At 56.0% G+C, this 81,288-nt stretch carries 69 protein-coding genes, 3 tRNA genes and 1 pseudogene (1 of these 73 cut by a window edge); 12 read left to right on the forward strand and 61 right to left on the reverse strand.

The window, feature by feature from the left end:
* From G7Y44_RS04670 to glmU, 4 genes are all read right to left on the reverse strand, one after another.
* Window positions 1-1,274: the 5' portion of an ABC-F family ATP-binding cassette domain-containing protein gene (locus G7Y44_RS04670; RefSeq protein ID WP_165247965.1), read on the reverse strand. 664 nt of this gene lie to the left of the window's left edge; the window shows 1,274 of its 1,938 coding nt (coding positions 1-1,274); its start codon is at window positions 1,272-1,274; its stop codon lies beyond the left edge, outside the window.
* Between the two features lie 147 nt (window positions 1,275-1,421).
* Window positions 1,422-1,979 (reverse strand): aminoacyl-tRNA hydrolase, encoded by a 558-nt coding sequence (gene pth, locus G7Y44_RS04675; RefSeq protein WP_165247967.1) that lies wholly within the window; start codon window positions 1,977-1,979, stop codon window positions 1,422-1,424.
* Between the two features lie 46 nt (window positions 1,980-2,025).
* A complete protein-coding gene (locus tag G7Y44_RS04680) occupies window positions 2,026-2,991 on the reverse strand; it encodes a ribose-phosphate diphosphokinase (RefSeq protein WP_165043904.1) in 966 nt (321 codons plus the stop codon).
* Between the two features lie 76 nt (window positions 2,992-3,067).
* Window positions 3,068-4,462 (reverse strand): bifunctional UDP-N-acetylglucosamine diphosphorylase/glucosamine-1-phosphate N-acetyltransferase GlmU, encoded by a 1,395-nt coding sequence (glmU, locus tag G7Y44_RS04685; protein ID WP_165247969.1) that lies wholly within the window; start codon window positions 4,460-4,462, stop codon window positions 3,068-3,070.
* A 310-nt stretch (window positions 4,463-4,772) separates the two neighbouring features.
* On the opposite strand from glmU, the gene hpf reads away from it, so the two are divergent.
* The 3 genes from hpf to G7Y44_RS04700 all read left to right on the forward strand — a co-directional run bounded on the left by hpf (window position 4,773) and on the right by G7Y44_RS04700 (window position 6,341).
* Complete coding sequence (gene hpf / locus G7Y44_RS04690; RefSeq protein ID WP_165247971.1) at window positions 4,773-5,342, forward strand: ribosome hibernation-promoting factor, HPF/YfiA family; 570 nt, start codon at window positions 4,773-4,775, stop codon at window positions 5,340-5,342.
* Window positions 5,343-5,472: 130 nt separating this feature from the next.
* Complete coding sequence (locus G7Y44_RS04695; protein WP_165247973.1) at window positions 5,473-5,691, forward strand: acyl carrier protein; 219 nt, start codon at window positions 5,473-5,475, stop codon at window positions 5,689-5,691.
* A 65-nt stretch (window positions 5,692-5,756) separates the two neighbouring features.
* Window positions 5,757-6,341 (forward strand): DUF5662 family protein, encoded by a 585-nt coding sequence (locus G7Y44_RS04700; RefSeq protein ID WP_165247975.1) that lies wholly within the window; start codon window positions 5,757-5,759, stop codon window positions 6,339-6,341.
* A gap of 23 nt (window positions 6,342-6,364) precedes the next feature.
* On the opposite strand, the pseudogene G7Y44_RS10545 reads toward G7Y44_RS04700, so the two are convergent.
* Both G7Y44_RS10545 and G7Y44_RS04710 read right to left on the reverse strand, forming a co-directional pair.
* Window positions 6,365-6,433: pseudogene (locus G7Y44_RS10545) on the reverse strand (ribbon-helix-helix protein, CopG family); the annotation flags it as partial.
* 3 nt (window positions 6,434-6,436) lie between these two features.
* Window positions 6,437-6,640, reverse strand: a complete 204-nt coding sequence (locus G7Y44_RS04710; protein ID WP_165247977.1) for a hypothetical protein — start codon at window positions 6,638-6,640, stop codon at window positions 6,437-6,439.
* Window positions 6,641-6,779: 139 nt separating this feature from the next.
* On the opposite strand from G7Y44_RS04710, the gene G7Y44_RS04715 reads away from it, so the two are divergent.
* Together G7Y44_RS04715 and G7Y44_RS04720 are read left to right on the forward strand one after the other, a co-directional pair.
* Entirely contained in the window at window positions 6,780-7,973 is a 1,194-nt protein-coding gene (locus G7Y44_RS04715; RefSeq protein ID WP_165247979.1) for an AAA family ATPase, read from the forward strand.
* The gene (locus G7Y44_RS04720; protein WP_165247981.1) at window positions 7,963-8,502 is read left to right on the forward strand and encodes a hypothetical protein; all 540 of its coding nucleotides are present in this window, start codon (window positions 7,963-7,965) and stop codon (window positions 8,500-8,502) included. The genes G7Y44_RS04715 and G7Y44_RS04720 overlap by 11 nt, the downstream gene beginning before the upstream one ends.
* Window positions 8,503-8,553: 51 nt before the next feature.
* Here G7Y44_RS04720 and G7Y44_RS04725 read toward each other — a convergent pair whose 3' ends face one another.
* The 7 genes from G7Y44_RS04725 to G7Y44_RS04755 are packed head-to-tail and all read right to left on the reverse strand — an operon-like array spanning window position 8,554 to window position 14,898.
* Window positions 8,554-9,204: a signal peptidase I gene (locus tag G7Y44_RS04725; protein ID WP_165247983.1), complete on the reverse strand. Its 651-nt coding sequence runs from the start codon at window positions 9,202-9,204 to the stop codon at window positions 8,554-8,556.
* A gap of 1 nt (window position 9,205) precedes the next feature.
* On the reverse strand, window positions 9,206-10,342 hold the full coding sequence (locus tag G7Y44_RS04730; protein WP_165247985.1) for a MucBP domain-containing protein: 1,137 nt from the start codon (window positions 10,340-10,342) through the stop codon (window positions 9,206-9,208).
* Complete coding sequence (locus G7Y44_RS04735) at window positions 10,329-11,228, reverse strand: hypothetical protein (protein ID WP_165247987.1); 900 nt, start codon at window positions 11,226-11,228, stop codon at window positions 10,329-10,331. The genes G7Y44_RS04730 and G7Y44_RS04735 overlap by 14 nt, the downstream gene beginning before the upstream one ends.
* Window positions 11,229-11,241: 13 nt before the next feature.
* Window positions 11,242-12,090 carry a hypothetical protein gene (locus tag G7Y44_RS04740; RefSeq protein ID WP_165247989.1) on the reverse strand — a complete coding sequence of 283 codons (849 nt, stop codon included), beginning with the start codon at window positions 12,088-12,090 and terminating at the stop codon, window positions 11,242-11,244.
* Window positions 12,090-12,716, reverse strand: coding sequence for a hypothetical protein (locus G7Y44_RS04745; protein ID WP_165247991.1), 627 nt, complete (start codon window positions 12,714-12,716; stop codon window positions 12,090-12,092). The genes G7Y44_RS04740 and G7Y44_RS04745 overlap by 1 nt, the downstream gene beginning before the upstream one ends.
* A gap of 18 nt (window positions 12,717-12,734) precedes the next feature.
* The gene (locus G7Y44_RS04750) at window positions 12,735-13,931 is read right to left on the reverse strand and encodes a DUF5979 domain-containing protein (RefSeq protein ID WP_165247993.1); all 1,197 of its coding nucleotides are present in this window, start codon (window positions 13,929-13,931) and stop codon (window positions 12,735-12,737) included.
* Window positions 13,921-14,898, reverse strand: a complete 978-nt coding sequence (locus G7Y44_RS04755; RefSeq protein WP_165247995.1) for a class C sortase — start codon at window positions 14,896-14,898, stop codon at window positions 13,921-13,923. The genes G7Y44_RS04750 and G7Y44_RS04755 overlap by 11 nt, the downstream gene beginning before the upstream one ends.
* Here G7Y44_RS04755 and G7Y44_RS04760 point away from each other — a divergent pair.
* On the forward strand, window positions 14,876-15,085 hold the full coding sequence (locus tag G7Y44_RS04760) for a hypothetical protein (protein WP_165247997.1): 210 nt from the start codon (window positions 14,876-14,878) through the stop codon (window positions 15,083-15,085). The genes G7Y44_RS04755 and G7Y44_RS04760 overlap by 23 nt on opposite strands.
* Window positions 15,086-15,340: 255 nt before the next feature.
* Here the strand turns inward: G7Y44_RS04760 and G7Y44_RS04765 are convergent, their stop codons facing one another.
* The 4 genes from G7Y44_RS04765 to G7Y44_RS04780 all read right to left on the reverse strand — a co-directional run bounded on the left by G7Y44_RS04765 (window position 15,341) and on the right by G7Y44_RS04780 (window position 23,934).
* Window positions 15,341-16,888: a SpaH/EbpB family LPXTG-anchored major pilin gene (locus G7Y44_RS04765; protein ID WP_165247999.1), complete on the reverse strand. Its 1,548-nt coding sequence runs from the start codon at window positions 16,886-16,888 to the stop codon at window positions 15,341-15,343.
* Between the two features lie 240 nt (window positions 16,889-17,128).
* The gene (gene lepB, locus G7Y44_RS04770; RefSeq protein ID WP_206214399.1) at window positions 17,129-17,749 is read right to left on the reverse strand and encodes a signal peptidase I; all 621 of its coding nucleotides are present in this window, start codon (window positions 17,747-17,749) and stop codon (window positions 17,129-17,131) included.
* Complete coding sequence (locus G7Y44_RS04775) at window positions 17,746-18,567, reverse strand: hypothetical protein (RefSeq protein ID WP_165248001.1); 822 nt, start codon at window positions 18,565-18,567, stop codon at window positions 17,746-17,748. The genes lepB and G7Y44_RS04775 overlap by 4 nt, the downstream gene beginning before the upstream one ends.
* A 156-nt stretch (window positions 18,568-18,723) precedes the next feature.
* A complete protein-coding gene (locus G7Y44_RS04780; RefSeq protein ID WP_165248003.1) occupies window positions 18,724-23,934 on the reverse strand; it encodes a DUF7604 domain-containing protein in 5,211 nt (1,736 codons plus the stop codon).
* A gap of 1,562 nt (window positions 23,935-25,496) precedes the next feature.
* Between G7Y44_RS04780 and G7Y44_RS04785 the strand changes: the two genes are divergently transcribed.
* Complete coding sequence (locus tag G7Y44_RS04785; protein WP_165248005.1) at window positions 25,497-26,315, forward strand: hypothetical protein; 819 nt, start codon at window positions 25,497-25,499, stop codon at window positions 26,313-26,315.
* A gap of 201 nt (window positions 26,316-26,516) precedes the next feature.
* Here G7Y44_RS04785 and G7Y44_RS04790 read toward each other — a convergent pair whose 3' ends face one another.
* Both G7Y44_RS04790 and G7Y44_RS04795 read right to left on the reverse strand, forming a co-directional pair.
* Window positions 26,517-27,152, reverse strand: coding sequence for a GNAT family N-acetyltransferase (locus G7Y44_RS04790; RefSeq protein WP_165248007.1), 636 nt, complete (start codon window positions 27,150-27,152; stop codon window positions 26,517-26,519).
* 81 nt (window positions 27,153-27,233) lie between these two features.
* The gene (locus G7Y44_RS04795) at window positions 27,234-28,313 is read right to left on the reverse strand and encodes a helix-turn-helix transcriptional regulator (protein WP_165248009.1); all 1,080 of its coding nucleotides are present in this window, start codon (window positions 28,311-28,313) and stop codon (window positions 27,234-27,236) included.
* Window positions 28,314-28,568: 255 nt separating this feature from the next.
* Between G7Y44_RS04795 and G7Y44_RS04800 the strand changes: the two genes are divergently transcribed.
* Window positions 28,569-30,083: a TrkH family potassium uptake protein gene (locus G7Y44_RS04800; RefSeq protein ID WP_165043945.1), complete on the forward strand. Its 1,515-nt coding sequence runs from the start codon at window positions 28,569-28,571 to the stop codon at window positions 30,081-30,083.
* A 104-nt stretch (window positions 30,084-30,187) separates the two neighbouring features.
* Here the strand turns inward: G7Y44_RS04800 and G7Y44_RS04805 are convergent, their stop codons facing one another.
* The 4 genes from G7Y44_RS04805 to G7Y44_RS04820 form a co-directional block, all read right to left on the reverse strand.
* Window positions 30,188-30,607 carry a peptide deformylase gene (locus G7Y44_RS04805; RefSeq protein WP_165248011.1) on the reverse strand — a complete coding sequence of 140 codons (420 nt, stop codon included), beginning with the start codon at window positions 30,605-30,607 and terminating at the stop codon, window positions 30,188-30,190.
* A gap of 80 nt (window positions 30,608-30,687) precedes the next feature.
* Window positions 30,688-32,331, reverse strand: a complete 1,644-nt coding sequence (locus tag G7Y44_RS04810; protein ID WP_165248013.1) for a class I adenylate-forming enzyme family protein — start codon at window positions 32,329-32,331, stop codon at window positions 30,688-30,690.
* 222 nt (window positions 32,332-32,553) lie between these two features.
* Window positions 32,554-33,006: a universal stress protein gene (locus G7Y44_RS04815; protein ID WP_165043951.1), complete on the reverse strand. Its 453-nt coding sequence runs from the start codon at window positions 33,004-33,006 to the stop codon at window positions 32,554-32,556.
* A 59-nt stretch (window positions 33,007-33,065) separates the two neighbouring features.
* Window positions 33,066-33,797 carry an NAD-dependent protein deacylase gene (locus tag G7Y44_RS04820; protein ID WP_165248015.1) on the reverse strand — a complete coding sequence of 244 codons (732 nt, stop codon included), beginning with the start codon at window positions 33,795-33,797 and terminating at the stop codon, window positions 33,066-33,068.
* A gap of 201 nt (window positions 33,798-33,998) precedes the next feature.
* On the opposite strand from G7Y44_RS04820, the gene G7Y44_RS04825 reads away from it, so the two are divergent.
* The gene (locus G7Y44_RS04825) at window positions 33,999-35,225 is read left to right on the forward strand and encodes a glycosyltransferase family 4 protein (RefSeq protein ID WP_165248017.1); all 1,227 of its coding nucleotides are present in this window, start codon (window positions 33,999-34,001) and stop codon (window positions 35,223-35,225) included.
* Here G7Y44_RS04825 and G7Y44_RS04830 read toward each other — a convergent pair.
* The 14 genes from G7Y44_RS04830 to G7Y44_RS04895 all read right to left on the reverse strand — a co-directional run bounded on the left by G7Y44_RS04830 (window position 35,222) and on the right by G7Y44_RS04895 (window position 49,294).
* Window positions 35,222-35,701 (reverse strand): MarR family winged helix-turn-helix transcriptional regulator, encoded by a 480-nt coding sequence (locus G7Y44_RS04830; protein ID WP_241159189.1) that lies wholly within the window; start codon window positions 35,699-35,701, stop codon window positions 35,222-35,224. The two genes, G7Y44_RS04825 and G7Y44_RS04830, sit on opposite strands and share 4 nt — an antisense overlap.
* A gap of 239 nt (window positions 35,702-35,940) precedes the next feature.
* Complete coding sequence (locus G7Y44_RS04835; RefSeq protein WP_241159190.1) at window positions 35,941-36,615, reverse strand: TetR/AcrR family transcriptional regulator; 675 nt, start codon at window positions 36,613-36,615, stop codon at window positions 35,941-35,943.
* Between the two features lie 255 nt (window positions 36,616-36,870).
* Complete coding sequence (locus G7Y44_RS04840; protein WP_165248021.1) at window positions 36,871-39,282, reverse strand: YhgE/Pip family protein; 2,412 nt, start codon at window positions 39,280-39,282, stop codon at window positions 36,871-36,873.
* Window positions 39,283-39,285: 3 nt separating this feature from the next.
* Window positions 39,286-40,077 carry an ABC transporter ATP-binding protein gene (locus tag G7Y44_RS04845; protein ID WP_165248022.1) on the reverse strand — a complete coding sequence of 264 codons (792 nt, stop codon included), beginning with the start codon at window positions 40,075-40,077 and terminating at the stop codon, window positions 39,286-39,288.
* 205 nt (window positions 40,078-40,282) lie between these two features.
* Window positions 40,283-41,047, reverse strand: coding sequence for a molecular chaperone TorD family protein (locus G7Y44_RS04850; RefSeq protein ID WP_165248023.1), 765 nt, complete (start codon window positions 41,045-41,047; stop codon window positions 40,283-40,285).
* A gap of 10 nt (window positions 41,048-41,057) precedes the next feature.
* Window positions 41,058-41,894, reverse strand: a complete 837-nt coding sequence (locus G7Y44_RS04855; RefSeq protein WP_165248025.1) for a hypothetical protein — start codon at window positions 41,892-41,894, stop codon at window positions 41,058-41,060.
* Window positions 41,891-43,120, reverse strand: a complete 1,230-nt coding sequence (locus tag G7Y44_RS04860) for a 4Fe-4S dicluster domain-containing protein (protein WP_165248026.1) — start codon at window positions 43,118-43,120, stop codon at window positions 41,891-41,893. Before G7Y44_RS04860 ends, G7Y44_RS04855 begins: the two co-directional genes overlap by 4 nt.
* A 122-nt stretch (window positions 43,121-43,242) precedes the next feature.
* Window positions 43,243-43,866: a TorD/DmsD family molecular chaperone gene (locus G7Y44_RS04865; RefSeq protein ID WP_165248028.1), complete on the reverse strand. Its 624-nt coding sequence runs from the start codon at window positions 43,864-43,866 to the stop codon at window positions 43,243-43,245.
* 124 nt (window positions 43,867-43,990) lie between these two features.
* Window positions 43,991-44,614 carry a 4Fe-4S dicluster domain-containing protein gene (locus tag G7Y44_RS04870; protein WP_165248029.1) on the reverse strand — a complete coding sequence of 208 codons (624 nt, stop codon included), beginning with the start codon at window positions 44,612-44,614 and terminating at the stop codon, window positions 43,991-43,993.
* 3 nt (window positions 44,615-44,617) lie between these two features.
* Window positions 44,618-47,107 (reverse strand): molybdopterin-containing oxidoreductase family protein, encoded by a 2,490-nt coding sequence (locus G7Y44_RS04875; RefSeq protein WP_165248031.1) that lies wholly within the window; start codon window positions 47,105-47,107, stop codon window positions 44,618-44,620.
* Between the two features lie 144 nt (window positions 47,108-47,251).
* Complete coding sequence (locus G7Y44_RS04880) at window positions 47,252-48,001, reverse strand: MarR family transcriptional regulator (RefSeq protein WP_165248033.1); 750 nt, start codon at window positions 47,999-48,001, stop codon at window positions 47,252-47,254.
* Between the two features lie 25 nt (window positions 48,002-48,026).
* A tRNA-Gln gene (locus G7Y44_RS04885) sits at window positions 48,027-48,100 on the reverse strand.
* Between the two features lie 69 nt (window positions 48,101-48,169).
* Window positions 48,170-48,245, reverse strand: a tRNA-Lys gene (locus tag G7Y44_RS04890).
* A 56-nt stretch (window positions 48,246-48,301) separates the two neighbouring features.
* The gene (locus G7Y44_RS04895; protein WP_165248082.1) at window positions 48,302-49,294 is read right to left on the reverse strand and encodes a putative manganese transporter; all 993 of its coding nucleotides are present in this window, start codon (window positions 49,292-49,294) and stop codon (window positions 48,302-48,304) included.
* 377 nt (window positions 49,295-49,671) lie between these two features.
* On the opposite strand from G7Y44_RS04895, the gene bfr reads away from it, so the two are divergent.
* The gene (bfr, locus tag G7Y44_RS04900) at window positions 49,672-50,136 is read left to right on the forward strand and encodes a bacterioferritin (RefSeq protein ID WP_165043972.1); all 465 of its coding nucleotides are present in this window, start codon (window positions 49,672-49,674) and stop codon (window positions 50,134-50,136) included.
* A gap of 101 nt (window positions 50,137-50,237) precedes the next feature.
* On the opposite strand, the gene groL (G7Y44_RS04905) is transcribed toward bfr, so the two are convergent.
* From groL (G7Y44_RS04905) to G7Y44_RS04930, 6 genes are all read right to left on the reverse strand, one after another.
* Entirely contained in the window at window positions 50,238-51,890 is a 1,653-nt protein-coding gene (gene groL, locus G7Y44_RS04905; RefSeq protein ID WP_165043974.1) for a chaperonin GroEL, read from the reverse strand.
* A gap of 107 nt (window positions 51,891-51,997) precedes the next feature.
* Window positions 51,998-53,644, reverse strand: a complete 1,647-nt coding sequence (gene groL / locus G7Y44_RS04910; RefSeq protein ID WP_165043976.1) for a chaperonin GroEL — start codon at window positions 53,642-53,644, stop codon at window positions 51,998-52,000.
* Between the two features lie 127 nt (window positions 53,645-53,771).
* The gene (locus tag G7Y44_RS04915) at window positions 53,772-54,056 is read right to left on the reverse strand and encodes a co-chaperone GroES (RefSeq protein ID WP_165248034.1); all 285 of its coding nucleotides are present in this window, start codon (window positions 54,054-54,056) and stop codon (window positions 53,772-53,774) included.
* A gap of 301 nt (window positions 54,057-54,357) precedes the next feature.
* A complete protein-coding gene (locus tag G7Y44_RS04920; RefSeq protein ID WP_165043980.1) occupies window positions 54,358-54,609 on the reverse strand; it encodes a GlsB/YeaQ/YmgE family stress response membrane protein in 252 nt (83 codons plus the stop codon).
* Window positions 54,610-54,889: 280 nt separating this feature from the next.
* Window positions 54,890-56,374 carry an NAD(P)(+) transhydrogenase (Re/Si-specific) subunit beta gene (locus tag G7Y44_RS04925; RefSeq protein WP_165248035.1) on the reverse strand — a complete coding sequence of 495 codons (1,485 nt, stop codon included), beginning with the start codon at window positions 56,372-56,374 and terminating at the stop codon, window positions 54,890-54,892.
* A complete protein-coding gene (locus tag G7Y44_RS04930; RefSeq protein ID WP_165248036.1) occupies window positions 56,374-58,029 on the reverse strand; it encodes a Re/Si-specific NAD(P)(+) transhydrogenase subunit alpha in 1,656 nt (551 codons plus the stop codon). Before G7Y44_RS04930 ends, G7Y44_RS04925 begins: the two co-directional genes overlap by 1 nt.
* Before the next feature lie 292 nt (window positions 58,030-58,321).
* Here G7Y44_RS04930 and G7Y44_RS04935 point away from each other — a divergent pair, with 292 nt between their 5' ends.
* Window positions 58,322-59,023 (forward strand): NAD(P)H-hydrate epimerase, encoded by a 702-nt coding sequence (locus G7Y44_RS04935; protein WP_165248037.1) that lies wholly within the window; start codon window positions 58,322-58,324, stop codon window positions 59,021-59,023.
* Between the two features lie 73 nt (window positions 59,024-59,096).
* On the opposite strand, the gene G7Y44_RS04940 is transcribed toward G7Y44_RS04935, so the two are convergent.
* From G7Y44_RS04940 to G7Y44_RS04955, 4 genes are all read right to left on the reverse strand, one after another.
* Complete coding sequence (locus G7Y44_RS04940) at window positions 59,097-59,312, reverse strand: DUF3791 domain-containing protein (RefSeq protein ID WP_165043988.1); 216 nt, start codon at window positions 59,310-59,312, stop codon at window positions 59,097-59,099.
* Window positions 59,313-59,553: 241 nt separating this feature from the next.
* Entirely contained in the window at window positions 59,554-60,108 is a 555-nt protein-coding gene (locus G7Y44_RS04945; RefSeq protein ID WP_371807458.1) for a DUF3990 domain-containing protein, read from the reverse strand.
* 221 nt (window positions 60,109-60,329) lie between these two features.
* Window positions 60,330-61,451 carry an ATP-binding protein gene (locus tag G7Y44_RS04950; protein ID WP_206214405.1) on the reverse strand — a complete coding sequence of 374 codons (1,122 nt, stop codon included), beginning with the start codon at window positions 61,449-61,451 and terminating at the stop codon, window positions 60,330-60,332.
* Between the two features lie 535 nt (window positions 61,452-61,986).
* A complete protein-coding gene (locus tag G7Y44_RS04955; protein ID WP_165248039.1) occupies window positions 61,987-62,316 on the reverse strand; it encodes a helix-turn-helix domain-containing protein in 330 nt (109 codons plus the stop codon).
* 596 nt (window positions 62,317-62,912) lie between these two features.
* Here G7Y44_RS04955 and G7Y44_RS04960 point away from each other — a divergent pair.
* On the forward strand, window positions 62,913-64,259 hold the full coding sequence (locus G7Y44_RS04960) for a citrate/2-methylcitrate synthase (RefSeq protein ID WP_165248040.1): 1,347 nt from the start codon (window positions 62,913-62,915) through the stop codon (window positions 64,257-64,259).
* A 170-nt stretch (window positions 64,260-64,429) separates the two neighbouring features.
* Here the strand turns inward: G7Y44_RS04960 and G7Y44_RS04965 are convergent, their stop codons facing one another.
* The 14 genes from G7Y44_RS04965 to G7Y44_RS05030 form a co-directional block, all read right to left on the reverse strand.
* Window positions 64,430-65,827 (reverse strand): Nramp family divalent metal transporter, encoded by a 1,398-nt coding sequence (locus G7Y44_RS04965; RefSeq protein ID WP_241159193.1) that lies wholly within the window; start codon window positions 65,825-65,827, stop codon window positions 64,430-64,432.
* A 10-nt stretch (window positions 65,828-65,837) separates the two neighbouring features.
* A complete protein-coding gene (locus tag G7Y44_RS04970) occupies window positions 65,838-67,187 on the reverse strand; it encodes a magnesium transporter MgtE N-terminal domain-containing protein (RefSeq protein ID WP_165044005.1) in 1,350 nt (449 codons plus the stop codon).
* A 273-nt stretch (window positions 67,188-67,460) separates the two neighbouring features.
* Window positions 67,461-67,536: transfer RNA gene (locus G7Y44_RS04975), tRNA-Arg, on the reverse strand.
* Window positions 67,537-67,599: 63 nt separating this feature from the next.
* Complete coding sequence (gene pknB / locus G7Y44_RS04980; RefSeq protein ID WP_165044045.1) at window positions 67,600-69,444, reverse strand: Stk1 family PASTA domain-containing Ser/Thr kinase; 1,845 nt, start codon at window positions 69,442-69,444, stop codon at window positions 67,600-67,602.
* An 87-nt stretch (window positions 69,445-69,531) separates the two neighbouring features.
* A complete protein-coding gene (locus G7Y44_RS04985) occupies window positions 69,532-72,285 on the reverse strand; it encodes an FtsW/RodA/SpoVE family cell cycle protein (protein WP_165248041.1) in 2,754 nt (917 codons plus the stop codon).
* Window positions 72,282-73,544: a Stp1/IreP family PP2C-type Ser/Thr phosphatase gene (locus tag G7Y44_RS04990; protein ID WP_165248043.1), complete on the reverse strand. Its 1,263-nt coding sequence runs from the start codon at window positions 73,542-73,544 to the stop codon at window positions 72,282-72,284. Before G7Y44_RS04990 ends, G7Y44_RS04985 begins: the two co-directional genes overlap by 4 nt.
* Window positions 73,544-73,957 (reverse strand): FHA domain-containing protein, encoded by a 414-nt coding sequence (locus tag G7Y44_RS04995; protein ID WP_165044011.1) that lies wholly within the window; start codon window positions 73,955-73,957, stop codon window positions 73,544-73,546. Before G7Y44_RS04995 ends, G7Y44_RS04990 begins: the two co-directional genes overlap by 1 nt.
* A 21-nt stretch (window positions 73,958-73,978) precedes the next feature.
* Window positions 73,979-75,358, reverse strand: coding sequence for an FhaA domain-containing protein (locus G7Y44_RS05000; protein WP_371807460.1), 1,380 nt, complete (start codon window positions 75,356-75,358; stop codon window positions 73,979-73,981).
* A 357-nt stretch (window positions 75,359-75,715) separates the two neighbouring features.
* Window positions 75,716-76,276: a QueT transporter family protein gene (locus G7Y44_RS05005; RefSeq protein WP_165248047.1), complete on the reverse strand. Its 561-nt coding sequence runs from the start codon at window positions 76,274-76,276 to the stop codon at window positions 75,716-75,718.
* A 357-nt stretch (window positions 76,277-76,633) separates the two neighbouring features.
* Window positions 76,634-77,614 carry a RhuM family protein gene (rhuM, locus tag G7Y44_RS05010; RefSeq protein ID WP_165248049.1) on the reverse strand — a complete coding sequence of 327 codons (981 nt, stop codon included), beginning with the start codon at window positions 77,612-77,614 and terminating at the stop codon, window positions 76,634-76,636.
* Between the two features lie 150 nt (window positions 77,615-77,764).
* Complete coding sequence (locus G7Y44_RS05015) at window positions 77,765-77,953, reverse strand: hypothetical protein (RefSeq protein WP_165248051.1); 189 nt, start codon at window positions 77,951-77,953, stop codon at window positions 77,765-77,767.
* A 402-nt stretch (window positions 77,954-78,355) separates the two neighbouring features.
* The gene (locus tag G7Y44_RS05020; protein ID WP_165248053.1) at window positions 78,356-79,318 is read right to left on the reverse strand and encodes an ORF6N domain-containing protein; all 963 of its coding nucleotides are present in this window, start codon (window positions 79,316-79,318) and stop codon (window positions 78,356-78,358) included.
* 243 nt (window positions 79,319-79,561) lie between these two features.
* Window positions 79,562-80,200 carry a type IIL restriction-modification enzyme MmeI gene (locus G7Y44_RS05025; RefSeq protein ID WP_165248055.1) on the reverse strand — a complete coding sequence of 213 codons (639 nt, stop codon included), beginning with the start codon at window positions 80,198-80,200 and terminating at the stop codon, window positions 79,562-79,564.
* A gap of 128 nt (window positions 80,201-80,328) precedes the next feature.
* On the reverse strand, window positions 80,329-81,288 hold a 960-nt coding region (locus G7Y44_RS05030), incomplete at its 5' end, for an IS1634 family transposase (RefSeq protein WP_206214401.1).

The following is an 81,288-nucleotide window of genomic DNA, read 5'->3' on the forward strand; positions in this document are numbered from 1 at the left end:
CGTTTCTGGCCACCCGACAAGTCGCTCACCGGTTCGTTCAGATCGCCTTTCGTGAACCCCAGCCGCTCGAGTAACTGCGCGGGAGTCATTTCCTTGCCATCGAGCATCGTGCGTCTGCCATAGCGCGATATCACCTGACGAACGCGATCATCGCCGTATTTCGCCAGCTCATGAAGGTGTTGCGACAGCACCGCGAACCGCACCGTCTGGCCAATGCGCACCGTACCCTTAGTCGGCTGCTGCACGCCCTGAATGACGTTCAGTAGCGTGGTTTTGCCTGCGCCGTTTTCGCCAACGATACCGTAGCGGTCGCCCGGCCCGAGCGCCCAACTAACGTCGTCGAGCACCGTATGCGGCACGCCCGACGCGTCATTAAATGCAACCGTCACATTCTCAAGATCGACCACCTGCTTGCCCAGTCGCGCCACAGCCATCCTCTTCAGTTCAACAGGATTGCGCAGCTCGGGCACATCGGCAATGAGGGCACGGGCAGCGGCCACGTGGAACTTCGGCTTTGTTGCGCGCGCACGTGCCCCGCGCGACAGCCACGCAAGTTCGCGGCGAAGCTGATTTTGGCGCTTTTGCTCGGCAAGGTCGGCTAAGCGATCGCGCTCGACACGCTGCATGATGTAGGCAGAAAAGCCGCCTTCGAACGGCTCGATGCCACCGCCGTGCACCTCCCACATGCTCGTACACACTTCATCGAGAAACCACCGGTCATGTGTCACCACCAGCAGCGCTCCGCACCCCAGCCGCCACCGCCCTTTCAGATGCGCCGCAAGCCACGCGATGGCCCGCACATCCAAGTGATTTGTGGGCTCGTCAAGCATGAGCACGTCCCAGTCGCCAATGAGCAGGCGCGCGAGATCGACCCGACGGCGTTGCCCACCAGACAAATCGCCCACTCGTCCGTCCCATGGAATGTCGGACACCAGCCCAGCAATAATGTCGCGAATGCGCGGGCTGCCCGCCCACTCGTATTCCTGCAAGTTGCCCACAATGGCATGTTCGACGGTGTCATCGGCATGCAAAGAGTCGCTTTGCCCCAGCACGCCCACCGTCACGCCGCGCGTTCGAATGACGCGCCCTTCCTCGAAGCCCTCTTCAGGTTCGATCTGCCCTGCCAGCAACCTGAGCAGCGTCGACTTGCCATCACCATTGCGGCCAACAATGCCGATTCGCGCGCCCTCGTCTACACCGATCGAAACGTTGTCGAACACCCGCTTCGTCGGGAAGTCGATCCGAACTTTCTCACATCCCAGCAAAAACGCCATATTTTGTTTGCCCACCCTTCGAGCTGCCACATTCCTCACGCTAAACGAAGGCTCGCCACCAACTCGAGCAGCGAGCCTACAATCGTGCGCTTTCCGCACTTCATTGTGCGAGCGCCCTGTCCGCACGGGCGCAACGGACGCTTCGCTTCAGTTAAACGCCTGCTGGGTCTTCTCCAACCCGTCGGACACGATGGAAAGCGCCGCCTGTGCCCCCAGGTCACACGTGTGTTCGAACTCGTCTACCGCGTCCTTGCGCGGGCGCGACAGCACCCAGTCGACCACAGGCATGCGCCCCGGCGGACGCCCAATGCCGCACCGCACGCGGAACCAGTCGCGCGTGCCCAGCTTGTCGCAGATGCTGCGCAAGCCGTTGTGCCCCGCATGCCCGCCGCCGAACTTGCAGCGAATCGAACCCGGTTCAATGTCGAGCTCGTCATGAATGACAATCAGATGATCGGGAGCAACTTTGTAGGTTGCGCACAGCTGCTTCACCGGTCCACCCGACGTGTTCATGAAGCTTTGGGGCTTCGCGATCACGACGGGCACGCCGCGATGCGACCCTGCGGCCGTAAGCGCGCCGCATTCGGTTTTCCAATAGCGCGCGCCCACCTCGCCAGCAATGCGGTCGATCGCGTCGAACCCGGCGTTGTGCCGGGTGTGTGCGTACTCATCGCCCGGATTTCCCAGGCCAACGATTAGAAACATGCAGATAAACCTTTAATCGGTGTTTCCTTGGTTCGGGCCATATCGTCTAGTCGAACAAAACCGAAATCGAACCGCAATGGAAGATCGTATCGATGGTTTTCGCGAACAGCGGTGCCACCGACAACACCTTGATCTTGCCAGTCTGACGCTCAAGCGGCACGGGTACGGCGTTTGTAACCACCACTTCTTCGATACAGGAATTCGCGATGCGCTCGTATGCCGGGCCACTGAACAGGCCATGCGTGGCGCACGCGTACACTTGCGTTGCGCCCTTCGCCTTCAGCGTGCTGGCTGCGGCCACCAACGAACCCGCGGTGTCAATCATGTCGTCGTTTAAGATGCAGATTTTGCCAGCTACGTCGCCGATGAGCGCCGTAATTTCGGCTTGATTGTGCTTCGGACGATCCTTGTGCATGATGGCAAGATCGCAATCGAGCAGCGTGGAGAACTTCTTCGCAGCCTTTGCGCGACCCACGTCGGGAGACACCACGCACAACTTGCTGGCGTCAAGACCTTTGTTGGTGAAGTAGTCAACAAAAATAGGCATAGCCGTCATGTGGTTCACCGGTGAGTTGAAAAAGCCCTGAATGGCGTCTTGATGCAGGTCGATGGCAACAATGTTGTCCACACCGGCAGCGGTAAGCAGGTCGGCCACGAGCTTGGCTGTAATAGGTTCGCGTGGAGCGGCCTTGCGGTCTTGGCGGGCGTAACCATAGTGGGCAATAACAGCCGACACCGTACGAGCGGAAGCACGCTTGGCGGCATCAACCATAATCAGCAGCTCCATGAGCGCGTCGTTTACATCGTAGCCCGAACCGGCGCACACTGACTGAATGAGGAACACATCGGCCCCGCGCACGCTTTCCTGATAGCGCGCGTAGATTTCGCCATTAGCGAACTTCTCGTGCTTCACGTTGCCTAACGATATGTTCAGTTCCTTGGCAACCTGATGGGCAAGCTCGGGATTCACCGAACCCGAAAACAGCAGCATCTTCCTCTGATCATCCGCCATGGCACGCACTCCTTCATGTTGTGATTCAAGGCCGCCGCGCTGTATCGCGCAGCGGTGCCTATTCTACTACGGAAACCTATTCGCCCGCCTGCGAAGCGCGCTTCTTGTCAGCCCAACCGGGCACTTCAAGCTGATTGGAGCGCTCTACAGCAAGCGAACCCGCCTGAACGTCCTTCGTGATGGTTGAACCCGCGCCTACCACTGCGCCTGCCCCAATGGCAACCGGGGCAACCATCATGGTGTCGCTGCCAATAAAGGCGTCATCGCCAATAGTAGTTTGCCACTTGTTCTTGCCATCGTAGTTGCAGGTGATAGAGCCCGCGCCTACGTTCACGCCTTCTCCCATGATGGTGTCACCAATGTAGGAAAGATGCGGGACCTTGCTTCCCTTACCAATCGTGGATTTCTTAATTTCTACGTGCGTGCCAGCTTTCGCCCCTTCACAGAGGTGCGTACCCGGCCGCAAATAAGCGCGCGGACCGCACGTTGCAGCAGCATCTACGCGTGCTTGCACGGCAACCGTTTCATCCATTCGGCAGCACTGGCCGACAGTGGTATCGGTTAGGCGGGAATTGGGGCCAATCACGCTGCCGGAACCGACAGAGGTTCTTCCCAGCAAATACGTTTGCGGCAGCAGCTCAACGTCTTGACCGATTGTTACCTCGGGGCCAATCCACACCTGGTCGGGGTCCCACATAGTTACGCCCGATGCCATGTGACGTGCGTTAATGCGGCGTTGCATGATTTTGGTCGCCTCGGCTAGCTGCGCGCGCGAATTCACACCTAAGCACTCTTCGGCGGTTTCGGTGCGAAGAGCCATTACGGGACGCCCCGCAGTGCGGCAGATTTCCAGCACGTCGGTTAAGTACAACTCGCCTTGCGCGTTGTTATTTCCCACCCGAACGAGCGCCTCGAACAAATCGCGCGCATTGAAGCAGTAGAAGCCCGAATTGCACTCACGCACGGCAGCCTCTTCGGGCGTGGCGTCCTTCTGCTCTACAATGCGCAACACCTGGCCCGACTCATCGCGGATGATGCGGCCGTAGCCGAAGGGGTTTTCCAGTTCCATGGTAAGTGCCACCACAGCAGCGTCGTTTTCTTCGCACGTTTCCATAAGCCGAGAAATGGTGCCTGGCGTGATAAGCGGGCTGTCGCCTGAAAGCACCACCACAGGCGCTCCAACAAGAGCTGCGTGCGCGAGGGCATCTTTACACACCAGCACCGCGCCCGCCGTACCGTTGCGCTGCTGCTGCACCACCACGTGCGTGTCGTCGCACACCAGCGGCTCAACTTGCTCGCGCGCGTGCCCGACAACCGTAACCACACTTGCCGCGCCAGCTTCTTTCGCGGCATCAACTACCCATCTAACCAGGGGTTTTCCTAGTATTTCATGCGCCACTTTGGGCTTGTCGGATTTCATGCGCGTGCCAGCGCCGGCGGCCAGCACAATTGCAGCTGCAGCAGTTGCCATGAACGGTCTTCCTTTCGGAGCTTGCGGGCTTGCGACTTTTGTGAAGTATATCGCAAGCGCGCCTACGTTGTGCAGCATATTCAGCTGTGCTAAAATAACGGCCAGCGGAAAGCCTGCGGTTGTGGGCGGGCAGCACCGTTAGTTTGTTAGACCGCTAGACTACCATCTAGCGGTCCTTCTTTTCGGGCTCCCCCAGCGTCTTTACGAACCAATTCTACAAACCTGACACGGTATCAATGTTGCTTCCACACAAGCGCGCCTAGATGCGCTATGCTGTATATATTGTCGGATGCAGAGAAAGGGTTGCATCATGAGCATTATTGTTACTGGACGCAAGATGACCATCACCAACGCACTGCGTGCCTACGCCGAAGAGAAGATCGGCAACTCCATGAAGGTCATGGATATCGATCCACTCGACGCCGAAGTTGTGTTGCTTTCAGAGAAGAATCCTGCCAACCCCCGCCCCGCCGTATGCGAGGTTACCCTGCGCACTAAGGGTCATTTGATTCGCGTGCAGGAAAATGAAGAGGACATGTACGCCGCTATCGACGTTGCTGCTGCAAAAGTGCTCCGTCAGCTGCGCAAGTTCAAGACGCGTGTTATCGATCGTCGCACGCGTGCCGCCGCCGATGCGCCCGAAGTGAACGCTAACGGCGCCGAGCTCGACCTGGATGCTCTGATGGAAGAGCTTGCGCCTGCCGATGAGGTGGTACGCGTGAAGGAAATGGAGTTCGAGCCTCTTACCGAAGATGAGGCCCTGGTGAAGATTGAGCTTCTGGGCCACGATTTCTTCGCGTACACCGATCGCGATACCAACTTGGTAAACGTGTTGTACCGTCGCAACGACGGCGGCTACGGCCTGCTGAAGCAGAAATAACGCGCTGCTAATATGCGAGGGAGACCAGAAAAGGCCTCCCTCGCTGTCTTTTGCTTTCGTGGCACAAGCCGTAAAGTCGCCACGTAAGCTCACCTGAACCTTTCAATCTTCGCGAAAAAGGAGCGACAGCATGACAACCATCGAGCAGATTAAGGAGCTGCTGCAGGAGAACCTGAATATCGACCCCGAGCACGTGAGCGACGACTCCACGTTCGATTCCTTAGGCATCGACTCGCTTGACATGGTTGAGCTCATCTGCGAGCTGGAAGACCGCATGGACGTCGACTTCGGCGAGCCCGACGGCCTAGAAACCGTCGCTGACTTGGTTGCTTACGTCGACTCCCTGTAAAACGAAGCTGCGGGCTCGTGCACGCGCACCGTTTGCCAACGTGCCCGACTTGCCCTTCATGCCCCATGCACCAGATTCCTGAAATACACGAAACATCAGGCCGCTGGTCGTGGCGCAATGCGTGGCGTCATTTCTCTACCATCACGCGGCATCGGACACTCGTCATGCGGCACTGTTTCAAGGCGGGTCTCTACTGGCAAGGTCTCACGCACGATCTGTCAAAATACAGCCCCACCGAGTTCAAAATAGGTGTGCGGTATTATCAGGGAGACAAAAGTCCAAACGCCGCCGAGCGACACGACAAGGGCTACTCCGAAGCGTGGATGCATCACAAGGGGCGAAACAAGCATCATTTCGAGTACTGGATCGACCTACCCTGTAAGCGCGGCGCGGCACTGGAGGGCAAGCGAATGCCGCCGCGCTATTTGGTTGAGATGGTGTGCGATCGCATCGCCGCGAGCAAGGTGTACCAGGGCGACGCCTACACCGATCGCGCATCGCTTGACTACTTCACCATGGAGAAAACAAGCGCCGCATTCCTTATGCATCCCGAAACCAAGCGCGAGCTGGAGTTTTTGCTAACCATGGTAGCCAACGAAGGAGAAGACGCCGCCTTCCGCTACATGAAACACCACGTACTGGGAAAGTAGTACGTACTCCCAGCTGCTAAGCATTACGCTAAGGCTATCAGTTCGTGATCGATAGCTTGGCGAACAAACTCAGACCTCGACATTCCCGTTTCCTGCTACATTCGCTTCATTGCCACAGTGCGCGAGCGTGGGACTTTTACCGTTATCGAATCGAGTGGCTTATCTGAAATTTTGGGCCTTCCGTTGATGACCTCACCGAAGCGCATATGTGACCAATCAGCGCTCTCGTACTCATCAGCCCATGTATCCAATTGCTCTGCCGTCACACCAAATCTGTCGTATAGCTCTTTATTACTCATCTTCTGTCACCCCTTTCAGTGAACCCAAACCAACCAAAACTAACAATAGAAAGTGCTTAGCGGCTTCACAAGCATACAGCTAGATATCGATGGTATACTATAAACACGAAATCTGTTTGTAGTATATAAGGAGAGGAATATGAGGCTACTTTGGTTCTCATTCAACCATCTGAGAATGTTCGAAGAAGGTGTTTTTGAAGTTGACCTCTATGCGCAAGACAAAGTGTTTGATGGCGATGAAACCGTAACTGTTCTCAAGAAGCCAGTATACACAAGCAATGTTATCGCTTTCGCCGGCATCAATGCTTCGGGTAAATCAGTTGCCCTGCGTCTTTTCGACATGGCGCTATCCCTTACAGAAGGCCGATCAACAAACGAGTCACCTTACGTTCCCAAACTCTTGAGCGCGTTTGACTCGGCTCCTCGCATGCAAGCACTTCTGTGGGGAAAAGAGGGGCTGTTCGCCTTAGAAACGGAATTCCGTTTTGATGAAGCTTCTTCTTCCGACGGAGCCCCCATGCGTTTTGTCATAACCGAAGAAGCACTGATCAGAGTATCAGAGCTCCATGTGAAAAAAAGTGTTCTGTCATTGCCTTTCGACAAGCTTGTCTCCATGGGTAAAGAGGTCATGCGGCGCAGCACCCTTGATAGGCATCAGGCCCGCTTCCTAAAGGACGACGTTAGCATCATCTCGGCTTGGGAAGACGGCACCTCACGTCATACAGTACTTGGCGCATCGGGTTTCTCCCTTTCCCTTTACGAGGGATTCGACGGGCTCGATGAGGTTTTACGCACATTCGACTCCAGCATCGAACACCTCGAAGTGGAGGACGAGGGACGAGCCTTCAGCCTAAAGACAAGCATGATGAGCGAACCCAAAATACTGTCGAGAGAAGGGCTCACATCCGTTCTGTCATCAGGTACCGTAAAGGGCTTAATAGTCGTACAGCGCGCCATTGGCATCCTTAGAACGGGTGGCTTTTTATTGATTGACGAGATTGAAAATCACCTCAACCGACAACTTGTGAACGTTATCATCGACCTCTTCGCATCAGCAGAAACAAACCCACACGGTGCGACTATCGTGTTCACAACCCACTACCCCGAAGTGCTTGACCATGTGAGACGCAAGGACAACGTGTATTTTCTCACGCGATCTCGCGGGAGTCGCAGCGCGGTAGTGAAATACTCGAGTCGAGTCAAACGCATCGAGAACAAGAAGAGCGAAGTATTCGTCTCCAACTTTGTGACAGGTACCGCACCTCGATACGCCGAAGTGGCCGCACTGCGAGCGTATGCCATAAGATCGGTAGGCAAACAACATGGCAAGTAGATCGGTCTTCGACGAGAACTCTCATGTTGTTTTTGTTTGCGAGGGAACGTTTGAGGAAGTAGCTGTCAGAATCCTCGAGGATTCCGGAGCATTCGTTTTTCCCTCGGAGAACATCGTCGGCATCACAAGGTCACGGAAGGCAAAGGACGTAACAGCCGAGTTTTTGAATATGGATTACGACTGGCCTATAACAATTGTGAGAGTTCTTGACTCGAGGAAAGAGAGCTTCGAACTCGGTAAGCTCTACAGAGATAGATTTCCCGTCGTCAATGTACTAACACACCCTGAGATAGAAATGCTTATCGTTGCAAGAGAGGGTAAGTTTGCCGACTTCTCGAAGAGAAAGATGCGACCAAGCGACTATTGTAAGCAGGTTCTCGGTTTCAGCGGCGTCAAGAGCAGGAAGTTCCTGGAGCGCTATTGGAATTCTGATTCGCTTGCAGCTGCAGCTCGCGAATACAAACGTACAGCAAAGATCTCCAAAGACGAAGTATTCTTAGCCGATCTAATTAAGAACACTATTGGATAGGTGAGCACGCTCGCCGTACGACATAGGACTCTTTGACAAACTTTGTCACACCTACAGCGCCTGGGCTTGTGCGCGAAGGCGGGTGGCTAGGATGTTGAAAAGTACGCCACAGATGGCGAAGGCGAGTAGGTACACTTTGCCTACGGTTGTGGTAAGAATGGCCAGGAAATCGCCCATGAAAGGCACGGTGAGCACCACGTTTCCGTGGTAGTTGGCGTACGGCACGCGATCGAGGTCTTCGTTGGCATTGGCGTCGCCTTTGGTGGTGATTGCGCCTTCTACCACGTTGTTAGCGGTTGCGCGATGCACCACCTGGGTGTCCTCGCGCGCAAACGCAATGATGTCGCCGGCAACCACATCGGCAGCGTCTCCTGGCGCCACAAACACGGCGCTGCCCACCGGAATGGCCGGCTCCATAGAACCTGACTCAATGCGCAGAACTTGCATGCCAGCCACATTCGGCAAAACAGCGGGAAGAAGCAGCCCTATCACGCTTATGAGAATGAGTATGCCCGCGCAGTTACACACGGTGGCCGCAATGCGCTTACGACGCCGTCGCCTCTTCGACGCCGCAGATCGCCCAGTGCGGCTCTGTGGTGCTGTAGCACGCTCACTGCGGCCATCAGATGCCACAGCACGCCCATTACGGCCGCCAGACGCCGCAGCTTGGCTTCGGCGTCTTTTCGATGCTGCCAGTTTCACGCTATTCTTCTCGGATCGCACTCTGAGACCGCCTGCGAACAACAATGAAATACCACACGGCAGCGCCCACAGCCACAAGTGCTAAACAGATAGCGATTATGCCAACCGGCGATGTTAGCCCCTGAAGCACTTGCGACTTTCCTTGATCTTCGACGCGGGAAGCAAGCGGAACGTCGTTGTCGTCAATGGAATCAAGCTCACGGGGAGCACCGGCTAGTGGCACGCCGTCCGAAGAGATGTCGGCTGTAGGCGCCGGATTCTGCTCGACAGCACCCTCTTGGGCGTCCTGGGCATCTTGATCGGCCTGGTCAGCAGCAGCGTCTTGGCCTGCCCCGCCGGCCGCACCCGCAGCGCCACCAGCTGCCCCACCGGCAGCACCGCCAGCACCTGCGCCAGACTCAACCGGCGAATACACGAACACGAACGCGTTACTGGATTCATCCTCAGTAAGGGTGCCTGTCAGATTGTACGCCTGGGGCCTGTATCCTTCGATGTAGCGGTACGCCACCACCGGGCGGTCTCCAACGTTGCCCTCAAAGGTTTGCGAGGGAGCAAGCTCGCGCCCGCTTTCGTCCACATAGCTTACCGTGTAGTGCGTAACCGAACCCTTCATACCATAGACGACCACTAAGTCGATGTCTTGGTTAACCACAAACGACGAGGTATTCACCACGGCTTGCGCCGTGTCGTTTTGACGTCCGGCGATCTTGATACCCTTTACGTAGTATTTGCTGCTGTCAGCAACGTTTACAACGTACTCCTTGCCACCATAAGGCCAACGCTCTCCCGCGGGTATACCCTGCCACACCTCACATTCCTTGCCGTTAACCGTACCCTGATTACCGGCGAATAGGCGCACCGTGTAGGTGTAGTTCTCGTTTTTGCTATTGGTAGTGTCATCGGCAGCATAAGCAGTACCGGGGCACAGCACCACACATAACGCCAACGTTGCAAATAGTGATGCAACCGCCGCCATAAAAACAGCCGTCATGGTGTTTGAACGAACGCGACCAGAATCGGCGGTTATGCATGCATTGGCCACCTGCGTGCCAACGCTGCGAATGCCAACGGTGTCTTGTGCGCCTGTAGCCACCTGAACGCCAACAGTGTTCGCGCTTGTAACCCTAACGCCTTGCATGCTTGCCGTCCTTTCCCGCTGCTCGTCCGGCAACTCCCCTCGCTGCCTTACCCGCAGGTACCCCAGTGACATCCCCCGCTGCCTCTTGCTCGCGCCTCAAACGTCGCCCGAGCAGCGCCAACAGCAGTAACACCGCGCCACCTGCGGCCACTAGGGCAAACAACAGCAGCTTGCCCAATTGATCGCCCGTTTGCGGAAGCGATGAACCAATTGGACCACCCGGAGCCGGTGATCCCGGCGACTCGGGCGTGAGCTCTACCGCGAAGTTCATCTTGATGTCGGCCAGCGTGTCTTGGTAGGCATTGTTGTTCGTTTCGCCATCAAGGGAAACCTGCAGCGTAACCAGGCCCTGCTCGCCCGACTTCAGTGTGTCTAGGTACAGAAAGTCTTCAAGCGAGCTAGTGGCTTCATTTAAGCCCTCGCCCGACGAACCATATTCGTCGCCACCAACTTCATCGCTGTTGAACAGAGTTTTCTCCTGACCGGACGGCCCCTTATACGTAAGCACGTAGCCATAGCCAGAGCTATGTGCCACTTTTACCGATTCTTCGAGCGAGCGTATTACCTCGTTGGTCATGTACCAATCGGTGGTGGCGGCATGCTCGTTTTTGATGGTCACAGCCACAGTGCTCACGTCACCCGGCTGCATGTCGGACACCGCATCGGTGAAGTTCATGTTCTCAGGTGAATGCACCATCTGCTTATCGGGCGTAAAGGTTACCATCCAGTCGGTGCGACCTTGGTATTCATCGGCACATGCCGCGCCCGGCACCAAAACAACCGCCATACAAACCGCGCAAAAGGCCAACACTGCCGCCAGAAGACCCGTCACCGCACTCGCACGCCCACGAACACCCCGCGCGCCCATTGCTTCTGTGTATCCCATAGTCACAGCCTCCTTACGCCAGGCTTAAGCGATCGCCGGACACTACCACGTTTGCGCCCCACGCGCTTTTTGCGGCGTCTTCGGCGTTGTGGTCTTGCACCGCCTCTACGCAGGCTTCCACGCAGAAGGTTAGGCCGTCGTAATCGTAGGTAGTGGTGATAACGGTGCCATCGCCAGTTGTGCTTTCGGTTTGAGTGACACGGTTACTCACCGCTTTGTTTATGGTTAGCGTATCGGCGAACTCGGACGTTACTCGCGCAGGTTCAAGCAGGTGTGAGTAGTACAGCACCGTGCGCTCAGGAGTGGAAGCTTCCTCGTCCAAAAGCCAGTCGCCACCAATGTTCTTAAGGTTCAAATCGATCAAGCTAGGGGAAACGTCGGTGCGCTTATTGCCTTGTTCATCCACCCAGTACTTTGTAACGGTCACACGCACGAACTGGTTGATAGTACCTGTGTTTTGCACTGTAAGACGCTCGTCGTAGGAAACGCCAGGTTTCAGGCGTTCGTCAGAGTCAAGCATGTGCTCAAGCAGGCGGCCTTCGGCACCGCGATACACATACACGTAGTCGCTCTCGGATTCCTCGTTACCCGGCTGAACAAACGGCACTTCATCGGGCAGCTGCGTGTTTGTTTCGTCCCAATTGTTTTCGGAAATGTAGTCGCGCCAAGCCACGCGCGTGCCATTTTCAAGCAGCGTAACGCCGATGTTTTGCATCTCGACATGGGTTACGTAGTCCTCAGAGAAATACGTAAGCGCCGCCTGAGCCGAACCTACCCCGCCTATGCAGAGCAGCACCACCGCCGTTGCGAACAGCGCTAAGGTAACCTTCTGCTTGGCGAGAACGAATTTTGCGCGCTCCATTAGCGATCGCCTCCCTCAGACACATCATCCGCATTGCCGCTCTCAAGCTTTACGGACCAGTCGGCAGCCTCAGGCTCCACCACCGCTGTGCCGTCAGCCTGATACTGCACGGGTGTTGTCTCGTAAACCACCACCACGTTGAATGCGTCACCCAGCTGCGGTGCCTCCCCCGTAGTTGAATCAGACACAGGAACATCGCGAATTATCAAGTCGAGCGGCGGCGTGGTTGCGCCGGGGTCTAACACGCCTTTGTTGCCTTTGTAGTAGTAATACCCATCGCCAGCTTGACTCCAGTTGGTTGCACCGCCGGGCTCGCTGTATTCGATTGCGTAGTCGCTGGGGCCATAGGCCGCCACACGCACGTATACCGGCTCGCTGGATGCGGCATCACTTTTTATGGTGACCGTCTTTGTCCAATTCGCGAATGTCTCTTCCACCGTGGTGTCGTCACCCAGTTCCAACGTGTAGCCACCCTTTGCCTGGCAGTACGTGGTGAAGTACGCACTCGCCGCACCAATGCCCGCAACCGCAATGCATACCACGGCCAGCGCGAACAGCGCCGACGCCCAGGTGTTGTGTGCCTTGCTGCGAACTTGCTCGCCTGCTTGTTCATACGATAACGCCATCACAACTCCCCCTTCCCGCTAGTTCCCCGATGATTCAGCGCCATGGCTGTAGGTGGGAGCAAGCACCCAACCGTTGGTGCCGCTTGCGTCTTTGTCGTAGGTAAAGCTGTTGGTTACCGACCCACCGTGAACCTTGGTGTTGCCAGTAGTGTTTTCGAAGCTGACATGCGCCACCGCGTCGGCCTCAATGACTGCCGTTTTCTCAGAAGCGCCCACCACCGTGTACGACGCACCCGAATACACCTCGCGCACCACTACGTTGGCGCCTACCGGTATCTTGTTTTCAATGAGCACGCTTTTGCTGCCCGGCTGGTTGAACACGATGGAAACCACGTCGTCGTACACCTTGTTACCGCTTGCGTCGGTAGCCTGCACGCTAAACACGAACGTGGCAGCATTATCAACGGCGGTACCGTCGGTTTCGAAACGGTCGAGCGTCTTTGTTATTTCAAGCGAACCCATGCGCGGTTTCACCTGCGGCTTCAACAGCGTATCGGCGTCGTAGAGCCAATCGGTTCCACTAGCTGTGGTAAGGGGCTGACCTGCGGCCGCTTCGTGCGTGGGAAGCGACATAAGCACCGGTTCGAACGCGCATTCCTTAAGCTGCGAATACGCCACCGTGGCCGTTCTGCCGTCCTCGAGCGTTGTTGTGTAGTCAGCTGCAGAAAGATTGGCTCCGTGCGCTACCAGCAAGTACAAGCCACTGGCAAGCTGCGGGAAGTTGGCCTCACACGTTGCATTTTCGCCCCCTGCCGCATTCATGGTGGCGTGGGGCGCGTCTTCGAGCGTGGGGTTAGACGAACCCAGGTCGGCAAGCACAGCAGACAAGGCCGCTTGCGCAAAATCCTGTGATGCCCGCGTGGCCGCAGCGCTGTCGCCCGAGGCCATGGCGTCGTTCAGTGCCGCAACGTCAAGGCTTGCGAAAGGCCCTTCTTCCACCGACTCATAGGTGTAAGTGTCATAACCTGGCGTTTGCACCGCGTGTGCCACCAGGTAGGCGTCCACCTGAATGCCACCGTCGTTGCTGGCAAAGGATTCGGCATCTTCCAAGGCGGCTTCCACCTTCAGGTTGCTGTTCTTGGACAGGTCCAAGCTGGGCTGCGCTGCAGACGCTAAGCCCGCCGCAGCAAGCAAGCACAGCACTAACAAAGCCGCGGCCGCTAAAAACGCAAGCCACCTGCCTTTCCGTGTGGCAGCAGAAACGTTACCGTTCATGGTGTTCCCTCCTTGCGTCGGGGTTATTAACGTCAGAATCGTCACCGTTAGAGTTGTTGGCGGGCGCAGTAGAAGCCGCTTCATGTGCGCGATGCACATCAGTTGCCGTCAGTCCATCGGGCGCGATAGACACCGCGCGCTTGTCTTCTTCGGTCAGGCGCACAGGCTTGCGCCGACTTGCCACCAGAAGGCCAATAAGCGCCAGAAGCAAAATGGGCACAGCCACGGCGGGTGCCATGATATGGATAGGCACGCGTCGCGCGTCGCTTTCACCAATCAGGTCTTCAGGAATGCCATCCACCCTATGCCCGCGCACCAGCAGACGGTGCGAGTTCACGCCATAGGGCGTGCACGTTTGCAAGGTGGCGTACTCAATGCCGTCCTGGGCCATAAGGCCGTCAATTTGCGTGGGCTCCACAATAAGCACCTGGTCAACCTGGTAGGTCAGCTCGGTGTCCAAAACGGTAATGCTGAAGTAATCGCCTTCGTGGATCTCGTCCAAATAGGTGAACAGCACCGCCGAGGGAAGGCCGCGATGCGCCGACACCACCGGGTGCGTGCCCACATCACCCGTGGGAAGGTGCGATCCCTCCAAGTGCCCCGCCGATGTTTGCAATGTACCCTCTTCGGTGCCGTGGTAGATGGGCAAATGAACGTCAATCTTCTCGACGGTAACATAGCCAATAATCCCGTTGCCCGTTACGTTCAGAGCCTGTTCATACTCGTTGTGGATGCTGGGCGCTTCAATGAAGCGATCGGTGAACGTGTCCAGATGCGCATTGTATTCCCGCGCCTGTGCGAAGATGGCCGCGCGTTCCTCGTCGGTCATGGCAGCCACGGCTTCCTGATAGGCGGCGATGGCACGCGAGGCGTGCATCGAATTCCACCAATCGCTGACTGCTGGATAACAAAAAATGCCAATGCCCGCAATAAGCATAAGCGCAATGATGACGCTGGAAAGCGACACGCGCCGCTTCTTCTTGGGAGGCGTGGCCTTAGGGTCAGAAGCGGATGCACCAGAAGCCGCGTCGTCGAAAACGGACGCATTTGGGTCCGCTTTGCCAGATGCGCGTGCAGCAGAACGTGCGCTTTTGCGAGCGCGCGCGGCGGGCGCAGCGGCAGGTGCCTTGGCAGCAGAAGCCGAGGCGTTCTGAGCATCAGGCGCAGAAACGGACGCAGGCGCGTCTGCGCTGTTTGACGATATGTTCTTGCGCTTGAACACCGTGGCGGAAGCTGCTCCTTACAAACGAGGGTGGTCAGTTGCGTTGTTCTAGGTTGGTTGATTTAGCCGGGACGACATCCCGTTGCTCGCCGCGCGCCAACGCGAAGGCATCAACCAGCGCGGCAAGACGGGAGCGGGTATACCGCTCCCGTCCGTAGCTTGCGAATGATCGCAAAAGAGGGAGAAACTATGCCGTGTGCTTCTTAGAGCGACGCTTGATGATGAAGGCAGCCAGAGCGCCCACAATCAGAATGCCGCCACCCACATAGAAGATGGTCGTGCCGATACCACCAGTGGAGGGAAGCGTAGAGCCAGCTTTGTTGACAACTACAACAACATCAGCAGCAATGTTGTTGTTCTGGTATGTAACAACTTTCGTTGTTTCTTGATTGGTAATCTCGCCATTCTCATTAAGATATGTGGTGAAGTTTGTTTGCGTCTCCGTTAACTTACTAGGAGTCACCTTGACAGGTGAAGTCAAACGATTATACCCATTCGGCGCAGCAGTCTCGGTGATAGACACCTCGGCACCCGACTGAAGACCCTTAATGGTGATTTCACCGGTATCAGGGGTTGTTATAGAATTTGTATAGTCTTCGGTATTGGAACCTTCCGGAAGTGTCTCAAACGCATAAATGTAAGCGCCATTAGCGTCTGTGGCTTTTTTGACATAGAACGGGAGTTCAAACGTTGCGCCAGTCAGGCTCTTGCCAGCATCATCAACCTTCTTCAGGGCAATTGCGTAAGTTTTAATCGTCTCTTCATCGCTGTAGTTAGTGCCACCGCCGCCAGTGGTGTTATCATCTTTTGCCCAGGTCAATGTGACTGTGTTCGTGTTACCTGTTCCCGCGATTGCAGCAGTATCTGTCACGGTAGCTTCGTAAGTAATAACGACCGTCGCACCATTTTTGTAAAGACTTTCACCAGTAGTAGTGTTAGTCCACGGAATGACAATCTTCTTTTCGTCATCGAACTGCGTCACTGTCAATGTAGTCTGATCATTAGTCGTAGTGGTGGTGTCTCCATCATTATCAACCAGGATAGACTTAACAATAACATTGCTCAAAAACGTAGGCAAAGTGTCCTCAATCGTATACGAAGTGATTTTCTTTGCAGTCGCACCTTCACCTTCATAGTTGGAAGTGGAGAAAGAAACCGTATACGTTACTGTCTGACCGATATAAACATCTGCGTCATCTACTTTTTTCACAGGCTTTCCTGGTGCCTTTCCATTCTTATCATAAATGGTCACATCAGGATTAGTGGAGTCTACCGAAATAGCTGTGCCCTGAGTCGTTGTCACAACATAATACCCATACTGAAGATTTGTGAACTCAAGTGCAGTGCCATCGCTCGTCGCGGAAACAGCAAGCTCGCCTTTAGCTTTAACATAATTCGTTATCGCAGTGATAGCTGCCGGGCTCAGTGGTTTTTCTTTCGCGGTGATATAACCGTTATCATCTTCCGCAAAATAAGCACTCAGTTCAGTCGGAACCGTGCCAGTGTAAACAATAGAATCGGACGTTTCCTCGCTATTCTTAGCAACCTGAGCATCAAATAGCTTATACACGGAATACGTTTCGCCCTTTGCTGCATTCTGAATAGTAATCTTTGCATTATCAGAATGAGGTGTTGTAGCAGGTACCGACTGCGCCAATGCGGCGGCGGGGACCAGCAGCGCTGTCATGAGCACAGCCACTGCTACGCTCGTTAGTTTTCGTAATGCGGATTTCATCTCTTTCCCTTCAATCGTAGTTCGGCGCCGTGGCGCCCCTCTTGCCGCGTGCGCGGCCTGCCTCACCTTAGGGAGGTGCCCCCTTCCTCTCGCTCTCTATAATTCCTCCTTCCACGCTCATTTCTTATTCTGTGTCTCTATCTCACCAAGGCTTTTCACCTGGTCAATTGTCAACTACTCACGTGCGACCTGCGTGGTGAACGCTTTTGCTCTTGCGCGTTGCACTTACAGTAACTCGCGCTAGCTCACCGGGCCGAAGCGGTTTAGCGGCCACACGCGGAGTGCCAGCCTGCCTACCATGTCGTCGGGCGACACGCACCCCACCTGCGAGCTGCGGCTGTCCACGCTTGTTTCGCGATGGTCGCCCAGCACGAAGTACTTGCCATCAGGCACCTGGTAGGGCAACTTAATGTCGCACGTTCCCAGCGCCTTGTCGGTTACGTAGGGCTCGTCGAGCTCTTGCCCGTTCACCGACACGTTGCCGTCTTTGTCAATGTCCACCCAATCGCCAGGCTTTGCCATCACGCGCTTCACCAGCACGTTGTTGTTGTGGTAAAACGCCACCACGTCGCCCTGCTCTAGCTCACTCGTGCCGAGGGCCACCACCACGTCGCCGTCTTCCAGCGTGTCGGTCATAGACGAGCCGCTGATTACCAGCGTTGGCAGCATCAGCACTGCTGCGAGCACGGCCACCGCCGCTACTACCACCAAGCCCAGAAGCGTGCTGCTTACGATGCGGCGCTTCGACTGCCTGCCTTGTTCGCGCGTAAGCTCGGCTTGCACCGATTCTGAGTTCACGAACACCGCCTGGCACGTGATTGCAGCCGGGGTTACCTCCTGTTCCTGTTCTCCAGCGCTCACTCATCGGCCGCCTTTGCGTTGTTGCCCGGCGGTGCGGGCGGAGTTGCGGGAGCGGACTTGTTGTCCATTTCCCCGCACACTTCCTGCAAGCTGGCGATATACCAATCAGCCGTAACGTTAAACGCCTCCAACGCGCCGCGCACGCCCTCGGCGGCATTCACGATGATTCGCGCGTGCTTTCGTTCTTCTTCCTTTGACACCTCCAGCTCGTCGAGTCGCGCTTGCATGCGCGCGATGCGTTTGTCTTTATCGTCTAGCCGCCCTTTTAGGCGCTCGATTTGCTCGTCCTTGACGTCTAGCTTCTCGCGCAGCCGCTCGTTCAGGCTGGTGCAGCGCTCAAATTCATCCGCAACGTCACGCAGGTAGTCTTGCAGGCGCTCGGCGTCTTTGCTTTGCGTCAGCAGCAACTGCAGCAGGTCTTCGCGACTGAGTCGCGAAAGGTCGCGCGACTTTGTGACGATGACGTGCTCAAGCGAAGGCGCGCTTATGGCCGGCTCTTTTGCCAGCTGACCGGAAGATGATGGCTCAACGGGTGCAGACCACTCTGCCGCAGGTTTCGAGTCGGGTGCGTTCGATTCGTCCGGTCGAGACGCATGCACGCCAGTTTCAGCAGCAGCTTCAGCCGATTGCGGCTCAGCTACTTGCGAATTGGTTGCTTTTGCCACAGTTGGCTGTGCGGCCGCAGCATTAGCTTCCGGCGACTGCGCTTCAGCTACTTGCGAATTGGACTCTTGCGACTCGGATGCTTGAGCACAAGCATCCTGCGACTCAACCGACAACGCACCGTCTGTTTTCTTCTTCCTGTCAAACAAACCCATGAGCATTTCACCTCCGTCCCTGTTTCAGCACTTTTGCCTGCATATTTGCCGTAATTGGCTCCTTTACTACTGACCTTGACATGGCTAGCGCCGCCGCTCGAGTTTCGAGCGCGCATTTTCGCCTGCTATGTAATGGAATAATCGCCTAGTTACGCACTAGACGCGCAGTTTTCGTCGTCGCTTTGCCGCGATTCCCACGCCCGCGCACGCCATCAACATTGCGTCGACGCCAAGCAGGGTGCCTACGCCCCCGCCGCCCGTTTCAGGCAACTCAAATCCCGCCTTGTTTACAACCTTAACTATGGGAACTTCCTTGCTTGCACCATTCGCACCTGTAATAGTGGCCTTTTCAGCCGCAAGCGTTCCAACTTGTTGAGGCTTGCCCGCTGCGTCCGTATATGTTTCACTGGTGCCCGGAACTACCTGTTTGTTGCCTACAATCACACCATTTTCGGTGCCATGCGTAAGTTCGAGGGTAATAGGTTCCGTGAGCGGCGCATGCCCAAGCGGTGCCTTGGTTTCGACCAAGTAGTATTTCTCACCAAGCACATCAGTGGGAACCAGGTTTTCAAATGCGATCTGGCCTTCGATCCCCCCATCAGCTGCGGAAGCCGTAACTCCCTCATCCACCTTGACGTACATGCCTGCAGGCAACCCGTTCACCGCTTTGCCTGTCTCGCCTTCCAGAGCCTTTCGATAAAGCTTGAACTCAGCACCCGCAAGACCATCCGCGCTCACATTATCGCTCGCTTTATCGCTCGTCTTCTTTAGGACGAAATCACAGCTCACCGCCTGTACGACGGGATTAGGGTAGGTCACGGTCTGGGTTTCGTCATTCTTTTTGTACGTTAAAGTTGCGGTCTTATTCGAATGGAAGCCTGGCTGCCCAGAGCTGGTTACATGCGCGGTGTCGTAATCCGTATTCTTATCGCCCTCAACAGGACTTCCACTAGCGCCGCCATCCAGGTAATTTCCTTCCGCTGCGACATAGTCTCGATAGGCCTTGCCGGTGGTCTTCACGTTGAATGACAGAGTGACCTTAGTGCCAGGTTCTGGTATGTAGTCTGGCTCAAACGTGGCAGTGATCTTCTTTGTATCTTTGTCGTATGTGACAGAGTGCAGGATTCCCTGACCCTGGTATACGTTTTCGGGTTTAAATCCATTGTCTGGCTGTTTTATCTCCGTGACATTCCCGTTCTCGTCTGTTATGACCTCAGGATTCTTATAGAGAACTACTTCAGTGCCATCAGCCTTATGGAGAGTTACTTTGAAGTCTGGTGTACTCGCAAGGTCGACATAGTCACTCAAGGTGTCCGTAATAGTAAGATCAGAGTACACCGCACCGTACATGAGCTTTTTGAGATCCCGCCTTAGCTGGATTGTATTGTTTGCAAGATAGAAATTCCCTCCATTGCGCTTCATGTTTTCCAAGATCGTATTATCGCCAGTATTGGCATTGGAGGCTACAGAAACTGTATTGACAATGAGATTAGGGTTAGCGTCCATAAGTTCTTCAAAATAACTCTCAGTCGCCGTCTTGACAACCCCTTGAATACCGTTCACTTCATAACCGAGGCCACCCTTATTCCAATGCACACGTCCCGTCAGGCCGGTATAAGACGAGAGATAATAAGTTGGAATGCCGTCGGACAGAAACAGCATAACCTTTTTATGCCCATTCCCTGCTATTTTCGGATCTGTTAGCAAGCTCTTTGCCTCAAGAAGGCCTGCACTATAATTCGTTCCATTATTCGCTTGTCCAGCCACATTAGAAGCTTTTGGCGTTTTTGTCCACGGTACAAGAACCGTAGCGTCCTCGTTATAGTTATAACTGTCCATTAGTCCAGGGCTCTTTCCCTGGAAACCCACTACAGCCAAATAGTTGTCTTTGTTCGCCTTTAGAAACTGGTAGATCAACCCTTCTGTTTTCTTAGCTTCATAGTCATCGCCGTAAGTGCCATCTAGTATCAGCCGCACAGCCTCGTCGCGAAAGATTGCTGTAGGGGGAGTTACACGGTCATCCTGCATATCCTTGTACAAGTCTTCATCTGTATCATAGTCCATATGCATGCTGCCGGACTGGTCGACGACAATCAGAAGGTCAAGGGGCTCGACTTGTGAGGCCAATTCGGCTGTCAGATTCAAGCGATAGAGGTCAGTCTTGTCAATGGGTTTGCCTTGGGTGTCGGTCGCGTTATCGAGAATTGTATCAGTGTTTTCCACGCCGTCGCGGAATGCGTCGATGGTTTTGTTCCACGTAAGCGTTCCATCAGTGTTGGTAGTCGGGGCGTCAGGAGTAACAAGTTTATCTCCTTCTGCCTGGATGACAGGATGTTCGTATGGAACTGGTGTTTGTTCTGTTCCTCCCGATGTAAAGCTGACGGTAGCCTTATTATTCGAGTGAAAACCCGGCTTGTTAGAGCTGGTCTCGTTGCCAGAATAGTCGGTCTCAGCATCACCCGTGACGCTGCCGTATGTCCTATCGAGCGCATAGTCTTCATAAGCTTTTTTCGTAGCCACTACGTTAAAGGAAAGAGTATATGTGCATCCGGATTCAACCTCATAATCCTGCTTAAACTGAGCTACCACTTTCCTTGTATTGGGGTAGTATGCCACGCTCTCCAGCTTGTCCTGGCCGGCTGTCGTAATGCCAATATTGCCATTCTCGTCGCGACCATAGAGCAGCGTTTCGTGACCCTCAGCATCTTTCATGACAACCTTAAGGTCAGGTTGGCCTTTATAGTAGTCAACATACTCACTCAGGTTGTCTTCGATTTTCAGGTTGGTGGCATAGGAACCCATGGCGGCCTTTTGCAAGTCTTTTTCTAACTCATCCTTATTGGTAGCGGGAAGATATCGCCCACCGCTCACATCCGCCATGTTCTTTAGCGTCGCGTCTTCACCAGGCAATGCTAAACCTCTACCAGTAAAAATACCGACAGTGTAGACATCAACGGTATTATTATTTGGCCAGAATACTTTATTAAAGTATTCTTTGGTTTTGTCTTTGCTGGGTTCTGTCACACCGGGATTTGTGTATCCGTACCCGCCGCCTTCTTTTTCTCCGTTTTCGACGTCGCCAGTTGGGTAATAAATCGTCGGAACACCATCAGAAATGAAGATCAACACTTTTTTGCTATTATTTGTCGGTTGCTTGAATAAATCCTCTGCTTTCTTCAAACCGGCTATATAGTTGGTGTAATGATTTCCTGTTGGTCTCGAAAAACCCGGCGTTCCAGTCCACCTAATTTCTTTTGCTTGCACGTTTACTGGATAACATGTGCCAGATACCCAACCTCCATCGGTGTTATCTTTATTTTTACTCAACGGCTCTACATCTGTTTGATATCCAGTCGTATCCGCATCTCCAAAGAAACCCACAACTGCAACTCTGTTTTTTTCGCTCATGCCCAAAAAGCCGTTGATAAGCCCTTTATCAGAGCCTGTATCGTTCAGAATTTCTTCAACCGCGTCGTCCCTTCTTTTTCTATCTCCCATGTCGGTGTCGCTCATACTCGATGACTCGTCGACCACGATCACAAGGTCAATGCCTTGCTCTTCGGTCGTGAGGGTAGCGTCCAGGTAGAGACGATAAAGGTCTTTTTTTTGTTCTTCGGTAGTATCGTTGTCCAAATTCGTGTCAGGATTGTCGCTACTTGCGTCGTTGTTATCGCGGAATGCATCGATGGTCTTGTGCCACGAAGTCAATTCCGGGCCGCCAGCTGAACCAGCTCTACCGTTCATACCAGCCGCCCCGCCTGCATTCAGTACCTGCGGCACCGCGAACAATTCGGAGAAACTATCCAGCGTGAAGCTGATGTCTTGGCCATTGTTATTGTTAGTGGTTTCTGCCTGCACCGTTTCCAGCTCGTCGCCAAAATGGACAATCTCATAGGTTATATCCTGCTGCTGCCCTGCGCAGCTAATGGTTACCGTAACCGGCGCAGCGGGCTCCACTTCCGTATCACCCACATAAAAGCCCACATCAAACAGGCGAATACCATCAGCGGGTTCGGCTTCCCAACCGTATTGCGCGGCTACCTCGGCGTAGCGCTGCTGGTAGTGCTCTGAATCCCTCGCGTATTCGATAGCCCGCAGCTCGGCACCCTCGGGCAGCTGAGCTTCGGGGCTATAGGTTGCCTTTACGGTGTAGCCTTCGCCTTCGAAGGTTTGGGTGATTTGGTTATCGCTTTGCGCTTGGGGCTCTCCAGCGGCCTGACGGGCGTCCATGATCTTTTGCAGCGCTTCTGCATTTTCCGGGACTTCTGCATAGCCCAGGATGCGCGCGTCAGCGCGATCGGCGCTGCGCTCGTAGTCGATGCGCAGCGCCTTGTGGGTGTGGCTTATCGCATCTTCTGCGTCACCTTGTATTACACGGATACGATCGGGGTTGTGTTGATCGGCGGGCAGCAGTCCTTCCACAATACCCACGTGGTCTGCCAAGGCTGCAACTTCTACATAGGCGGATGCAACCTGGTCTTGCGCAACAATTTCTGCATTCTGCGCATCTTGTGCTGCAGTTTCCACACCTTGCGTTGCAGCGGCTTCAGCCTGTGCCTTGGTCAAGTTCTCCGCTGCCTTCGTGCGCGCGGTTGCCACCTTTTCCGCGTCTTCAGCCTTCGCGAAGAATACCGCGTCGCCCGGTTTCGGCTCATAGCCGCTTTCCACAGGGTGATACAGCCCATATTCCGGGTTCTGCAGCGCTTGCGTCCATTCGGCACACGTGAGCGCAACCGGGTAATCGTTCGCACCGGCGTAGTGCAGGCAGAAAGTTGCGAAGGGTACACTCCAATCAGCATAGGGGCTACCAGCCCACGCGCCGTAACGGGTGTAGCCTTTCTGTTGGCCTTTATCGTTCGTGGTAATGTTCTTCTGGCTTTCGGTGTAATCAAGCTGCGACTGCGCGACGGCCACCACGTCTTTGGTCCAAGTGCCACTTAGATTGGTGGGCAGGGTTGCCTCCCACTGTTCCGGTGTTTCTGTGCTGGAGTTGGCGTCGCCATAGCAGCTTTCGGTGTGAGTGTGCTCAGGCATGGTGCAAGTGAGGGTTTTCTGGTAGCACGCTTGCGCGTGGGTATGACCTGGGGTTTCTGGAGTGGTGCAGGTGAGGGTTTGGTCGCTTGCGGCTTGCGCGGTTGCGGAGGTTGCGTCGCCGGCCGCTTGCTGCTGTGTCGCCGCGTAGCAACCGTTTGCTACCGAGTGCTGGTGAGCTTGTATTTCTTCCTGCCCACACGCCAGCGTTTGCGTGTAGCAGGCGTCATTATGAGTATGCTCGGCAAAGCCGCATGTTGGGTCCCCCGTCATGGCAATGCCGGTGTTCTTCAACGCCCAGAACACGCCAAACACGACAAAGACCGCAGCAAACACCGCCGCGGTAAACGCGATCCTCTGCAGTTTTCTATTCCTGCGAGCAGCCTCCAGATAAGCCCGCATAGTACTCGCCACCTTCGTTTCCCATGCTAGCGCACCTGCTACCAGGGGTTCCGGGTGCGCTTGCCTGCTGTTTCGCACGTGCTTTGCGGCCAGCTTCGCCGCGTTGCGCTTACGCACGTTGCGACAATTTGCTGCGGGGTACCGTTGCACGGGGCGGCTTTTGGCCGTGAAGCGCTGCTACTCCAGCATGTTCCAGCGTTTTCAGTACGCTTGATTTTAACGCCACAGTTGCGGTTCGTCCACAGGTGGGGTATGAATGTCCCCCCTCCCCATTTGTGGAGATTTTTTCGAACGCTTTGGGGTGGTGTGAATTTGGGGGGATTTGGGGTTGCGAGGTTTTTCTTTTATCGACTGACAGACATCGTCGAGTATGTTAAACTTCGTGGCAGAAGGTGCCCCGAGGCTCCGGGCGACTCCTTCGTTTTGAGTTTACCCCGCGTGCACTGCAAAAGCTAGCGGGGTTTTTCTTTACTCAAGAGTCGTTCGTCACCCCTTCCTTGAAGACACTAAACCGATAATACCAATCACAACGAGCAAAAGCTCGCACGTTGCTATTACTGTTTGTGGATCCATCGGCACCTCCAATCTAAGGAGACGCCCGGAAGCGACGAAGCACCGCCGGCGATGTTACCACAACGATGCGGCGCACGGCACCCCCGCTCCCCCCACGCTGTTTGCGTTAGAGGGTCGGAGGATTAGACGATTCACCGTGCACAAGGTTGGAAGTTATTCATGAGTGATAGAATGCTGACGCCGGTAAAGTCCGACGCGGGCGGCGCTTCTATTTGAAAGGAGTGATCGCCAATGTTTGAGAAAATTCTTTTCATTGCGGCCGCAATTGCGACCGTTGCGGGGTTTATGCTCGAAGCATGGAGGGAATGGAAATCGCGAGCGGATAACGGAGGTGGAAAGAGGGGACGGCAGTAGCAGCTACCATCCCCACACAATCTAACCTGCGCTGCCCGTAACAGGCTTACAACCAACGGGCTTTGCCGGTGCTTGCATTGTAGCACACTAAAACTCGCCGTGTCAGACACCTTCGGATGTGCTACACTTCGTAGCAGAAGGTGCCCCGAGGCTCCGGGCGACTCCTTCGTTTAGGTTTACCCCGCGTGCTCTGCAAATGCTAGCGGGGTTTTCTTTACTTAGAAGTCGTTCATCGCTCCTTCCTGGAAGTCACTAAACCGATAATACCAATCACAACGAGCAAAAGCTCGCAAGTTGCTATTACTGTTTGTGCATCCATAAGCACCTCCAATCTAAGGAGACGCCCGGAAGCGACGAAGCACCGCCGGCGATGTTACCACAACGATGCGACGTACGGCACCCCCTCCCCCCCACGCTGTTTGCGTTAGGGGGTCGGAGGGTTAGACGGCACTATCGTGAGCTTTTCAACCTCTTATTGTCCGTAAAAATGGACTTGTTTGCGGCCTCAGGCGCGTATGCTGCAGTTACTCCGTGAAAACAAACCGAACATGCAGCAAAGGAGCCCCGCCATGACCACCACAGCCGCCCTCGCGCACAACATAACCACCATCCCCGTGAACAGCGCTCTCACGCGCCCGATAACCGCACTCCCTACAACCGCTCATCTCATCGACTTCCCCACCGTCAGTGAAACAATCGCTCACACCGCTGGTAGGATGGCCGCCCCTGCACGCCCGTTGCCCGTCGGGACGGCGCGCACAGCTGGCATCGCACGTCCATTTGCTACACCTGTCTTACGCAACGAGCCTTCCAGTGATGCAAACAACAACAGCCTGGCTGATGATAACAACGAGCTGGTGCTTGCCAGCGGTGACACGTATCTGACCTGCATATATGACAGCTCGGCCACGCAAACGATGTCGTCGTGGCAACGAATGACCGACTTAGCCTACAGTCTGCGCGACAAGCAGATCATGGATATCATGCGCGGATGGGACTTAGAAGATGGCGCATGGTTACAGGACAGCCCCCTGGTGCTGCGCTTCGAGCTACAAGACGTTGTGCTGGAGCCAGCTGAGAATGGTGAGCTTCGCATCTGGCAAGGCGTACTCGACGACGAAAGTGACTGCATGCTACGCGCCAACTGGCTACCAGACGGCGCGCATCTCACCGGTGCTGACCGCGCGCGCCTGCAGCGCGAACGGTGTCGCCGCAACACTGGCATAGCGCAGGCTTGCTGGCTTGCCTACCAACCATTGCTGCAGCTTGTAGGCAAGCGCACCACCATGATTGATTGGTTGGCGCTCGGCTGGCGCATCGCACGGCGCAACCACGCGCTGGCCGACTGCCTGTTCATGTTCTCCCACGCGCTGCAACAGGCCTGTTAACCGTAACAAGATCGGCAGGGACAACGGACAAGAAGGACAACGGGGACGTAGGCTATTGTCCCGTTTTTCTTGCAGCGTATTTCAGAACAAGTGGCAACATCCCCGTTGTTTGTACGTTCCCATGGTCTTGAAGAAAAACGGGACAATAGCCTACGTCCCCGTTGTCCTTCTTGTCCGTTGTCCCTGTAGCCGAAGCCTCTCTTAGTGCTCGCCAGCGCGGCGGGCGCGGGCTTCGCGCACCAGCTCTTCGAGATCGAGCTGGTCACGCAGTGCCGGGAACGGCACAATGGGGGGCTGCTCTGCCAAATGGGGTGCGATGTGCTTTTCCATCCAGCACATGTCGTACCACCGGCCAAACTTGTGGCCACACTTCGTAAACCGGCCTAAGTAAGAAAATCCCATTCGCTCGTGGAAGTTAAAGCTATTGCGCGTAAGATATTCGTCCTCTTCCAGCGGATAGGCAACTGCGGCGTTCATGTTGGTGAACCCCTGCTTGCGAAGCACCGCCTCTAACGTTTCGTATAGCAGACGGCCAACGCCTCGGCCGCGCTCACCCTGCCGCACATAGATGGACGTTTCTACCGCCCAGTCGTACGCCGAGCGCTGCTTGAAGGGTCCTGCATACGTGAAGCCAACCACTTCGTCGTCATGCTCGCAATCGATGGCGGCTAAATATGGGTAACGAGCCAAGTACGTGCCCATTCGTTTGGAGAATTCCTCCAACGTAGGTGGCGTATCCTCGAACGTAACCGCAGTGTTCAACACGTACGGAGAATAGATGGCCAGTAGAGCTTCGGCATCTTTCAACGTGGCGATCCTAATTTTGATGTCAGTCATGGGGTACCTCATGCTCATTCGTGCGAAAAAACATTCTTCGTATTATACGGGCACAATACCGCGCGCAATGCCTGACCAGATCTATTTTACCGATATCGTACCTGAACCTTCGTATAGGCTCGCCGCATCGCGCAGCCATTGTGCGTATTCGCGCCGCACCGATGCGGGCTTCTCAACGCGAATTTGGCATCCAAACTGCGCAAGCCATCCGAACAGCACCGGACTCACCATAACAGGAGCAACCACAATCGCGGCAGGTTCACTGGTTTCTTGCGAGGGCAGGCTACGACCTGCCGCCGGAAACACCTGCATAGCATCGCCGAAACGATCGGCAACCGCACTCATAGCGGGCTCGGCCACCAACAGCGTCACAGTTGCCATGCGGCCTGCGTACATGCCGAAGGCGCAGCACCCCATGCTCGCAGGATCGTAGGAGCGCACTGTGTCGTTGGCGCATGCAGCGCAGTCGAGCACGAGCAGCTTGCGCATACGGTCGATGCGATAGTTCGCGAAATCGTCGTGCGACTCGTGGTAGGCAACCAGGTAGTAGTTTCCATCGGAATACACCACGTCAACAGGCGTAACCACGTATGGCCTACCTTCGCGCTGTTCGACCGGCTGAGCAGCCGCGTTCAACTTGCAGTAGCAGAAGCGCACCTGCCGCTTCTCCGCAATGGCTCGCTGAATCACATCCACGTTGACAAGGTCGCTATGCGCCTGCGTTGCCGGGCGCCCCTGCACGTGCACGCGCTTGTCGAGCAGCGCGCTTTGGCGCTTCCCCACCAACTGCTTCACGGCGGTAACCAGCTCGTCGGCCTTCTGTTCCGATATGAACCGGCTACTCTGAATCGCATCGATGATCAGGTTTGCCTCGGGTACGTGTAAGCTGCGGCTCGCCAAGGCGTAGCGCGCAGGCGTGCGCCCCACCATGCGCACGTCCATGCCAAACTGGCGCAGCACATTGATGTCGTCATAGACGCTCTTCCGTTCGGCCGCGACACCTTGCTCTTCAAGCCGCTCGATAATCTGCGCCATGGTAAGCCCGCATTCGGCATCGGTTTCTTCGTACAGCATCCGCATGAGTAGCAGCAGCTTCAGCTTTTTCTTCCCTTTGTCGTTGCTTTTGTTGTTTCCCTTATTGTTTCCCTTGTCGAGCGGCATCGCGCGCTTCCTTTCCCTTTTCACGCGCAAGCCATGCGCGGCTGTAAAGCGTAACCTTCGCATGCCATTTCGCGAACGAACCGTGACAATCACACAATCATAGCGCGTTCGTGCAAAGACGCGATAGAATACGGGCATGATGAAGCCGACAAGCACATATGCCGCTTTTGTAGCCATTCACCACGCCGCACAGACAGGCCTTGAGAAGGGCTGCGTCGAACGGATAGAACACTCGCGCAACGAGGTGATGTGCTAATGTGGATTCGCATGACATGGAACGACGTGCGCATCGTTTGCCACTACCTTGGAGTGCTCGTTCTCTTCTCGTCGGTGCTCATGTTAATCCCTTTCGCCACCGCCATTGTCTGCGGTGAATGGAATGTGGCGCCGCGTTACCTGCTGGGAATGGGCGTGTCGCTGACCGTTGGCGCGCTGCTGCGGCTCATGCGCATAGCGCCGGGGCAGCTGAACCGTCAAAACGCCCTGATTGTTACCGGCTTGGCATGGATTGTGCTGTCGCTGGTGGCAACCGTGCCGCTGAGCATGTCGGGTCATTTCGACACCTGGTCAGACACGTTCTTTGAATGCGTGTCGGGCTACACCACCACCGGCGCAAGCGTGGCATCTAACCTCAACCACATGTCGCATGCCGACAACATGTTCCGGTTTATGATGCACATGGTGGGCGGCTTGGGCGTTATCGTGATTGCGCTGTCGCTTGGCCTGCTGAGTAAGGGCGCCTCGAACCTGTACACCAGCGAAGCGCGCACCGACCACATTGTTCCCAACGTTGTGCAGACCACACGCTTCATCGTGCGGTTGTCGGCGGTGGTTATCACGGTTGTGTTCTTGGTGCTAACCGTGTGCTGCCTTATTGCTGGCATGCCGCCATTGCGTGCGGGGTTACATTCGCTGTGGCTGGCCATATCGGGCTTTTTAACAGGCGGATTTACCCCGTCGTCGTTAAGCATTCAGTATTACCATTCCACCGTACTCGAAATAACGCTGATGCTGACCATGATACTGGGTTCGATCAGCTTCGTTGTGTACTCCGAGGTGCAGCGCGGCAGGTTGCGAGCATTCTTTGAAGACCTCGAGCTGCACACCATGTTCCTCTGGCTTATCGTGATGACCTGCGTTATGGCCGCGACGCTGAGCACGACCGTCACGTTTTCCGACTTGCCTGCCATGCTGCGGCGCGGGCTGTTCATGATCGTGGCAGCATTCACCACCACGGGTTTTCAGAACATCACCAGCAACCAGATGATCACGGCGTTCTCGTCGGGCGCGTTTCTGGTACTGGCTATTCTCATGGCCGTGGGCGGGTCGACCGGCGGCACCTCGGGCGGCATCAAGTTCCTGCGCCTAGGCATCATCTTAAAGTCGGTGCTGCGATCCATCAAGGAAACCATTGCGCCTGACAGCGCGCGCGTGGTGGTTACGTACAACCACATGGGGCGCCGCGTGCTCACGCCAAGCGTAGCAAGCGAAGCCATGACGATCTTTGTGCTGTACGTGATCACGTATGCAGCGGGCGCGCTGGTAGGCGTGGCGTACGGATACGACGCTACGCAGGCAATGTTCGAGTCGATAGCCATGACATCAAACGGCGGGTTGTCCGCCGGACTCGCCGCGCCGGGAATGCCGCTTGGTCTGGAACTTTTCTACATTCTGCAAATGTGGGCGGGCCGTCTGGAATTCCTCACACTGCTGGCACTGATCGTGAAGATAGCGTCATCAGTGATCCCGCGCCGCACGAGCACGAAGTAACACGCACGAAGACACTATATGCATGAAGAAACGTGCGCACGCGAAAGAGCGCATGCGCACGAAAGAACCACGGAAACTGAAAGCGGCAGTATGAGCCTGACGCCCTACACCAACACGCCGTTGCAGTGGTCGATGCCGTGTTGGATGATTTCGGCTGTCCAATCGGCGAACTTGCGCTGACGCGGCACCAGCTGACCATCTTTCAGGACCTCGTAGGTGATAATAGCGCGCTTGAAGCGGCGCACTTCGGAATCGACCGGCAAGCTGAAGCAGCCTTCGCGCGTTTTGTAAGGAATAAACCCCTGCTTAATAGCGGGGTTGAAAATGGCGTAGAGCTGGCCATTCTCTTCGTAGGCCACAATGGCCTTGCGCTCGCCGATCTGATTGGCTGCCAAACAGGCGCACTGCCCATCCATCGACTGCATGGTGTCGAACAAATCTTGCGCCACCGACGCGTCGTCGGCGGTGGCAGCCTCGCAGGGTTGCTGCAAGAACTCGATGTCGGTGACTATTTCTTTTATCATCGGTAACGCTCGCTTTCAGATTCTTCTTAGTGACTTTACTAGGTTTCACGCACGGTTGCTAGGTTTCGCACGCGCTCGCTTTACGCTTTGTTCTCAAGCTCGACAAGTTTTTCCGCCCCATATAGACGGCGCAGCGCTGGCTTCTCGATTTTACCCGTGGCGTTGCGCGGCACATCGGCGAAAATGATACGGCGCGGACGCTTGTAGCGCGGCAACTGCTCGCAGAACTCGTTAATGTCGGCTTCGGTGGTGGATTCGGCTGCTTCGGGTTTCAGCTCGATGACAGCTGTGGCTATCTCGCCCAATCGCTCGTCGGGTAGTCCGATAACGGCCACATCCTTCACCGCCGGGTGCGCCGACAAGAAATCCTCGATCTGCACCGGGTAGATGTTTTCGCCACCGGTAATAACCACGTCTTTCTTGCGGTCGACCAGCCAGTAAAAACCCTCTTCGTCTTGCATGGCCATGTCGCCGGTGAGCAACCACCCATCCGGCGTGATGGTTTCCGCCGTAGCCTCGGGGTTGTTGTAGTAACAGTCCATAACACCAGGTCCGCGCACGCACAGCTCGCCCACTTCCCCTGGCTGAACGTCGTTGCCATCAGCAGCGGCAATCTTCACTTCCCAACCGTAACCCGCCACGCCAATAGCACCCACATGCTCGATATTTTCCACACCCAAATGCACACAGCCGGGGCCAATGGATTCGGACAGGCCGTAGTTGGTGTCGTACTGATGCGCGGGGAAAATGCTCTTCCATTTACTGATAAGGCTCTTTGGCACTGGCTGAGCGCCAATATGCATGAGACGCCACTGGTCAAGCTTGTAGTCGGCAGGATGAATGCGGCCTTCTTCGATGGCTAGCAAGATGTCTTGCGCCCACGGCACCAGCAGCCACACGATGGTGCACCCTTCTTCGCTTACAGCGTCGAAGATGGTCTTTGGGCTAACGCCGCGCAGCAGCACCGCCTTCGAACCGCTGATCAGGCTACCAAACCAGTGCATTTTCGCACCGGTATGGTACAGCGGCGGAATGCAGAGGAACACATCGTCATGCGTTTGCTCGTGATGATGCTGCTCAACCTGCGCGGAATGCGACAGGCTGCGGTGCTTGTGCAGGATAGCCTTCGGGAAACCCGTAGTGCCGCTGCTGAAGTAGATGGCACCGTAGTCATCGTCTGAAATGGGGATCATCGGGTCGGCGCTCGAGCAGTTCGCGGTAAGCTCATGGTAGTCCTCGGCAAAGCTCGGGCAGTCACCGCCCACATAGAACAGCAACCGATTGCGTTGGATGGACGGCACAATAGCCTCGATGCGCCCGATGAATTCCGGGCCAAACACCAAAATGTCGACGTCCGCCAAGTTCACGCAGTACTCGATTTCGTCACTGGCGTAGCGAAAGTTCAACGGCACAGCAATAGCGCCTGTTTTCAGGATGCCAAAGTAAATAGGTAGCCATTCCAAGCAGTTCATGAGCAGGATGGCAACCTTGTCGCCAGCTTTTACGCCACGATTGATAAGCAGGTTCGCGAAACGGTTCGCCTTTTCATCAAACACTTTCCACGTGATTTCGCGGCGATACGCCTGCGTTTCGGTATTCTGTACCAAATCGTAGTCGCGCCACGTGATGCGCCGCGGTTCCTGAATCTCGGGATTGACCTCAACCAACGCGACTTCGTCGCCGTACTTCCCCGCATTGTACCGAAGATAGTCGATAATCGGCATTGCCTTGACCTTCCTGCGCCCACCGCGCATGCTTTCTCTCACACAATAAAGCTCGGATGAGATTCTAGCGCACTTCGCCGAAAGCGGGCGAACAAGAACACAACGCCTGCCGAAAAATAAGAGAGGGCGGCTGATCGCACTTTTGGGAAGTCAGCCGCCCTTGTATCACGTCACAGCAGAACGATACGCCAATCGAAATGAGCCGATGGCACTACTTGATAACTACTTAATGATGAGCACCGGAATGTCTGCATGCTGAAGAACGGCTTGGCTCACGCTGCCCAGCAGACCCTGGATAGCCCCCAAACCGCGGCTTCCCATGACGATGAGGTCGCATCCGTGGTCGTGCGCGTACTTCAGCACAAGACCCTGCGGAACCCCGTGCTGCACCACAATCTCGACCTCGGAAGCGAAGTCACCCAAAGCGGCATCAACGGCGTCCTTGACTTCAGCGAACAATTCTTCATCGGGCCTGGGATGCGTATCTTCAACCTCGAAGCCCGCCATGCGCGCCGTAACCGCAAACGTGGACTCGCCAATCTCGCGTGGATCGAATGCCGTCAGCGCAACAATCTTGTCAGCAAGTCCTACTTCAACAAACTCGCGTGCCGCAACAAGCGCCCTGTTCGCCTGCTCGGATTTGTCGTACGCAACAAGGATAGTTTTATAAGCCATGGTTATCCCTTCCCTTACGAAATTTGCTCTGTCACCATTATAGCGATGCGGGGCCGGTCTTAGAAGTCAAACACCTCGCCAACCTTCGCTGCGATGCACAGGTCGGCATGTTTGTCGGCGCTGGTGGGGCTTAAATTTACAATAGCAAGGCGATCACCTTGGAAGTACTGCAGCAACCCCGCTGCCGGATACACCACCAGCGACGTGCCGGCAACCACCAACAGCCGCGCGTTGGCAATGGCGCGGATGGCTCCTTCCACCACGTGGTCGTCGAGCGGTTCTTCGTAGAGCACCACGTCGGGCTTCACGGTGGCGCCGCACGAACAGCGGGGAACACCGTCGTCGGCACGCTCGTGCAGCTCGATCATTTGGTGAACGTCGAAGGCGCGCCCGCACTTCATACAGAAGTTGCGGTGCACGCTGCCATGCAGCTCAAACACGCTCTTACTTCCCGCCATCTGATGCAACCCATCGATGTTTTGCGTGACCACCGCCGAACACACGCCTGCCACCTCGAGCTCGGCCAACTTGCGATGCGCGCGGTTCGGCTTCGCATCGAGGGCGATCATGCGGTCGAAGTAGAAGTCGAAGAACTCGCTCGGATGCACTTCGAAAAAGCTGCGCGACACCATAGTTTCAGGGGGATAGGCATACGTTTGCGAGTACAGACCGCCTGTGCTGCGGAAATCGGGAATGCCGCTTTCGGTGGACACGCCCGCGCCGCCGAAAAACACCATGCCGCCTTTCGGGCATTCGCGAATCCACGTTCGCAGCGTTTCAATGTCGGTCATAACGAAGGCTCCTTCCTACGGCGATTACCTGGCACACGGTGTGCAGCATTCGCCATGCGCCGCCTGCCTGCCCCGATTATATCGCTTGTACGCCATCGCGCGCGGCCTGTGTTATCCTTCGGCTCACACGACAACGGCAGTTTGCGACGTGCCCGCGTCAAGCTAACCGCATGAGCCGCATTCAACGGAGAAAGGCATCTTATGCGCATCCTTTCCATCACGGCACAAAAGCCTAGCAGCACCGGAAGCGGCGTATTCCTCACCGAAATGGTATCTTCGCTCGCCCGCGCCGGACATGAACAAGCAGTGGTGTTCGGTGCAATGCCCGATGACCCGCCGGCATTTGATCTGGCAACAGATGGACCGCTCCACAGCGTGCATGCCTACCCGGTGCGCTTCAAAACGCAAACATTGCCTTTCGCCGTTGCAGGCATGAGCGATGACATGCCCTACGAGGCAACCCGCTACCGCGACTTCACGCCCGACATGCTGCAGGCGTTCACGCAAGCGTTTTCCCATGTCATCGAACGTGCTCTGAGCGAATTTAAGCCCGACTTGATTATCTGCCACCATCTTTACATCGTCACAGCGGTAACAACGCAGCTTGACCCCACCTGCCCCGTGGTGGGCATCTGTCATGGCACCGACATCCGCCAGATGGGTAAGCACGACCTATGCAACGACTTCGTGCGTGAAGGCATACGCCACTTGAATCGTGCTTTCGCACTGACCGCCGATCAGGCCGAACTCATTTGCGAATGCTACGGCATTGCGCCCGAGCGCGTAACGGTGCTGGGAACCGGCTACAACTCCTTAGATTTCAGACCGCTCGAGTGCAACGCCACCGAACGAGCAGATAAGCCCACCGCCAACTCGGTGCTGTTCGTTGGGAAGGTGTGCGGAAAGAAGGGCGTGCCGAGCCTCATTCGCGCCGCTAACCTGCTCGCCGCCGAAGGCGTGTGCGACCTTCACGTGCGCCTTATCGGTGGGTTCAGCGATGCGGAAGAGCACGCGCGCATCGAGGCACAGGCGCACTCGAGCACCGTGCCGATCGAACTTGCCGGCAAAGTGCCACAAGACGAGCTGATCAACTCCTATCAACGATCGCATGTGTTTGTGCTGCCATCGTTCTTCGAGGGCCTGCCGCTTGTGCTCATCGAAGCGATGGCCTGCGGATGCGTAGCCGTTGCGACCGATCTTCCCGGCGTGCGTCCGTGGCTTGCAAGCGTCGCCCCCGATGCGCCCATTCTGTTCGTGCAACCACCGCGCATGTGCAATGTTGACGAGCCGCTTGAAGAGGACCTGCCCCGTTTCGAGCGCGACATAGCGGATGCCATCCGCACGGCGCTAACACGCGACGGCGCACCCGATACGGTAACGCACCTTTCCTGGGACGCCCTGGTCGCACGCCTGATGGAAGGGTGCTAACTTTCGTCGAAATAGCGCTTCACCTTGGAAAGGGCAGTTGCCAGCACGCGTTCTTCCTGATCAGTTAAGCCAAGTAACGCGTCATCGACCATGTGCTGATGGAACAAGCTGTGCACACGATGCACCTTGCGGCCTTCCGCAGTCAGCGACAGCAGCACTTTGCGGCGGTCGTCTTCGGCGCGCACACGCTGCACAAACCCTTCGCGCTCAAGCCTGTTCACCGCCGTGGTCAACGTGGCTAACGTCACGCCCAGTCGCGCAGCGACTACGCTCATGGGGTTTTCCTCATGTAGCCCAACAGCGGCAATAGTGTGCACGTCGGTAATGGAAAGACCCTGCGTGATGCGGTTATTCAACACGCGCTCTTCGATGCGCAAGATGGAGTTAAACGTTCCTGTGAGCAGGTCGTTCAGCTCGGCACGGCGCTGGTACGCCTCGCTTTCCTTCTTCGTTGCCACACTCGTCGTCTGTTCCACCGCACACCCCTTCCCTGCCCGCTTTCCGCACTTCCTGTCTGCCGCCTGCTCGACAACCCCGTTGCGATTAGCGTCGCGATCCGGTGTCATTGAGTTCAGCGTCGCCGCGTCAAGCGAACGAGCGCATTATCCGCTCTGCCTCAAAAAAGTTGGTTATTTCGATGAGCCGTTTTCAGCTGCCTACTTAAGCGGCATATCGCCCCGATTCTAACTCCTTACCTCTCCACTCACTTCCGTCTCTAATCTCCTGTACTGCACTCCACTTTGTTCGCGTGTTGCACCAGATCGCAGATATGCGTGACGAATGCGTTTTTCATCAGGTCATCGTCTTCATGAAGCGCCGCTGCTGCGGGCGCAATGGCGCGTGAACCGGTGATAGGCCCACCCTCGCCAACATAGTACATCGTGGTGGTCAGCACCATACCAACCAGCGCCACCGCCTCAAATGCCGGGTCAATTTCCGGCCGGAAAATTCCCTCACGCTGCCCGCGCACCAGCTGCTCTTCCAGTAAGTGGAGCAATCTCGCCTCATGCACTCGCATAGCATCCGACCATGCGCGGCCTTCACGCCAGAGTTCGGCCATCAGAAACCGACCGAACGCCTTGTTGCCAAATGCGCGACTTGCGAACAGCTCGATCATTCCCATCAGTGCCTTGTCAGCCGCAGGTGCCTCGGCGCATATGCGTTCGAAGCCCTCAACAATCTGCCCAACGCCTTCCTCAAGGATGCTTTCGGCTAAAGCTGCTTTGTTTTTGAAATGATAGTAAGCCACGCCTTTCGACACGCCAGCAACCTTGACGATCTGATCAACCGTCGCTGCAGAGTACCCTTTTTCACCGATTACCTGAGCGGCGGCATCAAGTAGCTGCTTTCGCGTCGCATCGGCCTTCGCCCCACGAATCCGCTTCATCATCAATCTCTCTCCCTCGTCCGCTCTCCGCCTAAATTCATAGTCCTCCCGATTCGAGGGAATGCAAAGACGCGCCACAAACCGCAAGAGCGCGTCTCCACCTTCGCAATCGCTTTCCCGTCCATCCCTGGCTTTGGTCTATTGTAGCTTAAGCACACGACTCACTCGCACAAGCAAGTTCCAGCTAGGTTCCTGAAGAGAAACCTGACAATACGTTCGGCAAGATCGGCAAAGCAAGACAGTCCTTGCCCGTTTCTCTTATCCAAGCTGCAACACTGGATGCAGATCGTTCATGGTCACCGTGCGCTTCTTCCACGCCACCAGGCACGTGAGCACAAAACAGCTAACGCCGATGCATGCTAGCACCACACAATCGAATCCGGCCAATCCGTAGTCGAAGCCTGTCATGATCTGGCGCATGCCCTCAACCACATAAGTCATAGGCATGAACGGATTGATGATCTGGAAAAAGTCAGGCGTAGTTTGAATGGGGAACGTACCGGCACATGCTGTCAGCTGCAGCATAAGCAAAATGATAGCAATGAACTTACCCGGAAATCCGAATGCTGCCATGAGCACCTGCATAATAGCGGCGAACACGAGCGCCGTCAGATACCCCATTGCGTAGAACGCCGCAACGTTGTCGATCTGCAGCTGCAGGCCGAACTGCAGCACCACCATGAGCAGCGTAGCCTGGATAAGCGAGAAAAACGCCACCGGTAGATAATTCGCAAAGGCAACCGTAATGGGATTGCTTCCTGACAGGATGAGACGGTTGTTGAGCGGCTTGAACACAAAGCCTGCAACCAAACCACCAACCCACAGACCCAGCGCCATGAAATACGGTGCAAAACCAGTGCCATAGTTTTTCACGTTAGTGTAGTACTCATTTGCGAGCTCGACCGGGTTGCTCATTGCGTACGCCTTGCCGTCGATGTTGGTCGTTTGATCAGAAGCAGTACGGGCGCCATCTGCCAAACCGTCCTGCAGTTCACCCGATCCGTCCACAGCACTTGCAAGGCCATCCGTAAGCGTTGCGCTGCCCTCTTCAAGCTGGGTCGCACCGTTTGCAATGCGCAAAGATCCGTCCTTGGCACTAAGGGTGCCATCTGTCAACTGACTTACGCCAACGTTAAGCTGTCCCACGCCTTCAGACAGTGTGGTGGCGCCATTTGCCGCACTTTGAGCACCAACAGTAAGTTCAGTCGCACCACTGCTTACCTGCATCGCACCAGTGGCAACTTGCGACGCGCCGGTTACGAGCGCTGCCATGTTGCCATCCACCTCTTTCGCACCAGCATCAATTTGCTCGATGACAACCCGCAATGCGGGAGCCTGTTGTATAAGCGGCATGAGCTGACCCGATAGATTCGCATACCCGACAGATAAATTATTGAGTCCGCCATAGAGTGTTTGGGGTGATGTGTCAGTCGCTGCCCCGATGCCTGCTTGAAGTTGAACGGCTCCTGTCTTAAGCGAACTCGCTCCAGCCGAAATACCACCCAGAGCACCGTGCGCCTGCTGAAGGTAAGCTTGCGCAGTCGCAACGTCACCGTTCTCCAACGCCGCTTCGGCCGCTGTAAGCAGCAAACTCACGCCATTAGCCCCGGCTTCCAAAGTTCCGGCACCTTCAACAAGGCTGCCCGCACCTGCATTTAAGCTGTCCGCAGCCCCCTGCAGGTTCTGTATTCCCGATGTGATAGATTCGGAGCCTGCTACGGCCGCCGCAGCCTGGTCAGGCCCAGGAAGAGAGCTTGTTGCTTCAGTCAGCTGCCTCACTCCTTGTGCCAATACACTTGTCCCTTCAGCTTGGAGCGTACTCACACCCGATGCTACATCATTCGCACCACCTACAACTTGAGCAGAGCCCGCGCTCAGCTTCTCTGTGCCAGTAGCGAGCGCCGCATTGCCTACACGCAACTGATCAGCACCAGCAGTAAGTGATGACGTTCCTCTCTGCAGCGTAGCGGCGCCCCTCACCAGCACTCCAAGCCCCACATCAAGCTCGTCAGCACCACGCGACAACGTACCCAGATTCGCGGTGATGGTGGTGCTGCCGTCTTGCGCTGTCACCAAACCATCACGTAGTTCACCCGCACCATCGGCGGCAATCTGGATGTCTTTACCTGAGTCGGCCACACGGCTCAGCACCGTAATCCAGTATTCCTCAGCAATGGTGTCGCTCACACGCATGCGAACTTCTTTCCACACCGTTTCGCCAATCTGTGATGCCAGCATGTTTTCGCTTTCGTTGTACTTCACCTTCAACTGCGCACGGCGGGGTGCCTCGCCATCGACTGAAGCAACACTTTCCGAAAAATCGGCGGGAATGGTGCACGTCATAAAGTAGTCGCCGTTTTCCAGCCCCTTACTCGCCTCTTCAGCCGACACGAAGTTCCACTGCAGGCCGTCGTCGTTGTTCTTCAGTTCATCAATGACATCTTCACCCAGATTACGATGCTCAGCGGCGATAACCGCACCTTTATCTTCGTTCACCACCGCAACCGGAACCGTATTCAGGCGAGCGTATGGATCTTGGAAGGCTGCCAGATACAGCGCGCCGTACAACAATGGCATGATTGCAATTGCCCCGATGACAACCCACATCACCTTCGCAGCCGTAATGTTCTTCCATTCGATCGTTGCGAAGCGAAGCCCTCTAAAACTCATAGTCTACTCCCCTTCCTTCGACAGATACACACACGTGTCGGCCATGATGGCCAATTCGCGTTCCGTGATGCCGACGATGATCCCAACATTGCGTTCGCGTGCCAGATCACGCAAAAGCAGCATAAGTCTTTTCGACTGCTCAAGAGTCAACTGCGCCTCGATGTCATCAACCACCACGATGCTGGGATGTCGTACGAACGCCAGCGAGATCCCCAAAACGGTCAGTTGTTCACTATTCAGGTCTTTGACTCGTTGATCGGCCACACTGTCAAGATGCCAGCGCCTCAGCGAAGCCATAACGTCATCGCGGCGAGGCTTGCGTCCATACAACTCGAATTCGGCACTGGTGGCATAAGCGACCGTCAGACTATCTTGTAAATCGTTCAGTCCTTCAAAGAGCGCCATGCCTACCTGCTGCGCCGCCTTTGCATGCTGACGCGGCAAGATATATCCGCCTATAGTGAGAGAGCCGCCTGTGTGTTTCATGCGACCCGCCAGCGCTAGCAAAAGCGACGTCTTGCCGCTGCCGTTGCGACCGCGCACGGCCACCAGTTCGCCTTTATGCACGCTCACGCTCACGTTGCGGAACACATAACCAACGAGTGTTTTCATTTCCAGATCACGTGCAATGATGAAAGATTCACTACCATAATCGCACTGCTCGTTTTGAAACGTGCCTGATCGCGGATCACATAGCACTTGCGACTTGGACAATTCCTGCGTCCCTTGCAGCTCACCCTTCCGCGCATGCTGAGTAAGGACAGCCTTACTATTTCCTATTTGAATTTCGTTCATGCTCTAGACCTCTCCAATTTGACTGACTAGTCAGTTTTGAAGGTATAGCTCCCGAACTACCCACGCAACGAACATTTCAGTTAGTTTGTAACGTATTTGTTAAGTCGCCTTCACGCAACCGAAACGCCATCGGGAAATACTGATTAAAGCTGTCTTGTCCCGCGCGGGCGGGCGGAATTAATCAGCGTTTCCCTCAGCCCTACCATTATACGGCACAACGGATAACCGCTTGCTGCAGTAGCTGCGACCACCATACCAGGTGGGCGCACGGATTATGCCGGGAAACACCCGAAGCGACAGCCTTGGCGAGCGGGTCGAGATGCGCCACAACAAACGATGTGCGTCGGCGCTTCCACAACAGTGCTTGGGCGCCCTTGCCCTCGTTGCGGAAACGCGCTTCCCGACGCAGTAAGTACGCAACGTAATCGAGCTCTACCGGCAACGCATCGGCTCGCATGGTACAACCTTCGCGAAGCGACAACCCGCTTTCGCGATAGCAGCGCATCACGCTGGCCGCTTCCCCTGTAGCAGCTTGCGATCCGGTTGGATTGCGGCGTATCCAGCGGCTTCCTTCGAGCGGAACAGGAGCGTTTGGCGCAAAGAGCAACTGTGTTTCGTCGATGCGCAGCCGCTGCGCACAGCGATGTTCGTCCTGATCGACAACGGGTCGCAAGGCGTTTTCAGCCGCAATACCATCTGCTCCCGCATCGTGCATTAAAAGGTCCAGATAGTCGGCTGATTCTTCATTGGTAAACATAACCGCCTGATCATACGTGGGATACGTGAACAACCGCGCCAATGCGGAACACAACAGAGCAAGCGCTTCAAGCTCTTCGAGTCCCTTAGGAGCAAGCACGTCTGACGCACCTTGCGTATCCACTCCGTTTGCACCCGTAGTAGTTGATGCGAGCACAACCGCTACGCGCTCACCCACCGCGTCTGTCGCATCCCCACTTTCCCACACGTCCATGCTTTATCCCCTACCACGCGAACAGGTAGAGAACATACTGCAGCAACTCAATCAACGCAGCAAACTCTTGAGGCGAGGCGTCTTCAACCTGCGGCGCCAAAAGCGTCAGCAAGCGATGCATGAACGCAGTCATGCGCTGCTTACCAGCTTCGGTCAGCCGAAGCTCATCGTCTTCCACCAGCCCACGCTCTTGCAGAAAAGCAGCCTGAGCGTCAAATGCTACTTCTACGCCATTTTCCCGCATTGTGTGCCAGGCAAACGACTGCTCGGAAGCAACCGAGCGCCAATCGGACATCATCGCAAGCAACGAAACGTTCGCGGATGTCATGCCGAAACGGGCAGCGGCAACCATAACTGCCTGCCGATACGCCGCCAATGCCCGTAAAACCGCCGAGGGAAACAGGCAGCCGTCAACAGGGTGGTCGCCACACGCTTCCGCATACCCGTAGAACAAATCGACCAGCTTATCGACACTTTCCTCAGTGAGTCCTGAGTTTGCCGACACCAACCGCTGACCCATCAAATGGTCGGCCAACGCAAGGCGTTCCGTCCCTTTCGACGTTGCCACGTACGCAAGCGCCCGTCGATCGTGTGCGTAACGCACCAGTGACACGAGTTCGCGCTCACGCAGCACATGCTCAAAATGCGAAATATCACCCGTTGCTCGATGGCGACGCTGCGCGTTCTTCACGGCAAGGCCGTCGCTATGTTCGGCAATATCCGCCAGCACAGCGCAGCTTTCCAATCCGATATCACATGCGCTGCGACACAGAGAATCGAGCTGTGCATGCGTGCGGCACAGTACCAGTACGAGCCCTTTGTTGGCAAGCGGCGTCCGCGATATCATCGCGCACCACCATCTGCGGCATCGGCATCAACGGCAACGGCATCAACACCCGCTGCCAGCTTGGCAGCATCACCTGGTGACACAACACCCAGTTGCGCTCGGATACGCGATGTGAGACTCTCGCGACTCATCTCCGCAGAACAGACGGGGCATAGCGTCTCGCCTTGCCCCTGTAGCACTGGCATGCCGCAGCGCTCACACGTGCCCGCCGCCCGCCGATAGCGATCAACCTGTCGAAACGGATGAGGAAACGCACGATAGTCGCGCGAAAGCGCATGCTCGGGACACACCGCAAGACACAGTCCGCAATCGACGCAGGTTCCCGGAACAAACGAATAGGAGAATTCGCCTTCATCAAGCGAATGGCAAATAGTCCCCGTTGGGCACATTTGCATACACACGCCACAAGCACGGCACCGCTCCTGGTTAACAACAAGCTCTGGCCACGCGTAATTGCATGTGCTCGAAACACCGCGCACCTGCTGGCCCCACACGTCTTGCAAGCGCTTTCGCCATGCGGGAACGTGCTTCCCTTTCTGGCGCAGCACCAGCGCCGACGTGCGCGACAGCTTCCCCACCGCACGACGCGAGCCATGGAACAACGCACGGATACTCGGCCGCGCGCCACGTACTTCCAACGGCTTCCGATCAGCTTGATTACAGGATACCTGCGGCAGAAAGAGCGGTGTGCTTTCGTGCAGGTTCGACGCTTTGTGAGTCCCTTGCAGCATGCGGAAAGCGCAGGTTACGTTGCTTTCAAACGTTGGAGCAAGCCGCGTGAACAGCCGGCACGTAGCACAATGGTCGGTAAACAGTTCGCACGCACGCGACAGCGCCAACTCGAACAATACACCCGGACTAAGCGCCGCCAAACAGGTGCCCAGCTGATAGCTTCGATCTTCTTGAGAAAGCGATTCCAACTGTCCATACGGCAGAAAGCAGCGAATGCGCACATATTCCTGACGTTCGATGCGGTTCACCAGCTGACGCTCGGTGAAACTGGATGATTCGAATACCTCAAGCGGGCAAGCCGTTAAGCATTGCCCGCACTGCATGCATCGCAAAGCATTGAGCTGGGGAGCACGTTGACTAAGGTCGATTGTAATAGCGCCGCCAGGGCATGAGTCGCTACACAGCGAGCAGCTTCCCCAGACGCTGCGCGCATGAAGGCACCGCTCCGCATGGAGCTCAATGGCAATCTTGTTCGTGCGATCGCCCGATGCCATTCCCCCTCCTTGTTTTCGCAAGCGCCGCTTACGCAGGGCAAGACGGCTCTAATCAGCGTTCCCCTAACCGCAAGCTTACCCGCACCTTCGCCCTCAACCAAAACCGACAAAGAGTCTCCGTCTTACAGCGCTTCGACGAGCTTTTTTTGCAGTGCAGCGAATGCCCGGTAGTACGCGCAACGTGTCTCGCGCGCAACATCGTCGCTAAACCCAGGAACCCACACTCGCACATGCTCATCGATGAACTGAGCCAACTTCTCTTCGGCACTCATGCCCTTCTCGGCAAGGTATGCGGGATCGGTAGCCAGCATGCTGCAGAACTGCCATTCGTTGTCGATCAAATCAACGCTGTCATTGTACCCCTTCGGACGCACCACTCCGCAGAAGCGCATGAAGTCCTGAACGCCCGTGGAGATGTCGTTGATCATGTAGAACACCGTTTCTTGCCCTTGTGCCTTCTTGCGCCACGCACCTTCGGTGTTTTCCACCAAATGATCGATCAGGAACAGGCGCGTGTATTCCTGGCGAATCTCGTGCAAAACGTCCTGCTCGTCACGCCCGCGGTATTCCTCAAGCTCATCGAGAAAAGCGCTCAACGGTTCTTCGGGCAAGTCGAGCGCACGCCACGTACGTGCCACGTCGCTTGCCAGCGTGCCTTCGGCAACCAAACGTGCCCGCTCCACCGTAGGAGCAGCAAACGCCACCGACAGCAGCGAGAACATGTTTGACAGATTCGTCACCGGCATGAGTAGTCTCCTTCACGAGTGAAACGGATAGAACGGCCGAAAAGCGTACGGCCGAAAAGCGGCCGAGCCGCCAGCGCTCGCGAAACCCTTCGCGGCGACAGGCGGCTCGGCAACCGACATTCTCTTACGACAGGTAATAGATGTTGGGGCCGGTACCCTCTTCGGGCAGCAGCGTGAAGTTCTCGCGCTCAGCAAGCAGCTTCGACACGTCGGACTCAGGATCGTCCAAGTCGCCGAAGAAGCGGGCGTGGGCAGGGCAACCCTCCACACACGCCGGCACCTTACCGTCGGCCACGCGGAAGTAGCACAAGTTGCACTTCTCCACCGTGCCGCCCGGATGCTCGGGAGCCAACTGGTTGCCAACCGGGAAGTCAACAAACCACTGCGGTTCATCAGCGAGCAGCGTGCGAACGCCCTCGTACGGGCACGACTCGATGCAGGTCTTGCAGCCGATGCACTCTTCGCCGTTCTGCATGACGATGCCGGTTTCTTCGTCCTTGTACGTGGCACCCGTAGGGCACGCAGCAACGCAAGCAGGATTGTCGCAGTGGTTGCACTGCACCGGCGTGAAGGACATCTGACAATTGCCGTACTCGCCCGACGGGGTGTTCGGCTGATCGCCACCCACGGTGAGCGTGCGGTTCCAGAACACGTCATTGGGAATGTTGTTCTCAAGCTTGCAAGCCACGCCGCACGACCAGCAGCCGATGCAGCGCTTCGTGTCAACAGCGATAGCGTAATGTGCCATGATTTACTCCTCCACCTTCTCGTCCCAAGGCTCGATGGCAACACGGTTGTCGAAGAACGAGCAGTTCACTGCATAGGGATCAACGTAGTCAGTGGTGATCTCGCCCATGGAGCCCGACTTGCTTTCGTTTTCCGCATAGCCCTTGAAGTAGCAGGTCATGCCAGGACGCATGCCCACATGGTACGCGGCCTTCATCACGCAGTGACCCAACCAGTTGTGCACCTTGATGTAGGCTCCGTCTTCCACACCGTACTTCTTGGCGTCGTCGGGGTTGACGAACAGTACCGGCTCGGGTGCCACTTCCCTGGCCCACGTGCCCATGAACTGCGTCATATGCACACGGGTGGGGTTGCGCCACGAGATGCACAGCAACGGGTAGTCGGCAGCGTACTCGGAGTTTTCGCCAGCAATCTTGTTCTCGAAGTAGGTGGGCATCTTCTCGCGATCGAAGATGGATTCCACGTCGAAGTTTGAAGGCGTGCGGGGCACGGGCGTGTCAACGTAGAAGTACAAACGACCCGTAGTGGTGATGAAGTTCTTCAGATCCTTGTTACCAATGTAGGGCTGTTCCTTCACGTAGCGCATTTCCTTGTTCTCGCGCAGAGTATCAAGGGTGATGCCACACTCCACAGCGGCGGCTACGTCATCGAAGGTGCCCTTCCACCAGTCTTCGTCGGTCACGTCGCACACAGCGTCTTCCACACCCAAATACGGTGCGAGGAAGCGGGCGATTTCAGAGTCAGGCTTGGCCTCGTACATAGGATCGATGCACTTCTCGGAAATACGCACGTTGTGCTCGTGAGACAGCGGCACCACGTCTTCGAACTCGTACATATCGCAGGCGGGCAGTACGATGTCGGCCATCTTGGCGGTGTCGGTCATCCATGGGTCGATAACCACTACCTGCTCCAGCTTGCGCAGGAACTCGTCTTTCACGCGGTTGGAATTCACCGAGCCACCGATCATGCCACCGTGGGACACGATGAGGTCCTTCACCGGATAATCCTTGCCCATGAGCTGACCAGAATTCATAACGTCGCACGCAGCAAGGAACGTCACCGAGGATACCATCTTGCCGTTGGAAGGTGCACAAAGCGCATGGCCGAAGAAGTTGCCATACATGGCGTCAAAGCCACCGACGGAACGACCGGGCTCACCAAAATTACCCGTCATAGCGATAAGCGCCGACATGGCGTAGGCCTGATGCAGGCCGTTCTCGTAGGCACCACCACCGAAGTTGATATAGTGCGCAATCTTGTTTTCAGGCTGCAGCATATCGTAGAGGAAGTTGAAGTCGTCCTCTGAGATGCCGGTCACGTTCATCACGTAGTCCAGCGTGTAGGACTGCACATGCTCTTTGAACAGATCCCATGCGGTAACGTAGTTCTCTTCGCCGGTGTAGCTCCACGCGGGATTCTTGCAGTCCTGATACGACATGATCTCGCCCGAATCGGCGTCTTGCACCATGTTCGGCTTGATCATCTGCGGCTCGCCCGTTACCCAGAACGGCGCACCTTCGACTTCTTCCTCACCCACTACGTACATACCATCAGCCTTGTTCACCAAGAACGGCGCGCAGGTGTAGTTCAACACGAAATCGGCCTTGTATGTTTCTTCGTCCATGAACTTCTTAACAAGACCCAAGAACAGCGCCGGGTCGGTACCGGGCTTTACAGGAATCCATTTGTCGGCCTTTGCCACGGTGGGGCTAAACAGCGGGTCGATGCACACGATTTTCGCACCAGCCTCCTGAGCATTGGCCAGGTGCTGCCACATCTGAATCTGAGCGCCAACCGGATTCGCACCGGCCATCAGAATGTAATCGGAGTTCACGAAGTCCTGCGGCTCATTCTGATCGAACCACTGGACGCCCGCACGGGTTAAGCCCGTGTTGGTGGCATTATCGAACGAATAGTCCCACTTCGTGCAGGCAGTGGCGTTAAACAGGCGCATGATAAGACCTGCGTTGCCGTTGAGCGACCCTTGCGCGCCGCCGCCACCCTGATAGTAGGTGTTGGCCAGAGGCCCGAACTGCTCTTCAGTGCGCTTCCACTGCTCGCCGATCAGTTCGCCAGCCTCTTCCCAGGTGATGCGCTCCCATTCGTCCTTGCCGCGCATCTCGCCGTTGGGATTGTCGAGCGAATACCCCACGCGCTTCATGGGGTACTGCACGCGAGCAGGCGAATACGCGCGCAGGATGCGCGAGCGGCCCTTCAAGCACGTACGGTAAGCGTAGTCGGGCTTGGGCAGCATGTGGCTCACGTTGCCGTTGCGCGTGTAGATGTTGTACTGGCAGAACGAGCAGCTCCACGAGCAGGTGCAGAAGAATTCCTGCTCTTCGGCGAGCTCGACGCCAGCAGCGTTCTCGTCTTCAACGAGATTTGAGTTCTTGGTGTCCTGCGAGCAGGATCCCAGAGTGGCCGCCGCAGCGACGCTGGCAGTAACGGCACCTGCGCCTTTGAGGAAATTGCGACGGGTTAAGCTTTCTCCCATTGTTCCCCCTTCATGGTTGTGCCCGCAATGCGCGGGCCCTTCGATTGTCTGGCTCCGGAATACCATGGGGAAAGTATAGAGTCTCCACACGGAGTAAGATTATCCGAGATGGAGATAATTTTTTCATTTTCATTTTTGATGTAATTACGGTTCGATCGCGCGTTTCACCACATCAAATGCTTGTTTTCCCACAGATGAGAGCGCATACAACCGTTGCCTTGCGTCACATTTTTGGCCCGCTTGCCGGCTGAGCGGCACCGCTCGCGCAAGGCGCGCCGCGCACAGCTGCCGAAGTGCCATCGACACACTCGATTGCCCCAAACCGGCAACAGCACATACGTCACCTACCGTACATGTTTGTGTGCACCCAAGCGCAAGCAGCACACGGCAGGCACCCATCGACAGGTGCGCCGGCAAACAGCCGCCCGAAGGCATCGAGAGAGGCGAAGATGCGGCCAACAGGGAAAATGTGGCCGGTTTGCAAGATGCCGAAGATGCGGCCGTTTCCTTGTTCTGCGATTTCTCGTGCTGTATCACGCAGCAGACGCAGGCGTACCCGCCGATCACAACGTCAAGATCAACATTTGCTGTGCGTTTGAGTTCGAACAGCACCGACCGGGCACGTGCTTCCAGTCGAAATAGGTTTCGTCGCAAGTCACGATCATCAAGCGAAGCGCGCACCATACGAAGCGCCGCAAGCTTCGACATGCACCGACTTACCGTAGGTGCAGACAAGCCAGCACGATCGGCGATTTCCTTGTTCGAGAGCGGCTCGTTGTCTTGCAGAACGCGCATGATGCTCACGTGGTTGAGTGCCAGACCGCTCCCCGCAAGCGCGCACTCTACGCGAGAAATCCCCTGTAGGAAGACAACCACACTGTCAGTTTCTGTCACTTTTGCTGCCCGATCTGAGAAGAAGTGGCTGGGCCGCAAGGATTCGAACCTTGATAGCTGGTACCAAAAACCAGAGTCCTGCCGTTGGACGACGGCCCAATAACCAAGAGGAACCGCCTACGAATGAAACATGGCAGTTCGGAGGATGTTCATTCGAGTCTCTTATGGTGGTGGGCCGTCGGGGACTCGAACCCCGGACCTTGGGATTAAAAGTCCCCTGCTCTACCAACTGAGCTAACGGCCCATCAAAACTCGCAACCTGGTATTCTAGCGGTTGCAGACGGTTTGGTCAATGGTTTGTCAGATACCGAGCACGTTTACTGCAAGGCCCCAAAACACGCCTGTTGCATACAAGCCAGCTACGATGGCTGCATTTTGTGCCGGGCGGCGGTTCGCCCGAACAAGCACCAATAAGCCAACGCCTGCACCAACCAGCAATCCTGCGAGCATGGCACCTGCACTTAGCACGCCTTCTATATACAGCTGAGCCACCACTACACTCGCTGCACAATTGGGAATAAGCCCCACAAGCGCCGCACCGAACACCGCCAACGTTGGGTTCGCGCTGAGAAACGACGCGAGCGCCTCTTCCCCCACGAAAGCGAGCACTGCGTTCAACACCAGCGACACAACAAACACGAACAACGTCACCTGCAACGTATGCGCAAGCGCGCTGCGCACGATACTCCCATGGTCGTGATCATGCTCGTGGTTATGCTCGTGATGAGAATGGTCACACCCATGCGAGCAGTCATCGCGATGTCCGTATGCCAGCTCGGGGTTCGCCGCACACGTAGCGCATTGACTGGCGCACCCGCAATGATCGTGCTCGCAGAGCTCATGGATGCGAAGCTTCTGGTTATCGCGCCGCGCCAAGCGCAAGGCTGCATCAATCAGAAAGCCCATGAGCATGCCGATGACCACCTTCGTGCCCAGCACCTTCGCGATGACCACCGGATCAACCTGTTCAGCCAAAAAGATCGGCAGCATTTCATCGGAGGTGGACAAAAAAACCGCAAACAGCGTGCCAAGCGTAACCACACGGCCCGCATACAACGTAGCTGCCGCCGCCGAGAACCCGCACTGCGGAAATGCGCCCACCAACGCGCCAACCGCCGGCCCCGCAGCACCCGCATGCTTGATAGCCGCTTGAGCCTTGCCCCCCGCCTTGTGCTCGAGCCATTCCATGGCAAGGTAAGTGACCAGCAAAAATGGTATGAGATACACCGTATCCAGCAGCGAATCGACCACAACGTCGAAAAACGTTTCATATGTTGTATGCGCATGTTCCATGAAAGCGATTGTAACGAAACCAGGCAACGGGGAAACGTCACGCAACACTCCGTTTCCCCTTCTCCATAGTGTCATCACGAGAAAGCAGCTGCTTTGCAACGAACAAGAAGACAAAGGGGGCAACAGGGTGGTTCCACCTGCATGACACGCCGCTGACAAAGGGGACACGTGCCCTATGAGCAGCTGAAACGTTTGTAACAATCGTGACAACGGACGCGCGTGCGGCGAGCGCGTTTCGCCACGCAGCCATGAGTAGCTTTGCCCCGGCACAGCAAGCGACGTCTTTGGTTGCGGCGCGTTAGCCGCACGGGTTGCCAACACTTCAACTGCCGGCTTGCACGCTGGCCTGCCGAAAACCAACCGGGAAGGAGCTGCCCATGAAAGGCAACCAGAAACTCATCGACAAATTGAATTCGCTTCTGGCCGACGAGCTGACGTCAATCAACCAGTACATGGTTCATGCCGAAATGTGTGAGGATTGGGGCTACGGCAAACTGAGCGAAAACGTGAAGCGCCATGCTATCGACGAGATGAAGCATGCCGAGCGCCTGATCGAGCGCATCTTATTCCTTGAAGGAGCACCCATCGTGTCTAAGCTGCACGCCATGCACATTGGCGCCGACGTGCCGGCACAAGTGGAAAACGACCTTGAGCTTGAGATACACGCCGTTGAAGAATACAACGACGCCATCGTGCTTGCCGCCGAGGCTATGGATCATGCAACACGCGATCTGCTGATTGGCATCCTGGCCGATGAAGACAAGCATGTCGACTACTTGGAAGAGCTTCAGGATCAGATCGACCAGATGGGCCTGCCGGTATTCTTGTCAACGCAGGCGTAGGGCATGCTCGCGGTACTGCGCAGAGAAGGGCGCAAAGAAGGGTGCCGCAAACCCCCGCAGCACCCTTCCTGTTCGTTTCGCCTTGCAAGCTAAAAGCGCGCTTAGAACATTCCTTCCAGACCCATACCGGTGCCCTTCGAGAACTCTTTTGCCGCCTCGGCCTTCTTCTGCGCGGCGTCTTCCTTCAGCTCGTTGATGCTGGCCTCACCAATAAGGATCAGGCTGGCCACGGAAAGCGCCGATTGCAGCGCCACGCGGGTAACCTTCACCGGGTCGATGACGCCCATGTCGATCATGTTGCCGTACTCGCCGTTGGCGCAGTTTAAGCCTTCGCCCGTAGGCAAGCCCTGCACGCGATCCACCACGACATCGGGCTTGAAACCCGAATTCTCGGCAATGGCGCGCAGTGGCTCTTCCATCGCCGCACGAACGATGTCAACGCCAATGCGCTCGGTGTCGTCAGCGACTTCCAGCTCATCAAGACACAGCGCCGCTTCGGCCAGTGCAACGCCACCACCAGAGACGATGCCTTCTTCCACGGCAGCACGAGTTGCTTGCAGTGCGTCCTCGATGCGGCTCTTCTTCTCGGTTGCCTCGGACTCGGTAACAGCACCCACCTTCAGCACCGCAACACCGCTGGCCAGCTTGGCCAAGCGCTCTTTATACTTCTCGCGGTCGAAGTCGTCTTCGGCGCGACCGAAATCGGCGCGGGCCTCGGCAATGCGCTTCTCGATGGCGGCAGGATCGCCCTGTCCGCCCACAATAAGCGTGAACTTGCGGTCGATCTTCACCGTGCGGGCACTGCCCAGCATGCTCAAGCGCGCGTCAGACAGGAACAAGCCGTTGTGCTTACTCACAACGTCGGCACCCGTAACGACGGCGATGTCTTCCAAGATGCTCTCGCGACGATCGCCCCAGCCTGGTGCACGAATGGCACCCATTTTCAGCGTGCCGCGCTCGTTGTTCATGAGCAGGGTCGCCAGCGCTTCGCCCTTGAGCTGCTCGCATACAATGAACAGCGGTCGTCCCGTTTTCGCGACTTCCTCCAGCAACGGCAGGATATCCTGCACGTTGGTAATGGTGTAGTCGGTCAGCAGGATGTAGGGGTCCTCAAGCAGGCAAACATCGCCATCGTTGGCCATGGCGGGCGACAGGTAGCTGCGCTCGTACTGCATGCCTTCGATGATTTCCATTTCCATCTCGAAGGTCTTGCCGTCTTCAACCAAAATGGCGCCATCTTGCCCAACGGCATCCATGGCTTCGGCGATGATGTTGCCGATTTCCACATCCCCAGCAGAAATGGTACCGATGTTGGCGATCTGCTCTTTGCCGGTAACCGGAGTGGCAGCATTGCGCACTGCTTCGACCACAGCGTCGCACGCCTTCTGCATGCCACGGCGGATTCCCAGCGGCTCGGAGCCAGCCACGATGTTCTTCAGACCCTCGCGCACCAGCACGTCAGCCAAAATAGTCGCCGTCGTGGTGCCGTCGCCCGCGATCTCGTTCGTTTTGATGGCGGCTTCGCGCACCAGCATGGCACCCATCTGCTGAGTGGGATCAGGCAGGTCGATTTCTTTGGCAACGGTCACGCCGTCATTGGTGATAATGGGCATGCCCTCGCCAAAGCGCTGACCCTGCAAACATACGTAGCGTCCTTTTGGCCCGAGCGTCAGGCGAACCACAGCGGCAAGCTTGCTAACGCCTGCAGCCAGATCGGCGCGTGCTTCACCGGCGTACTCGATATTTTTGGACATTCTGTCATTCCTTTCGCCCTTGCCTTCCGCATCCTTTGCGAATGCGACGTGGGGCAAGGGGGGCGGCGCGCAGCCGCCCCTCAATCAGATCAGCTAACCTGCACGGACTACATCATGCCCATGCCGCCACCCTGGGAAGCGGTGGCAGCTGCCATAGCGGCAGCCTGCTTCTGGGCGGCGTCTTCCGGAATCTCGGTGACGGTGGCCTCGGTGATAAGAATCAGGCTGGCCACGGAAACCGCCGACTGCAGCGCGGTACGGGTAACCTTCACCGGGTCGTTCACACCCATCTCGATCATATTGCCGTACTCGCCGTTGGCGCAGTTCAGACCCTCGCCCTTCGGCATGGAGCGAACCTTCTCGATAACGACGCTGCCCTCGTAACCGGAGTTCTGAGCAATAGCGCGAAGCGGAGCCTCGATAGCCTTGCGAACGGTGGCAATGCCAACCTCTTCGTCCTTGGTGTCGCCCTTCAGGTCGTCAAGCACGCTGATGACGTCTACGAGTGCAACGCCGCCACCAGCGATGATGCCCTCTTCGACAGCAGCGCGGGTTGCCTGCAGTGCGTCCTCGATGCGGCTCTTCTTCTCCTTCAGCTCCGACTCGGTAGCAGCGCCAACCTTCAGCACTGCAACGCCGCCGGACAGCTTCGCCAGGCGCTCCTGCAGCTTCTCGCGGTCGAAGTCGCTTTCGGCACGCTCGAGCTCGCCCTTCACGCGGTTGATGCGGTCGTCGATAGCCTGACGCTCGCCAGCACCGTCAACGAACAGCACGTGATCCTTCGTCACCTTGACGGTGCGGCAGTGGCCCATCATGTCGATGCGGGCGTCGGCCAAGGTCATGCCGAAGTCCTTGTCGATAACCTGAGCACCAGTAACAGCAGCAATGTCTTCCAGAATGCGCTTGCGGCGATCGCCAAAGCCGGGAGCCTTCACAGCGACGCAGTTGAAGGTGCCGCGCAGCCTGTTCAGCAGGATGGTTGCCAGCGCTTCGCCCTCGACGTCTTCAGCCATGATGAGCAGCGGACGGCCGGACTTCATGATTTCTTCCAGCAGCGGAACCATGTCGTTGATGCTGGTAATCTTCTGATCGGTGAGCAGGATGAAGGGGTCGGCCAGAACCGCTTCCATCTTCTCCATGTCGGTAGCCATGTAGGGGCTGATGTAGCCGCGATCGTACTGCATGCCCTCCACGATCTCGACATCCATGCCGAAGGTCTGGCTCTCTTCAACGGAGATGGCACCGTCACGGCCGACAGCGTCCATAGCCTCGGCGATCTTGTTTCCAATTTCCTCGTCACCAGCGGAGATGGTACCAACGTTTGCAATCTGCTCCTTGGTGGAAACCGGGGTGGCGTCTTCCTTGATGGCCGCAACGATGGCGTCGGTGGCCTTCTGAATGCCGCGACGGATGCCCAGGGCGTCGGCACCAGCGGTAATGTTGCGCAGGCCCTCGCGAACGATGACGTCGGCCAGCAGGGTGGCGGTGGTGGTGCCGTCACCAGCAACGTCGTTGGTCTTCACCGCAGCCTCGCGAACCAGCATGGCTCCCATCTGCTCAACCGGATCGGGCAGGTCGACCTCGCGCGCAACGGTAACGCCGTCGTTGGTGATGAGCGGCGCACCATAAGGCTTCTCGAGCGCGACGTAGCGGCCCTTGGGGCCAAGCGTGACACTAACGGCGGCAGCGAGCTTGCTTACGCCGGAAGCGAGGGCGGCGCGGGCATCGCCCTCAAACTTGATGTTCTTTGCCATTTCTTACATCCTTTCTTACGATTCGCCGGCCCCAAAACCCCTTCACAGGAAGGCGGGCGAACCACTTGTTACCTTAGATTGCGCTTGAATGCGCTTAGATGCGCCTGAATGCGCTGAAGCACCCGGTTTATTCGTAAACGGCGAGCAGCTCGTCAGAGCGAAGAATGACTACTTCGTCGCCGTCCATCTTGATGGACGTGCCGTTGTACTTGCCGTACACCACGTGGTCGCCAACCTTCACCGGAACGGGAACCATGTTGCCGTTTTTGTCCATCTTGCCTTCGCCGACAGACAGCACAATGCCGCTGGAGGGCTTTTCCTTGTTCTCAGAAGCGATGAGCAGGCCAGAAGCGGTAGTCTCTTCGGCCTCGTCTTGCTTGACGATTACGCGGTCGCCCAGGGGTTTCAACATAACAGTGCCTTCCTTTCAATTCTCACATGCGAGCTTTGTGCCCACGTGCTTAACCACTCGGTTAACGTGATTGCTAGCACTCTCAAGTTTCGAGTGCTAAACGCAGGTGCCACTATACCACAGGCACATGCAAGTTGACTGCCACCGTCACCAAATCGCGATAAGTAAGAGGAAGGAAGTATTCGCGAAGACGCGCGGTACGGAGTAGATCCGAACCGCGCGTCTTGCCTGAGTACGTCTTGCCTGATCGCGTGTTTCGTAAGCGCATCTTCCATGATCAGCGCTCATCTACGGTGTCCGCCTATGCGGCGCGGCGCGTGAGGAAGTTCACGATGGCGATAAACACGATCGATCCCAGCAGCGCCACCACGAACGACCACAGGTTAAACCCGGTGAAGCCCTGCGCACCAAACAGGCTCATGATGAATCCGCCCACCAGTGCGCCGATGATGCCAACGACAATGTTGCGGACCAAACCGCCTTCCTGCTTCATGATTGCGCCACCCGCCCAGCCGGCCAAGCCGCCGATAATGATCCAAACGATGATACTCATAGCAACTCCTTTCCACGTTGACTGTGAATACAGCCTAGCGGACGGAGTGTATTGCCGAACTCCGCATACATCAGGCGTGAACCGGCTGTCAGCAAGCCGTTATCGCCCCTTCGCCACACAGCGCTGTGATCAAGCGAACAATCAAACACGCGATAATACACACAAGGGTGATTATGGGAGTTCTCAACAATTAACGTACGCGTGCCCAAGAATGAGCGTCATGCTGCTCAGTATTTTGCGGAACAGCGCTCAGGAATTGGTGTAGGAATCACCCCGTCGATCACAGGTCGTTGAGGATTGCGTCAACTGAGTGCTTTGCGTCATCGAGCAGCATGAGCGTGTTGTCGTTGTAGAACAGCGGGTTCTGCACACCTGCGTAGCCGGCGTTGCCCATCGAGCGCTTGAGCACCACCACGTGGCGCGCCTCCCACACGCGCAGCACAGGCATGCCAGCGATAGGCGAGTCGGGTTCATCGATGGCGGACGGATTCACGGTGTCGTTGGCTCCGATGATCAGCACCACGTCGACGTCATTCATCTCATCGTTCACTTCATCCATCTCGAACACGATGTCGTAGGGCACCTTGGCTTCAGCCAGCAGCACATTCATGTGCCCAGGCATGCGACCCGCAACGGGATGAATGCCAAATTGCACGTTCGTACCTTTTGCAATGAGCCGTTTCGCCAGGTCGGCAACGGGGAATTGCGCCTGCGCAACCGCCATGCCGTAGCCGGGCACAATCATCACGCGCTTCGCTTCGCGCAGCAGCTTCGCCACGTTCGCATCCGACGTTTCGTGGTGCTGCCCCAGGTTTTTCGTCGGCGTCGTACTGCCTTTCGGCTCGGCACCTTCGCCAAACCCACCCAAGATAACAGAGACAAACGATCGGTTCATGCCTTGGCACATGATATAGGACAAGTACGCGCCAGAGGACCCCACCAATGCGCCGGTGATAATGAGCAAATCGTTGTTCAGTGTAAAGCCCGCCATGGCGGCCGCCCATCCCGAATAGGAGTTCAGCATAGACACCACCACGGGCATGTCGCCGCCGCCAATGGCCAAAACCAGGTGAGCGCCCAGTACCAGCGCGATGATGGTGAGAATGCCAAGTGGCAGCAGCCCCGCATCTATGCCGCGCGTTTGAATGAGCCACGCGATAAGCACCGCACACATCGCGAGTGCCGCTGCATTCAGCGCATTGCGGCCGGGCAGCATGAGGGGTTTTCCGGCCATCTTCCCCGACAGTTTAAGGTACGCGACAATAGACCCGGTAAACGTAACGGCTCCAATGAGCACCGCCAGCCCTACTTCCCCCAGATGAAATGCGCTCGTTACACCCGCTTCACCCGGTGCTGACAGAAACGAGTTGTAGCCGACAAGTACCGCAGACGCGCCCACAAACGAATGCAGCAGCGCCACCAGCTCGGGCATGGCGGTCATCTGCACGCTGCGCGCCTTCCACACGCCAATCGCCCCGCCAACTGCCATAGCCGTTGCTATTAGTGCAATTGCCAGCATGGCTCCATTTGTGCTATCCAGCATAGTTGCTGCAACAGTGGCAAGAAGCGCGGCTGCCATGCCGACGATTCCCAGCGTGTTGCCTCGCTGTGCGGTTTTCTGGTGCGACAGGTTAGCGAGCGCAAGAATGAACAACAGAGCGGCCAACAGATACGCCACTTGTTGTGCATGGCTTGCGAAACCGAGCAGACCAGCGTTTGCGCTGACCGTATCATTTGCGGCGAAGGTCATGTTCGAAACGCTCATTATTCTTCAGAACTCCTTTGAAACATGCCTAGCATGCGTCGGGTAACCAAGAACCCGCCGAAGATGTTGATAGATGCCAAAAGCGCCGCCACGAAGGCGATGCCCGCCACAACAGGGTTGCTCGATCCGATTTGCAGAAGCGCGCCAATGACGATGATGCCGGAAATCGCATTGGTTACCGACATGAGTGGCGTGTGTAGCGCGTGCGTAACGTTCGTGATTACGTAGAAGCCCGCAACGCACGCGAGCTCGAACACGAAGAAATGCCCGGCCAGCTCTTCGGGCGCGGCGAACACGAGCGCAAGACCGGCAACGCTCAGTGCAATCTTCCACCACCAGCGCTTGAATGCGGAAGCGGGTGTACTCGCATGACTGTCGGCGGCATTTTTCTTGGGAGATTCCGAGCGCGCGCTTGCGGCGTCTGTTTGTGCGGCGTGTGCGGCGTTGGCAGATTTCGCGTCGGCGTTCGCTTCGCTTGTCTTGCGCACTTCTGCCGAGCTCGCCGGACTCGCTGTGCTTGACGGGGCGGCGGACACCTTCACAGCTGGTGGCGGCCACATGACAGCACCGTCGAGTGCTACTGTGACGCCACGGATGACATCGTCGTTCTCGTCAAGGGTCAACTGCCCATTTTTCTCGGGCGTTGCCAGCTTGAAGAAGTTCATAATGTTTTGCCCATAGAGCTGGGACGATTGCCCAGGCAAGCGGCGTGCCAAGTCGGTGAAGCCGATAATTGTCACACCGTTTTCGGTGCGGAAACACTCGTCCGCGCGCGTAAGTTCGCAATTGCCGCCATTCGCGCCCGCGCTCATGTCTACGATCACTGAACCGGGTTTCATGGCGGCAACGGCGCTGGCAGTGAGCAGCACTGGTGGCTTCTTGCCGGGAATCTGCGCGGTGGTTATCACGATGTCGCTGTGTTTGGCCTGTTCGGCGTACACCTGCTGCGCCAGTTTTTCCTGATCGGAAGTCATTGCCTTGGCGTACCCGTCGTCGGATTGCTGTACGACGGGAATGGCCACGAACTCGGCATCGAGCGATCGCACCTGATCGGCTACATCGGCACGCACATCGGTGGCCGACACGATAGCTCCCATAGATTTCGCGGTACCAATGGCCGCCAAGCCAGCTACGCCTACACCGATGATGTACACCCGGGCCGGCGGCATTTTTCCAGCGGCTGTTACCTGGCCGGTGAACAGGCGACCGAAGGCGCTGGCGGCTTCGATGACCGCACGGTAGCCACCGACGTTTGCCATGGAAGACCGCACATCCATGGATTGCGCGCGAGAGATGCGGGGAATGACGTCGATGGCAAGCCCTGTGATGCCGCGCTCAGCGAGCAGCTGTACGAGTGCGGGGTTGGCGGCGGGGTTCATGCGCGCGATAAGCGTGGATCCTCGGCGCATCAACGCAATGTTTTCTGCACTGGGCGTATCGAGGCAGGTAACAATGTCACAGCTCCATATATCACCGCCGTCGACAACGCTCGCTCCGGCAGCGGTGTAGTCAGCGTCAGGAAAGCTTGCAGCTTCGCCTGCACCGGTTTCGACCGCCACGTCGTATCCCAGGCCAATGAGCTTTTTTACGGTATCGGGCGTGCCAGCGACGAGCGTCTGGCCCCCGTCTTGTTCCTTCGGTATTCCTATGCGCATAATATTCCCCAAAATGAATCCCCGATATGGATATGCGGGCTGATGGTAAGTGGCTATTGTAGCTGAACGCTTTCAGGCGCCTGGGGCAGATTCCACTTATGCGAAGAGATTTAACGAAGTGTTTCGCAAGGTTTTTGCGAATGCTCTCTCAAGATGTACGCGCAGCTGTTTATGCGCAGCGGTTGCACCCTTTGCGGGCGGACGCGTTTTCCCGTACGATGATGGCGGAAGCATTGCAGCGACACGGCGGTGCGGTAACGCGAAGTGTGACAATCGTGGAAGGATGTGCGATATGTGTGAGATGAAACGCTGTTGGGAATACGAGGAAGGAATGCTGCTGCTAGACGTTGCCAATGTGGTGGCGCTCGAGCAACGTATCGCAGCAGATGGCACGCCGCTTCGCGAGCTGATGCAGCATGCCGGCGAAGCGCTGGCGGAAGCTGCGGCGGCACTTGCCCCGAGCGGCCACATCGTTGTGCTGGCGGGTAATGGCAACAACGGAGGCGATGGCTGGGTTGCTGCTTCGCTTATGGCGGGGGAAGGACGCGAGGTGACGCTCGTGAGTAAGATGGCACCTGCCGATCTTGTAGCCGAACCGGCTCGCACTGCTGCGATCGAAGCGGTTGCTAATGGCGGGTTCTCCATTGTGTTGTCGCCCAGCGGCACCGAGTTGCGCGAGCTTCTTTGCGGTGCGGCCCTGGTCATCGATGCCATTTTGGGCACGGGCTTCTCACACGACCATGTACGTGAGCCGTACGATGCTTGGATCGCTGCTGCCAACGAAGCGCGCCGAACCCACGGTGTGGCCGTGCTTGCAGCTGATGTCCCCAGCGGGCTGTCCGCCCAAACAGGCATGCGGGCGAGTACGTGTATTGCCGCAGACGCAACGGTCACCATGCTCGCAGCTAAGCCGGGGCTGTTGCACGCCGAAGCGAAGCCATATGTGGGTCGTCTCCTATTCGCCCCACTCGGCAACTTCGCCACGGTGCGCTAGATGTGTATTGCGGATGCGTTAGGCGCGAAAAAGAGTCCTATGCCGCAGTTCGCACGTTATCCTGCCGATAAGCTTACATAGCATGAATGAGACTGCCCGTTTCCAGATAGTGGTCGATTTCGTGCACCATGTGTTCAGGGGATTCTATGTGATAGAGAAAGTAGTTGTCGAGCACGATTTGGTAGATACCGTTTTTCTCAAAAAGATCGGCAACTTGCGCACCGGTGAGACCTTTTTCGTGACGGTAGTATTCAATAGCGAAAACAAGATATCGCAATTCCTTTGTCATGATTGTTCCTCGGGTGTTTCGAATTGACCTGTCGTGCATTCGCTGCGATACATGTCAGCAAGAGTCACTGGGGAAAGGTGCCATAACCCCGTTTTATCTTGGCTGAGCATGTTGTAGAGTTTCGACTGATAGAATGCATGGATTTCATCCGGCTTCGTTATCCCACACTCCTTAAGGATCGACGGAACGACCGATAGGGCGAGAAGCGTTGACAGCCTACTCGATGTTAAGGGTGTTGCTGTCATTTCGGTACCTCCAATGCATAGGAAGTAATAAAACGTATATAATCAAGCGCCTTGTCATCACAAAAGAGAATTTGATCAAATAGCGACTTTACTTTAAATCTCTTTATGGCAATATCTTTGTCAATCTGTCCGGACTCATAAAGTGCAATCGTCTCAAACACATCATCGTTAGCTACAGGCCCGATAATGACGTTGGCATTACATTCGTCACTGCGTCCGTGTCTGCGATTGTTTACGACAAAGTCGAGCCATAATTCGTCAGGACTCTTGAATTCGAGAAACTCAAGGGAGTTCTGGGCTTTTTCAGTATCGAATTCGTAAACGTTAACAGTTGGTGTGCCAATGCGCCCACGACGAAAGTAGACTTTTCGGGCAAAGTCTTGAGCTTGATCCTCATTAGTTGTCGTGTAAAACCCTGTTCCGAAGTCAAGCGTTTTGAAGCGATTCATGATTAAGGGCTTTTCTATTGTGAGTGTAGAAGCATGAAAGACTATCATGATGTGTCTCCTGAACTCAAATAAAGTGGACGCTCCATGCGAACTTACATTCATTGTATCTTAGCCGATTATGATTAGAGAATCGGTTTGTGTTGAGACGACGTTGTAGTAAATGAGCTCAGTCGACGCGATCCTCAACGACCTGTAATCGACCGGGCACCAGAGTGCGGTAGTCAGAATACGACAGATCAGACACAATAGACAGAATACGAAAACCAGAACGGAACAAACAGGGCACGACAACTAGAACACGACAGACGGGGAACGCCTCATAGTTAGCTCAATCGTTCTTTCAGGTAGTCTTTGAACAGCGGGATCTCAATCCTCACTAAACCTTGTCCACGATCGGCAATAACGCCCTGTTCAATGAGACGACGCTTGTATTCCGATGCATAATTGCTCTTCTTTCCCATGCGCCTTGCGATGTCGGCCAGTTCACTTGCACCCTCGTCTTCCAGCATGGCCGCCAGAAACCGCACGTCACCTTTCGAAAGCTCCTTGAAGGTCGTGTCGAATATCTTACGACGCATATCAATGCGGGCATGAGAAATACCGGTGTCGACATCAGCGATCGAAAGAAACGAACTGTCAGGTGACGCCTCCCAAGCTCGATAGCCTACAAGCTGCAGCATATAGGGAAAACCACCGATCGATGCCACTGCTCGTTTAAGTGCTTCTTCATCAATGGAGCGCCCTGCCCCCTCGATCGTTTTTGTCAACGCCTGCGCTACCTCGAAATCCTCTACCGTCCCAAGGTCGTGATAGTTGGCGCGGCGGAGAAACGAAACGGATTTGTTTTGCAAAAGAGCGCTTACATGAGTTGGCAAACCCGCCATGAACAGTGCGATGTTTCTCCGTTCGCGCAGAAAATGTTGCATGGCCGAAGCTACCTGAATCATCTCGTCGAGATCTTCCCTCACCTCGTCGATCGTGAGCAGCAAACCGGTGTCCGTCTTCGCGAGTTCGTCCAGCAAATCCTCCATGCGGATTCGCCACGTTGCTGCCTCTTCGTTTTGCTCCTGAAACGTAACCTCGGCGATGTTTCCGAGATGAATACTTGAGATCCTAACAGCACCATCGGATTCGATAAGATGCCCCGCGCGCTTTTTTGTCTGCTGGACTATTTCATCCAGCATGCCAGGCAGAGCGGAAACGTTGACAGCTATCCAGCCATGAGCAGCAGCTTCATCGGCTACATAAGAGAGAAGAGCGGTTTTACCTGTACCTCGGGCACCGGAGACGATAGTAACAAGGTTGGGATCACCTACGCCATTATCAAGAGCTCGCAGCAGCTCGCCGATTACGTCTTCGCGACCCGCCATATGAGCAGGAACAATACCGAATGTCGGTGTAAAGGGATTTGTCGACATAGAGTCACCCGCTTCCTCGTTTTGCATCTTTTGCAATTTTTGCATCTTTTGCAATTTTTGCAAAGCCCTTGGGTGTGTTTCTACAACATACCTAATGGCTACGATGAAGATCTCACTGTCGGCATCTTGTGCGCGCTCATCAACGAAGGATTAAAGCATTTAAAGCATTAAACGCATAGTCAGGCTAACGTTTTAAAAAAGTGGTAGTTTTTTAAAACGTTCGGAAGAAAATCGCCCGTTCTTGAAACTTTTTGAAACATCGAAGTATTCACAGGCGAAGACATCCCACTCCAGGGCGACAGGTGTTATCCAGAATTCTGGATATGTATACTACAGAGCTCGATACCAAGTTCTCATAGGGTCTTTTGCTTATGCAGTGTGAAATCGTATTCGATCAAACTTTGGGAGATATCGAAGTAGGACTCAAGGCAATTGACTGCCGGTACCAACTTCTGCTGATTGCTGGTGCCAAAACAGGCTACTAGCCAGGTGATGGAATCGGTTACCCCAAAGCCTCCGAGTTCTTTGCCCCGCCGACGCGTAACCGACTTTCCAAACGCGCTTAGTGAACGATGCGGTAGGAATTGCCGAGCTGAGCTCCGGTTTCACCATGGCGAGGAACTACCTCGATCATGCCTTTGGTGCGAAGGCGAACGATGGCTCGCTCGACCGTTTTCTCATCGCAACCCACCACCTGAGCAATCTCTTTCTTGGTGAGAGCAGCACCCGTACCGTCCGGCGCTTGCCTGCTGGCAATGTATCCCAAAACACCAAGCTGCATACGCGTCAAGCTCCGCTTGCGCGTTCTCGTAGCGGGGGCATCCGCCGCATCCGAAGCGTTCACCACGTCTAGAGTTTCGTCCGCACTCGACATGCTTTCGCCTGCGTTCATCGTTTTTCCTCCCAGCGCGCTTCATGCGACACAGTACAAACTCCAATACCGCCGCAATGACAGCCCCCGACATAACTACACGTAGAACAAAAGACTCACTGCTGCTCATAACAGCAAAAACGAAGGATTCAGATTACCTAAACAACAAGTTTGTATCAATCGTGCCAACCGTTAGGAGCACGCTGCTGCTAACGACGCGCACTCTCCAAACGCATTGTAACATCGAAGAATGCCGCCACCCAACATACGGTTTCCCTAAACGGTAAGGTACACGCGGTAACAAAACAAGCGCTGTCACCCGTGAACTGACAGCTGCTTCCTTTTGATGCAAGTGCTTGATACAGCAACAGTGTTTCCTATATGTCGGTAAGACGAGTGATGCTTTTAGGTTTCTCCTGTCATAACGCTCCTTTCGTGTCAGGGCGTTATACAGGGAGTTTTAGGATTTGGCGCTATTCTTTTTTAGGATTTGGCGACGTTTTACTTTAGGATTTGGCGACGCTGACCCTTCGCGGTTTTTTCGTTGTCGAATTGCAACCTTTACCAGCTGCGCGCTGCGATATTATGATGTTTTACGGTCACGGAAGGGAACGCGCATGACGACTGAACCGAAACTCGAGCTGCTCGAGAACTTCTCGTCCATCAACGCCATCGATCCTACGCTCTACGATCGCTTCGACGTGAAGCGTGGGCTTCGCAACGCCGACGGGTCGGGCGTGATCGCGGGCATTACCAACATATCGAACGTACATGGCTACGTGATGTCCGACGGCGAAAAGGTAGCCGACGAAGGTCAGTTGCAGTTTCGCGGGTATGACATCTACGACCTGCTGCGCGACACCAGCGCGGCCAAGCGCTTCCGCTACGAAGAGATTGCCTACCTGCTGCTCATGGGCGAGCTTCCCACGAAAGATCAGCTGGAAGGCTTTATTGCTGCCATTGATGCCCAGCGTGAGCTTCCCGACGGCTTTACTGCGTCCATGATCATGAAGGACACCCCGCCCGACATTATGAACATGCTGTCGCGCACCATTCTGCTGCTGTACGCTTACGACACCGATGCGGAAAACCGTTCGCCCGAGCACGAGGTGCATACCGCCATCTCGCTCATTTCGCGCCTTCCACGCATCATGGTGCTCACGCATTACGCCATGAATGCGCGCTACCACAACGGTTCCATGATCATGCACCGCTTCATTCCAGGGCAATCAACTGCGGAAACCATTCTGTCGATGCTGCGCCCCGACCGCCAATTCACGCCCGAGGAAGCGTGCATGCTCGACATCATGCTGTGCCTACACGCTGAACACGGCGGCGGCAACAATTCCACGTTCACCACGCGCGTGCTTTCGTCGTCTGACACCGATGCCTACTCTACGTATGCAGCAGCCATCGGATCGCTGAAAGGCAGCCGCCACGGCGGCGCGAACCGCCAAGTGTTGGCCATGCAAAGCGAGATCAAGCAGAACGTATCGAACTGGGAAGACGACGACGAGCTAGCCGCTTACCTTGCGAGAATCGTGAACAAGCAAGCATTCGACGGCACCGGGCTGATCTACGGCATGGGGCATGCGGTGTACACGAAATCCGACCCGCGCGCCGTCATTTGCAAGCGGTTCGCTGAGAAGCTGGCGTGTGGTACCGAATTTGAAGCTGAATTCCATCTACTGGAAAACATCGAGCGTCTTTCTCCCGAAGTTATCTTGCGCGAAAAGGGCACGCACAAAGACATGTGCGCAAACATCGACATGTACTCGGGATTTGTATACTCCATGATGGGAATCCCCCAAGAGCTCATTACGCCGCTGTTCGCCTGTGGGCGCATCGCCGGTTGGGCAGCCCATCGCTTCGAGGAAATTGTGTCGGGCAAGCGAATCATCCGCCCCGCTTACAAAAACTCGATGCGCGGCCTTCGTCCTTACACACCCATGAACGAACGGTAGCAGCAAGCGCGCACGCTTCGCCCCGTGCGTCCGGCATCGGGCGTGGCGTGGTATGTCGCGTGTAGTTGCGCAGCGAAGCGAGCACTGTCTGAGCACGGCACACCACGCCACACCGGGTGCCGCCAGCGTCAGGCAAGCTCGCCGGCTGCGGGCGCTCAGGCGGAGGGCGCTTAGCCCATTCCTAGCAGGTTCATCACCATTAACGCCACGGTAAGCAACGTGACAATAGCAACTGTCACCCAAATAAGCACGCGGCTGACCGGGCCTACTGTCTTTCCGCGCATCACGTGCTTATCGCTGGCGATGATGGCCATGAGCACCAGCAGCACCGGCAGGATAACGCCGCAGACGAACTGGCTGAACAGCATCATCGCCATCAGGTTAATGCCAGGGATAAGCACCACCACGGCCGACAGGAACGTCACGAACGTCAAAATACCCTTGAAAATGGGAGCTTCTTTCCATGTGAAGCTGACGCCGGCCTCCCAGCCAAACGCCTCACATATTACAAACGATGTGGTAAGTGGCAGCACGCACGCCGCCAAAAACGATGCGCCAATAAGCCCGATGGCAAACAGCATGCGCGCATACGGGCCAGCAAAGGGCTCAAGCGCCATGGCGGCGTCAGCTGCGGTTTCGATGCGAATACCTTCGGGGAACAGAACTGTTGCCGTGGTTACCACGATAAACCAGGCAATCACGCACGCTACCACCGTGCCGCTGATGGCATCGACCTTCATGGACAAGCTGTCGTCCATGGTCATGCCCTTTTCCACCAAGTTGCTTTGTAGGTAGAAAATCATCCACGGGGCGATGGTAGTACCCACCATCGCAATCATGAGCGACACGTATTCGGGATCGTTTACCACCTGCGGTACGAACGTGCTAGAAAGCGCCTGTTCCCAGTTAGGGCCGGCCATTATTGCCGCCACGATATAGGTTACAAACACCAGCGACAGCACCAAGAATACCCGCTCGACACGCTTGTAATTGCCACCCACCACCAGCGCCCACACCGCCAACGCAGCAACGGGCACAGTGACGTACTTCGACACGCCGAACATCTCCATGCCACTCGCAATACCCGCAAACTGCGAGATGATGGTAGCGATGTTACCAATGAGCAGGCACACCATAGCGATGGCGGTCAGACGTATACCGAAGCGCTCGCGGATAAGCGCTGCAAAACCCTTGCCCGTAACAGCACCCATGCGCCCGGCAGTAATCTGCACCACAATAAGTAACACGCACATGATGGGAAGCGCCCACAGAGTCTTGTAGCCAAACAAGGCTCCCACCTGGCTGTACGTAGCAATGCCGCCGGCGTCGTTTCCCGCCATAGCCGTGATAATGCCCGGACCCATAGCTGCCAACACCACCAGCAGCGTCGACTTCTTCACAGCAGGGGCACTCTCGTTCGCAGCACCGGATGCTGTCCCGTCTGCCACTAGCTCATTGCGAGCGGTGTTTGTAATACTCGCAGCGCTAGCAGAAGTCTTTGTGGAAGCGCCCATAGCACCGGTGCCTTTCGCCAGCTTGCGCAGCTTTCGATCTTTCAGCATTCCCATCGCGCGCCCCCTATGCCGAATAGCCTGTGAACTGGAACAGCGCCATCGTATAAGCAACCATGAACACCACGAAAGCGGCCATTCCGACAATCGCCTTCAGCGCCGTTATCTCGGGGCTCTCGCTGTTCACGTCTTCTTCGATGGCATCCCATGCGTCATCCACGGTAACGATACCCAGCAATATGCCGTCCTCGTCTACCACGGGCATGGCGGGCAACTCGTATTTGAAGATGTCGGCCGCCACATCGTCTTCAGTTTCGTCGGGCGTGGCGAAGATAACATCATCGAACATGACGCTTCCCACTTCGGCGTCGGCCGGCGTAAGCACCAGTGTGCGCAACGACAACAGACCCACGAACTTGTCGTAATCGTCCAGCACGTACACGTAGTGCACCGTGGGGAAATCTTCGGGCAGAGCGCGCAGAATCTCCACCGTTTCGGCAACGGTGGTATCGCTGTTCACAGCAACAAACTGCGTGGTCATCATACCGCCGGCGGTACCATCCTTATACCCCAGCAGGCGACGAATTTCCGTAGCGTCTTCCAAGCCCATCAGGCGCAACAGCGTTTCGGCCTTCTCGTAGGACAAGTCGCGCACAATGTCGGCAGCATCGTCAGGATCCATGCTGCCCAACAGGTTAGCAGCGCGCGTGTCGTCAATGTCCTCGAAGAAGTCGGCTTGGTACTCGTCTTCCATTTCGGAAATGGCTTCGGTTGCCTGCGCGTCATCCAAATGAGCAAACACGGTGGCACGCTGACGCGGATCGAGCTGCTCTAGAATGTCGGCTACGTCAGCAGGATGCAGCTCGTCAAGGCGCTTATGCGTAACCGACAGCTGCACGCTCGACAGGTCGCGATCGAGCAGGTCCATGTAATTCCACGCGATGATCTGCTCGTCAATGCGCTTGCGAAACACCTTCGCAATGGCAACAGCGGCGCGCTCGATCCACGGCGCAAGCCCGCGCAAGATGCCGCGAAAACCAACTTCGGCACCCAGCAAACGTAGATGGCTACCCGACACCGACAGCTTGAGGTCGTTTACGCGCACCACCTTCAAGCCCTGCGTATCGACAATCTGCTTATTCAACAAATCGCGCGCGAGCAGCACCTCTTCGGGCTGTAAGTAGCTGAAGCGAATGTCGTGAGACTGCACCTTCAGCGTGATGCCGTCCTCACCGAACTCGCCAACATATTTGCGCCACGAGATCATGAAGGGTACATTGCCCGGCCCTTTAAACGCCAAGCTGGTGATGCGCGGAAACACCTCGTTGGTAGAGATAGCCAGATCGGACACTACGCCGATCTTTTCTCCTGTGGAGTCGACAACCGGCTCGCCAAGAAGTTGTGAGAGATAGAGCATGATAAGCTCCCTTTCCATCGAGCCCGCTCGCAACGCAGCGACGCCGCGCGTTTCCAGCATGACAGATGGTTTTCAAACGCTGAAACAGCGTACGAAAAGCATCTGTAAAGCTTCGTACGAGTAGATGGGCAGCTACCTTCAGCCGCCCGAAAGGGAAGCCGAAGGAACTACATACTGTGAGGTTTCGGTTTTCGAACCTTCACCTATGGTCCTTTCCTTCTATCAACATGAATCAAGCTGGTCAGAAAAATGATTTCTGACCAGCGATTTCCCTGGTGCCCCCGATACGATTCGAACGTACGACACCCGCTTTAGGAGAGCGGTGCTCTATCCCCTGAGCTACGGAGGCCTGCCATCAGTGCATCTTGCGCTGCTCACGTGAGCAACTCAAAGCGGCTGCTATTGTACACCATCAATCCGACTGCGCGGCAGGATTTACATCGCCGCCCGTGCCGGTACCGCCGGTATCGCCACCGGTGTCACCGGAGCCGCCTGACCCTGAGCCGCCAGAACCACCGCTACCAGTATCGCCCGGGCTTGGCTCGGGTGTAGGAGCGGGTGTCGGTTCAGGTTTCGGCTCGGGGCCGTTGCTGATAACAATGGTCACCACGCTGCCGTTTTCAACCTTCTGCTTCGCCGACGGGTTCTGACTAATCACGCAACCAGCAGGAACCTTGTCACTGTACTCGTACTGCCATTCCACCTGGAAGCCCGCCGCACGCAGTTCGGAATCGGCTGAGTTCGCGTCATCGCCCACCACGTTAGGTACCGTAATGCTCTCGATACCCAGCGAAGGAACATACTCGACCACGCTTCCCTTCGCGGCCTTTTCACCAGCAACCGGTGACTGCCTGATCACGTGGTTTGCCTCAATGGTGTCGGAATATTCCGCCGTGCCCGAACGCGCCGACAGGCCAACTGCCGCAAGAGCATCCTGCGCCTGCTCGATGGTCATGTTCTCCAAATTGGGAACCGTAACCTCTTCAGTTCCCTGCGAAATCTTCAGGTTTACGCGCGAACCTTCCTTGGCCTTCGTACGTCCTTTCGGGTCTTGACTGATCACCTTGCCAGCCTCAACCGACTCGTCATACACCGAATCGGTGGTGCCCACCTCGAAGCCCGCCGCCTCAATGGCAACCGTTGCCTCGTCAAGCGTTTTCCCGGTAACGTCGGGTACTTCTATACCGTCACCGCCACTTGTGAGCGCGAACACCGCAATGGCGATAGCAGCCAGCGCCGCCAAAACACCCACGACAATGCCGACCGTCTTCTTCGTGCTCGAACCCGAGGAATCGCCGCGGTCTCTATCGGAATAATGCGTGGAAGCAGGACGAGTAGTGCCCCCCGGAATCGCGCCCATAACCTGCGTGCTATCACCCATCGAAGCAACCCCGCCCATCAGCGCAGTCTGCTGCTGGGTGAAGTTGTCAACCGACGTTGCACGACCGGCTAGATAGTCGTTGAGCGCCGTGCGCATTTCGCGCGCCGTGGAGAAGCGGTCGTAAGGGTTTTTCTCCATGGCCTTCAGGATGATGTTTTCGAGCACCGGATCGATGTCGGGATTGATTTCGCTCGGTGCCAGCGGGTATTCCTGCACCTGCTTCATAGCTACGCTTACCGCATCGGGAGCGTCAAAGGGTAGCTTGCCCGTGGACGCCTCGTAGAGCACCACGCCGAGCGAGTAGATGTCGCTTGCCGCCGTGAGGTCCTTACCCTGCGCCTGCTCGGGCGAAATGTAATGAGCCGTGCCCAACACCGAAGACGTGCGCGAGTTCATGGAATTCTTCGCACGCGCAATGCCAAAGTCCATGACCTTCACGTTGCCGTCGGGCTGCACCATGATGTTTTGCGGCTTGATGTCGCGATGAATGATGTCTTGATTGTGTGCCACCGACAGCGCCTGGCATACCTGCGACCCGATTTCGGCAACCTTGCGCTGATTGATAGCACCACGTTCGTTGATGGCGGTCTTGAGGTCAGACCCGCGCACGTACTCCATCACAATGTAGTAGGTGCCTTCGTCCTGTCCCCAGTCATACACGTTCACAATGTAGGGACTCTGTAAGTTAGCAGCAGAGGCCGCTTCCTGCTTGAACCGCTGTGTAAACGCCGGATCGGCGGCGTATTGCGGAAGCATCACCTTCACCGCAACCATACGCCCCAAAACCGTATCCTGCGCACGGTACACCTCGGCCATGCCACCGATGCCAATGCGCTCGGTGATTTTGTATCGGCCGCTGAACACTCTGCCTATCATGTTTCCGGTCACGTTTTTGCTCCTTTAGGCTACATGCTGGGCTGCACATTGTTCAACATTACTATGCGAACAATCAGCATACCCTATCTACAGCGCTCCTTGCACGCGCAACGTCTCACTTAACACACTCTGCGCTTTTTGTGCCCCTTCTCCTGTATCGCCCTTCTCGATAACAATGGCCACCACCACGCTTGGATTGTCGGCAGGTGCCATTCCCACAAACCAGCTGTCGCTTCCGTCGGCCTTCTCGGCAGTACCGGTCTTGCCAGCCACTTCGACGCCTTGAATGGCGGCAGCATAGCCGGTGCCGTTTGTCACCACGCCCTTCAATACCTCGCGAACACGCTCGGCCGTGGTTTCGCTCACCGCCTGCATGAGCTTGCTTGGCTGGGTGGTGGAGCTGCGTTCGCCATTTGCGTTATACACGCCGTTCACCAGATACGGCTGCATGATGGCACCGTCGTTCGCGATAGCGCAACCCACCAGAGCCATCTGCATCACTGTGGCATTCGGGCCGCGCTGACCCACCGGCTCGCCCGCAGCCGCCCACGCCGTTCCCCACACCGACATGTTCGCAGGATCGGCCATGAGCGACATAGCCAGCGGCACGTCAAAGGGTATGTTTTCATCGAAGCCGAACGAATCGGCCCCTTCCACGAGCATTTCGGCCCCCATCTGCTCGCCAAGCTGACCAAACACGGTGTTCGACGAATACCAGGTTGCCTGCTCGAGTGTGATGTCGCCGTATGACTCGCCTTCGTAGTTCGATACCTTCGCGCCGCCGATATCCATAGACCCCGGCGAAGCGAACAACGTATCTTCCGAAGCGATGTTGTTCTCGAAAGCGGTTGCCAGCGACACGATCTTAAATGTTGATCCTGGCGCGTAGAGCGTTTGCGTCGCGCGGTTCAGCAGCGTGCCCGAACCGTCGTCGGCACCCGCCCCCGCAGCTTCAAGCAGGCTTTCTATCTGCGCAGCATCGTAGGTGGGAGAAGACGCCATGCCCAACACAGCTCCAGTGGTGGGATCGATTACTACACACGCACCTTTTTCGCCAGCAAGCGCGTTTTGGGCGGCCTGCTGCACGGTTGAGTTAATAGTAAGTTCCACGTCGTTTCCGGCACCACCAATACCAGCAAACGAATTTAGCACGTCGGTCCACGAGGCAAAGCCGCGCTGCCCCTGCAACACGTCGTTTTGCGACGCTTCGATACCCGACGACCCGAAGCGATCGGATGTATACCCAACCACATGAGCCGCCAAATCACCCGACGGATACACGCGATCGTAGGTGCCATCGTCTTGTTGGACGCTTTGTGCGAGCACCACACCATCGTAGGTTGATATCGTGCCGCGCTCGGTTTTCGATTGCTTCACCATCGTATGGTTGTTGCCCGGCATGTCCTGGTACTTCTGCGCGTCGACCACCATAATCATAGTCAGATTCGCAACCAGCAGCGCAAACATGAGCGCAAAGATGATCATCACGTTAGTAAGACGCTTGCCTACCGAAATACGACCAAGCACACTGTCGGAATGCTTGCTGTGCGCCATGGTTGCCATGGCCATTTCGCGACCAACACCTGTGCCGTCGTCGCCGCAACGCATGAGCAAGCCAACGGAAATGAAGCTGGCCAAAAGCGACGAGCCGCCCTGGCTGATGAAGGGCAGCGTTAGACCCGTGAGCGGTATGACCCGCGTTACGCCACCAACAATAATGAACGCCTGCAAGACGATAATAGAGGTGACACCCACCGCAATGAACGAGCTCACGTCGCTTTTCGCGCGCGCCGCAGTCACGCAGCCGCGCACCGCCAAGCACAAGAACAGCAGCAGCACGCCCGCCGCACCTAAAAGCCCGATTTCTTCGGCGATAGAGGCGAAAATAAAGTCGCTTTCCACCACGGGAATTTGATCGGCAAGCCCGTTGCCAATTCCCACACCGAACAGATCGCCGTCGGCAATGGAATAGATGGCCTGCACCAGCTGGTAGCCGGTGTTCTGCGCATCGGCGAAGGGGTCGAGCCACGTTTGCACGCGAATCTGAACGTGATCGAACATCAGATACGCGCCAACACCGCCAATGGCAATGAGCAGCAGGCCGACAACCAGGTAAAACTTCTTACCCGTGGCAACGTAGAGCATGATCAGGAACACGAAGAAGAACACGAGCGCGCTGCCGAGGTCTTTCTCGCCAACCACGATAAGCATTGCCACGCCCCACATAAGCAAAAGCGGTAGCAGCGTGCGAACGTCGGGCAGGTGAAACGGTCCCAACCGCCCCGTAAACACCGAGAGCATCTCGCGGTTTTCGGCAAGGTACCCCGCCAAGAACAAAACGATGACCACCTTGGCTACCTCGCCCGGCTGGAATGAGAAGCCCGCGATATTTAGCCAGATGCGGCTGCCGTAGTTTTCCATGCCTATGACCGGAAGCAGCGGCGAGAGCAGCAACAGTAAGCCAAGCACAATGAGAATAAGCGGGTAGCGCGCCACGTTGTCGAGGTTACGCGATAACGCCATAACCACCACCATGCCGGCGATGGCCACGAACAGCCACAACACCTGGTTCACGGCGAGCTCAGGCGCAAGGCGCGTCACGAAGGCGATGCCGATACCCGACAACGCAAACACGAGCGGCAAAATAGCAGGATCAGCATCGGGCGTGAATCGACGCGCAGCAAGATGAGCCACGCAAAACGACGCCAGCAGCCCAAGCGGCACACCGAGCGTGCTAACGCTTAAGCTTTGCCCCTGGTTGAGAGCCAGCATGGCATACGGAAGCAGCACAACCGGGGCCGCTATGCACAAAAGGACGAGTTCGAGATTGCGCCGCGTCATACCTGGCCCCCTTCCCCGCCTTGAGCCGACGAGTTGTTAGTTGCAGAAGCACCCGATGCGCCATCTGTGGCGTTGGCTTCACTGTTTGCCGCAGTATCTGCGCTGTCTGCTCCGTCCGCCTCGTCCGCTTTCCCCTTGTTTGCCGAAGCCGGCAAGTTCTGCCCCGAGCGCTCGGCTATGTCGCGCTCGTATTCGCTCACCAGCTGTTCTGCAGCTTCGACGCTGTCAACCCGGATTCCCTCTTCTAAGCGATTAGCCACGCCAGGCTGCAAATCACTCACCGACACGTCGGTAGTTCGTTCGAGGCTTGAGAAACTCATGCCCAGCACTTCGTCGGGAAGACCTCGATAAATGGCAACCTTGCCGTTGTCGGCGGCTAGGTAGGCCACCGTGTTAAGGTACGTGTGGCACGCGAACGCCGTTCCCGCGAGAATGGCGGCGAATAGCACCAGCACGAACGCCACGAACACCTTGGTTTTCAGTGCAACTTTCTTGCGCTGCGACTCGGCGAACCCGGTCACGTCGGCCACCACAACCGTTACATTGTCGTAGCCTCCCGCCCCGATGGCTTGATTCACCAGCTGTGCGGCACAGCGCTGCGGGTCGCGCGTGCGTAGCAGCACGGCTTCCATCTCGTGATCTTCGAGCATACCCGACAAACCGTCGGAACACAGCAGCAAACGGTCGCCTGTCTTCACGTTGATCTCGTAGATGTCGGCACACATGTTCGCGTCGCTGCCCAGCGCGCGGGTAATCACCGACCTGCGTGGATGCACGCGCGCCTCTTCGGGCGTGATCTGCCCGCTTTCTATCATGTCGGCCATAAGGCTGTGATCGCGCGTAATCTGCTGCAGCTTTCCGTTATGCAGCAAGTAAGCACGGGAATCGCCAACTTGCGCGATGACCAGGCGTTCACCTTCCATCATAGCAGCCGTGCACGTGGTTCCCATGCCCGCGCGGCCCTGACCTTCACTCGCCGCTTGAATGATGGCGCGATTCGCTTCCTCAACCGCAAACGCAAGCGCTTCGCCGTCGGGATGCTCGGGCGCGAGCCGCGATATGACGTCGACCGCAATCTCGGAGGCCACCTCGCCGGCGGCGTGCCCACCCATGCCATCGGCCACCACATACAGCGGCGGCGCAACGATGAGACTGTCTTCGTTGTGGTCGCGAACGCAGCCGATGTCCGTTCTCGAACCAAACGAAGACACTGGCGCACGGCGGGAGCGCGACGACGAACGCGCGTGCTTGCCCGCCATTACACGTACCTTACCCGAATGGCGACATCGCCAACGTTTACCACGTCGTTGCTCTTGAGCGCCGTCGGCGCGGTTATGAGCTGGCCGTTTACTGCCGTGCCGTTCGTAGAACCTAAGTCCTCAACAAACAGGTTTTGTCCCATCAGGGTAAAACGCGCATGCCTTCCCGAAACGTATGCGGCCCCGATTACGATATCGGCACCAGGATTGCGCCCGACGATGACCGGGCCATGCACGACGATGGACACGCCGCGAAGCTCTTTCGGGCCGCGCTCAACCGATAGCTTCCACGTACGTTCCTTCCTGCGCTGTCCGCGAACGAGACCGATGCCCGTTTTCATGATGGCGAACAGGAACAGGTACAGCAGCGCAACGAACAGCAGCCTGGCTACGAGCAGTACGATGTCTATCACAGCAACGGCCCTTTCCCGTGGTTACGCAGTCGTGTACATGAGGATGGTGGTGCCGATGGTGATGCGATCGCCCAAGACGAGCGGGCTTTTCGCGATGGCGCGGTTGTTGACCATGGTGCCGTTCGTGGAACCGAGGTCGGTTATCACCCACACGCCCGACGGATCGAGCGAAAGCTCGGCATGGCGGCGCGATGCGTTAATGTCGTTGATTTGAATGTCGTTGGCGGATTCGCGACCGATGGTCATATGCGAACCGCGCAGGTCGTACCTTCGGCTGCTGGCCATATCAACCAAGCACGCCGCACGGGCGGGCGGCTCGGGGTTGGCTGGCGCCACCACACCTTGATCGAGCATGACGGTATTCGGCTTGGGCTGCCAATCGGCCGGCACGTTTGACGCAGGCCTATTGACAGCTGCGGCAGCACCGGCGGCAACGCCAGCACCGGCAGCGGCACCGGCGCCAGCAGCGGCAGCGGCACGCGGCGCGGCCGCTTTTCGCGGAGCAGCGCCAGCGCCGCGCGAAGCAACAACGTTTGGAACGCCCTGCGGGAATGGGGCGCTCTGAGCGTCACCGTCGCCGTTGCCCTGATAATCGTCGTAATCGAGACTGTTGAACGTGTACTCGCCATAGTCGATAGAATAGTCAAGCTCTTCTTCAGGCACATAGGGAAGCGGCTCTCTTGCGCCTGCGCGACCATAAGCCCCCTGATCCTGCACAACATCGTCGTAATCATCCGCGTACGCCTGCGGCTGGAACTGCGGTTGCATCTGAGCCGCCTGCGGCTGGAACTGCGGTTGCATCTGAGCCGCCTGCGGCTGGCGCGCCGAGCGAACCTGCTGAACCGGCTGATCGAAACCAGGCTGCGCACCCATGCCGTAGTCACCACCCGCGCCACGCGCGTTGAAACGTTGCGCCGCCGCACCCGGAGCAGCTGCGCGCCCAGCGGGAGCTAGGCCATAGCGCTGCATTTCTTCAGCGCGAAGCTGAGCCACGATAGGAGCCGCCACCATTTCGGCGATGACCTCGAACTTGCCGTGCTTCAGCGCGTCATCAACAACGAAGCGCACCAATGGCTGACCGTCCATAACCATACCTTGCTCGGACGCCTTCGCCGCAAGATAGGTTTCGGTTTCGCCCGCAAGCGTGGGATAGTACCCGAACAGGCGCTGATCGTCGTCGGGATTCACGAGCACGGTATACAGCGTGGGCGCGAACTGCTTGCCCGCGCCAACCATTTTCTCGCGCCGCATCTGCTTCTCGGCCTTTTTCGTAATCTGCACCGGCGAGATGGGAGTTTTGATAACCTTATCGGCAGCGCCTTCGAACGTGTCTTCCATTCTGCCTTCGAACCTGGAAAGAAAACCCATCGTGTTCCCTCGTATCTTCGTTGTTCTTATCATGCGTGCCAGCACAACCTGCGAACCCTTTCGTTCTGGTACGCAGCCCATAACCGACAGGCATGTTTTTTCGTCTACTCTCCGAATGTCCTATTTTGCCATAAACAAAAGCCTCTAGAGAGATGTAACGCAATTGTCACGAAAGAATCGAGCACACGGCACACAAACGAGTGTGCATGGAAGCGCACGAAACAGACGAAGAGCACGCTAAACGTAAGAAACGTATGAGAGGCGGGCCGGGAATGCGCGAACTGAGCGGTGCGCGGGAGGGAAGTGCCCCTTGAGCGGAGACACCTCCCAGACACGCCGACGAAATTCGCTTCCCAGACACACCAGCCAAATGCGCCGACCAAATGCGCTTTAGTCCTTGAATAGTTCGAAACGGCGCATAGCAGATGCGAGCGGTAAGCCGAGCGCATACATTACCACCGCTTCGCCCAAACCGGTGGCAACCACGCCGAACAGGTACATGGGCAGATACATACCGTCAAGCGCTATGGACGTGAATGGAATGGTGTAGTAGCCAAGCCCCTGCAAGATGAGGGGAAGGTACGCGGGAACAATCAGTGCGTTGGCGATAACCGGACCCAACAAGGCAATCTTCGTATTATCGCGGAATTTCCAACACCACAGCGCCCCGATGCAAGTGGCCGCGCTGCCGAACACCACGTCGAGCAGCCCGAGTGCACCGGTTCCGTTGATGGCTAGTGACATTAGGTTTGCCACCACGCATCCCACCGTAAGACCAGGGATGGCCGCTGGGGTGAACAGCGCCACCACACATACCGCCTCCGATATGCGGAATTGCACTGGTCCCCACGCAAGCCCCTGTAACAGCAGCAGCGCTACCAAGGTAGCGGCAGCATAGACCGCTGCGATCACCCCTGCACGGGCAACGTAGGTGGTTCGTTCGTTTTTCATGGGAATCCTCCTGTCTCCGCGCGGGGCATCTGCGCGAAAACACGAGGTTGACAAAAGGGAAGAGACGGGGCACAACCGAACCTCTTCCTTCGTCAACGTTCGTCGTCCGCACGGGTGAACCGCGGGCTATGGGCAACTGATACGATTGCGCGCGCAGGGCCCAACGATGCACGCACAAAGCGGCACTGTCGCGCAGGCAAAAGCCCGCCACAGCAAAACCGCCGCCGCGAAGTATAGCAGAAGCTTTCCTGTAGTTCTGCCACAGCAACTATCAAAGCGCAAGCCTGTGACAATAGGGTCAGGTCATTCTGTATGTGACAATAGGGTCATTCTGTCACATGATTTGCCTAATGTAAGCTACTGAATGCCTGCGTGCCCTAATGCGAGGAAGTTCATAATGAGGGATACCATTGCCTCTTTCTCGTCTGGACGAGACTCCGCAATCATGATGGTGGTGGCCACGAGCGAGTCGTCGCCCACAGTTTTGTTGCCGTTCTCGTACAGCAGACCGTTGCGGTCGAGGAAGTAGAGGAACAGGCTCGCTGCAATACGCTTGTTGCCATCGTGGAACGAGTGGTTCTTCACCACGAAATACAGAAGGTTCGCAGCCTTTTCTTGGACGGACGGATATAGCTCCTGACCGCCGAACGACTGGTAGATGGCTGCGATACTGCTGCGGAAAGAGTCATCCTTCTCCTTCCCGAAGATATCACTCTCACCGGAAAAGCGCAGGCTGTCGATAAGGTCGCGGCACTCGTCGTATTCAAGCACGTAGACGCTCTCTGAGCCCTTGGGTCGACTAAGACGCTGGTGGTCGTAATCATCCAGCAAATCGAGCGCGGGTGCGTAGCTCTTTACGATCTCGAGAATTTGGCTGGCTCCGAGATCGCCGGAAAGTCGCTCCATAACGGAAACCACTTGGGCGAGCTGCTTGAGCCGGCGTTCGTTCTCAGCGCGACCTTCGATGATGTAGCGGCGCAGCACATCAGTCGCCCAGCGGCGAAACTCTATGCCGCGCTGCGACTTCACGCGGTAGCCAACGGAGATGATAACGTCGAGGTTGTAGTATTCGACTCGGCGCTCAACTTGGCGATTGCCCTCGTTTTGAACTGTCGCAAATTTTGCGACAGTTGGGATTGCAGCCTGGTCCAGCTCCTCTTTGAGGGCGTTTGCGATGTGTTTTCCGATGGTCTTAACGTCACGGTCGAACAAAAGCGCCATCTGAGATCGATTAAGCCAAACTTCTTCGTCTCGGGTGTCGACGGTTACGTCCAGTTTCACCTCCCCGTCGGAGGATTCGAAAAGGACAAGGTTCGATGTGCTAGCTACTTCAGACATGCTCGAGTCTCCTTCCTAGTAGAAATGGATAGAAGACGCTCGGCAGACAGGCTTAGCGTAACAGACAGGCGAACAATGAGCGCTTATTCATGGTAGCCGTTGGTAGGCTATGCGACAAGAAGGAATAAAGCGGCTGCTATGACAATAGGATCAGCGTGACAGAATGATTCCCTCAGGGGAAAACTCAAACATTGCAAGTTCGGGATCAAGAAACATCCTGTGCGTTTCCGAATGCAAGTAGGAATTCAGGGCGTCCATAGGAGCGATACCGTACTTCTCGACAATGCGACCGACCACTGCGGCACTGTAGTAACTGTTGATATGTGATTTGACGCTCATTACACATTCACCGCCTCGCAGAACCGGAGCAAATCAATTGCCTTTTGGGTTTTGAACGCATACTGATCTTTGAGATTTTGAGGCATCAGACGTCGTATCGTTTCTTCCTCTGTATACACTTCGACATTGCTTCCATGGTAAAGTCTCGTGTAAAACCCACCTCCTTTGCAAGCGCAACGCACACGTCCGTTTTGTTGTGGTGAATATTATGCGTCAATCGGTGCATGATTCCACGGTACATCGGTGTGCCGTTCCATAACTCATCGGCTCACACCGATACACATTTGCGACTCAGCATCGTCGGGGTTTTCCAGAATCAATCGCGAGGATGCGAAGGACGTCCCTTTGACCCCATCGACGATGAGCAACATCCAGACGTGAAGAGATCTTTCGGATGTGGCCTTATCTTTCAAGGCGCGCGAGGATGGCGCGCACGGACTCATAATCCTCAATTCGCGAGATGGCAAAGCTCTTCTTTCCCGCGTCCTTGAGTGAGGCACCGACGAAATAGCCTTGAGTGCCGTCGATGATGAGGAACCGGTCATGGAAGACCGTCGTGTGGCGGATTTCCAGCTGCGAGTACTGCGCGTTGAAGGTGTCGATGTCGTGCTGGTCGAGGCGCGTGCGCGGGTGGGTCCACACGATGGCGTTCACGCCGTCTGTCTTCTTCGCCAGGATGCTGAGCGTGCTTGTGTCTACGTAGCCGTCGATAAGAACGATCTCGCGCTCGGCTTGATGCACAAGCGATACCAAAAGCTCGAAGGCATCCCATACCTGGCCGTCGAAGAACACCTTCTGCCTTGGAGCCTCGTGTGTGTTCATATAGTCGAACACTCGTTCGAAGCGCTCATCGGCAGTTCTCTGGTACTCAAGCAGCTTTAGCTCTACGCCTCGTACTTGTTCGAACATGGCGGCGTTGCTGGCGATGAAGTGACGCATCTCGACGAAGGCGCGCATTATTCGGATGCTTGTCTGAACAGCAACGGCACTGCGCAAAACCCCTGACAGCATGGCGACACCCTGCTCGGTATAGACGAAGGGCATGTATGTTCTGCCGATCTTCGTTTCATGGTCTTGACCAGCTAAGATGCCAATTTGGCATCTTAGCTGGTCAAGTTCTTCGCGGGTGAGCCGAAATCTGAAATCTTCGGGAAATCGATCTTCATTGCGCTTGGCAGCACGATTGAGCGCCCCTGTTTCAACCTGATACAGCCTCGCTAGGTCGCTGTCGAGCATAACCTGGGTACCGCGCACCGTGTATATAAGATCACGTATAATCGGTTCGTTTGCGGGAACGATCGCAACCGATATGTCTTCTTCCGCCTCCACAGGTTTGACAGATGGGCTTTTCTCTTCTTTTACCATGACTGCCGCCCTTTCGTTCTTGTTCTGGTGAAGCGAATTGTATCAAGTGGGGAAGGCGCTTGTGCGGAAAGAACCTCCCTGTCGGTTTCCTTTCGGCTGACCACACCGAAGCAAACGCAATAGACAGTCGTGGATATAGTAATTCCAAAAGGGTTCGAACAAACAAGCAGGGCAAACCCGCTGAACCCCCAAGAACCTATTGAAGCCAGGTGCTGGCGTGTTTTTTATCGAGCAGCATGTAATTTACTTCGACTCTGCCGTAGCCTCTGCATACAACTTGAACAGATGCGCGACGATTTTTTCTTCGTCGCCGTTGAAGCTGACGCCGTACGCGGCTTCGACTGCTGCGTCGAGAGTTTTGTGTGCTTTGAGTAGATCGGCTGGCATCTTGTCCGGGTCGTAAAGGTTCGCCAACGACAGTTCAGGATATGAAGCACGAACATCGAGAATTGCTTGAGCCGCTTTTTCTATTCGTTGACGCTGCTCCGCTGACGCTGAAGGCCAAACAAAATTGTTATAGACAACCTTGTTTGAATAACGATACCTGTTTTCAAGACGTCCACATACTGTTCTAACCCATGCATTATGGAATTGGCTCATCATTACACCGAAATGATATAGCTCTGCGTCGGGAACAAAGGATCCAGAGTCGCCGCAAATGATATCGGAATCAAGAAAGCCGAGAGGTATATAAATTCTTCGTTCTGAACTATGCCTTGGGATGAAGATATATTGCGTTTCAGGTTGTCTTATCTCGCCGAAAAGCTGCGGCGTGACTGCCAGCTTCTTTGTTGCCTCGCGTGAGCTGGAAGATCTAAACTCCTTAACACGTATTATGCGCTCTTCTATTGGTGAGACCTGACTTCCGAGTTTCGATTTCATTTCTGGTGCTAAGAATTCAACATGGTTTGTAGGTACACTTCGCTTTGTCTTTTAAACGTTGTGTGCCCAAGTCATCGGTGTCATCAGGTGGGTCGTCCTATCCTTCGAACGTGCTTCGGTATGCAGCACTACTGAACATTGGGTATGTTGAATTGACAGTTGACGATGGAATCGATTTGTCCTTTCGTAAGGTAGTAATTACCCAACGGCAGCCCCGTCATTTTCTCTAACTCGTCGATGATGGGTAAGGACTTGGAGATGTTGACGTATTTGCGCTCAGAGACCTCAACTACACGATAGTTGTGGGCAAGTCTCATTATCTCTTCAGTGCAAAAGCGCCCATCTAACACTTTTAGCTGTACGAGCCGCTCAAGCAGCACCGATAGGTAGCAGATAAGAAAATGTCCGGTGATCGATTCGGACTTTTGCAGATACACAGGTCTCGCGTCAAGTTGGGACTTCATCGCCTTAAAGGATTCCTCTATGCGCCAGAGATTATGGTAGGTCGAATAGATATCAGCATCACTCATTGACGCCTCTGAGGTCACGATCATGTTGTAGCCTGCCAGACGGCGTGCTTTCTCGATAGCTGTGTGGTTTAGTGTTGCCACTACCTTTGCATCAGGTTCTTCTCCATTTGAATCAACTGCACTAAAGGTCACAAACTTAGCACTGTCACCATACTCTGACTTTTTGGCCTGCGACAGGCGCAAGCGACGCGCCTTTTCTACCTGCCGGTCAATCTCGGCACGTTGTTTGCGGGCAAGTTTAGGGTTAAATGTAACAACCCTTTTCTCTTCAACTGGAACTGCCTTTTTACCTCCAGAATCTGTAGTGACTTTGTATTCGAAGTCTGCGACACAGGACTTCACCCGGTAGATAATCTCGCCGTCTTTACTTGTGATGTCTAACCAGCCCTCATCAGATAGCACCCACATAAGCTCTGTTGTGGGCAGCTGCTTTACCGACTTTGAGAAGATATAGCCATCACCAGACAAAATGGCATCGCTAACGTTGTCAGCGCAGTTTAGCCCCTTATCAGCTACACGCACGGTACGCCCGTACATATTGTTGCGTCGCTTTGTTTG

It is taken from the genome of Adlercreutzia sp. ZJ141 (genome assembly GCF_011038965.1).
Lineage (GTDB): Bacteria > Actinomycetota > Coriobacteriia > Coriobacteriales > Eggerthellaceae > ZJ141.

Coding starts and splice junctions, on each gene's coding strand:
- G7Y44_RS04730 (WP_165247985.1), bottom strand. CDS start 10,342: ATGCAAGGCGTTAGGGTTACAAGCGCGAACACTGTTGGCGTTCAGGTG.
- G7Y44_RS04940 (WP_165043988.1), bottom strand. CDS start 59,312: ATGACAAAGGAATTGCGATATCTTGTTTTCGCTATTGAATACTACCGT.
- G7Y44_RS04950 (WP_206214405.1), bottom strand. CDS start 61,451: ATGCAAAACGAGGAAGCGGGTGACTCTATGTCGACAAATCCCTTTACA.
- G7Y44_RS04745 (WP_165247991.1), bottom strand. CDS start 12,716: ATGGCGTTATCGTATGAACAAGCAGGCGAGCAAGTTCGCAGCAAGGCA.
- G7Y44_RS04935 (WP_165248037.1), top strand. CDS start 58,322: ATGTGTGAGATGAAACGCTGTTGGGAATACGAGGAAGGAATGCTGCTG.
- G7Y44_RS04680 (WP_165043904.1), bottom strand. CDS start 2,991: ATGGCGGATGATCAGAGGAAGATGCTGCTGTTTTCGGGTTCGGTGAAT.
- G7Y44_RS04860 (WP_165248026.1), bottom strand. CDS start 43,120: ATGGCATCGGGCGATCGCACGAACAAGATTGCCATTGAGCTCCATGCG.
- G7Y44_RS04990 (WP_165248043.1), bottom strand. CDS start 73,544: ATGGCGGGCAAGCACGCGCGTTCGTCGTCGCGCTCCCGCCGTGCGCCA.
- G7Y44_RS04765 (WP_165247999.1), bottom strand. CDS start 16,888: ATGAAATCCGCATTACGAAAACTAACGAGCGTAGCAGTGGCTGTGCTC.
- groL (WP_165043976.1), bottom strand. CDS start 53,644: ATGGCAAAGAACATCAAGTTTGAGGGCGATGCCCGCGCCGCCCTCGCT.
- G7Y44_RS04895 (WP_165248082.1), bottom strand. CDS start 49,294: ATGGAACATGCGCATACAACATATGAAACGTTTTTCGACGTTGTGGTC.
- G7Y44_RS04920 (WP_165043980.1), bottom strand. CDS start 54,609: ATGAGTATCATCGTTTGGATCATTATCGGCGGCTTGGCCGGCTGGGCG.
- G7Y44_RS04965 (WP_241159193.1), bottom strand. CDS start 65,827: ATGGGAATGCTGAAAGATCGAAAGCTGCGCAAGCTGGCGAAAGGCACC.
- G7Y44_RS04855 (WP_165248025.1), bottom strand. CDS start 41,894: ATGATATCGCGGACGCCGCTTGCCAACAAAGGGCTCGTACTGGTACTG.
- groL (WP_165043974.1), bottom strand. CDS start 51,890: ATGTCCAAAAATATCGAGTACGCCGGTGAAGCACGCGCCGATCTGGCT.
- G7Y44_RS04700 (WP_165247975.1), top strand. CDS start 5,757: ATGCACCAGATTCCTGAAATACACGAAACATCAGGCCGCTGGTCGTGG.
- pknB (WP_165044045.1), bottom strand. CDS start 69,444: ATGATAGGCAGAGTGTTCAGCGGCCGATACAAAATCACCGAGCGCATT.
- G7Y44_RS05000 (WP_371807460.1), bottom strand. CDS start 75,358: ATGATAAGAACAACGAAGATACGAGGGAACACGATGGGTTTTCTTTCC.
- bfr (WP_165043972.1), top strand. CDS start 49,672: ATGAAAGGCAACCAGAAACTCATCGACAAATTGAATTCGCTTCTGGCC.
- G7Y44_RS04805 (WP_165248011.1), bottom strand. CDS start 30,607: ATGATAAAAGAAATAGTCACCGACATCGAGTTCTTGCAGCAACCCTGC.
- G7Y44_RS04790 (WP_165248007.1), bottom strand. CDS start 27,152: ATGACTGACATCAAAATTAGGATCGCCACGTTGAAAGATGCCGAAGCT.
- G7Y44_RS04850 (WP_165248023.1), bottom strand. CDS start 41,047: ATGGACGTGTGGGAAAGTGGGGATGCGACAGACGCGGTGGGTGAGCGC.
- G7Y44_RS04695 (WP_165247973.1), top strand. CDS start 5,473: ATGACAACCATCGAGCAGATTAAGGAGCTGCTGCAGGAGAACCTGAAT.
- G7Y44_RS04960 (WP_165248040.1), top strand. CDS start 62,913: ATGACGACTGAACCGAAACTCGAGCTGCTCGAGAACTTCTCGTCCATC.
- G7Y44_RS04925 (WP_165248035.1), bottom strand. CDS start 56,374: ATGAGCGTTTCGAACATGACCTTCGCCGCAAATGATACGGTCAGCGCA.
- G7Y44_RS04945 (WP_371807458.1), bottom strand. CDS start 60,108: ATGAATGTAAGTTCGCATGGAGCGTCCACTTTATTTGAGTTCAGGAGA.
- G7Y44_RS04710 (WP_165247977.1), bottom strand. CDS start 6,640: ATGAGTAATAAAGAGCTATACGACAGATTTGGTGTGACGGCAGAGCAA.
- G7Y44_RS04740 (WP_165247989.1), bottom strand. CDS start 12,090: ATGGAGCGCGCAAAATTCGTTCTCGCCAAGCAGAAGGTTACCTTAGCG.
- rhuM (WP_165248049.1), bottom strand. CDS start 77,614: ATGTCTGAAGTAGCTAGCACATCGAACCTTGTCCTTTTCGAATCCTCC.
- G7Y44_RS04835 (WP_241159190.1), bottom strand. CDS start 36,615: ATGATGAAGCGGATTCGTGGGGCGAAGGCCGATGCGACGCGAAAGCAG.
- G7Y44_RS04955 (WP_165248039.1), bottom strand. CDS start 62,316: ATGAACGCAGGCGAAAGCATGTCGAGTGCGGACGAAACTCTAGACGTG.
- G7Y44_RS05015 (WP_165248051.1), bottom strand. CDS start 77,953: ATGAGCGTCAAATCACATATCAACAGTTACTACAGTGCCGCAGTGGTC.
- G7Y44_RS04985 (WP_165248041.1), bottom strand. CDS start 72,285: ATGACGCGGCGCAATCTCGAACTCGTCCTTTTGTGCATAGCGGCCCCG.
- G7Y44_RS04825 (WP_165248017.1), top strand. CDS start 33,999: ATGCGCATCCTTTCCATCACGGCACAAAAGCCTAGCAGCACCGGAAGC.
- G7Y44_RS04800 (WP_165043945.1), top strand. CDS start 28,569: ATGTGGATTCGCATGACATGGAACGACGTGCGCATCGTTTGCCACTAC.
- G7Y44_RS04750 (WP_165247993.1), bottom strand. CDS start 13,931: ATGAACGGTAACGTTTCTGCTGCCACACGGAAAGGCAGGTGGCTTGCG.
- G7Y44_RS04845 (WP_165248022.1), bottom strand. CDS start 40,077: ATGAACGAAATTCAAATAGGAAATAGTAAGGCTGTCCTTACTCAGCAT.
- G7Y44_RS04735 (WP_165247987.1), bottom strand. CDS start 11,228: ATGGGATACACAGAAGCAATGGGCGCGCGGGGTGTTCGTGGGCGTGCG.
- G7Y44_RS04870 (WP_165248029.1), bottom strand. CDS start 44,614: ATGGCACATTACGCTATCGCTGTTGACACGAAGCGCTGCATCGGCTGC.
- G7Y44_RS04970 (WP_165044005.1), bottom strand. CDS start 67,187: ATGCTCTATCTCTCACAACTTCTTGGCGAGCCGGTTGTCGACTCCACA.
- G7Y44_RS04715 (WP_165247979.1), top strand. CDS start 6,780: ATGAGGCTACTTTGGTTCTCATTCAACCATCTGAGAATGTTCGAAGAA.
- G7Y44_RS04865 (WP_165248028.1), bottom strand. CDS start 43,866: ATGCCGGTGACGAATCTGTCAAACATGTTCTCGCTGCTGTCGGTGGCG.
- G7Y44_RS05005 (WP_165248047.1), bottom strand. CDS start 76,276: ATGAAAAACGAACGAACCACCTACGTTGCCCGTGCAGGGGTGATCGCA.
- glmU (WP_165247969.1), bottom strand. CDS start 4,462: ATGGCAACTGCTGCAGCTGCAATTGTGCTGGCCGCCGGCGCTGGCACG.
- hpf (WP_165247971.1), top strand. CDS start 4,773: ATGAGCATTATTGTTACTGGACGCAAGATGACCATCACCAACGCACTG.
- G7Y44_RS04810 (WP_165248013.1), bottom strand. CDS start 32,331: ATGCCGATTATCGACTATCTTCGGTACAATGCGGGGAAGTACGGCGAC.
- G7Y44_RS04875 (WP_165248031.1), bottom strand. CDS start 47,107: ATGGGAGAAAGCTTAACCCGTCGCAATTTCCTCAAAGGCGCAGGTGCC.
- pth (WP_165247967.1), bottom strand. CDS start 1,979: ATGTTTCTAATCGTTGGCCTGGGAAATCCGGGCGATGAGTACGCACAC.
- G7Y44_RS04820 (WP_165248015.1), bottom strand. CDS start 33,797: ATGACCGACATTGAAACGCTGCGAACGTGGATTCGCGAATGCCCGAAA.
- G7Y44_RS04760 (WP_165247997.1), top strand. CDS start 14,876: ATGATGACGCTGGAAAGCGACACGCGCCGCTTCTTCTTGGGAGGCGTG.
- G7Y44_RS04720 (WP_165247981.1), top strand. CDS start 7,963: ATGGCAAGTAGATCGGTCTTCGACGAGAACTCTCATGTTGTTTTTGTT.
- G7Y44_RS04840 (WP_165248021.1), bottom strand. CDS start 39,282: ATGAGTTTTAGAGGGCTTCGCTTCGCAACGATCGAATGGAAGAACATT.
- G7Y44_RS04815 (WP_165043951.1), bottom strand. CDS start 33,006: ATGGCTTATAAAACTATCCTTGTTGCGTACGACAAATCCGAGCAGGCG.
- G7Y44_RS04795 (WP_165248009.1), bottom strand. CDS start 28,313: ATGCCGCTCGACAAGGGAAACAATAAGGGAAACAACAAAAGCAACGAC.
- G7Y44_RS04775 (WP_165248001.1), bottom strand. CDS start 18,567: ATGGGTTTGTTTGACAGGAAGAAGAAAACAGACGGTGCGTTGTCGGTT.
- G7Y44_RS04785 (WP_165248005.1), top strand. CDS start 25,497: ATGACCACCACAGCCGCCCTCGCGCACAACATAACCACCATCCCCGTG.
- G7Y44_RS04930 (WP_165248036.1), bottom strand. CDS start 58,029: ATGCGCATAGGAATACCGAAGGAACAAGACGGGGGCCAGACGCTCGTC.
- G7Y44_RS05020 (WP_165248053.1), bottom strand. CDS start 79,318: ATGGTAAAAGAAGAGAAAAGCCCATCTGTCAAACCTGTGGAGGCGGAA.
- G7Y44_RS04915 (WP_165248034.1), bottom strand. CDS start 54,056: ATGTTGAAACCCCTGGGCGACCGCGTAATCGTCAAGCAAGACGAGGCC.
- G7Y44_RS05025 (WP_165248055.1), bottom strand. CDS start 80,200: ATGAAATCGAAACTCGGAAGTCAGGTCTCACCAATAGAAGAGCGCATA.